Raw genomic sequence first — 113,364 nt, 5'->3', positions numbered from 1 at the left:
CGCTCCGGATCGATTGCCTGCCACGAAACCAGCAGCTCGCCGAGTTCCTGACGCGTGTCGCGCAGGCCCTCGTTGCTGGGGAAATCGTGCATCGTCTTGTCCCACGCGAGCCGCCGCCCCGTCACCATATGCACGATGAAAAGCCGCCACGCGCGCGCCACCGCCATGAAGTTGATGACGTTGCCGATGACCATGCGCGGCACCGACAGCACGCCGTGCTCCCAGCCATAGAGCCGCGTCGTGAAGATGATGCGCTGCGCGACGCGTAGCACGAGCGCGACCGAGTTCGCCGCGAGCAGAAACTGCAGCCAGCGCGAATCAATGAACGGCGACGGAAAGAAATCGGTCGCGAGCCCGAGATACGAAGCCGTCGCAAAGAGCATGAACTGCACGGCGAGCAGATACGCCAGCATGCCGACGAACGCCGTCACGACGCCCTTGCGATCGCGCATCAGAAGATAGCGGTTCGCGAGCGAACCGCTCCAGCCGGTCAGCGCCCAGCCCTGCAAACCGATGCCGAGCGTCCAGCGCGCGCGCTGCCGGTACGCGGTGCGAAACGTGTCGGGAAAAAACTCGCGCACGCACAGCGGCATCGTCATTTTGATTTCGCGCTCGCGGCCGAGGCCGAACCACCCCTTGCGGCGCGTCGTGAATTCGACTGGAAAGAGCGGAAAGATCGACTGCATGCCGAGCCGCGTGATGCGCGTGCCGATGTCGTAATCTTCGGTGAGGCTTTCGGTATTGAACGGCTGATGCTCCGTCTCGTCGACGAGCGCGAGAATCGCACGGCGCGAGAAACAGGTGCCCACGCCCGCCGACGGCACCGCTCCGGCGAGACTTTCGCGCACGACGAGATCCTTCGCGTGCCATTCCGCGAACTCGTCCATGTACGTGCCCGCGACGAGCTCGAACCAGTGCCGCTCCAGCGACGCCACCGGCAACTGGATCATGTCCTTGCGCGGCAGCAGATAGTTGAAGAACTTCAGCTCGACGGGATGCAGCACGTCTTCGCTGTCGTGCATGACGATGCCCGCGAACTCCATCCCCGCCTCGAACTCGTGATGCAGGATCGCCTGCACGAGCCAGTTGAGGCAATCGGCCTTGCACGTCGGGCCGTCGTGCGGCACTTCCACGCGATGCAAATGCTTATAGCGATGCCGCATACGCTCGACTTCGCGGATCGTCGCGGCATCGTTCTGATACGTGCCGACGAACACCGTGTAGGCGCGGTAATCGAGCACGCGCACGAGGTCCTCGATCATCGCGGCGATCACGTCGTCTTCGTGCCACGCGGGCACCATGATCGCGATTGGCTGTTCGTCGCGTGCATAGAGTTGCTCGACGCTGAGCGGCGCGTAACGGCGCTCGACCGTCACGCGCCGCCAGAGCTTGCGCGTCCAGTACCAGATGTCGATGAAAAGATCGTCCAGGCTCGAAAGCAGGATGATCGCCGCGACCGTCGCGGCCACGTATTCGAGTCCCTGGTAGTACTCGGCGAGCAGGATCGAGCCGTACCACCCGAGCATCTCCGGCATCACGCGCCGTCCTCGTCGGCGGGGCCGCGTCCGTTGCGATGCCTGCGCCGCGCGTGTCCCGCGAGCGCGATCAACGCGAGCAGCAGCACGACAAGCACCGCTGGAATGCCCCAGCGCGCCCAGTGCCGCGTTACCCAGTCGGTGCGCGACGCGGGCTCGTCGGTCATCTCTTCGGGATTGACCGTGTCGAACTGCTTCAGCACGCCGCTGCCATCGACGACGGCGATATTTCCGCGCGATAGCTGCAGCTTGTCGGTGAGCACCGGCTCAGCGCCCGCCGATCGATACACGACGCCGCTCTGCCCGTTCGCGCTCGCCACGCTCACGACCGCGACGCGCGACAGCCCCGACATGTCGAGCAAGGTATCGCCCGTGGGCGATGTCAGCGAAAGCCGCTCGGCCGAATACGCGGCGGGATTCTTCTCGTCGGCGAGTTCGACATCGGCGGCGAGAAACGGACCGTCGGGCTGCGAGGAGGCTTGCGCATCGTTCACCGCGAATTTCGCCGACACCGGCGCGATGCCCGCCGCGCCGGTTAGCACGGCGAGACGCGGCACGCTGTTGAGCGCATCGTCGAGATATGCGCGCGGCACGTACACGGTTGCGGAGGACGCATAGCGCGCCGCCATGCCCGCGAACGTGTTGTCGGGCGTTGCCTTCGCGAGCCGCAGATGGCTCGACGGCAACACCGCGACCGGATACGTCTGCCGCGCCTGACAACCCGCGTCGGGCTGACGGCGAAACGTCACGCGCAGATCGTTGGTGCGGGCGAGCGCGTAGCGCGGAATCGGCGCGACCAGACGCTGGCGTGCGCCATCGACATTGATGAGCTTCGCGCCGATCATCACGTCGTTGAAGTAAACGGTGGCCGTCGCGCCGCCGTTGGACAGCGTCGGCGATGCGGCGAGATCGAGCACGACCTGCTCCGGCAGACGGCCGTCGCCCGACGCCACCGCCAGATCGAAGCTCGCATCCCACGACGCGGCCGTCTGGACGTCGATGCTGCGCGGATCGCCGCCAAGATCGGACATCGCGATGGTGTCGCCGCGCGTCTGCTGCGCCGCGTCGATACGATGCACGACCACGCGGTTCGATACGTCGATGGGCAGCCAGCCGTGCGCCAGCGCGCCGATGCCGCGCGTGTCGCCCACGACGATCACCGCGCGCCCGCCGACATGCGCGACGCGCACTTCGCCCGGCGCGAGCGGCGCGGTCAGTTGCGACGCGGTGCGCTTCCTCCAAGCGTCGAAGGCGGCGAGCGCATCGGCGGATGTGTTCGCGACCTGCACGCGCAGCGCGTCCAAAGCGCCGTCGATCGACTTTCGCATGGCATCGTCGGCGACGATCACGTCCGGGCTGAACGCCGCGCGCACGCCGAGCGCGACCAACGCGCCGAGTTCGGCGTTATCGGCAATCGCATGCTTGCCGCCCGCCGACAACGCCGAGAACGCGGGAATGCCGCGCAGCGCGGCGGGCACATCGATGTTGCCGAGATCGACCCGATCGCCGACAGCGGGAAGCGCCTGCATCACGGGACGCTTGCCGTCGCGCTGCAAGAGCGCATCGGTGCGCCAGGCCGTGTCGAACGCGTTCGTCGACAACTTGCTGCCCGACACCGCGAGCACCGGCGCGAACGGCAGCGCGCTCCATGCGGTGCGCAGATCGTGCACGTCGGCGGGATTGAAGCGGAACGTGAGACGCGTGGTCGGATCGACGCGCAGCACATTGCCGACGGCCGTCTGATCCGCGCATTCGTTTTGATTGATGACCGACGCGAAACCGAGCCCGATACGCACGAAACCGGCCGAACGCGGCGCGCCATCGACGCCGAGACTCACCGACACGCCGCCCGCGTCCTGCGTGAACGCGCGCGCGAGCACGGGCGATCCGTCGAGCGAAAGGAGCATGGTCACGCGGCCGCCGTCGCCGCGCACGTAGCCGCCGTCGAATTGCAGCGTGGCATCGGAGATCGCGACGCCGGCGGGCACCGGAAGAAAGAACTCGCGCCGCGTGTCGGGCGCATTGAGCGTGACGCTTTCGAGCAGGCCGAGCTGCCGCAAGGTTACGGTCCGCGTTTCCTGCAGGTCGAGGCCGAGTCGCCCGATCGCCGCCGCGATGTTCGTGTCCGCCGTTGCCGCGGCAAACGATGCTTGCAGGCCCGCAAAGCACATGGCGATGGAAGCCATGACGGCGCGCAGCCCGCGCCGCTTGAAGATGTCGTTGACCAAGTTGAGTGACTCAGTTGGCGCAGCGTGGCGGGATGGCCGCGAAGGCATGTGCACCTCGCGCGCGATCGCCCCGATTGCGGGAAGCTCTACTCCTGGCCGGAGATTTAGGCGCTACTACGAATTAGCATGCCGCCTCACGATCGCGATCCGGCGATCGGCGCGACGGGTGATGCGCGTGCGATCGCAAGGACTATGCGAATGCCTCGCGCATGACACGCGTCGCATCTTTCGATCCGCGCGTCACGACCGGTTTGAATTCCTCGAAGGGACGTCCCGCGAGCGCCGCGACGATGCGCGCCGAGGCTCGCCCATCGCCGTACGGATTGATGCTGCGGGTGAACGCTGCACGCGCGTTCGTATCGTCGAGCAGCAGATGGACCGCCGCGGCGATCGCGTCGCGGTTCGTGCCGACGAGCACGGCGGTGCCGGCATCGATGGCTTCGGGACGCTCGGTGACATCGCGCATCACGAGCACCGGCTTGCCGAGCGCGGGCGCTTCTTCCTGCACGCCGCCGGAATCGGTCAGCACGAGCGTCGCCCGTTGCAGAAGGCGCACGAAGCCCAGGTAATCCTGCGGCTCGATCAGAAACACGTTCTGCGCGCCGCCAAGCGCACTGATGACCGTCGCACGCACGCTCGGGTTCAGATGGACCGGATAGACGATCTGCACGTCGTCGCGCCGCGCGAGCTCCACGAGCGCGGCGCAGATATCGCGCAGGCCGCGGCCGAAGCTCTCGCGCCGATGCCCGGTGACAAGAATCAGATGCTTCGACGTATCCAAAAAAGGAAAGCGCGCGTCGAGTTTTCTGCGCAAAGCGTCGTGTGTGTCGATGCGCTTCGTCACAGACTGCAACGCGTCGATCACCGTGTTGCCGGTGACGAACGCGCGCCCTTGCAGCGTTTCCTTCGCGAGGTTCGCATGGGAGCGCGGCGTCGGCGCGAACATCAGATCGCTGACGATATCGACCATGCGCCGGTTCATCTCTTCCGGCCAGGGCTTGCTCATGTCGCCGGTGCGCAAGCCGGCCTCGACGTGCGCAACCGGCACCTGGCGATGAAACGCCGCAAGCGCGGCCGCCGTCGCCGTGGTCGTGTCGCCATGCACCAGCACGCGATCGGGCTGTTCCATCGTGATGACTTCATCGATCGATGCGATCAGACGCGAAGCCAGCCCATTCAGGCTCTGGTTCTCCGCCATGACCGCGAGATCGTGATGCGGCGTGATGTCGAATAGCTCCAGCACCTGTTGCAGCATTGAGCGATGCTGGCCCGTCACGCACACGACCGAACGAACGTCCGGTTCCGCCTCCAATGCCTTCAAGAGCGGCGCCATTTTGATGGCTTCGGGCCGCGTCCCGAATATGGAAAGTATCGTTTTTCGCATCGTATTCATCGGTCCCAATGACTGCACAATCTTTAACAATTCGATTGTATTCAGACGTTTAGAACCACTCGCGAACTAAAATTGTAAAAAAGTCTAACGAGAACAGCGTACGCGGTTTCGGCGAGCTTTTGTCTAGGTTTTCTCGGTGCTTTTTACCTGATTCATTAGTTTTCCCAAGATACGGCCACGCCCGAGGACAATTGTTTCGTCTGAGGAAAACGGATGCGATTTCGATATCTAGCAGAGCAGAAGCTCATCGGGTTGCCGTGCGCGTCCAGCGCGTGCGAACGCGTAACGCCGCCACCGAGCGCATCGCGCCGAACGAAATTGAACGCGTGCAGGCGCGGCAGTTCGTAATGCACGACATCGCCTTTAACGACATCGGCGAGATGCGCTTTTACGCGCTCAGGCGGTCGTGTCAAACAGTGGACAACTCGTAGGGTGATGCGGTTTCGGTCTTCGCGCTCAGGTTTTCGAATTCGAGCGGCGAACGATCGCCGATGCCGCTATGCAGGCGGCGTACGTTGTACCAGCCATCCAAGAAGGAAAAGATGCGCCTCGGTGCTTGTTCATGGGTCGCGAAGTGTTCGCGCGACAGGAACTCTGCTTCAAGCGTCCCAAAGAAGGATTCGCACATCGCATTGTCGTACGCGTCGCCGGCTGTACCCATCGACGGCTGCACGTCGGATTCGCGGCAGCGTCGCCACGGGCAATGGATGTGTATTGGGCCGCCTGGTCGGAATACAAAATCACGCCCTCATGACGTCGCTGCTGGAGGGCCATGTCGAGCGCGCGCAACATGAGTTCGGTATCCAAGTGGTTCGACATCGCCCAGCCGACGATGCGCCGGCTGAAGACATCAAGCACCACAGCCAGATAGAGAAAGCCTTCTGTCGTCGGAAGTGGAGTAAGAGACAGGGCGTAGTCGAACTATTTCCCCGCCTCTCCTCCCCGAACCAGACTTGCACTTTTTAGCGCATCCGGTTCTCCGTTCAAGTGTTGCTCATAGCAAAGGCAACATCGGCATAGCGCGACGCAATGGTGCTTCGTGTCTCATCGCGCATGATGTACGGATTTTCCTTCGGGGTGCGTCAGGTGAAGCGACCCTTGCGGCTGGTAACAAGACGCCGAAGCGCCACCGCTTCGTACCACCCTCGACTGTTTTGGCCCTGCAGCACCCATGTCGTTGCCTGTCCCGCTCTGGTGCGCGGATGTATTCGCGCATCAGCGACCTGAACCCGCGCCGATGACTGCGCGCGAGCCAGTATCCGAATTCCCAGAAGACAGCCCGGTCCAGCTTGCTAAACATGGTGGCCGTAAAGTCGGTGTATTGGTAGAAGCCGGCCCAGCCAGCAAGCTGCCGGTTCAGGATTTCCATCAGGTCCATCCGGTTCATGCTGTAGTTGCCCGACAGCTGCTTGACCAGCCGCCCGGCAAAGCCCCGATACTTCTCCCACGGAATCGTTCTCACAGGTCGCATGCGACCGCGTGCTCCACGCTTGCGGATGATGCGGTGACCGAGGACGACAAAGCCGTCGTTCACGCAGGCGAAGCCGCTTGCGCGCTGACGCCGTCGATGCGCCCCTCTAGTCCCGAACCCCAGGGCTAAAGATTTCCCCTTTCTCCGTCGATAAAGATACGTCGACCGCAAAACGCCACATGGCTATTCGCGGCGGCGCTTTTGAGCGCGCGATCCGTCATTCGAATTCGGACGCGTGCGACAGACGGGCGAGGACAGCTCTCATAAGGTCTCCGACAATAGGAGACCGCGATGACGAACGCTCGCACCGTCAGGGGAAAGGGGTGCGGTATGAAACAGCGTTTTTCGGTTGTGCGGTTCCTGGTTTATCTCGTCGGCTTCACGAGTCTCCTGACGCTGAGACTCGTCGTCTCGCCCGACGGGCGGGGCGGCGTCACCGCCTTCGTCGCGTGCGTGGCGGCGATCGCGGCGGGGTACATGGTGTACTACGCGTCCTCCGAAGGCTATCTGCGCAATCTGATGAGCGGCGTCGTGGTGTATCTCGCGCTCGCGGCCGTCGTGGCCGCGTGTCCGCCGTTCGTGCTCGTGCTGGCGTTCTGGTCCATCGCGGGCCTTCTCAAGCAACGGCGCGCGCTGCTTGTCCACGCGATGTCGAGCATTGCGCTCCTCGTTCTGATTTTCCCGATGCCTTTCGCAGAGCGCATCGGCATGCCGGAACTGGCGGGCGCGCCGGCGGGCGTCGCCTATATCGGATTCGCGCTCGCGTGGTCCGCGTGGGCATCGCGCAGTCCGTTGAAGCTCGGCCTCTTCAAGTTCGCGACGATGCTCCTCGCGGTGCCGCTCATCGCGTCGTTCGTCGCGCTGGTCGGCGGCGGGATGTTCAGCCGCCCGGAGCGGCGCGTCCGCAATTCGATGATGCGCGCGCGCCGGGCGTTGACGCTGGCGTTGCCGGCGCCGGTGACAGCGCGCGAAGTCGCGGTGTCGGGGGCGCTCGTCGCGGGAACGGCGGCGGAAGTACTGGCGGCCGTGCACGACTAACGAAGCTTGCCGCGCGGCAGGAACGACATCGAATATGGTTTTAAGCACGTTGCATCCAATATTCAAAACCGTCCAATGCATTCAAGCTCGCAGGCCGCGCTCCTTTTGCTCGGCATCGTCATCAAGGGCTCGCGTCGCGGCGTCAGGCGCGCCACGCCGCTCATGGCCGCCGAGCTCGCCGGCTACCTCATCGCAACTTCCGTCTGGGGCTATCTCGTCACGCACGCGGCCGGCTTTCTCACCTGGCTGCCGACGTTCATGCGCGTCGCGTGCAGCATCTACATCGCCTATCTCGCCGTCCTGATGTGGCGCACCGCCGTCTCCCTGCCGACGTCCGCGCGAAAGACGGTCGGCATGCGCACGCTCTTCGTCACCACATTGCTCAATCCAAAGGCGATGCTCTTCACGAGCGCGATCTTTCCGGCCAGCGCCTTCGGCAATCCCGTCGTAGACGATGTCGATCTTCGCCGCCGCGCTGATTCCGATCGGCTTTCTGTGGATCGCCTTCTTTGAACAGCCGGGCCAGCGTGGATCGATGAACGTCGGCAACATGCACTGAGCCGGTCCGTCAAGTGATTTGAGCTAGACACCCGAGGGTTTCATTAGACGCCGCGTGCAGGAGCAGCGCGGCCCTCCTCTTTCCCCAACTTCCTGGACGGGCCGCGAATCGGCGAAAGCGGCAAGCAATGCGCCTTGTGATGCTTGCGGCGCCGCCTCCAAGGCCGCCCGTCATCGCGGATCTGGCTGTGGAGACAAACGCTGACAGCAGATTGTCGCCGCCTTTGCCGATCCGGCTGCTTGTCTCATCAATGCCAACTTCGTGCACGGAGTGCGCGAACGCTTTCCGCTAGGCCCTGTAAGGTGCAGGTTCGCGGCCGATCGCGGCGCCGGTGGGCTTCTACCGTGTCGTCCCACGTCTCCTGAGCGGTCTGTTTTTTAACAACCAGTGACACCGACTTCCTCCCGCACCGATGTCTGCCAGCCGTCCTTTGCAGCAGACGGTGCTGACTAGGCTTGATAATAGTTAATAAGAGTTATACTGCGGGATGACTTGCCTAGAGGGCAGAACCATGATCAGTGCAGACCTTGGACAACAGCTTGAGGGATACATCACGAAGCTGGTCGAAACGGGACGGTACGGCTCAAAGAGCGAAGTGTTGCGCGAAGGCGTGCGATTGATCCAGGATCGCGAGACGCAGCTTGCCGCGTTAGATGCCGTGATCGCGCGCGGCATCGTCGATTCAGATGCTGGCCGAGGAGAACCCGCCCAAGAAGTGTTCGACCGGCTCGAGGCTAGGTATCAGGCGATGATCGACAGCAAGGCATGATTGTTCGCATCCTGCCGGCGGCGGAGGCCGAACTCGAGGCCATCGGCGACTTTATCGCCCGCGACAATCCGCGCCGCGCCTTAAGCTTCGTTCTTGAGATGCGTGACAAGTGCATCAGCCTTGCAGATATGCCCCTCGCCTACCCGCTCGTGCCTCGGTACGAAGATCGCGGCGTGCGCCATCGCGTCCACGGCAGCTACCAGATTTTCTATCGCGTCACTGGGCAACCCGAGCGCATCGACATAATTCACGTCCTGCATAGCGCCAGGGACATCGCCGCGATCCTTTTCCCCTGAAAACATCCACGCAAAAAGGCCCAGGACGACTTAGGTGCTGGGCAAGCCATCGGCTAGGCCGGTGGCGGAGGTGTTGTTAGGTAAACTGGCCGTACCGCTACAGCGGCCAGTCCTCTTATTGTGCGAGAGCCTTTCGGCTCTGCCGGTCGATTAGTGACCGAAATAGACAGGCGCGATGCTATTGCCAGTGTGAGCCGGGCCGCCCGAAGCCGACGCAGTGTCAGCCACGCCGCCGTAGCTCGTTTGCCCGTTCTGCGCTGCGACCTTCGCTTCGGCTGCTTGAATCTCGGCCGGATACGTCACTCGATCCCTGCTCGGGTTGTATCCAGCGCGTTCGAGTTGGACCAGTTCTGCCTTTACTTGTGCGCGGGTCACCGGTTGGCTTTGAGCAAAAGCAGAAACTGCCGGGATAGCGAGTGCAGCGGCGACGACGATAGTTGCGAGTTTCATGATACTTACCTCCGAGTCTTGTTTTTCGCAAACAGCCCTGTTTGCGTTTCAGTGACTTCAGTATAAGTAAGCGCCCGCTTAAGATTAATGAGCGTTTGAACAACAAATTCTTGCTGTATTCGGGATAACCCTAGGTCGAGTTATTCCCCGGCGCGACGTTGTCGCGTCCATTGCGACAATGCAGCAACTCGACATATTTGCCGACAGCCGCGACGTAGCGCTGCGCAATGATTTGGTGGAGCAGTTGCAGCTTCGCGACGCCTCCGCGGCGCGAACGGCACTCCCAGCTCGCCGGCGAATACCCGAACGACAGTGCCCTGCCTTCCATGACGGCGCTTGTCCAGCAACTTGAGAATGCATCAACGCTCGCCGTGACCGACCACGCTGAGTTGGCAGTGATCTGCCGTCACTTTGAGTTCTTTCCCGATGTCATCTCGTCGCTCTTCCTCGCAAGCTGCTCGATCGTTGTTTCGCAAACCGCTCAGCAAAGAGATGCTGCTGCCCCTGCCTCCGTCGGCGGCGCAGACCGTCGCGTTATCGAATCACTTGACGTTCGCCGCCTGTCGGGCCGGCGCTGGATCGGCCTATCTTTTCAACGAGCTTATTCAACTGGTCTACGTCACGTTCTTTGTGCAAGATGCGGGCTATGGGGACACGGATGTAGTTATTTATGCACGCGCTGAAGCGGCTCTCGAACGCGGCTTGCAGCGCGCCGAAGTCGAGCGACGGTGGGCATTCGAGGCGGCGGATCTGCCGTTGTTCGAAGCGGTGTTGCAACAGGCAGACCGACAACTCGCGAGCGCGCCAAGATATGTTCACGTTGCTGCACGGGACAGGCTCAAACGATTCGCCACTAGCGAGCACGCCTCGCCGCTCCCGTACACGGCGGCACGCCACTAATCGCAATCGGCCACGCAGCGCGAGCACGACACTGTCGCGTGCGTGGCGAGAGTCGCTCAGTTCGAACGACGGCCGATATAATGGACCGCAGAAATTTCACGCATTGCACCGGAGTTCTCCTATGAGCCAAACCCGCGGACCGAATGCGGGATATCGGGGCAAGCCAAGCAGTCGGCGTCAACCTCAACACTTGACGAATCCGAAGCGCCCGCCGCGAGTTCAGCCACCTTTCAGAGAGACTAATGGCGGGGCGACGCCGGCGTCGATTATTAAGACTCGTTCGTTGAAATTCCTCGTCGATGCGGTCGGCGCGGAAAACATCGCGCTGGGGCTCGATTCCAGCATGGCCCGGATGGCCGAACTGATGCGCGGAGAGCGATTTACGCCCGAGACCGCCTTCCATATGGAAACGACGCTTGGTCTGCCTTCGGGCTTTTTCGACCAACTCCATCCGGTCCTTTCGCCGGAGACGATTGCGCGCCTAAAGGCGCCGCTCGAGTTCGTCCATGCCGACGAGACCGTCAATGAAGGTGGCATCAAGCAAGCACCCCTTCTTTCGAGTGCGCAGGAGCCAACATCGCTGCTTGTCAGCAGTTTGTCCAAGGATACGACCATGCCGTCTAAAAGTTCGAAAGAAGCGTCGGGTGCGACCAAGACCCGCGCCCAAAAGGCGTCTGCGCAGGCAAGCGGTCAAGCTGCAAGAGCAGCAGAATCGTCGAAACCGCACCAATCGCATCAAGCGGCCGGGCGGAAACAGGCGCGCCCAAACGGCGGTGCGACCGTAGAGCGCATCAGGCAGGCCAACCTTCACGTTCTCACCACACGTAACGGTTCGAAGGTCAAACTCGGCGCAGTCTTGGGTCTGAGCGGATCAAATATGGCGCACCGACTCCACGGTAAAAAGCGCATGGATGATGCTGAAGCCGAGCGCTTCACCGCGGGTCTGGGTCTGCCTGCGGGGTGGCTCGACACACCCCGCGGCGAAGCCGACATTCCCGAGTCAGTTGCGCAACTGCTCGCGCCCACATCACGCGTGCGCGCGCCTGGCCAAGCACCGGCGCCCACCGCTGTGGCGGCGTCTGAGGACACAGCAGTCGCGGCGGCGCCGACCAGCGAGATAGAACGAGCGCTGCCTAGCACTTCGAGCAACGCGCACATTGAGCCATTGCCAGCCGATGCGGCAGGCGACGGCGACCACGTCGCGAGCCCTCGCCACGAGAACGTCAGCAGTGCAGTCGCAACGCGCCCCGACGGTCCCGTGGAAGGCATCGAAAGCCACACGCCAGCAGCCGTTCCTGCACCGGTGGCGTCGCAGCCTGCGGTGGCAATGTCACCGCCTACAGACACGGCACCCTCCTCCACTTTAGGGACCACCTTGGACGGCCTGGATGGGATTGCCCCTATCGCAGAGGCGCTCCTGAAGACGCTCGCCGGCAAGGCCCGCACCGGTCGCCTGGATGAACTGAAGGCATTGGAGTTATTGCGCCAGGCCGTTTTGCTCTAGCGGCGACGTCACGGCCTGTGAGCACAGGGCTCCAGGGCGATCGAATTCGCGCTGCGCGCGGGTGTCTTCGTGCGCGAATGCCGACTTGTCTGGGACGACGCGTAAGAATCGCGCCTGTGATAGTCCGCTTGCCGCGCTGAGTGTCTACGCCACGCGGCGCTCGTCGCTCGTGCCGATGTCCACCTGTCCTTGTGCAATTTTCTCGACGTCAAGCTCAAGCGCGGACAGTCGGGCAAGTTGGACAGGAAGCAACATGTAGCCAATGCGAAGCTCATGCAGGCGCACTTTCCAATACCGAACGCTTATCGGCAACGGCACGGATGTTGCCCGTACTGCGGTCACCACTTTCTGTATATGAGCGAGTTCACGGTCCGCTTCCAGGGAGGTCCGCTTCGGCACGGCGGGTGAAGCGGCGGGCACCTGATGATTTCGGCTTGCTACGATTGACTTCATACGCTGTGCATCTCCTGATCGTTGAGACCAGCGTATCCAGGCTCACGGGAAGTCAAGGAAGCATGCGGGGGTGTATGAGACCGCGGCTCTGGAGGGTCGCTCCTTGCCGCGCTCCCGCAAAGGCGCAAGCGGCGCCGACGCGCTACTTGAGCTCAACCCTTTTTCCTTCCGGTCTAGCGCCTGTCGGCTTCCAATCGCGTGCGCAACGCACGCCCAACAAGCGAGTCCGCATTGCCAATCAGGCGTCGCACGCAATCGTCCACCGCTGCCTTCGAAATCTGACTCGCAGTCGCCGCTGCGACGAGGGCATCATAGGCATCAGTGACGTCAGCCATCGACACTTCATAGCCGTAGCCGGCCTCCATCCATTGCAGTGCGCACAGCGCGCAGTCCATCGCGAACCGGGACTGCTTGTTCTCGAAGTCTCGCGCGGCGCGTATGAGCGTCTTGGGATCGGTAGGGCTCTGTCTGGACAGCGCGATGGCCTGATCGAACAGCCCGGCGTCTTTGGCGGCGGCAAACCATTTGCCTTCCGACCCGGGCTCGCTTCGAACCAGGTCAGACAAGATCGTTTCCGCGGTTTTCTCGGGGTATTTTTTGGTGATGGCCCGGAACGTTGCGAGGTACGTGCCTGCACCATTAGCGGCGATCGCATAGCGCTCATAGGCCTCCTCAGTCATGCCGGACTCGAGGAGGATCGTCTCGCAGGCGCGCGCGATCGCGCCTTCGGGCGCATTCAGCCCTCGGCTCGTTTCAGCAAGGCGGAGCGCGTCGCCCGGGCGCCCAAGGCAAACCAGCGCGTCGACGGCCCAACGTCGATACCACCAGGAACTCAGCCGATCGCGCCGCACAAGCTCAACGATTTCCTCAAAGCGGCCGGCCGCGTAGAGCGCGCTCAAGCACGGCACGACGCCAACGAAGTAGTTGAATCCTTCAGCCTCCAGCACATGTGTGACGAGCGGCAATAACCGGTCGGCCCAGTCAGATGCCAACGCGGGCGTCACGCACAAGGTTCCCCAATGTTCGCCCAGGCTCTCGATGTAGGGCATCTGATCGTCCTGCAACGCGTCGAATAGTCGTTCCAGCCAACGCTGCCGTGCTGCAGAAGTCACGTCGGCGGAGGCGATCAGTGGGACAAGCGCCTCGATTGCACGATTGACCGCGCTGCCAAGGGCGCCCGAGGAACTATCGACGTGCTCGAGTGCGGGCGACAGTTTTTCAAGAAGAAGAACAGCCCCGTCGGCCGCGAGCGGCCGATCGGTGCGCGCGACCGAACGGATCTCGGAGACCGCCTCCTTCAGGCGTTGAATCGGCAGCGACGATCGCCATCCGAATGCGTTGCGTCTAAAGCGTGAAGCAAATGTCCATTTCGGTGAGGGCATGACAGTCAGGTTCCGTCAGCAGCGTGCAGGGTCCAAATCGTCGCGGCCGAGCCTGTGCGGAAGTTGACGTGCGATAGCCAGACGCAGGTGTGTCGTTTCGTGGGCGCTTTCAGGACGCGGCCAGCATCGTTCCTCGACAGCCGTCGGACCCGCACCGGCACGCACAGAGTTTTTTGAGCGCAGCCGTTTTTCGCCCTTCCACGATTAGTTCATAGTCGATGAACAACTCTTCGCCGGGCTTGATGTCGCGCAGCGCGAGGAAGAACACGCGGCTGCCGTCTTGTTCGGCCTCGCAGTTCGGCGCGCAGCTGTGATTGACCCATCGCGCCGAGTTGCCGCCCTGCGCACCATCGATCACGCGCCCGTCGTCCAGATCGAAGTAAAACGTGTGGCCGTCTTCGGCCGCCGAACGCGCATACTGGCGCTGCGCTTGTGCCCACGACACCCGCTTGCCCTTGTATTCCAGAATCTGCTCGTTGGCACGGATCTGGGTCAGCGCGAATACGCCGCGTCCGTGGACCGGCGAAGAACGTACTACGATGCGGCGCATAATTTTGCCCTTCCCTATTGCTGTGAGCCGGTGAGCGACACGATGTGCCGCCGCCGCATCTTGGCATGATACGATCCTGCACGCCCGTCGATACCCGTATGCCTTCTCCTTCCACCGGTCGCAGCCGCATCAAACGCAAACCGCCTCGCGGCACCCTCGTGCGCTACGAGGATCGCATCGTTGAGGTGCTGGGTGAGGCGCGTGGCCGACGGATCATGATCCGCTCGATTCACGCGGACGGCACGGAACGTCGCACGGCCGTCAAGCTCAATAGCCTACGGCCGCTCGGAGCACAACTCTTCTAAGTCGGCGGCATGCAAGGCGCCGCCCTCGCTCACGCTTGGTTGACGGCGTCCTTGAACGCCTTGCCCGCGGTGAATTTGACCGTCTTGCCTGCCGCGATATCGATCGGCTCACCGGTCTTCGGATTGCGGCCCGTGCGCGCGGCACGTTCGCCGGCCCCGAACGAGCCAAAGCCGATCAATTGCACAGCATCACCTGCCGCCACCGTCTTGGCGATCGTCTCAAACACGGCATTGATGGCCTCCTCTGCGGCGAGCTTGCTCGTACCGGCTCCGGACGCCACCGCGTCAATCAGTTCCTGCTTGTTCATTGAAACGCTTCCTCTCTATTAAAAACAAACCCGATCATACCGAACGCTGGACACCCATCGGATCGCGACCCTCTGCTATCGACGAGTCTGCGTCGGTCACATCCAAGTCGAACAGATCCGAGGTCGCGCTGCGCGCGTCAAGCAGCTCAGGCAAATCGCCATTTCGGACCTTGGCGAGCGTCTGCGGCGACAGCCAGATTTCCTCCATGGCCTCGAGGCCCTCTTCGATCATCCGCTGCAGAAAGAACGATTGTTTGCGGCCTGTCGCCTCTGCCAACACGCGCAAGCGCTGTTCGATGACGGGGTCAATGCGTACTGCCACGACCCGCAACTTGTTCTCTGCTGATCTTCTCATCTGCCCGCTCCTGTTGACCGACCACGCGGATGGCGCGGCTTCGGCCTTGGATGGCGCCTACCCGCGGGCGCGATCCGATTAGTATTTATCGACGACCTTTCACGCTCGCCGTTTTGCCAGCCGGTGCCTTCCGGGCGACTCGCCCCGAACGGGCTTCGGCGGCGGCCACGCGCGTCGACGGCCGCGCCGCGGTGCGCAGCGACTTCAACTGTTCCTGCAGCGCGTGATGTGCCGCTTCGAGTGCGGCGAGCTTGCCTTGAAGCATCCCGTTCTGATGCCGCGTGTCGCCCTGCTGCGCCTGCAGCGCGTCGACGGTGCGACGATGCTCGGCCTCTCGTCTTTCCGCCCGCTTGGCCGCCTCGGCCAGTTCTTTCTGCGCCTTGGCCCTCGCGCTGCGCTCCCGATCGATCTCCAGGAGCGCGCGCTTCTCCGATGCGCGTAGGCGCTCCTCGGCACGGCTGGCGGTTTCCCGCAGCTTCTCAAGGTCGCGCGAGAAGGTGTCGCGCACTTTTTCGAGTTCGCGCTCGCGCGTCACCGCCTCCTCGGCGAGACGCTGGATCTGCGCCTCGAGCGCTTTGCGCGTGGCGGCCTCTTGCGCCTGCTGCCGCTCCAATTCCCGTATCTCGACCTGCGCTGCTAGCAATGCCGCGGTGCGTTGCTCGAGCGCCGTTTCCGTGCGGCCCAGTTCTTCCCGGGCGGCGATAACCTTTCGCTCGGCCTCGGCACGCTGCGCGTCGACTTCGTCTCGCAGCGACGTGAGCTCGGCCTGCGCGGAGGTCGCCGCGCGCGTCCACAGCGTCCCGATCAACTCGCCCGCCGCTTCGCTCAGATCCTTCGGCAGGTCCGGGTGCTCAATGCGCACCCGGCTCTTTTCGCGCAACTCCGCCCAAAACTCGCTCAAGACCGACGCGGGCGTGCTCATGGTGCCGCGCCGGACCAGGTTGTAGAGACGGTTGGCCGTGGGCGGCACGCCGAAGCGGAAAAACAGTAGTGCGCACACCTCGCGATAGAGCTCGCGGGTCTTGGGAAAGTCGACCTTCAGGCGCTCAATGTCGGCCGCGAGGCGGGTTTCGTCGGAGAGAACGTCGGACATACGAGCAATGGAGCAGAGGAGTGCACCTATATTACAACGTAATGCGCCAACTCTCCAACCACAGACCGCCAAAGATTTGACATTAGTGCTATAATGTTGATAAATTGACGACGACCCGGTGCCAAAACAAACGTGACTTCGAAGTCCGCTACGCCGCCCCCACCGCCGTATGCATTGCAGCCGGCACCGCTTGAGATGCTCGTCATTCCCCCCGAGCTCGACGGGTCGGCGGGGCTGAATCGGGCAGTGACAGGGCGCGCCCAGATTGCCGCCGATCACGACCTCGATGCGATCCGCGCCTGGCTGTCACGCTTCGTCGATACGAAAACCACGTTCGAGAATTACCGCAAGGAGGCTGAACGGCTCCTGCTCTGGTCGGTCGTCGAGATGGGCAAACCCCTCTCCTCTCTGACCCATGAAGACTGCCTGCGCTATCAGCAGTTTCTCGCCGATCCACAGCCTGCCCGCACGTGGGTGGCCGGGGGCGGGCGCAAGCATCCACGCAGCGACGTGCGCTGGCGGCCGTTCTACGGTCCGCTCTCGCCGTCCAGTCAACGCCAGGCAACCATCATCCTCAACGCGATGTTCTCGTGGCTGGTGCAGGCCGGCTATCTGGCCGGCAATCCGCTGTCGCTCTCACGCCAACGCACGCGCCACGCCGCGCCACGCATCACCCGGTATCTGGAGCCGAGCGTGTGGCAGGAGGTCAAGGACTTCATTGCGACCATGCCCAAGCAAACGGACCGGGAAAAAGCCCATGCGTCCCGCGTCCGGTGGTTGTTCACCCTGCTCTATCTCGGCGGACTGCGCATCGCGGAGGTGGGCGCCACCACCATGGGCGAGTTCTTCGTCCGACATGATGCGGACGGCGCGTTGCGCTGGTGGCTGACCGTGCACGGCAAAGGCGACAAGCAACGGCTCGTGCCCGCGACGCGCGAGATGATGATGGAACTGTCCCGCTATCGGCAGCAACTTGGATTGAGCGCCCTGCCGTTGCCTAACGAAGATACGCCGCTTGTGTTGCCGATTGGCGCCACGGCGTCGAACGCACGCATCGAGACGTGCGCGCCGCTTACGCGCGCGGCGCTGCACGCCATCGTGAAGGACGTCTTTGCGGGCGCAGCGGCGCGCTTGCGTGAGCGCGATGAGACGGCGAGCGCGCGGGCCGACCTCCTCGAAAAAGCGTCCGCGCATTGGCTCAGGCACAGCGCCGGCTCGCACATGGCGGATCAAAAGATTGACCTGCGCACGGTGCGCGACAACCTCGGCCACGCTTCGCTGACGACCACCAGCATCTACCTGCACGTCGACGACGATCGGCGCCATCAGGAGACTGAAGAAAAGCACCGGGTAGACTGGTGAAACTTCGCAAGATCGCCTATCGCGTCCCGGTGAGCGCACCGCCGATTCTAGCCGTCAACCGTAACTCTGCTCATGAAAGTCCTCGTGCCCGAACCCCAGATCTCAACAGACAAACAGGCCCTCAGCTTCGTCATCGATTGGCGCGGAGAAAGCGTGTCGTGCCTCGTGACGCGCAGGTGCTTGGAAGTCTTTTTCTGGCTCCCGCCCAACGCGGACGATAGCCGGCTGGTGAGCGTGTTCAGGGACGGGTTCGCCCGGATCGAAGCGGTCGCGCGACGGAAACTGCGGGCCCGGCCAACGAGTCTCGTCCGTCTCACAGAGGCTGACTTTTCAGGTGGTTGACGGTCTCGCGTCTCATTTTGCAAACCCACACTGAAACGCTGGGTGCACCGCAACGCAAAGGCGCATGGAAACAAAGATTATTAGTTGCATCCGGCGGAGGGCGAAACGCCCCGGATTAACCACAGCCGCGCCACCGGCGACACCCTCAACTCACACTTTCGACCCACTTCGGCCCGTCGTCGTGCGTCGTCTCTTTGACCGTTCCCGGGACATACCCGTCATTTAGATTCGATCGACTCTGGTGTCGTTGACCTAGGTTTGAATCCCATGAATGCAAGCCTCACTTTTACGTCCCCGATCTGCAAGGCCCTTCCACAATCAACTAGAGACAAACAGATGCATCTTTCGTGGCGGCCGAAACATTGAGCTATTTCCGTTCGCGCAAAGACATTGCACGGATCTTGTCCGACACGCGCCGTCAGACGGCGCATTGAGCTTAAACCTTGGCGGCCACCGGCAGTCGGAATGGCGCACCGAGACGGTTGAAAGCGTTCATCGCGGCAATCGTTATCGTGAGATCGACGAGATTCTTCGGCGCGAATGCCGCTGAGGCCGCTGCATAAGCTTCATCCGAAGCGTGCGTTTCGCTTACGCGCGTCACCTCTTCGGCCCAGGCGAGAGCTGCGCGCTCCTGATCGGAGAACAGGTGCGAGACCTCGTACCACACCGGCACCAGAGTGATCTTGTCGATGGACATCGTCTTTCTGAGATCACGACTATGCTTGTCGATGCAATGAGCGCATCCATTGATCTGGGAAACGCGGAGGAACACAAGATGAATAAGCTCCTCGGGCAGGTTGGTGCTTTTCGTCACATATTGATGGACACCCAGAAGCGCCTTTGCGCCGTCCGGGGCGATCTCGTGCCAGTTCAAGCGGGTCATCTTCGTCCTTTACCTTTCGTCCGTTGAAAAATGTCTCCTGCGCTTTGCAGGCGCAGGTCGGTTACTTCACCTTTGCGCACGGCTCGTGATGTTACGCCGACGATGCTCAGCGGAGTTTTCCTGCCGACGAAGCCGTCCGACAGCACCGCATGGTCGCGCACGTTCCACATCAAGCCGTGAATGTCAGAGACGCATCAGGCCGTTGTCGTATCCGTCAAGCGCATACGGTCCAGCCAGTCGCCGAGAGTCATGCGGCCCTGCCGCATCCGGCCGGTCGGCACGAGCGAATTTTCGGCCATCGAGCCGCCGAAGTAGGTTGCCTTGTCGTCGGCGATCACCCTGCGTGCGTCACGCGTGGCACGCAGATAGGTGCCGATGAACGCATGCATCGCGCCGCGCTCGGGACCGGCGATATCCACGATGCCGTCGAGCGGCACGCCCAGGGCGATCTCAACGATGATGGCAGCGACATCGTCGGCGGCGATGGGCTGGAACTGATGCGGCGAAAGACGCACAGTGCCGTCGGCGGTGCTCAGATCGGCGATGGTGCCGAGAAACTCCATGAACTGCGTGGCACGCACGATCGAATACGGCACGGGCGATGTCGCAATCATCCGCTCCTGCAAGCACTTCGCCGCGAAGTATGCATTGCCCTCCATCCTATCCACACCGACTATCGACAGCGCCACGTGGTGCTGTACGCCCGCTTTGCGCTCGGCCTCAAGGACATTGCGCGTCGCATCGCGGAAGAAACAGGTAACGGCATCGCCTTCGTACGTCGGCGGATTGGTCACGTCGATCACGACATGCGCGCCCCGCAGTGCGTCGTCCAGGCCCGCGCCGGTGATCGCGTTGACGCCCGTGCTCGGCGATGCGGCGACCGCCTCGTGTTCCTTCGCTCGTAACAACGCCACAACCTTCGCACCGATCAGCCCGGTCCCTCCGATGACAACGATCTTCATGACACACCTCGTTCAATTGATCAAAGTGGAATCATTGTGTGTGAATTATGTCTTGGTTAGAAGGGACAAGAATCGTCGAGCTGACTAGTCCAAGGATCACGCATGCGGAACCCGCAACGTGCACTGAAGACCGATATCGACCGGCGCCACGCACTGCCGATCTATTTGCAGATCTGCGAGCGCTTCAGGGCCGCGATCGGCGCGAGACACCTCAAGCCGGGCGACCGCGTTCCCGCGCTGTGCGCGCTTGCCACTCAGCTCAACACGGCGCGCGGCACGGTGGAGCTGGCCTACGACATACTCGTCGACGAGGGGCTATCTCCAGATGCGCGGCGCGGCGGGCACTTTTGTGTCGTCGGCGCTGCCGGCATCGGTTTTGAACTTGGCAGCGCCTCGGGTCTTAGAATGCGCTGATGTGCCGCGCGCGAAACTGGCACCGGCAATAGGACTCGGCCATGAAGCCCGCCGTTGCGTCCCGAATTGCCCGCGCTGGATGCTTTTCCGCGCAAAGTGCGGAGCCGCATCATCGCGCATCGGGCGCGCAGCGTAGATCTAGCCTCGCTCACTTATCCCGACCCCGCCGGCTCCGGGCCGCTTCGCGAACGCGTTGCGACTTATCTGGGCCTGTCGCGAGGTGTCGAGTGCGCGCCAGAACAGGTGTTCGTGACGAGCGGCTATCGCGCGTCGCTTGAACTCATTCTGCGCAGTCTCGCGAAACCGAACGACAGCGCCTGGTTCGAAGAGCCGGGCTATATTCTTGCGCGCGACTTTCTCGAACAGGCGGGGCTGAAGCTCGCGCCGGTGCAGGTCGATCACGACGGCATCGGGTCACGCGGAAGAACCGCGAGCGCGCGGCCAAATACGGGCAGCACTGGCGCGAGCGCCCGGGCCTCGTCGCGATGATCCGCCGACTCCGCGCTGGTGATCTTCATCACCGCGGGCGCGATGCTGATCCTCGACCGCGTGTACGGGCTCAACCGCATTCTGATTGGCCAGCACTGAACTCACCCTCATGAGCCACGCAACGCCTCATCACGCGCCGCAGTTTGTTCGCCTCGTCGAGCAAGACCGTGAGCGCATCTCCTTCGTTCTCGACGGCGCGCCAGCCGACGCACTCGCCGGCGACACGATTCTGACCGCGATCCTCATGCAGCAACGTCACGTGCGGCACGGCGAATTCAGCGGCAAGCCGCGCGCCGGATTCTGCTTGATCGGCGCCTGTCAGGACTGCTGGGTACGCGATGAAAGCGACCGGCGCATGCGCGCGTGCTCGACGCGCATCGAAGCGGGCATGCGCGTGGTCACGCACTCCGGAGAGACGCGATGAGCGCGGCTCCGCGCGTGGTGATCGTCGGCGCGGGGCCTGCGGGCATCCGCGCGGCACAGACGCTCGTGGCGGCGGGCATTCGTCCCGTCGGCTAGGGCCATGCGTGAATCGGCCTGCTTCGCGGCGGTTCCTATCATCGGGAGACAGCCCGTCACGCCTGGCACGCCGGCGAGCGGTGCCAATCACAGCTCGTCCGCCCGCAAAAATCAAGCCCGCCTCCGAGTAGAACGCGCGCCCGCGACACAAGGCGACGTTTAAGTGCCGGAGGGCCCTTATTCAAGGTTTCTTTTGCCACGTTCGACACCGCCGGAGTCAACACGGGAATGATGCCGTGGTAAGCGGCTGCTTTCTCCGACGCCGCGGATACTCTTCAGCAGTCCGCATGTTTCGACGCATCCAAGCTTCCAGATGAATTAGGAGGCGTCGGCAAGGGCAGGTTCCTATCCTTGCTGCGCAATGGCGTACGTTACGAATGAAATCAACGCCGCCACGACAACATGCGGACTAGGAATTGCACGTGTTTTCTCGAAGAAGCCACGATCGCAGTATCATGGTTGCATGCATGTCCGGGCAGCGCGATGATGGCGCGCGGCCTGGTGCGCGACAGACGAGGGCCAATGCTGACCTGACCGCACGGATCCGAGCGAGCAGATCTCGAATTGGATAGCAATCGTTCGCGATCAAGGGGCCTTAAGCAGGGCTCAAACGACGCGCTCATGCGATTGCTCCTCATATCAAACGACTTTCGGTTGTACAAAACCCGCGAGGAACAAAATGAACGTGCCTTTCAGTGAAGAACAAGTTCGTGCGCTGGCATATCAACTATGGGAAGAAGCCGGCTCCCCCGAAGGCCAGTCCGAAAAGTTTTGGGACCTGGCGCGCAAGCAGTTGGAAGGTACGCCCAACGCTCTTGAGAGCGGCGCTGACGCCATGTCGACGGAGTCAAAAGGATCGACGCCGACGATGCCCAAGAAGTGACCGACGCTGTCGGCGCGGCGTCGATTGCTTCGTGGTTGCGGCGAACGGAGTATCTCGACGTCGTGCAACAGTGCGCCGCGGGTCGGTGCTTAAGTGTCAAGGGACCGCTCGGTGAGCCGCCGGACATGCAGCATCGCAAATTATGTTGCGAGGTACCCGTCGGTCTTGGTCGAGAGACGGACGGACCGGTGACAGTTCGGAAGACCGAGAGCGCAGTCAGAAGGAAATGCATGGAGTGGCCGCGCACCGCTCCGCGGGCAATTTGAAAGGTCCGCGATAATCTTTGCGCAGAACGAGTAACGCGCCGTTGAAAGTGCTCGAAGCGGCATACTGAGTTGAAGCTTGCAGTTCATTGAGCCATGGTCGTGCCATGCTGCTTGATATCGACGGCAAATGCTAGCAGGGCGGCTCTCGTGTCTCGTTGACATTAAGGAAGGAGTGGCGCCCTCTGCCCGCCATCCCGGCGTACGCAAGCTGCAGAACCCAGAGCGGGTAGTCGTGGGCGCGAGGCAATTGTTGCCGCGGCTCGTCAACAGGGAACCCGGCTTCGTTGGTCCTCCGGAAGCTCTTCATTCAGCACGTTCAGAATCCCCCCGGTGCCAGCATGCCTCTAGCCACGGATGGCCAGATGCCACGTTGCCTCCTCTCAAGACATCTCAGTCGCGCACCAACAAATGGACGATGGCGAGCCCCACGTGGTTGCAAAGGGTTACGATGAGCATTTAAGTGTCTTCTCCGCTATTTTGAGGCACTGCAGGCGTCCTTCACTGGTGGATCGCCGATCGAAGGCGCTCTACTTCCCGATCCGCCACCGGTGCTGCGTGATTACCCCAAGCGCCACGAATAAAGCTCACCACCTGAGCAATTTCTGCGGACGTCAGCTTGCCGTGGAATCCGGGCATTTTTTGAGGCGCGGGTCCAGTGTCGGTTTTGGGACTCTTACTGCCTTCTATGACGATGCGCATCACCGAGGTCGGATCTTCGGCTAGCACAAGCGGATTGCCGGCGAGCGCTGCAACCTTTCCGGGCTGACCCCGTCCGTCCGCCTGGTGGCATCGTGCGCAAAACGATAGATACACGCCGGCGCCAGGACGCTCGACTTCACCGGTCCGAATACTTTGTGCCGTTTGCACCCGCGCGTGCGCGTTGTTTGAGAAACTGCCGTAGGTCTGTCGAGCCGGAAGTGACTTCAGGTAGAGGGCGATTGCCTGTAGGTCCGCTTCGGACAGATGCTGCGTACTCTCCTCAACTACAGGGACCATGGCGCCAAATGCGATTGCACCCGCGCCGTGGCCGGTCCGCAAGAATCTAACGATGTCGTCCGCCGACCAGCGACCGAGACCACTGCCTGGATCGCCGGTCAGATTAGGGGCGAGCCAGTGATCATTGACGCCACCAGTCAGATACCATGGTGACGCTTCGCTATAGCCGAGTTCATTGTAAGCAGGGCCTCGCGGCGTGTGACACGCACCGCAATGCCCGAGTCCCTGAACAAGATACGCGCCTCGATTCCATTGCGCGGTTTGTTCTGAATTTCTTTGGTACCGGTCCCGATTGCCGAACGCGAGACTCCAGAACAGCATGCCCCAACGTTGATTGAATGGAAACGGCAAGTGCGTCTGCGGCGAACGCTTGGCGGCCGATGCGACGCCGTGCATCAAATACGCATACAGCGCGGTCACGTCATCGTCGGTCAAGTTCGCAAGCGAAGGATACGGCATCGCCGGATAAAGCCGCTTGCCGTCGCGGCGCTTGCCCTCGCGCAGAGCGTCGGCGAAGTCTCGCAAGCTATAGCGACCGATACCGAACTCGGGGTCCGGTGTGATATTAGTCGCGTAGATCGGACCGAAAGGCGAATTCACGGGCATGCCGCCGCCGAGCGGCGTGTGGTCCGCAGCGTCGTGACAGGCGCTGCAGTCGCCGGCTTTTGCAAGATATTCGCCTCGCGCAATCAGCTTCGGGTCGGTCGTCAACGGTGACTGGCCGGTGACGTTATCGGACAAGCGATCGGTCGACCGTTCGCCACATCCGCTTAGCGCCACAATCATTAGCGCATTGACAAGCCAATCTCGGGTTGTGATAGGGTTCATGTCAATGCCACTGACTACAAGATTGGAAGAACATTTCGGCAAGCACCGTGAACACCAGCCCGACGACAAATCCGCAGCCGATCAGCGCGCTGCACAGTGCAACGAAGCGCTTGCGACTCACCTGCTCCTGATCGCGCGACGGCTTCTCGGACGTCTCTGCATCCGAACTCCGTTCCTTGACCCGCTTTTGCTTGTGCCTTAGGAAAACGAAGCCGTACACGGCGAGTGCGGCGCATATGGCCGCGACGGCGAAGGCAGCGATCGACGTCCCATACAACCATCCAACGAGATTCGGAAAGGCAGGTTTGACACGCGGGATCGATCCAGCGGAGCAGGCTTGGGCGGAGATCGTCTCAGAGATCATCACTTGAAGCAGCCATGCGCCGGGCGCGAAGAAAAAGCCTGCACTCGCGCATAGGCCAAGACGGCGCTTCTCGGTTTCGGTGAGCGCCGACTTCTCCGCGGGGATGGGCGTTTGCATCAGTGGCCTCGCATCCAGAACGGCGTCACATACAACGACGTGAATATAAATAGCCAGACGACGTCGACGAAATGCCAGTAGAGTCCGCCAATTCGCATGGGCGCATTGCGCTCTGCGTCGAAGTACCCTAAGGCTATCCATACGGCGAGCAGAACCAGAATAACGAGCCCGACGGCGACGTGGGCCATATGAAAGCCCGTGATAGTGAAGTAAAGCGAACCGTAGAGATGAGCGGTAATACCGTACGGATGGTCGTGCCACTCCTTCCACTGCATGCCAGCGAAGGTGATGCCCAGCGCAATAGCGACCAAGATCCAACCGAATGCTTGCCAGCGCTTGCTTTTCTTGAGCGTTCGCTCTGAGAGCCACGCGAACACGCTGCTCAAGATGAGTGTGCCGGTGCTCAGCGCGCCGGTGCCGATCTTCGGCATGCCCTCCGGCGGCCACGGGAGGGTCGTCTGCGATTGCGAGTAGAAGTAGCAGAAGATCAGATAACCGAAAAGACTGGCTTCCGTCGCGACGAGTGCCAAGACGCCCCACCATCCGCCTGAGTGCTCGCCCGCACTTCCGACCGGCAGGGCATCCTTGCTTCGGCCAGTGATCGCGGGAACTGTCTGCGCGGTTCCGGGGGGCTCGCGCTGCGCAAGCGCGCGCCGCGGCCACATCCACGCGATGAGTGTTGCGCCTGCCGCCGCGAGTGCCACAACGGTGAAAGATGGCAAGCGCAGCACCACGCCTACAAAAACAAGCGCGCCGAAAAGTCCGAGAAAGAATGGCGACCACGCGTCCTCGGGCATCCTGAGAATGACATCGGGGCTGCCGCTGAAAGGGTGTACTCCAAGCGCCTCCCGTCCCCGATGAAGCAGGTAACCCGATGCCAGGCTCGACTGCCGCCCCTTCGGCTGAAGGCGATCCTCCCACATCGGATGCCGCGATTCGATCACCGGCAAGACTGCAAAGTTGTATGGCGCCGGCGGCGACTCGGTCGACCATTCGAGCCCAGGCGCGTCCCACGGGTTCTTCGGCGCTTCACGTCCGCGGCGTGCCGAGACGAGTGCGTTCACGACAAAGAGCAGCACGCCTAACGCAAAAATGAAGGAACCGATTGTCGTAATCAGGTTCGACGTATCCCACCCCATGCCTTCAGGATAGGTGTAGATGCGCCGGGGCATGCCGAGCAAACCCGAGATGTGCATCGGAAAAAAGCCAAGATTGAAGCCCACGAGGATGATCCAGAACGCGATCTTGCCCCATCGTTCATTCATCATCCGTCCGGTGAATTTTGGAAACCAGTAGGTGATTCCGCCGAAGACCGGGAAAACATTGATCCCCAGCAGCACATAATGCAGATGCGCCACGACAAAGTAGGTGTCGGTAAGCTGCCAGTCGAGCGGCACTGCGGCCGTCATCACGCCGGAGACGCCGCCAATGACGAACATCAGCACAAAACTCGCGAAATAGAGGAACGGTACAGCGAAAACGGGCCGTCCAGTCCATATCGTCGCGACCCATGCAAACACGGCGACCGCGCTTGGAATCGAAATGAGCAAGCTCGCCGCGCCAAAGAAGGCCAGTGCCAGGGGCGTGATCCCGGTTGCGAACATGTGATGGATCCACACTTCGAAACCGACGATCATCGTCCCGACGGTAGCCATCGCTACGGCCGCGTACGCGACGAGGGGACGACGGCAGAAGGTCGGCAGGGCATCCGAGACGATGCCCATAGCGGGCAGCACGACGACGTAGACCCACGGATGCGCGAACATCCAGAACAAGTGCTGCCAGAGCAGCGGCCGGCCGTCGCTCGCCACGTCGAAGAAATGCGTACCAATATTGCGGTCCATCCACAGCAGCAGGAACGCCAGACTCACCGACGGCACGGCGAAAAGATTCGCGAACGAAATAGTCAGCGTGCCCCACACGATAATCGGCAGCCGGTCCACGGACATGCCGACCGCGCGCATGCGAAAAAGCGTGACCACAAAATTCACTGCCCCAACGGTCGTAGAGATGCCCAGCAGCACCATACCGAGGGAATAGACATCGATATTTATTCCCCGGCTGTACTCCAGGGATGAAAGCGGCACATAGTTGAACCAGCCGGCGTTGGGCGCCTGCCCAAACGGAAAGCTGCCATAAAGGAAGATGCCGGCAAAGAGAAAGACCCAATACGAAAGCGCGTTCAGACGAGGAAACGCCATGTCGCGAGAACCCAACATGAGCGGCCACAGGTAATTCGAGAAGCCGCTGAGCACCGGAAGCGCATACAAGAAGATCATCGTAACGCCGTGCATCGTGAAAAGCTCGGCGAACTGGCCAGGTGTCACCAGTGATTGGTTGGGCTGTGCGAGCTGCAGCCGCATAACAAGCGCTTCAATTCCGCCCAGCAAAAGAAACAGGAAGGCTGTCACGATGTAGCGCAAGCCGATCTTTTTGTGATCGACGGTTGTAATGAAACCGCGCCAACCCGCATCGCCTTCCCAGATCTCACGCAGACGCTTTTCGGCCTCCGACCCCTGAGGGACGCTGCCAAACTCAGGCTCGCGTCGGAAGGCGACCCGATGGGCCTGCGCAGCGCTTCGATCACCGATAGCGGACATCGTCTGTTCCTTACTTGAGAGTAGCGAGGTAGGCCGACAAGTCGCTCGCTTCAGCGGGCACGAGCTTCATGTCGGGCATGAGCGTGCCGGGCTTGATTTCCTGGGCGTGCTGGATCCAGTCGATCAGGTTCTCCGGTGTATTGATGACGCTTCCTGCCGCAAGCAGCCGACGCGACAACACGTGGGTGAGATCGGGCGCCTGAACGCCGGCGGCTTTGCTGCCGCGAACCGTATGGCATCCCGCGCAGCGTTCTTCGAAGAGCTTCCTCCCTCGTATCGCTTGCGCTGTCGACGGTGCGGGTGCTGCCGTCATTTGCGCGGCGTACCAACGGTCATAGTCCGCCTGCGGCTGTGCGTACACCTCGAACGCCATATGGGCGTGCTGTACACCGCAATATTGCGTGCATTGGCCTCGAAAAATCCCCGGGTGGTCCGCCTGAATCCACTGCCGGTTTGTGATACCGGGAATCGTCTGCGTCTTGCCCGACAAGTCCGGCACCCAGAAAGCGTGAATGACGTCGGCACTTTTGAGCAGCACGAGCACCGGCACGCCGGATGGAATATGCAACTCATTGGCCGTTGAGAAGTGGCTCCCGCCCTCTCCATAGTCGACTTTCCACCACCAATCGTAGGCAGTAACCGCCACAGTCAACTTTGGCGCATTTGGCGGGTCTGCGACCTCCGCAAGCACAGAAAGCATATAGACGGCAATGCCGAAAAGCGCAATGGTGGAGAGCAAGGAGCCAACAAAGACCAAAGGCAGCCCACCCCCGGAGACGAGCGCTCGCGCGTCCTGTTGCTTCCTGCGCCGAAACATGCCGATGAGAAGCATTCCGGCAATGATCGCGCACACGAGCACGCATATGGTCGCAAGCGTCCATCCGAGATAAATGACTGGCTGTGCAGCGGGCCCCTTGCTGCGCAGAAAATATGCGAGCGGCGTCGACGCTGCCGCCAGAGCGTCTGCTTCGCGCGAAGGCGCTTCGGCGCCGAGGGCGCCGCAATGATAGAGCGCGGCACAGAGCAAGGCTCCGACCTGCACAACCGACACGAGAACATGGCGCACCACGCTGTCTCCTGGATCTTCGGACCGAAATCGCTTGAATGCACTTCCGCCTTCTTCCTGCGCCCGATCAATGCCAGATTTGGCTGCGTCGGCTTGCTGAGCGCAGAGCAACTGCTATTCCAATTCTTGGTCGCGCGACGCAACCGGTGCACACGTCATACGACTCTCCCCAAACGATATGTATCACGCTGTGATATTTCTTCAAACGCTTGCAAAGTTTGCTGGGGCGTGCGCGAACGGTTCGCTGACGTGAGCTTGGCGCGGCTTGCACACCTGACGTTAGCGCTAGCAGCGGTGTCGGCTGATCGACAAGAACATGTAAGGCGCGCGGTGCACGGCAGTAACGATGTGCAGCAGCTCTCGCATTTTCGACAGGTCCTGAGCACGCAGCTGCAGCAATCCGAGGCGCTAACGCAATCGCCCGGGATCACCGCGCTTCGAAAGTCTCTATTGGTTCACGGCGGCAGCACGCCGGGACGCTCATGGGCCACGATCGGGGAGCTCGCCGAGCGTCTCCAGGCCCCCGCTAAACGAACCGCTGTGTTGATCCCGCTGCGAGCGCACACAGCTGTTGAACGCACGCTGCGGGCAAAGATCTTCGCCGTGTATACGCGCATCTCACTCGCAAGGCGAACAATGCGTCCATCGTGTCGCTGACTTACATCTGGACCAATCGGGGCGTTGCGAAGCTTGCTTGCAGAAGACTAAGGAGTGCCTTCGATGCGCTTACGCGCCTTGTCCGTCCGTACGCGGCACATTCATTGCATCACGTTGTGACATATTGATGCTCGCCAAAGTCACAATCTTTTTTGGGCCGCAACCAAGGAGCAAACCATGTCTATCACCGTCGGCGATTTTTTGGTCGACCGCCTGCACGCATGGGGCGTGCGTCGCATCTTTGGCTATCCCGGCGATGGTATCAACGGCATCCTTGGGGCGTTGAATCGTGCGCAAGGCAAGATCGAATTCGTTCAGACGCGGCATGAGGAAATGGCCGCCTTTATGGCATCGGCGCACGCAAAGTTCACTGGCGAGCTTGGCGTTTGTCTGGCGACATCCGGACCCGGTGCAGCGCACCTCCTCACTGGTCTCTACGACGCACGACTAGACCACATGCCCGTGCTCGCCATCGCCGGACAGCAAGCGCGCGCATCGCTCGGTGGCCACTATCAACAGGAAGTCGACCTCCGATCGATGTTTAAGGACGTCGCGGGCGCCTTCGTGCAACAAGCAAGTGTTCCCGCCCAGGTTCGTCATCTTGTCGACCGAGCCGTCCGAACTGCGCTGGGCGAGCGGAAAGTCGCCGCGCTTGTGTTCCCGAACGATTTGCAGGAACTCAAATTCGAGCCGCCGCCGCGCAAACACGGGACGTTGCACTCAGGGGTGGGCTATCGCGCGCCCAAGACCGTGCCGTATGCCGACGATCTGCAACGAGCCGCAGAGATCCTCAACTCGGGCAAGAAGGTCGCGATCCTCGTCGGCGCGGGCGCGTTGCAGGCGACCGACGAAGTGATCGCGGTGGCGGAAAAACTCGGCGCAGGCGTCGCGAAAGCACTCTTAGGCAAAGCCGCGCTTCCAGATGATCTGCCCTACGTGACCGGCTCGATCGGTCTGCTCGGCACGGAGCCGAGCTACAAGCTGATGACCGGATGCGACACCTTGCTGATGATCGGCTCGGGCTTTCCTTACTCGGAGTTCCTCCCGAAAGAAGGCGCGGCGCGTGGAGTACAGATCGACATCAAGCCCGACATGCTGTCCCTCCGCTATCCGATGGAAGTCAATCTTGTTGGCGACAGCGCGGAGACGCTGCGCGCGCTTTTACCGCTGCTCGAACAGAACGCGGATAGCGCATGGCGCAAGGACATCGAAGGTTGGATGACCGACTGGTGGCAAAAGCTCGAAAAGCGTGCGCTAGTGTCGGGAACCGCGGGCGTGAACCCGCAGCGCACGGTATGGGAGTTGTCGCCGCGCGTACCGTCCAACGCCATCGTGACCAGTGATTCTGGATCGTGCGCAAATTGGTACGCGCGTGATCTGAAAGTCAAGCGCGGCATGATGTGCTCGCTTTCCGGGGGACTCGCGTCGATGGGCGCAGCCGTGCCCTATGCGATTTCGGCAAAATTCGCGCACCCTGAGCGGCCGGTGATCGCGCTGGTGGGTGACGGCGCAATGCAGATGAACAACATGGCCGAGCTTATCACGGTCGCGAAGTACTGGAAGCAATGGTCCGATCCGCGCTGGATCTGCATGGTGCTTCACAACGATGACCTGAATCAGGTTACCTGGGAACAGCGCGTCATGAACGGTGACCCGAAGTTCGAAGCGTCGCAAGACATTCCGTCGGTGCCATACCACCGCTTCGCTGAATTAATCGGACTTCGAGGAATTTACGTCGATGACGCCGAGCGCATGAGCGCAGTATGGGATGAAGCGCTGGGCTCAGACCGGCCCGTCGTGATCGAGGTGAAAGCCGATCCAAATGTTCCCCCACTGCCGCCGCATATCACCTTGCAACAGGCAAAAGCGTTCGCTACGACGCTTTTCGAAGGGGATCCGGACGAAGGCAACATCATCGTCGACACTGCGAAACAGGTGCTGGGTGCAGTGTTGCCGGGACGTAAGGACAATTAACGGAGGCCAGCACCATGCACCTCACAAAACGCGAGGCACCTGTCGAAGCGATTCGGGCGCGCGCCTACACCATCCCGACCGACCGGCCCGAAGCCGATGGTACTTTCGCCTGGAAATCGACGACGCTCGTAGTTGTCGAGCTTACCGCAGCAGGCAAGACGGGCATCGGCTATACCTACAACGACGGGACAACCGCGAGCTTCATCGAATCGACGCTCGCCCCCACACTCGTCGGCGAAGACGCCTGGAACATCGACGCCCTTTGGATATGCATGCAGCGGCGCGTGCGAAACACTGGCCGCTCGGGGATCGCCACCTGCGCGATATCGGCGCTCGACTGCGCGTTGTGGGATGTGAAGGCGCGCCTGCTTGACTTGCCGCTTGCGCGTCTGCTCGGCGCGGTGCGCAACCGTGTGCCACTTTACGGCAGCGGCGGCTTCACCACGTACAGCGACGACGAAATTCGCGACCAGCTCTCGAACTGGGTGCACGAAGACGGATGCCGATGGGTAAAGATCAAAGTCGGCACTGAGCCTTCGCGCGATCCGCATCGCGTGGCGGTCGCGCGAGAAGCGATCGGCGATGACGCGGGCCTCTTCGTCGATGCCAACGGGGCGCTTGATCGCAAGCAGGCCCTCTTCTATGCCCAACGGTTCGCGCAGCATGACGTCGAGTGGTTCGAAGAGCCGGTGTCGTCGGACGATCTCGCTGGCCTGGCTTCGTTGCGCGACGCACTGCCCGCGCATATGGAACTCGCTGCGGGCGAATACGGCTACACGATCGACGACTTCCGCGCGCTGCTCGCCAACGAAGCCATCGATGTGCTCCAGGCCGATGTCACTCGCTGCGGCGGCATCACGGGCTTCCTGCGCGTAGCAACGCTGTGCGACGCGTTTCATATTCCGCTGTCGGCCCACTGCGCACCCGCCCTCCATCTGCATGTAGCGTGCGCAGCTGCGCGTTTGCGGCATCAGGAATGGTTTCACGATCACGTGCGCATCGAGTCGATGCTCTTCGACGGGGCACCGCGTGCCCGCGACGGCGCGATCGCGCCGGACTGGTCGCGGCCGGGTTGCGGACTCGATTTCAGGCATGCGGATGCGCATCGGTATGCGGTCTGACGCGCGGCGAGCGAATGGAACAGAACGAAGCGAAGAACATGACGCAAACCAGAACAATCGACATCGCCATTGGCTGCGCAATCGCTGCGGCTGGACTGACGCTCGTGCGCCTGGGCGGGCGCAAGCGGCATCGCCCGGCGATGCAGACGCACATTGATACGGCGCGCACTTTCAATCACGGTTCCGCGCTGCTCGCACTGTCCGTGCTCGCCGACAGCGCAATGGAGCACTATCGCGGCTCATTCGACAATCCCGCGATGTACACCCCGCTCGTCGTGTCGACGCTGTCGCTCTTCGCCGGCTTGCATGGCGGCTCCGATCACGAACCGACGCGTCATCCGGTGCGCAATGCGGTCTATGTCAGCGCGGCGCTCGCGGGCGTCGCTGGCACCGGTTTCCACCTTTATAACATCACGAAGCGCCCCGGCGGTTGGAGCTGGCATAACCTGTTCTATGCGGCGCCGATTGGCGCACCGATGGCGTTGCTGCTCTCTGGCGCACTCGGCGCGGTATCCGAGCGGTTGCGCGACCAACCCTCGCACGAGCCGGGTCTTTTCGGCATGCCGGCGGGACAGGCGCTCGCGCTCGTCACGAGCGCTGGACTGGTCGGGACGCTCGGCGAAGTCGCGCTGCTGCATTTTCGTGGTGCGTTCCAGAACCCGGTCATGTATGCGCCGATCATCGTTTCGCCGGTCGCATCGGCGCTACTCGTCAATGCCGCCCTCGCTCGTCCGCGCGAGCGCTGGTTCACGCGGTTATGGCTGCGCGTGACGACGGCACTCGGGTTCATCGGTGTCGGCTTTCATGCCCGTGGCGTCGCACGCGCGCGTGGCGGCTGGCGCAACTGGAGCCAAAATCTCTTTAATGGACCGCCGCTGCCCGCACCGCCGAGTTTTTCGGCGCTCGCACTCGCGGGACTCGCGGCGCTGCGTCTTCGGGAGACCGAGAAGAAATGAAGGACCTACCCCGCTATCCCGGCTACGACGTGATGACCAAGCGCGACACGCCTTCATGGGACGACGTCACGCGCCATGTCATCGACGAGCGGCTCGCGACGCCCGATGGCCCGCACTTCTTCGATGCTGTCGAATGGCGCGGGCTTTGCGCGCTGTGCGCATGCATCGTGCCGCAGGACAGTCAGCGCCCCAACGTGCCGGTCGCCGCTCTCGTCGATGCGCGCCTCATGAAGAACACTGGCGACGGATATCGCGATGCGCGTCTGCCGCCTATGCGCGACGCGTGGCGCATCGGCCTTCGCGCGCTGAATGCCGAAAGCCGGGCGCGTCACGAACTGCCGTTTGCGAGCATCGAGCATGACCGCCAACATGCGCTTCTCGTCGACATGCAGCAAGGCAAGCTCGATAGCGCCGAATGGAACGGTATGCCGCCCGCCCTCTTCTTCGCCGAGCGTGTGCTGCACGACATCTGCGGGATGTACTACGCGCATCCGCATGTGTGGAGCGAAATCGGCTTCGGCGGCCCGGCCAATCCGCGCGGCTATGTGCGCATGGTCGCCGACCGGCGCGACCCATGGGAAGCCGCCGAAGCAAATGCCGGCCACGAAGAGGCCGCGCAGAAGGAGAATCGCCGTGTCCGCTGATTCGTCCCAAGACGCGCAGCACATGCCGCGCGGGAAGAACGGACGCGCGCCCGACGTGTTCCATCCCGGCGCATGGGTTCCAATGCGCGAGTATCCGCAGGACGAAGCGGTGGACTTTGCGATCGTCGGCACGGGCGCGGGCGGTGGCACGCTTGCCTGCCGTCTCGCGGAGAAAGGCTTCAAGGTCGTCGCGTTCGATGCCGGCGCGTGGTGGCGTCCGCTTGAAGAGTTCGCGTCCGATGAGACCCATCAGGGCAAGCTCTTCTGGACAGACGAGCGCATTTGCGACGGCGAGAATCCGCTCAAGCTCGGCAACAACAACAGCGGCAAATCCGTCGGCGGCAGCACAGTGCACTTCGCGATGGTCTCGCTGCGCTTTCGGCCGGAATGGTTCAAGTCGCGCACACTGCTCGGCTACGGCGCCGACTGGCCGATCGACTGGCGCGAAATGTGGCGTTATTACGCCGAAGTCGAAGAGGCGCTGAAGATCGCCGGACCAGTGAACTATCCGTGGGGTCCAAAGCGGCCGCGCTATCCGTATCGCGCCCATGAGCTGAACGCCGCGGCGCTCGTGTTGGCGCGCGGCTGTGAAGCGCTTGGCATCGACTGGGCGCCGACGCCGCTCGCCACGGTCTCCGCGCCGCGCGGCGAAGCGCATCCGTGCGTTTATCGCGGCTTTTGCGTCTCGGGTTGCGCGACGAACGCGAAACAAAGCGCGCTCGTCACGTGGATACCGCGCGCCGTGCGCGCGGGCGCTGAAGTCCGCGATCTCGCGATGGTCGGCCGCATCGTCATGGGTGACGACGGGCGCGCCACTGGGGTCGAATACTCTCGCGAAGGACGCTGGCAGTTTCAGCGCGCACGCAACGTCGTAGTCGCCGGATATGCAATCGAAACGCCGAGGCTCTTACTCAACTCCGCAACGGACCGTTTTCCCGATGGCCTCGCCAATCGTTCAGGCCTCGTCGGCAAGAATCTGATGGTTCAGACCAATCAGGCCGCGTGGGGCACGATGGACGAAGAAGTGCGCTGGTACAAAGGGCCGCCGTCGCTCGCGCTGACTGAGCACTGGAACTACGAGGACAAAGGCAAGGACTTCTTCGGCGGGTATTGCTATATGAGCCAAGGACCGCTGCCGGTGGCATGGGCATCGACGCAGAACGGTAGAGGTCTGTGGGGCCAGTCCTTGCTCGATGAGATGCAGAAGTACAACCATCAGGCGGGGCTGAAGATCGTCGGTGAAACCATGCCACAGGAGCGCAATCGGGTGACGCTCGCCAACGAAAAGGATCAGTACGGCCTGCCCATCGCGCGCGTGACCTATTCGCTGTGCGACAACGACAAGCGACTCGTCGCGCATTCGCTCGACTTCATGAGCCTCGCGCTCGAAGCGGCGGGTGCGCGCGACGTCTGGCGCGAAATCGACGACACGTGCCATCTCAACGGCACGGCGCGCATGGGCGACGACCCTTCGACGAGCGTCGTCAATGGCGATTGTCGCAGTTGGGACATCGACAACTTGTGGATCTGCGACGGCTCCGTCTTTCCGACCGTCGGCGGCGTGAATCCGTCGCTGACCATACAGGCGATCGCGCTGCGCACCGCCGACCGTATCGAGGCGCTCGCCGCGCGTGGAGATCTCTGATGAGCGAGACACGAAGAATTGCTGTCATCACCGGCGCCGGTGCGGGCGTCGGGCGTGCAGCTGCCGATGAGTTCGCCCGCCACGGCTATGACGTCGCACTGTTGTCGCGCGATGGTGAGCGGCTCGCGCGAGCCGCTGCGCAGATCAAGGGGGCCTTCGGCGTGAGCGCGCTCGCCATGTCGACCGATGTCGCCGATGCGCGCGCCGTCGAGGCAGCGGCATCGCACGTAGAAGACACCCTCGGCCCAATAGATGTCTGGGTCAACGTCGCGATGGCGACCGCCTTCGCGCCCGTCTCCGCGCTCACGGCCGAGGAAATCGAGCGCGGTACGCGCGTCACGTATCTCGGTCAGGTCCACGGCATGATGGCGGCGCTCTCGCGCATGCGAACGCGCAATCGAGGGACGATTGTGAATGTTGGCTCGGCGCTTGCGTACCGCTCAGTACCGCTGCAATCTGTGTATTGCGGCGCGAAGTTCGCCATTCGCGGCTTTACGGATTCGCTGCGCTCGGAAATCATCCACGACAAGCTCAAGGTTCACCTTACGGTGGTCGAGCTTCCGGCGATCAACACGCCGCAGTTCGACTGGGCGATGAACAAGACTGGCAAGCGCGCGCGGCCGGTCGCGCCGATCTTTCAGCCGGAAGTCGCGGCGCGCGCGATCTTTTTCGCGGCGACACACCGACGGCGCGAAGTATGGCTCGGGTTCTCGACGGTGAAGGCTATTGTTGCGAACCGCATCGCGCCGGCGCTAATCGACCGATACCTGGCACGCGCGGGATACGATGGTCAGCTCACCGACGAGCCGCTCGAATACAACGCGGCAGGCAATCTGTTCGAAGCTGTGCCGGGCGACTTTGGGGCACACGGGCGGTTTGACGACGAATCCCGGCAGCATAGCTGGGAGATGTTCACCGATCGCCATCGCTCGCTTTTCTGGGGGCTCGCGAGCCTTGGCGCGGTGGGGCTGCTGCGCTTCGTCGCTAAAAAACGGAGCTGAGCCGAATGAGCCGCCCCATCGACGACTACGCGCTCCTAGGCGACGGCGAAACAACTGCGCTGCTCAGCCGCAACGGCTCTATCGACTGGCTATGCTGGCCGCGCTTCGACGACGACGCGTGCTTCGCCGCACTTCTCGGCACCTCGGACAACGGCTGTTGGACGCTCAGCCCGGTCATGCGCATCGAGCGCAACGCGCGTCGCTACCAGCACGACACGCTGATCATGGAAACCGACTTCGAGGTCGGCGAAGGCGCGGTGCGCGTGACCGACTTTATGCCCGTCAGCGACGGTCCGAGTTCGGTCGTGCGCATCGTGACTGGCTTGCGCGGTGTCGTCGAGATGCGCTCGGATTTGCGGCTGCGCTTCAACTACGGCGAACTCGAGCCGCTCATCGAACGCGTCGACGGCGCGATGCAGGCCCGTATAGGAACCGACCGTGTCCTGCTTCGTGCGAATGTCGAGATGACGGTCTGCGACGGAGCGATGCTCGCGACCTTCACCGTCGCAGCGGGCGAATCCATGACGTTCGCGTTGAGCTATGGTCACGCGCACGAACCGCTTCCCGAAGCGTTCGACGTCGACATCGCCCTGCGTTCGACGCAACGCTTCTGGCGAGACTGGATTAGCACGTTCGACGACAACCGCACGGCTTGGCCGGTGCAGACCCGTCGTTCGCTTTTGACTCTGAAGGCGCTCATCCATCGTCGCACCGGCGCGATCGTCGCTGCTCCGACAACATCGTTACCGGAAGCGCCGGGAGGAAGGCTCAATTGGGACTACCGTTACGCGTGGCTGCGAGACACCAGTTTCGCGATGGTTGCGCTGCTCAACGCCGGTTACTACGAAGAAGCCGGCGCGTGGCGCGACTGGCTACTGCGCGCGATCGCGTGCGCGCCGGAGCGCAGCCGGATCATGTACCGCGTGGACGGCGGGCGTCATTTGCGCGAATGGAACGTCGATTGGCTGCCAGGTCATCGGTATGCGAAGCCCGTGCGCATCGGCAATGCAGCGGCGCATCAGCATCAGCTCGACGTGTTGGGAGAAGTCATCGATTGCCTCGACGTGGCGAGACGCGGCGGGCTCGAATCGGCGGACCAGGAACAGGTAATCGAGACGCGCATCGTCGAACATCTCGAGAAAATCTGGCACTTGCCCGGCGCGGGCATCTGGGAGTCGCGCGGTAAACCCCGTCACTACACCTATTCGCGCGTGATGGTCTGGGTCGCGCTCGATCGTTTCGGGAAGCATTGCGCAGGGAAAAGCGCCCTTTCGCCACTCGCGAAGAGGATGGCTTCACTGCGCGAACACATTCGCGAAGAAGTGCTTCGCGAAGGCTGGAACGAAGGGCTCGGCAGCTTCACGCAGTACTACGGCAGCGATACGTTGGATGCGAGCCTCTTGTTGTTGCCGCTCGTCGGCTTTCTGTGCGCTGACGATCCGCGCATGGCTTCGACGATTGAGCGCATCCGCCGCGACCTCTGCGAGGACGGTTTGATTCGACGCCTCGAGCGGCAAGCCGGGAACGCTAACGAAGGCACTTTTCTCGCGTGCTCATGCTGGATGGCCGATTGCCTGAACCTTCAGGGGCGTACAGAACAAGCGCGACGGCAGTTCGAACGCGTGCTAGCCACGGCAAACGATGTCGGGCTGCTGTCCGAACAGTACAACGCGCAGCGCCACGAACTGGCCGGCAATTTCCCGCAGGCGCTTAGCCATCTTGCAGTCGTCAATACGGCGCTCGGCTTATGCGGGCCGACGTTGCAACGAGGCGGCGGGTAAGGACATCGTTGAAGTCTCGGCCAGGGAGACAGCAGGCGATTTCGATTTCGACGATAGAGAAAGCAACAGGTCGACCGATGATGCATTCCGCGGCCTTACTTCGCCTTGAGCACTGCGCCCTTGCGCGCGCTTGGCTAATGCTCGACACTGCCGAGGATTTTTGCGCCGCTGCTCGACGACCGCAAGTCGCTGCGCGCTTCTTTTGCAAATCTCTCGTAATGCTTCCGAAGATCAGCGAGTTCCTTCTGATCCAGTTGTTCAAGATCGAGCAGCGCGTTGTGCGCAGTGTCAATCGCTCGAATGATCTCATCGAGCTTGACCTGCATGGCCGCCGTGTCTCGGTTCTAAATGTTCTGAATCTGAAATACCATGAGGAACGTAACGATCGTCGTCGACGTATTGATCACCAGTTGCCAAGTATCGCTGAAGTGAAACAGCGGGCCCGATGCTGCCCAAACAACAACGAGGCTTGCAGCAGTGACGAACGTTTAGGAGCGCCCCGCCAGTCGAGCGAGTGCATTCGAGAAGCTAATGAACCCGGAAGTCTTCATCTCTCGTCTCCACCGACCTATATAGCAGCCCCCGTGCGTTGGCGCTCGACGTTCCGCGCCGTGAAGTGTCAGTCGCTGCCAAATGCAACCGTGCTCAGCAAAGCCAGCTCTGATTGCCGCGAATCCAGGCGAGTGTGCTGAATGACCACAGGTACATCCGATTCGAAGTAGCTCGCGTACTCAGTTCCAGTTGGGATCTTCTCGGGTTCGCAGAGATCATTGAAGCGCATATGCAACGTCCGCTGGGCTGGCACGGTAACGCGGTATGGCCCAGCGGGTGCGCGATCCTCGAAGAAGACTGTAACTTCAATATGTGCGTCTTCGTCGCCCGCATTGAGGATGCACGCCGCCTCATGGCTCTGCAGGTCAGGTCCAGCACCATTGCTATAAGGCGGCAGATAGCCTTCAGCGATCGCCCATCTATTTTTTCCTATCGCGCTCATGCATCCTCCTCATCCATCGCCCGGTCACCAACGATGATTGAGCAATAACCGCTCCCTTCGCCACTTGCATACATCACATTGTGATATATATTCTAGAAGAGGACGAGGTTGGAGGAGCCATGTTGATTAACAACGACTTCGAGATTGGATATGTCATCACCGTCTTTTCGCTCCTAGGAATCATCTTCGTTGGAGCGCTGTTCGCGAGGCTGCATCTCGAGCGCTGGCATCCGCGGGTAGTGGGCGCGGTGCTGGGCGCGCTGATCGGCTTTGCGCTGATCGAAGCGGTGCCGATCATTTCCTAGCGGTGATCCTTGTGGTGACGCTTTGCACCGGCGGCGCCGAGAATCTGGTCTGCTCGGTCCGCACGAGACGCCACTCGCTTTCTACGCGCTCCAGATAATGTCCGCGTCTTTGCGCCTGGCTTCCCGCAACATATCGAGGAATGGCAGCGCCCGCGATTGGAGACCCATCCCGGTCCGCTCGGCAGTACGTGACAGGGGACGATAAATCGCACCGTGCTCGTAAGCGATACCTTCGTCTTCCTTCAAAACAGTCTCCAGGCGATCGATCGCGTTGTCAAACTCGCTACGCAGGATGACGCCTCGGGACCCGATGCGCTTACCGATAACGCCTAGAAGATAGCCGGCGAGGTCGCGCAACATGACGACATCGGGCGTTGCCTTCGAATGGAATTTAATCAGCATTGTCATACTCCTTGGCACGAACGCTTGATTCGGACAAACGGCGCAGGTTTCTTACAGCGTCTACGGCGCCTGTGGTCCCGTTGTCATGAGCACGCTGCAGGAGAGATGATCCAACAACCGGCCCTCGTCTTGCCCGGTCCACCAACGGTAGAAACGACCGCTCCGGTGATGCCCGACAACGATCAGATCGATATCTAGCGCTTTTGCGCAAGAGGAAATTTCCATGATTGGATTCCCGACCGCCAGATGGCCTTGCGCGATGACGCCGAGATCCGCCAAGTTGTCCACGCCTTCCTGCAGCAACGCCTTCGCGGTCTGTTGCTCATGCGCAAACGACACTGCAGGAATGACGGGCAGGCCCTGCATCCACTCCGTGTCGTCGATAACCGCCAGCAGATGTGTTTCAACGTGAAGGTCGTGGGCGAGTTGAGCGCCGAGACGAAGCGCGCGGCGCCCTTCGGCCGTGCCGTCATAACACAACAGGATTCGGTGGTAGCTGGTCACGGTTCCTCCGCGTCTTCAGCGCAGAAACATCACATTATGATACATTTTGCGGAAATAGCCAGCGGACGTGCGAACCCTTTCTAACTCCGGCGTATGACGTACGTCAGCGCATTTGAGAACCAGCAGATGGCCCGGCGGCCGTCGTGAACTGTCCGAAGCGGGAGAGGCGGCCATCGCAACTAGCTCATTGCCCCCGACGCATTGGGAAACAAAAAGCCGCACGTTTTGCTGACTTCAAAGAATGGGGCGCACATCACTTCTCATGCACCGCCCGCTCGTTGCAAGTCCTTTCCTCTCGCTGGACGGACAGGACATCCCGCGATCCGGCTTTCGCCGTCTCGGGTCGGCAGACTGCCGCATCCGCTGACAATCATGTAGCGCCGCCCTGGCCCAGGCGCTGATCCGGGGTAACGTCCAGCAATCGCATGGTCTGCTCGGCGATGTCGACGAACGGCGGGCCCGCGACGGCGCCGCCAAAATGCGAGCCGCGAAGCGGCCGGTCGATGGACACGGCGATCACAACGCGTGGAGCCTTCGCGGGCACGATCCCGACGAACGAGGCCCGATATTGGCTGTGGTCGTATCCTTTCGGGGTCCACTTATAGGCCGTCCCGGTCTTCCCTGCGACGCTGTATCTCGGGACAGCGGCCTGCGGCGCCGTCCCGTCCTTTCTGACCACGCTTTGCATCATCTCGAGCATTTCACGAGCCACCTGCTTTAAGAACACCCGTCGGCCGACAGACTTGCCGAGGCGCTTGTCGCGCATATAGATGGTAGCTGGCACGATGCGGCCGTCGTTGGCGAAGCTGGTGTAAGCCTGCGCGAGTTGCAGCAACGACGCGGAGAGCCCGTAGCCGTACGACATCGTCGCCTGCACGATGCGTCGCCAGCTCCGATGTGGCCGCACGTGGCCCGCGGCCGCGCCCGGGAGCCCGGAGCGTGGCCTTCTTCCGAGACCGAGCGCCTGAAAATCGGCGTACATGTCGTGCGCCGATAGCAGTAGCGCAATTTTCGTCGTCCCGACGTTGCTCGATTTCTGCACCACGCCTGTCGTAGTCAACGTGCCAAAGTTCTTGTCGTCGTGGATCGTTCGGCCATCGAGGCGCAGACGCCCCCCGTCGGTCGGCACGATAGTGTCCGGTGTAATGCGATGCTCCTGAAGTGCCAGTGCAATCGTGAGCGGCTTCATGACAGATCCGGGCTCGAATACATCGGATACGGCGCGATTGCGCATCGCCATCCCGCTGCGAGCCGCGCGTTCGTTGGGATTGTAGCTAGGCCAGTTGGCCATCGCCAGAATCTCGCCCGTATGCGCATCCATCACGATGGCTGACCCCGAACGCGCGTCGGTGTGCCCAACAGCGACCTTCAGGGCTTTGAACGCGGCATACTGGATCGGGCGGCTCATGGAAGGTCTAAGATCCGCTCTGTTGCGTGGCGGCCTGGATGCAAGCATATCGATGATCTCTCCGCGCGCGTTGCGCAAGACGCGGCGCTGTCCGTCCTCACCACGCAACGCCTTTTCTGCGACGCGCTCCATGCCCTCCTGTCCTTTTCCGCCCCTGCCCGTGAAGCCCGTGACCTGAGCTGCGCCTCTCCCTCTGTGTAGAAGCGCCTGAATTCGACTTGCGCGAAGAGGCCGGGTACGCCGAGACGCAGCACGCGTTCGGCTACTTCGACCGGCACTTCGCGCTTGAGATACGCGAATCCCCTCTTTGCCGCATATATGCGCGTAACAACGGTGGAGTCAAGATCGAGCAGGCGCGCAAGCACCTTGGCTTGCTGAGACGAGATGCGCGAGTCGTCGTCCGACGCATCGATGCAAAGCGAACGGACAGAGACACTCGCCGCGAGTGGAGTTGCGTTGCGATCTAATATGCGGCCCCGCGACGCGGGAAGTGGCAGATCGCGCACTTGCCGTATCTCGCCCTGCTTACGATAAAAGCCGTCGTACTCCTTGGCCCCAGAACGCTCGAACCGTCAGCGCGACGAATGCTACTGCGAAGGCAGCCCCGACCAGGCGCGAGCGCCACTGTTGACTTTGACGTGCGTTCACTTCGGAGCGCGAAAAGCTGGTGTATTTGCCGGTTCGTCTCATGACCACGATTATGCAGGAAGGGTTCGACTCGTTGCAGTTGCGCCGGACGCGGATGCGGGTGCGGGCCGTGTCCAGGCGTCCTCCGCGTGTATCACCCGGCGTGCGCATGCGCTGTTCCAGTCATCCGGTAGTGCCTTGTCCTCTCTTCTCGGTGTTGATTTCATGCTTGCGTGTTCGAATTGCGCGGGGCAGCAGTCCGCCGTTCTTTTCGCAGACATTGGCCATTTCAAGAACTACAACGACCGCTTCGGCACGCCGCGGGCGACAGAACATTGAGTCAGATTGCTCAACGCATACAGTCCGCCATTCGCTGTCCCGGGGGCCTCGCTGCGCCCTAAGCGCGGAAGAATTCGTCGTAGCCCTTCCAGACACAGAACCGCAGGCTTTCCAGAGTCGCCGTGTCGATTTACGCCGGCGTCGAACACATCGGGATTGCGAGCGCCGCACGCGGTCACCGCCGATGGGGCAAAAAGAAAGGCCGAAATCAGGTGGTGAAGAGCTCAAGGATCACCGTTACCGAACTTAAGAACCTATCCGGCTTTGGCGAGGACCGCACCAAGCCGCGGTTCGTCTCGGCTAATCAAAAGCGGCGCGGTGGCAAGCTCCGTATCATGCAGCGCTTACTTCATTGTCGGCGTGGCTTCTTCCGCTTTCTTGGGTTCCGACTTGCATACCTCTCAGTCCCCTGGTTAGGACTGCGTTATGCTGAGCACAGCTTCGTTATGGCAAAAAGACGCGCCCTCGTCTGTGAATGAATCCGCTCAGAAAGGCTATCATGATCGAAACAGTGCGCCGGCTGATTTTTGCAGCCGATGCACAAGGCACCTTATTGCATCACAACGAGGGGGCGCGGCGTTACTTTGGCCGGTGGGTGCATGACGAGCCCGTTCATTGGCAACGACTGATCGCTTCGGTCGATCTGCCAGCAGTCGAGTCCGCTCTTTCCGCGCTCAACGCGGCGCGACCGGAGCACCACGTCTACGCGAGGCTGCTCCGGCGGGACGGCGAATTAAGATGGCACCGGTTGCAGTTGCACTTCTCCGAGGACGGCGACTCTGGCTCGCCCGCGCTTGTTGTAATCGCAATTGATGTCGACGAATGCAAGCGTGCCTGCGAACTGCATGCAGAGAACGAGGTTCGGCTGTTGTGCGCCTTCCAAGCCGCCGATCTAGGCGCCTGGCAATGGGACTTCGAGGCCGGCGACGCTCGCATAACGCCCTTTCTAACCCAGCTTTATGGCATCGGCGGTAACGTAACAAGTGTGCCGCTTAGCCTGCTGCTGAAAAAGGTTCGCGCTCACGAACGGCAGCAGTTCATTGACGCCGTTAATGCTGCGCGCGACCGCGGCGGCCCATTCGAGATTGAATTTCCCATCTTGCCAGGACAGGGGACGGTTCGATGGTTGCGCATGCGCGGGCACGCGACGAGGCGAACGTCGACTGAAGGTTCGCGCGCGTTCGGCGTCACGTTTGACGTGTCCGAGTTACGCGGAGCGGCTGCGCGTCTTCGGCAAAGCGAACGTCGTTACCGCGAGCTGGCTCGCTCGTCGGGGGCTCTAGTGTGGTCTGCGAACCGCGACGGGGAAATGCAGCCCATGGACGGAGAATGGGAGGAATTCACGGGCCTGCCGTCTTGAGCGGCTCATCGGTCATGAGTGGATGGATTTGGTACACCCCGAAGACCGGCAAAGGCTGAACACTAAATGGTCAGAGGCGCTGCGTGAGCTGGGCGTACGCGAAGCGAACTTTCGCCTGCGCAGGGCGGACGGCGCCTACCGGATGATGCTGGCAAGGGCCGTACCGATGCGAGACGAGAGAGGCGAGTTCTATGAATGGTTCGGGACAACCATCGACGTGACGGACCAGCGACACGCCCAGGCGATAAGTGAAGCACGTAATCTCCGGCTTGCCGTCGCGATGAAAGCGGCGAGCATCGTCATTGTCACCCTAGACCTCGGCAGCTTCGTTTTCTCAATCGAGCGTGCCGGCGCGCCTTTGCATATGACCTCCACATTGGCGGTGGAGCTAGGCTACGACGACGCAATGTCGCGCGTTCATGCGCAGGACCGTCCAATACTTGAGCGCGGCATGCGCCGGCTACGCAGACATCATGAAGAAGCCGTCCATTTCGAAGTGCGCATTCGCCTCGACGACGAAGAACACTGGATGAGCGGAAGCGCAGCCTGCCAACGCGGGAACGACGGCAGCGCGGATGTCATCGTTGCGAGTCTTTCGGACGTAAGTGAACGAAAACGCATGGAAATCGCCCTGCTTGACGCCGCCAAGCGAAAAGACGAATTCCTGGCGATGCTGGCGCATGAACTCAGGAATCCGCTCGCACCGCTCAGGACCGTGGTGAGTCTGCTTCGTCGCGGTACATCTATAAGCGACGCGGACTCCCTCAATGCCACTATGGAACGCCAAATTACCCACCTGACCCGACTCGTCGACGATTTGCTCGATGTCTCGCGTATCACGCAAGGGCGCATCGTTTTGAAACGGGAGCCACTCTTGATCGGCGGCGTTGTCTACGGCGCGGCTGAGTCAGTTGCCCCACAAGTCGAAGAGAACAAGCAGCGGTTGACGATCGATGTTCCCAGAGACACCGTCTGGGTTTGCGGCGATACGACGCGTATGACGCAGATCTTGGTGAACGTCTTGCACAATTCGTGCAAGTACACGCCGGCTGAGGGTGAAATTCGCATGCGTATCGGCAGACTCCGCTCCCGTCACGATCGTCGTTGAGGACTCTGGCGCTGGCGTCGCGGCCGACCTGCTGCCGCGAATCTTTGATTTGTTCTCTCAAGGAGAGCGTACGCTCGACCGATCGAAGGGGGGTCTAGGCATCGGATTGTCTCTGGTGCGCAAGCTGGTTGAAATGCACGAGGATTCAATACATATCGAAAGCGCCGGACCTGGCTGTGGGACCACCGTCAGGATTACGTTCCCGCGGTTGAACCGGCAAGACGAGGTTCCTGGCATCGCTGAGAAACGCGCACCGGTAAGCGCACCGCGAAACGCCCTCAAGATCTTGATCGTCGATGACAACCGTGACGCCGCCGACTCCCTTTCCCTGGTTTGTCAGTCAGAAGGACATGTGACACGGACTTGTTACGATCCCGAAGAGGCCATACAACAGGCCTTAACGTTTCAGCCTGACGTCGCGTTGCTCGACATCGGCCTGCCGCGGATGGACGGATACCAATTGGCAGGACGCCTGCGCGCTAAAGGGCGCAAGATACCGATTCTTGTTGCGATTACCGGCTATGGGCAGGCGGAAGACCGGCTAAAGGCACAAGCCGCCGGATTCGATCGCCATTTCGTCAAGCCAGTAGACATCAACGCACTGCTCGATCTACTGGTGGCCTGCGGCTGAACCGTGTCCGGCATTGGCCGTCCCAATTGTCTCCAACTTGCATCGCACGCCCCAGCGGAGGGGCGAGTAGCGGTATGCAATTAAAGCAGCTAGATTGCCGCGGCCACGGGACGCGATTCGATCAGTTACCGTTGCGCAACATAGCCGGCGGGGCGGCTGCCCGCTGCGTCACAGGAAACTCTAAATCGCGAGCCATGACTGATAACCATGTGCCGGAGCTTGCTGATCAATGCGCGAATCTATTCGCTCGCGCACATGTGGCCGGTCGATGACTTCCTCGATGTAATCGGATTCAGCGACGGCGGCTACGTCGCGCGTTCCTAAGGCGTACGTTCCCCGAGAGAGACGGGAACGGAGCAGACGCCTTAGACCCTGCAATCGTCGTGCCACAGTTGAGAGCAGTCAAACGGTCGATGACGGCAGCAGGAGGCGTAAAGTCGCGCAACTCTGGGCGCGTGGTCTACACACAGACACTTAGTCGGCGCAGGAACGCGCCTAGTCATGCGCCGGCGCGAGCTTTTCAGACCACGACCCTCAGCGCCCGATGCGCGATACATCGTTGTTCGCAGTCCTTGCGTCTTCCTCAATGCAAGCTTCCAGGCTTCCGAACGGCATCCCGGTTTTCTAATGAAAACGCCGCTGGGCTGAAAGCGCTTGCCCTACGATACTTTAAAAAAAGAATGACCGCGAAGTCTCGCAACATAAAAGACATTGGAGGGCTTCCGTCGATTGAAATGCGGTAAGCGCTCCAAATCCTTGCCGGGGCGCGCCATTCTCTGTGCGGCGTGTTACCGGGAGCGACTGCGAATGCGCGCGCGGGATACGAGTGAATTATCGTGGCCTTCGCCTCTACGCGCCGATTGTCCAAAACTATGTGTTTCAACCGGACCGCGCTGTCTGGGTGTGACGCCCAATAGAGCGCCGCGAACCAACCCACAATTGTCCACCCCAGTAGCACGTTGAACAATGCGAGCGGAAGTACCGAACGTCGTTTGGTCCGATCCGCGAGAATCGCAGGCAGCAGGTAGATCCCAATGACCAAGACCGCCAGTAGCACGTCTCGAAGTAAAAGTATCATCATTTTTCAACCAACCCGGCGGTGGCCTTTGCGCCACCGAGCGCGGAAAGTCAACGAGGATGCGGACACCCGAGTTATTGCGGAGAGCGAGTGGACTTTGCATTCCGTCGGACACACTGCACAGAACTTAAAATCGGAGCGCCCGCTATCAAGCCAAGTTGTCCGCTCCGCGACCGTTCTCGACTGCCGCTAAGAGGGCGCAGTCAGGCCACCCCCAAGAACTAGGAGCCCACGTGGGCAGCGTAGGTGCTTCATCGCCCGCCGCAAACGGCCAAGAGCAGGTCAGACTGAGTGAGCATCCCGACCAACGCTGCGTCATTGCGTACGACAGGAATGTGATGATGTCCGTTTGTCATGAAGCGCGGAATCACCTCGGAGATCGGTGTATCGACATCGACTGTAATAACGTCTTTTTGCATGACCGCTCGAACCCTTTGCCCTTCGTCTTCTAACTCGCCGCCCTGCCCGTCTTCGTTGAGGGCAGAGGTAATGCGAAGGTCGCGCTTAGGGGGCGAAAAATCTTCCCGCGTAACAACACCCACAAGCCGCCCTTCGCGATCGATCACCGGAAGCAGTTTAAACCCAGTCTTATCGAGTAATGCGCGCGCGTGTTGAACGGTTGCATCTGCAGTGATGGTCGTTACGGGCACGTGCATGACCTGCGCGCACGTCATGTCCAAAAGCATCCGGAAGCGTGCTTGCTGTTTCACTTGATCAAAAAGCGAATCACTCCGGCGTCTCGGATCCGGCGACGCAAAGCCTTTTCTGCTGCGCGGATCCCGGAAACGAAGACGGGATCTGGCACCGGTGAGCATCGCTCGCCATCTGGCAAAAATGAAGGTCGACATATTTACCTCGTAAAGCGTTGGCGTGTAGGCCGTTAATCGCGGCAGCTGAATCTCACCTGTGAATCGCCGGAGATTTCCAGGGTGAGCATGTAGCACGTACCTCGTAGTGTCGACACCTGCAACGAACATCGCTGTTATTCCAACTCGGTTTCGATCGCCGGTGACGCCGTGGTGTGCACCGGCAGACGAATGTCGCGTCGACTATAACGATACGATTCGGAATCGCGTCGTCACTCCGACACGGTCGGGCTAATCACCGGCGACACGACACGGGGCCTTGATCCTCTCCCCTTTTATATCATGTCGTGATATATTTATGTTGCGTCACAAAGAACAGGAGGCGGCAATGTTGATTAATAGCGATTTCGAAATCGGCTATCTGATCGTCGTTTCTGCACTGCTCCGTATCGTCCTCTTCGGCGTCTCATCTTAGATGGATTTTTCGGGCTTGGACCAGCGCGATGCAAGCTTTCGACGTTGCGGACACCGGATTCGACATTGGTTGGGATTTTGCTCGATTTGGCCGTGCATTGGACCGCGCGTCCAGCGAACCGGGTTACTGGCCGGATACCGGGCAGGTCGTGAGCATTTTCGCGTTCCGCAGCATCGCCCCGATCAATTCGTGTCCAAATGGTTGCAAATTCGGCTTAACGCATTTCGACGCCGCCGGATTTTCGACCACTATGTGACTTCTGCCTACTTACGCAGGATCGACTGCTCGGTGTGTCCGATCACACTGATCTCCATGACGCATGCCGCCTTGACCGAAACCGACTGGTCGGTCGATAGGATCAACAATAGTGGCGTTTCGGCCAGAGCGTTGTCGTACGAGTCGCCGACGGTTCCGACCGATGGCTCAACGCCAGCGTCGACCAACCGTTCGGTGTACCGAACGCTGAGATATTGCGACCCGTGATCGCTATGATGAATGAGCACGGGCGGTGGCCGGCGATCGTGTAAGGCCTTGTGAAGCGGGTCCAGCAAGCACAAGAGAATTTGCTGGTAGGTCACGGCTCCTCCGCATCGCCAGCACATTTAGCTCACGTTGTGATATATTTTTCGGGCATGGCCAGTGGCCGCGCAAATACCTCCTGTCGCCGGTGCAAATTCGTCCGCCTCAGACGCGATCGCGGCTAACGCGAGAATGTCGAGGACCGCGCCATTTGCACGCTATGTCGATGGCGTTCGGATGAAACGACCTCACGACCGAATCCCGGTGCCACCTTTGCAGGCGAGCTCGAACCTGCGGCCTATGAAGGAGAAAGTGATGTTCTGGCAAAAGAAGCTAGCTCCGTTGGCCGACAACATGTGGAAGCAAACCAATGTTCTGGCTCGCATGACGCCGTGGAATGGTCAGGCGCTCGATCTGAATACATTCCCGCGGCCACTGGTCACGCTGGCTTGGAGGAAGCGTTGCAAAGGCGCAGCCGGACAATCGACAACGCGTCATACCTCGAAGTGCGCAACCTGCGCAGCTTCAGCGGCCGTCAGCATACCTGCAACGGCGCAACGACCGAGAACCGCACAGGCATGACCGCCATGAACGCGCGCTTCGATCTTATTACCGTTGATTGCTATGTCTGCGTGATCGACCGTGACGAAGCGGGCTGTCGATCAGTGAAGAATGACATTGAGCGGATCGTCGCCGAGGACGTCACGGCACTGCTCACACCTGAGCGACGCCTCGTGTATCGAGACAGCCAGGGTGACTGGGGCGAAGTTCTGCTGACCTATCGGGATGGTACGCCGCACTTCGGCGGCTTTTGCCCGCTGTCGCCTGAGTCGGATCTGCGCAAAGCGCTCGACATGCTAACGCCTGCGTTCGTCGGCGCTCCGTCCGACGATGACCTTCTCACGATGGGATACCGCCGACCGTTCAAGCTGCTAGACGATGGTCGAATCGCAGCGATCCTAACGCATCACGACAGCCAGCATGCGCTCGCCGCGGGTATCCACGCCTTTGGGCATGACGATGCGTACTATTTCGAGACCTATGAGTCCGCGGCGAGCGCCCTGAAACAATGGAACGGTATCGGCGATCCGGAGGGCTGGTTCCTTCATCCGCGGTCGGGACGGCGGCCCGAGGACGACGACCCGGCCAACGAAATACTCTGAACCCTAACCCCGTTCGCGAAGTCGAACCAGAACGAAGCGCAGTGCCACTTAGACCGCAACCGTTCATAAGCTCGCCGACAATCTCCGCGGCGACACCGACGAATCGTCGATCGGCTTGCCGGCCGCACCGGCGCTCGCGCACACCGTGGTCATAGATGCGGCGCTGGCGTTGCATCCGGACGTGAAGCGCTCCCGGTGCGCGCTGCTTACTCGGCGACCGCGGTCTCCGATATCGCGCTGATGAAGCCGCGCGCCGTTCAACTGAACATTCCCGACTCCCTAGCCATGACCATCCCGACCGTCGACCCGTCGCGCGGCGTCGCGGTCGTGCCGCACTCGTGGCCTCGCGGGCGTGCTCGCCGTGCTGCGGGAACGCCGCCCCGCCGTTGAAGCGATGATCGCCGCCGCCGCGACCATCGCGGTCGTCTATCGGCGACGGCTTCTTGCTGGTCTGGCCGCTGGGCGCCGAACCCGTCGGCATTGAGGCGTCCAGCGCGGCTGCGTCGAGGGCGACGATCGAGCGGTATCCCTCGCTCGGGCTAAATCGAATTCCGCATCGCGGGCTGCTTGCCGCGAATACGGTCGGGCGCACAGCGTCGGCCTGGCACGCGGCGTTCGAGTGGTCGCATACGATGTCACGCCTTCCATTGGTCACTCGAGGCCTTTGCCGTCACACTCGCCTCCACAGTTGAACCCCAGGGCTGCAAACATCAAAACCGGTGTTGCGCTTCAAGCTTGGAAACGACTCCGGATTTGTCAGAGCACCTTCCGGCAAACCCGCCGAGCCTCATTCGTTGGAGGCGTGCCACATCATTATGTTGCCAAGAATAGCCGAGTTGCGCCAACGCAAGGGGATTCGCCCTAGTAGCAGGGCGAAACGCGGCAGGTAAATATGGAGTGGTCCCTACATGGACTCGATTATGCGCGGCTTCTATCAAGAAACCCTCAGTCAATTGGCCGACCGCTGGACTGTTTTGATGACCGAGTTAAATCGATACAGCGCAGGCCCTTATCCACAATTACTTTGCATAGACGTGCTTCGACTCATCCGAGAGGTGGAACGGGTCCTAATTCCCGATTCGTTCGAACAGGACATTCTCATCACGGCCCGTAAGTTGGCTGAACACGCGGACGCCAAGATAGCGATGTTCAAAGTGCATGAGGTTTTGAGTGGCCGACTGCGGTGAACCGGCGAGTAGCGACAAAGAAACGCCCGCTGACAGGAGCGGGCGAATAGCAGATACGCGGGAATAGAACTACGCAACAACACACGTCACCCCGGACGTATTTCTAGCTTAGTCCTTGTCTTGCGGTTTGCAATCTAAAACCTCCCCGCCAGAAAATATATTGCGCTTGTTAGATGGATGGCTGAACACGTGCTGCGCCCAGCCAAGGCATCAGTAGCGTGGTGCCACCTCGCCCTTTCGTGGGTGCCAAGATCCTCCAGTGGCTCACACTGCGACCTCCACCTAACGTTATCGAGTGCCGAGACTGACGGGAGGATTGTCATGCCGACGTTGCCGGAAAAAGAGCGACTTGTGTGATTGACGCCGCCGATCCATCGTTCGCGCATGGCCGAGACCTCAATCATGCCGCACACCGGCCGTCGATTCTCTAGCACCGCGACGAGCGTCCCGAATAGAGGCAGGCCCGTCACGAAGCTCTTCGTGCCATCGATCGGATCAATGACCCAAGTCGCCGGCGCAGGGCTCTAATCGACAGTAACGATGAAGCAGTCATCCAGCCGTTCAACATTGGTCGGACCGAATTGTGCGGCATGATCCGTCCTCAGCTTGAACGCCATCGACGTCCCCGCCGCTTCGACAGTTGGTTTCATGCCACTGACGGGGTCATAGCCATTCATGCGCCACGCCTTCCGCGCGCCGATAGGCTTCCTCGAAGCATCCAGGTGCTTCCCGCGGGGTGACGGTCGTGCCACTCTTCAACGGTCCAGCCCGGCGCGGGCAGCGGCTCGTGATCGATCTGTGCCATACCGTACTGGAAGGCAAACCGCAGCGCCTCGATGGGGCAGGGAAAGTCGCCAAGGACACCGGTGGTCTGCCGTTGACCATCGGGCGAGAGGATGGCGAGCTCAAGGGAATACATTCCGTCGTCTTCGGCAAGCCCCGGCGCAAGGACGCATCCTTTATAACGCATTTCGGGCCATTGCATGATGCGAGTCCTGAGCGAACGGTACGGCAACTGCCACATGCTTGCTACTAGGCGTCGCGCGCCCCGTTTGCCGGACTTGTAGTCCCTCGTCAGCGGCTAATCAACGCGAAGAACAAGCCTGGAGACACACGGCAGGTACTGGTGCTCCGGCTCACATAACGAAGCGCGCTGCGTTGCCGAACCGGGATATCGGCAAGACAGTTGCGCAGAACATTCGGCCGCCCGGCAAATCGTCGAGAGTGCCATGGTTATCCGCGTCGCCGTCCCGCCACCTTACTGCTCGGTTACGCGTGGAATTCGCGCTCGGGCAGTCGTGGAATACCTGCTCGGTTTGCCGTGGAATCGGCGCTCGCTTTGCTGTGGAATCCGTGCTCGGTTTGCCGTGGAATCAGCGTTCGGTTTGGCGTGGAATACGCAGTCTAGGACGACTACGTGCGGTTCCCATGATTCTGGAATGGCAAGAGCTGCCGAACCACCGAGGGCAACGCGTGCGCGACAGCCATAGGCTATCAAGGCCGCAGCAAGCGCCTCTGCGACGGCTGCGTCGTCATCGTTGGCAGATTGGTCCTTTTCCGATCTTTCTCCCGCACAAATCGACGCGATCGAGGAGGTAGCGCAGTCAGAGCGGCCAGGCCCTTGGCTGCGCCTCCTCTTGAGCGACGCATACAGCCCGCCGCGAACGGTCCTCAATGGTTGGACCATTCCTTCTCACGCGGCGACCAGAGCCACCGGTACAGGCTCTATGTCCCGAGTGTCTATCAAGGCCAGCCGCTGCCGATGATAGTCATGCTGCACGGCGCGCAACAAGACCCGGAGGACATCGCGGCCGGTACGGAAATGAACGAAGCCGCAGAGGCGCACGGCTATATCGTCGCCTATCCAGAGCAGTCAGAGAACACGAATCTGCTTAAATGTTGGCACTGGTTCCGTGCCGGCGACCAGTCGCGTGAGACCGGCGAAACCTCGATGATCGCGGCCCTAACTCGAGAGGTCGTTTCGGACTACAACGCAGATCCTAGTCGCGTGTTCGTTGCGGGCATGTCGGCGGGCGGTGCCATGGCGGTCAATCTCGCCGTCCCCCGCGAAAACGGACTTTCGGTTGGCGAGCAATGGCTTGTGCACGGCTTGGGCCACGCCTGGCCTGGCGGGACCCACAAAGGACATACTCCCATCCGCGCGGACCGCGCGCAATGAGCGAAATCCGACCGGTTTGTTTCGCCGTGTCGCCATCGCTTGGAAAGCGCGCGCCACCGCATTCGTCCGGCACTCGACGACATCGGTTCAAACGAACCGCCCGGCGCCGCTTAGGTGCACTGGGATAGGCAAGCTAGTCGGGTACGTGCTTTGCGTTAGCGCTCAGATCTCGAGTGGTTGTCGATCGCCGGGCATCCAGCGACGGCGTTGACAAGCAGGCCAGACCGAGACTGAACCTTCTAGCGGGCGCCCAAACAACATGATTACCGTAATCATTCCGGCTCATAATGAGGCTGATGTTATCGCCCCGTGTGTACGTTCAGTACGCGCGGCCTCAGAGCATCCGCAGCTGAAGGGTGAAAAGGTATTGGTGATCGTCGTAGCGGATGCTTGCACGGACTGCACAGAGGCGCTTGCCGCGGCGGCAGGTGCGTTGGTAATCAGCATCTTCAAGCGCAACGTTGGCAGTGCGCGAGCGCTGGGGGCCGAATTGGCTATCGCTCATGGCGCTCGTTGGCTCGCTTTTACCGACGCTGACACGGCGGTGCCGCCGAATTGGCTGAGCGCACAATTGCAGTGCGACGCCGATGCAGTATGTGGCGTAATCGATGTCGTCGACTGGACCGAGCACTCTGAAGATGTGCGCGCCGATTTCTACAGCACTTATCGCGATTTCGACGGTCACCGCCACATCCACGGCGCAAATCTTGGTTGCTCGGTCGCAGCCTACACGAAGGCCGGCGGGTTCCAGTCCCTGGCCTATGACGAAGATGTGGCGCTCGTCGATGCACTTGTCGCAACGAATGCCACGATCGCCTGGAGCAATCTAGTCAGGGTGGTAACAAGCGCGCGCCTCGACTCGCGCACGCTTCGGGGCTTTGGCGCAACATTGCGGGCCGTATCGCTGCGGCTCAGTGAGCCCGCCCCTGTCGTCGGTCCAAATCGCACTGGAGATAACCGAGTACCGTGTCCTAGTCGTCGGAAGGGCGATGCGCACGAAAGCGCGACGCTGCGCAGCCCGGTACAGGCGGCGCCGTAGCCGACCATCGCGAGATTGTGGTCGCGCGTAGCCAACTATCGTCGGTTGTCACTCGACCGAGTTGCAGTGACACGATCGATTACTCCCAACGTTGGCATTGATTCGGTCGCTGTATTGGCTCTGGACGAGACGGTAATAGGCATCCCCCAGGTGTGGAATCGCACGGCGCCTACCCGCGCGCGTTTGCATCGGTCTCTGCCATTGCCGCGGTCGCCATCGATGAGTCACGACACAGCTTGCTTTCTAGAGCTGACCGCGCTCTTTGTCCCGCGAAGTCGTTCGGTCGTACCCTCTGGTATCAGGCCGTCTTCGCTGCTAGCGATCGAAGTCGCTGGACGTCCCGACAGCGCGGAGATCATTCGGCTCTTATACGTGTCCGGATGGACGTTGGCTATCACGGGAGGTGCGGTTACAACCAATGGGCCGGACTTGAGCAACCCCCGCACGTCGCTGGTAGCGACATGATCGAAGTTGAATCCAGGATATTCCGAGTAGTCGCGACATTCGAGGTATTCGACGATCGCGCTTCGAATGAACCATAGCGGAACTTCAAATTCGTCGCACATCGTCTTCAAGTCTTCATTGTCCATCGTATTGTCTTCCCTTATCTCGGAGAGGTTTCTTTGAAGCGGCTACTGGCAGCTCACCATGTCGAAGCCAGCGCGTTTATGGCATAAGCTTCATCGCGATTGGCAAAAGCGAGCGGACCGTGCTCTTTGGGTCGGCACTTAAACATACAAGTCGAAGTTTCTGTCGAACGTCTCGGCTGGGAGTTGCTCAAGGCCCCAATAGACCCAGGCAATTGGAAGAGATGAGCCGAAAGGTTGATAGTGTCGAAGGAGAATCCGTTAGCGCGTCCTTGTGTCAAAGATATGAGGATGGTTCGTCATCCCAACCGGCTACGATCATCTGGACGGCAATGCTTTCGGGTAACAGCTCGCGAAGTTGCGCAAGCTTATCCGGCATCACCGACCGTTCGTCAGAGAGCACGGCCAATACAGCCATGTCAACCTGGAGATCGACAGCCGCTTCTGCGAGGTCTTTGATATCGGAAGGCGCAATTAATTCTGCGCGCGCTTTGGCTTCGCCTATAATGAACCTCCCGTCGCTGATGCACAGAATGTCGAGTTCGCGACTAGGAGACCCGCCTTGCTCTTCGGGATACTTTTTGAAGATCGACGTCTGTGGGGCGAATGTGAAGAAGAGCTTCGACTGTCTTCGGATCGAAGCCAGAATGCAAGCTACCGTAAACGTGTCATGTTCACGCAGACAGGTAGCGAGGAACTCGTTAAGCCGAAAGTCCATCGCGACGTCGACTGGAAGGCGATGTACCGCTTCGCACACTTCGCAAGACATTTCGTCATCGAGCGAACGCAAATTCGTCCAGTTGCGGTGTGAGCAAGTTCTACAAACCCACTCGTGACCGCGATAGAAGATCCGTTGGCCGACGAGAAAAGCAAGCGACCTTTTCAATTCGTTGGAGGCGTCGCGTACGATCTCATCGGCCTGACGCCTGAGATGCTCATCCGCTTCGATTGCTTCGTTAAGCTCTTCTTCCCATTGCTTCAACAGCCAATCAAACCTCGTCCGGAGCCGAGGCACTTTTAACCGGCTTGCGTTCTGGATAACGCATTCCGCCAATCGCGCCCACCCTTCATCGTTCTCAATGACAAGCAAACCTGCTTTAGCTTTGAGCCTTTTCTGCAAAAGAGTCTTCACTTCAGCGCGTTGATCCGTTGCGGGGGCGGCCATGCCATACAACTGGCGTCGCCAAAAGCGCGTGTTCATCACGCTCTCTACGTTGTATAACGAGCCGAACATTCCGAGTAGGCCTGCAAGGTAGCGACCTTTGTCAGACGGCTCGGCGTATCTGTACGTAGCAACCTTGTCTCGCTCGAAGAGTATGTCGCTGGGTTCTCGGTATCCGGGATCTGTGATGAGGCAGTGAAAGAAGCTTTCGTCATCGGGCTGCGTGATCTCGATCAGCGCGGCGTCCGCGCTGACCGGAACCGAAAGGTCGTTGGACGAGAGAATCCGCGAGCGCTCTACTCGAACAAATTGCCGGATCAGTTGGCGTCGCAACGGGATCTTCCAAGCTTCGCGAATGTTCGAGAAACGACCGTGATCGTTCAGTTTGTCTATCACCAGATCAACATACCAGTTGCCCTGCGAGAAAGCGGGATGCTTTCCAGCGCAGTACCGCAAATGATGCGGGACTGGAGCGTTGATAACCGCGGGGGCTTCACGCGCGAGCACTTCTGTCGCGATCGACGCTGGCAGCATTGTGTTGTAGGTTTTATTAAAGCTCGATGATTGTTCCGGGCAACAGTCGTCAAGAGTGCCCACTCTCTCGAACGTCACGACGGACCGCGCTTGCTGTTGGGTTCGAGTAATAAAGTCGGTCAGTACGTTAGCGTCCAGCGAGTACGACCGAACCGCTATTTTTGATGGTCCAGAGTTGCTACCCAGCCAGTTAACAGCACGAAGAAACTCAGCTACTCGTTCCGCGCTTTCCGGATCGTCCAGGACGGTCGACGGAACTCGCAAAGTTTTGTAACGTTGGCTCGTGGCATCGTCGAATAGCAGGCCTGCATTCCAGCAAACAATCCTGTCCTCAAGGCTGTCGCCGATCACCAGGCAAAACTTGTCACGCCAAGGATGATCATGTGTGAATCGCTGACAGTTCAGGTTGGACATCTGGGCCAGCGTTGCGACACCGCGGTGGGCGATGCGCGTCAGTGCGCTATATGCATCGGAGATCTCTTCGGCGTCGACGACACCAAAGCGCCACCGATTTTCTGGCGGATTCTCTGGCGTCAAGATAAGCGGACGTACGCCAATGTGCTCGTGCATCGGATATCGCGGAATGCTGCCGTGGAGCGTGCCGAAATTGTCCTTTATGAGGCCGTCATCGGGCCACGCGGGGTATTGATCCAAAATCCGCTCGACTGCGTGTTGCTGCATTCCCGATACGGTTTGAAAGAACGGAATCCAGGAGAGCGATGTGAGTGCCATGCCCTCGCCACGGACACGCGGGAAGTCTTCGACCTTTCCACGGACACGCGTTCGTTGCTCAAAGACGCAGTCGCCCAGGACCGCGCTCAAGGTCTGTGCGACCTCACGATTTTGGTAGGTCAACAGGACTACACAATCTGGGTCGATTGCTTTGATCCATGCAAGATAGCGCTCTGAAATCACGCTGTTGCCGTAGGGAACGATCAGCGAATGGCGACCTCCGTGGCGGGAGAAGCATTCAGCGAAGATCGAATCGAGCCACCGGTGCGAGTCGTCACCGTGTTCAAGCACGTATGCGATGCGCATCGGACGCTCGACGGCGCGAATCTTGGGTTCAGGCTTGTTCATTCTATTTTCTACGGTCGTGTTGGATTTGACGCAAGCCGCGCATAATATCCGGCGAGTTCCTCAAGTACGCGCTGCTTCTCGGCCTGTACATAGATCGTCGTCGTCTGCAGCGACGCGTGGCCCAACACCTTCTGTACGACATCGACTGGGACCTCGTCCGCGACCGACTGCGTGCCGAACGTGTGTCGGAAGGCATGTGCGTTTGCCCGGCCGAGCCGCATCCGGTCACCCAGGTCCAACGCGTCCATCGTCTCAACAAGTTCATTCAACATTCGGCCGATCAGCCGGTTCAGCGCGTCTGCCGTATAACCCGCTTCGGATACGGGGAGCGCATCACAGCCCTCCGCTTTCCGATGTCTTCGACGCGCAGCGTCGGTCCACGGAATGATGACTGGCGCAACTAGTGGGCCGCTCGGTGCGCTATCGCCATCGACTACATCAAATGATTTTCGTCTATCTGCCCAGTGCGCGTGCAAGGCGTCGAGCGTCGCGGGGCTCACCGGCACGATCCGCTCACGCAATCTCTTGCCGACAACGGTCAGTTCCCACACCGGCCGCTCGAGCGTCCCGTAGAACGACGGGCTCAGATCCTCGCGTCGGGCCTTCGCGACCTCTTCGCGGCGCAGACCCGAATCTCCCATCAACAGAATCGCCGCGCGGACCGCCCGCCATTGCGTCGCGCCAGCTTCCTTTGATCGCACATCGAGTTCATTTCGCAGCTTGTGCCACAGATCGGCGGGCAATGCGCACTCGATTTTCATCGCGCTCGCGCGTTTGATCACGACCGGATCGTTGACCGCCCTCCACGGGTTGCCCGCCAGATAGCGCACGTCGACGAGCCACGCGAACGCGCCGCGCAGGACCCGGATCGCATAGCGCTGCGAATCAGCTGAGAGCACCGCGGAGCCGTCCGCAGTTACAGCGAACGGTCGCCACCGCGGCGAATGCCGCGCAAACCGCTCACCCACAAAACGTGGATCGGTTTTTTTCAGGAACTCCTTGTAGGCCTCGCAGTCATCCACGCGCAGGTCGCTCAGCGCCTTACCGCGCAGGACCACCGCCCACAACAAAAAACGCTCGAGTTCCTTGGTGTAGGCGCGCAGCGTTTTTGGCTGATCGCGAAAGCGGTTCAGATACGCCCGCACCGCATCGAGATCGTGATTGGCCTGGATGTAGCAGAACGCCGACAAGCGGTTCTCGCCATGTGCGCCGGACAGTGCGTGCGGCACCGACAACCGTTCGAGCGGCGCGAGTGTGAGCCGCTTCTTCTCCCAACTCGCCCCGCCATCTATATGCGACTCGGGCACCACCTCGACGACTTCATCGGTCGCCAGCGGCACGCCGTCGCGCTCCTCCGAGTCGATGTCGATCTCGACCGTCAGCTGCAGCGACGCCTGCTGTTTGCACAGCCAGCTCACGATCGCGCGGGCGCGGCCGCGACCAATGCGCGGAATCGACCGCCACCAGCTCGGGCCGCGCCGGTTGCAGAACGCGACCAGCTCACCGAGCGTGGCGATGCCCTCCCCAGTCAGCCGGCGCGCGAGGCGCGGCCGCAGCCAGGCGCCGATCGCGTGATCCGGGTGGGGTGCCGCCGCGGCCAGCTGCGCCGCCTCGGTGACCATGCGGAACGTGACGGCGGTGAGCTTCGGCTGCCCATGCTGCCGGATCGACGCGCGCAAGTGCTCCGGCAGCGCGGTCGAGCCGTGTGCGAGCGCGAGCTGCACCAGCGTGTCGAGCATGCCGGTCAGGTATCGCTCCATCGCGCCGGGCGTCGCCGCGTGCGGGTCCTCGTCCGGGTCGTAGTAGGTGCGCGCGATGATCGCGGGTTGAATACGCTGCATGTAGGCGCGCAGCGCCGTGAAATCCTTGGTCGTGAAGCCGCGCGGGATGTCGACCGTTTCGCCCGAGGCGACGGTTTTCTCGGATCGGGGTCGGCGCTCAGCCATGGCCGCCCTCCTCGCCTTCGTCGTCCTCTCGGCCGTGTTCGTCGTCTTCGTCTCGATCGTTCGACGCGGGCGGCGTCGGTTCTCGGTCCGAGGGTCGCACCTGCACGCCGATCCGGCCTAGTGCCGCGTGCGTCTCGGCGAGGAACACCTCGGGCCAAGTCGCGCACAGGAACTCGAAGGCCACGCGCGCGTCGCGCAGCACCTCGGCCTGTCGCGTGTTCTCCGCCGTGCGCGCAGTCACGTCGAAGTCAGTTTCGGCGCGTGCGCCATACATCACCCGCTGCACCAGCGCGACCGCCCCGTCATCGGCGATGCAGTCGAGCACCGGGAGAAAGCGCGTCTCTTTATATAAAGCGGCGCCGTAAGTCTCGGCGAGCGCGATCACGACCGCGAGTTCCATGCGCGTCGGCCTGAGCGGCAAGCCTCGCGGCAGCGATGGCACCGCGTGGTGGTGGGCCGTGAGCCCCGCGGCCGCGGCGGTGCGCTTGAGCGTGATCGCCTCGTCGACTTTGAGCACGACGCGCGCGACCGCGACGCTGGGCGCCTCGGTCGGCCAGGGGTGCGAATCGTCGTGATTCGGGTCGGGATCGTGATGACGATCGGCGTCGGGCGGCCCGCGCCGCGCGCGCTCGCCGTTTTCCTCGTCATTCCCCTGAAACCCTTGTGCCACGGGCCCTCCCCTCTCGCGCGTTTTCGAACAAGGCCGATTTTACCCCTGAAACGCAATCCCGATAATAGACATTATCAGGCATCCTAAGCAATCTAAAAAGACGGTCACGCGCACGGACGAGGTCTCTCGATAAGGTCATCGAGCAAGCTTTTATTGCGAGGTCGTCCGCGCGCGTATCTGACCTCGCCGGCGGGTCTATCTTCGTCGCCCAGCAGCTCAAGAAGACGCCGCATCAGCGTTGCCGGTGTTCCTCAAAACTCAATCGCTTCCGCATGGCGGTTTTGAGCAGCGGCCGCAGGTGCAGATAATCCTCGATCAGACATTTGATCGCCAGATGTCGATACCCGAATGTCGCGCAGACGGGCCCGTGACTTGGAATGGCGGCTGAGCAGCGAACGACCGGGATTACCGGAGGCTTCCAGCGCTGTGGAATGATGCCGACGAGTAGCGGAGCGGGGTCAGACGTTGTTTAGTCATCGAACGCGCCGCGATGGTCCGCAGCGGCGAAAAGGCTCCTTGATGGCTAAACAGGCGCAAAGCCGTCACTCCTTCGCGCCGTCCTTCGGCCGCCGACTCATTAGGGTCGATCTTTAGTCATCGGCGGCTCGATGGGTCCAGCGAACAGGCCCCCATCGAAGTACGCGTCATCGAGTTCCATGATCGTGTCATCTCCCATCAAAATAACAACGAAATCGACCGCTCCGTCGCCAGGCACCACGGAGATTTCTGCGATCGTTTGCTGCGGCGATCGCTCGTCGACAAAGCGCAACCAGTAATAACCGGGCGCGGTCGGCCGTGTGTCATTCCACTCCATATCAAACTCGCGTTGAAGGGACCGTTGTTACTACATTAGCGCTTCTATCGCGCCGCGGTAGCCCACAATAACTGCTGCCGCGGCGTGATCGGCTCGCCACTGACCGCCTGCCTAGCTCGGAAACCGCCAACGTTTTTCAGTTTGCTCATCGAGTATTACGGGTAACCGGCTTGACCCGATAAAGGAGCCAAGGCTACTTCTCGGCGCAGAACGTATCAAATTTCACAAAATCCGTCTTATTCGATACGCTGCACCGATGACCGCACTGATCTCGGCGGGACGCGCTGAAAAATGCCGCGCGCCAGGCGAGCCCAATTGCGCGGCGCCGTGAAACAATTCGCTGGAATCCGCACAAATCGTTTAAAAACAATTACTTACCTACCACTATATTTTCGTGACGATGTTCCACGCGGGGACAACAAAAGGCACGCAGGATCTCACCGGTCACCTTAGGATTCCACAATAATCATGTGCGCGCGGTGAAGCTCCCGCGGCGTGGGAAGTCGACCGTCCCAGTCACGCCAACTCTTTTTTTGCTGACAATGTGGCGTCTTGCGCCCGAATCGCAACGGCCTGCCCCGCTCAACCTGCTGGACTGAGTGGCACCGCCCTCGCCTCTCGCCCCCGCATCAGCATTGGGCGCCACCAGGGTGGCCTGCGTCAGAACACGTCGCGGTAAGCCAATGTCGGTCCTAACCGACGCCGGTGTTCGCGGGCGGAAAACAAACATGTCTCGTTGACCGACTGGACTTCCGCGGCTATCACGGCGACATTCAGCGACAAAGAACGTGGCCGCGGAGTCCTTCGCCACTCGGCCATCTGTCGGTGCACGATTGAGGCCTTGGCCGTCTTGCATCGGCGATCTTCGTGGCGGTCCCGGTTGCCTCCTCGCTTCGCTTGGCCCTCTCTCCATAACACGACTAATCAGGCTTGACGAGAATCGCTCGCCCTCCTCTGCTTCGTCCAAGCGCGCGTGTAGACGGCGTGAGGGCGCCGCCGTGGGCGGCCGTCGATCTGCTCTTCGGCGCCCGATTGGAACGATGATTGGACCGACCGCGGCGCGCCCCCGCCCCCCCCGATCGGCGCAGGTGAAACGGGCACGGAGCGCCCACGCATGCGCGGATGACGACGTCTAGTCGCCTGCCGCGCGTGGGTCTGTTTCATGACCTGGTAAATAGATTATGGCGACGCCGTGGCCGGCGTCCAAGTGCGAGCGTCGGTTCTGATGGCCTCCGCTTGGATGCGGCAACGCGTCGGGTCCTGTCCGACGCACGACGCGGCCACCTTGGCGCCTTGCAACGCGCTGCCCAGTGCGGTTGGAAAGTCTCGACCTATCCGGCGTAGCCGCTGCACGAAACGGACTGCCGGCAGGATCCGCTCGGTGCCGCCAAGCCTGGCCGCTTGTCCTTGCTCACGAGATCTGCACCGGCCGGCAGACGTCCGTGAACCGACCCACGCCGCATTTCACCGAGGCCGTTCGTCGATCGCCACCTCCTGCCGGCAAGACTACCGGCCCCTCATTGGCGCCCAACGCTTCGCCTGAAAGCGCAGATTCTCCGCACACGCGGCAGGCGATGTTGCACGCTGAAATAGCCGTACTGGACCCTCTGACAGCGTGACTGCTTTGCGGCGCTTTGGGCCCGCTGTTGCGCATCTGTGCTCGCTGACTGGGGACGCGCGCGTCTGTACTCCACGATTGAGCCTTCGCGGAAAGGTCGTGTCGGCGCTCAGGCGAGGATGGGGGAGCCACCCAGGCTTCGCCCCGTGTCGCGTTCGTCGGGCACCCAGAGGTTGAGCTTCCACCTACCGAATCTTCCGTGTAGGAGCGCGGCACGCAGGGGTCGGTGCGGCGGGCGCCGGACGACGCGTACGATGCGTCGCGCCTCGCCTGGTTCACGCACTCGCCTCGCTGAGTTCGCTCCGTGGTGGGATCTCGATCGCCGTCTTGCAAGCGGGTTTTTGAGTTCTCGCCGAACCTGCGCGGGCGGGCGATATGCGGACGTTGATGGGTAAGATCGGTAGTTGCATTTCCATCGGGGTGATCGAATCGGCGCATCGCCGCGGGTCGGTGCCCGCACTTCGTTCGTTCAGTTCGCGCAGTGGGATTCATCTGGTCCCTCAGACGGCTGTCGCTTGCGCCCCGTCACGCGCCCGCTCCCCGCACTTTCAGGAGCTGACGCAGCCCGGCGATGTGCTCTCGCACCGCACCCGTCACCGGAGGCTTCGTGTGCGCCAGCGGTGCTGCACAAGGCGGTGCTTCGCCCAACGCTTCCTGTTGCGCATGGGCGAAGCGTTCGAGATCCAGCGCGGTGGCGGGACGGAGTTTCCCGGAGGCGAGCGCCTTGGCAAAGGACGGCACCCACCCGGCGGCCTGGCGGCCAATGCGCTCCGTGAGGCTGAAGATCGTCAGCGAGTCACCACCGGCCCCGATCACGAACTGGCGCGCGCCGTTGGTGTCGATAAACGTGCGGCCCGCATGTTGGCGGGCAATGGCTTGGGCGTCCGCGCGCTGCTGCGCGCGCGCTTGCTCGGCATGGTGTTCGTCGTTTCGACGACGCACCAGGTGGGCGAAATCGACCGGATTGCGGAGCAGGGCGCGCAGGTAGTTTATCGGTGCCTTGGCGCGCTTCAGGTGGTCCCAGGTGGCTTCCACGACATCGGAGAGGCGCTTGCCGTGCTCTCCCGCTTCGCGCATAAGTTTGAAAATCAAGAAATCAAAAAAGCCCAGGGTGCGCAGGCGCTGAAGGTCCGCCGGAAGTTGCCCCGGTTGTCTCTTTTGAAAAACAGTAGGGCTTAGATCCTTATATACTCCACCGTCTGCCACATTGGCAGACGGTACAGAAAAAGAAGACTTGTCCGACGCGGGTGCGGTTGAAGAGGACGTCTGGTTGAGTTCGACCTCGTGCGTGCGCGAAGGCTCCATGAGTCCGAGGAGGGAAGCGGCGTGCTTGGTGAGATGAAGGTAGGCGCGCCCAAACAACCCGGCCTCGACATAGCGGCCCTGCGGGCGACGCTCAATGAGTCCGGCGATCTCGAGGTCGTCGAGGCTGCGATAGAACGTCCGCATGGATTGCAGCGCGCGGCCGGTGAGCAGCTCACGGCGCGCAAAGATGGCACTGAAGGGTTTGGCAGCGTCGACGGTCCGCGCGAGGGCGGCAAGGACGGCGCGAGCGCGAGGGGGAATCTCTTCGATGTGTGCGGCGCGAAACGCCGCCCGAAAGATGATCCAGGGCAGGTTGGTTGAGTCACAGCGAAAAGCGGTGAGGGCGGCCGAATCTTCGGGGTGTGCTTCACCCTCGCCAGCAACGAAGCGTTGCGCGATAGACATGTCGAGCGGTCCATTACGGTAAATGGATGGGTTTCGCTTGACTGTCGATCTTGTTGCGCTACACTCCGGGTTGAGCGTTGTACCCTTTCCGGTTTCCAGCCGGGGAGTGTGGTGCTAGGATTTCCAGCCAAGCCCACTTACGCAAAGGCCCTCAGTTTCCAGCTGGGGGCCTTTGTCTTTCAGGCTTTAGGTTTGCATCGGTGTTAGTTTCGTCACGAAATGTCAATAAAAACAGAGGCTTAGGAACCGTGTTGCATCTTTAATGGCGCTTGTTGAACCCCTAAGTAACTGATTGCACACGAGTTTCGTGCCGAAATTCATCGTTTCAATTTCGACTCGATTAGAGCTTGAATTTCTTTGGCCCATTCGTCTGCGCGCTCTGCCTCCACCTTAAATCGCACACCAATCACGCCGCCGCGCGTGGTGATCTCACAGTAGTTCTTCTTGCCTTGCTTAACGATTAGTGTCTCGGCGGAAGATTGCTTCCTTGCAGGCTTAGCCTGGACACTCGAAACTGCCTCCTTCTGCGTGTAACGGTCTTCCTTAACCAAGCGCTCAACGGCCCTGACGACTTCGCTCGTTCGCCCCTCTGAGTGTGCGCGGGAAAGCTGAGCGGCGGCGTCGGCGCCCAACCTTTCAGGACGCTCTTCAAGGGTGGCCTTCGCCTCGGCAGGCAATCCGTCGAACGCAAAAATCTTGCTGACGTGGGATTCCGACAATCCCACCGCCGCGGCCAGTTCCTGTTGGGTTAGGGCGTCTGCAGCTTCTTGAAGGCGCTGGAAGTGCCAATACTTCTCGTAGTCGGACAGGGAGGGAGCGAAGAGATTGGAAAAGAAGGCCAGTCTTTCGGCCTGATCCGGCTCCATTTCTGAAACGATCGAATCGATCTCCTCGATGCCTAAGTCTCGATAGATCGCAACGCGGTTGTTGCCTGCGTTGATATTCCATTCGCCGTCTTCGCGTGCCTCCAGGATGACCGGATGCACAAGCGGATGCTTGGCCAAGTTTGCTTTAAGTTCTGCGTATTGCTCAGCGGTAAGCTTACGACGGCGTCCAGGAACTTCATGGAGCTTCGAGATAGGCCGCTTAGCTCTTGCACCCTTGTCCAACTGCATCTTGAGATCGGCGATCTCTCTGCGTTGCCGTTCCGCGGTCGCTTGCAACTGCATCAATTGACCCGGCGCTGTGCGAGGGGCTACGGGTTGTACATCCGAGGCTTTTTCCTTGTCCTCAGCCGTCACCTGAATGTTCTTGGCCCGGGCGGCCTGTTCCTTCATCCATGAAGCCATTGTTACTCCTCCTGTGCCCAGATTGCGCACACCTTGTCATCTACGCGATCGACCAACTGATCTACCGGGGTGCGAATGCGGCGGAGCGTTTCGGCTCCGACATCATTGGGCCCGAGATCGTAGAAGGTCGAGAAGCGCATATTTGTATTGCGCGCCAAGTCCGATTCGGGAATCTCAATAGGCACGACGCGCGAACCATAGATCTGCGTAATCCAGCCTTGCAGGATCTGCGCGGCGGGCTTTGACGTCATGCGGGTAACGAGGACGTCGACAAAGTCAAATTCCTTAGCCCGACCATCGTCGAACGCTTGCATCCCGTTGATCAGATCACCGAATAGGTGCCAGAACTGCACCATCGACGCAAAGCTCAACATATCGGGCACGACTGGCACGATAACTCCGTCGGCCGCGAAAATCGCATTGATCGTGAGGTAACTTAGGGTCGGCGCGGTATCGACGATGATGTAGTCGTAGGTATCCTTCAGTTGCGCCAATCCGTCGTGCAAGACCTGTTCAAAACGAACCTCCCCGTCACTGGCCGCTCGTGCGGGCAACATGAATTCCGCATTGAACAGCTCGGTAGAGGACGGGATGATGTCTACGTTGGGCCAGTATGTCGGGACGGGGAGGGTGGTCATATCGAACGGTTTTCCCTCAAGATAGGCCTCGATCAAGGGCATGACGGTTTGAGATGAATCGACCTCAGCATGCGGATTGATGCCGTACAGCGTGCTTGCGCTTCCCTGTGGGTCAAGATCGATATGCAAGACGCGGCGACCTCGGCGCATCGAGAGACCTTGGGCGAGAAGGGTGGAGGTCGTGGTTTTTGTCACACCGCCCTTGAAGTTCGCCACAACGATGACCTTCGCCGGACCGTTGCGAGGGAGGGGATTGCGCTCAGAGCGAATCCATGCAATCGTCTCCTCGACCGTGAACTGGCGCGGGGAGCCGGGCTTGGCTTGCGTGCCTGCGGGAAGCTCGCCTTTCTTGAGCACGTAGCCCATGCGCTGTTTGTCGATTCCACACATCTCCTGCAGTCGAGCAGACGAGATGATGGGCGGCACTTTACGAGGAAAGGGCTCGAGCATCTCATCGCGGATTTTCTGCAGCATGCCGTCCGACAGTTTCGCCAGGTGCATAAGATCAGCGCCCGTCGTTTTCCCTGCCTTGAGCTTTTTGATGGTGTCCATCGTTCTACCCGTAGCGTCCAGTGGACCGATTCAGAATATTTCGACCCAACCGGTCGAATTGTTCGAAGATTAGTCGTTGTAAAAAGTAAACGCAAGTTAACTTTGCAGCTTTCGACCTTGTCGCGGCGTCCGACGGGCGGCGCTTTCGCCCGAACATCTCGAAAAAAGTTGAAGTTGCGGACCGGCTTCCACGTATGAAAGTGAGGCGGCTATAGGGCAGTGCTCAACGGAGTGAACGCCGGTAACAAGGCGTTCGATGCCGGCAGGTATCGATGCAAATCCAGCGCAAGCCCAATGATGCGTTGTTCCACTCCATGTGTTTCTCAACATAGGGGCGGCCAGCCGCCACACATCCGGGGATAACAGCCCGCCCAAGCTTCGAAGAACTGCCGGATCTGCTGCTGGCTTTAGCTTGAGCGCCACATGGAGTTCGTCGAAATTTTCCCGAGGTCCACCAAGAGAGCGTCTACTGAAATTCGCGCACTCATGCGGAGGTCTGCCAGCATGCCGTCCTTAGCTGCAAATACGAATCACTTGCGCAACTAACCGTCTCACCCCAACCAGACCTTAGATCGTCCGCCGCCTCACGATGGGCGATTCCGCAAACGCGGACCGGGCTCTACTCGCTTCGCTCCCCAGGCCTGCAGTCCCGGCCATTCGGTAATGAGCCCTTTCGCAACACGCAATTCAAAGACTCATCTAGAAGGACCCGCTAAGGGGCTCTGCCCCTAGCGCGCTGCAAGGGAGATGGCTTCGCCCTGGTCGCAGGGTATCCCCAAAATTTTTTCGGAAAAGCGCTGAAAAAATCCCGGGTGATCCCCCTCCCCGCGTCCAGCCCTTGCAGCTTGCCTCCCCGGTCGTCGCCCGACGGTCGTCGGGTGCATGTGCGCAACACCAGCACATCCACCCCAAGACCTAAAGGAAAGACCATGAAAGCGCAAACAAAACCCCCTCTGTCCGACATCTATACCCGAGTGACGGACAAAATCATTGCCGATCTGGAGCAAGGCGTCCGGCCATGGGTAAAGCCTTGGAACGGTGCAAACGTCGGTGATCGCATCACGCTCCCCGCGCGTCACAACAACGTCCCTTACCAAGGCATAAACATTCTGCTTCTTTGGGGCGAGCAACGCGACAAAGGCTTTCAGTCCAATCGTTGGATGACTTTCAAGCAAGCACAAGCCCTCGGCGCCAACGTCGGTAAGAGCGAGCACGGAAGCCTAGTTGTCTACGCCAGCAAGCTGACCAAAAGCGAAACTGCCGACAACGGCGACGAGATCGAGCGCGAGATCCCCTTCATGAAGGGCTACACAGTATTCAACGTCGATCAGATTGAGAACCTGCCCGCGGAATACCTCTCCGACCCGGCGCCTGTCGAAAGAGAGCCACTCAAACTCATCGAGCAAGCAGAAGTGTTCTTTGCCAAGACTCGCGCTGTGATTCGACATGGAGGAAATAAGGCTTACTACGCGCCTTCGCAAGACATCGTGCAATTGCCTATCCCCGACGTGTTTGATACGGCGGAAAGCTATGCCGCAACGAAGGCGCACGAAATCACACACTGGACCAGCCACAAGACCCGTCTCGACCGTCAACTAGGCAAGCGGTTTGGTGACGACGCGTACGCCGCCGAAGAACTGATTGCCGAGATGGGTGCCGCGTTCGTTTGCGCACAGCTGGGATTAACCCCCGAAGTTCGCGACGATCACGCCGCTTATCTTGACCACTGGCTCAAGGTTCTGAAGGCAGACAAGAAGGCCGTTTTCACGGCAGCCAGTCAGGCGCAAAAGGCCTGCGACTTTCTGTTCTCGCTGCAAGGTGCAGACGAGCAGCAAGCAGCTTAAGGACATTGCCGAAGGCCTGAGCGAACCGCTCAGGCCGCTTCTGGAGTTGAAGGAGAGGGAGTCGTGACCAACTTCACTGTTGCTTATGCCGTCAATGTGCAGCACTACGGCAAGACTCAAATCGAAGCGCCGACGGCAGCGGAAGCGATCGCCGTGGCCAAGCATTGCGATCCTGCAGAAATTTGCACCGAGCACGACCACAGCAGCGCCGCCTGCGCGCGTATCGTCTCCATTTTCGACAATGCTGGCCGAAGCATTGCGGACGGGGTCACCCTCGACGGGGCATTTATTCACTACGGAGGACGCACCGCCTCGCTTCTCTGCGAAGCTTCACCGGCACTACGAAAGTCTGCAGAGAATGGTCTCGCGCTCCGACGATCTCGTCCATGCGCTAGTTTGCTCAAACGGTAGAAACGAACATCTCGTGGAGCGGCTTTCAGCCGCGTGTCATGTTGCGTAAGCCGTGATTGCAGCGGCGAGCGGCAAGAACTGACAATAAGCCGGCACTCGACTTACCGGCGGAGAGGGCGAGTGCAGTCTCTGGGAAGATCGACGTGAAATCAAGAGATTACCGAAGCCGTCGCTGCGGCTCGATCTACAGCGCCACGTAAGTATGCCCGGCCGCGATCTCAGAGCATGGCAGTGCACATTAACCGGCGGCGACTGGAATGAGCACCCGCCGAAACGCTTGTTTTCTCATAGGGCGCCCGCCAGCTTACTTCCGATGAAGCCGCCGACGATGCCGGCGGTTAGTGCGAAGAAGGCCAGTAGCCCCACAAGCCGCCGCACCTTGCGCTCGAGTGCGGCATTTCCGGCTACGAGTTGGACAGCACCACTGTTAATCTGATTTCCGATCTGCGCGGCCGCTACGCGGCCCGCCGCCATGAGCTTGTCGCTATTCTGCTCGATCACCGACTCGAAATTGAGCTTTGCTGCGAGGAACGCCCTGCCTGCCGCGTCGGTGGTTGCCCGCTCGATTTTGCTGGATAGCACCTCATCAACCTGCTCGAAGCGACGCACGAGCGCGTCGGCGTCTTGCAATAGCTCGGCCATCAGCGCTTCGCGTGCGGTGGATACGTTGCCACCCATGACGTCTCCCGTTACTTGAACAGCACCTTGTACACGTCATCCAGGTTCTTGTGCGCGGACTTTGCGAGCCGCTGCGCCGAAATCATGCTGACTGCACGCGCCTTCGTGTCCTCGTCAGTCGCTTCGCGGAGCATGGCCCGGTAGTCGGTCTCATCCGCGATGATCTCCGAGACATTCTTTTTGAGCGCACGCAGCCGCTCGAAAATCTCGTTTCTGAAAACGGCCGCTTCCGGTTTCAACGTGAAGCACTTGCGCTCCGCGTGAAGGCCAAAGACCGTACTGAACAAGCGCGGCACATCGCTCGCATCTTCGAGTTCGACCTTGTTGAACACCACACGGATTTTCTTCGGGGGAACGCCAAGCCCGGCCAGTGTCTCGATCGTGTTGACCGTGTCGATCTGTTGTTTTTTTTCGCTTACCGCAGGCACGACAAAATAGTCGAATTCTTCGTGGGAGCCGTCGAACTGGCTCATCTGTTTGATGAATTCCTCGACATTCGATGCGCCCACATCCACGATGGCCGAGCCGAGCGTCATCAAATCCTCCTGAAGTCCGCCGTAGTCCTTGCCCTTGAGCCGTTCGGCGCTGGAGCCGGACGACCCTGCATTGATCGTTTCGACTTCGAACTTCGGCGCATTCATGCGGGGCGCGAGTAGATTATCGACCAGCGTGGTTTTTCCCGGATTGCCACTGAAGTTGATGACGGCGACTTTCATGTGCGACTCCTTCGTTGCTGTTTGGCCAGGCGTTCATAACGTGCCAGTTTTTCGGCTTGTTCTGCCGGGTCGGGTTTCATCAAGCGGTCCAGCTCCTGCATCGAGATCGGCCCGTGTGAAGCTACTTGTGTCGATGGGTCTGAATCGGTTATCGAAGATGAGTCAGAGTGGTGTCGTTGTGACACTGGATCGGTGGCGCTGGAATGCTGTGCATTAGATTGAATTTTCTGCCCTGTAGTCTCTCGCTCGACCTGCTGCTTCTGCCGGTATCGGTACAAGTAGCTCTTCAATGTGGCTTCGGTAAAATCGATCCCACACTCTCTCAAAGCCTTCAAAATATCCGCGATCCGCACGCCCGCTGAGATCCTCTGTTCGATCAACGGCATTACTTCGCGTACTTTTGCCGCTTTGGTCTTTGGCTCCAGTGCCGTCAAAGCCTGCATCACGTCACGTTGCGGCATTCATGCATCCTCCGAGCTATTGATACGCAGTCCTACTGCATCTGATACGCCTTCTTCATACTAGCAACTTGCTTCTGTTTTGCAACCTTTCTGCTGCTGCCTCGCATCTTTTTCGCCTACGCCCTTCGGGCTAGTCGACTATCACGCCCTCAACCCCTAGAGATCCCTGTCCTTAACAGGCCAGAAATCTCAATACACATCACGCACCCCCTTCGGGGATGCAAAGCCTTGGGTTTATCGACCTCAAATCAAAAGTGACACTACTTTGGCTCTATAGCGTTGCTATAGGAATTCGCAGGAGAGCTATGTGTTTGCTCACTTGATACCTATAGACAATACTATAGGTAAGAAGAGTGAGTTAATCTATTTTCAACAACAGGGATAACCACGCATGAGCACAGGCAAATCGATCCCAGTCTGGTTCGCAGAGGAGGATCGCCGCAGGGTCGAGGAGGCCGCGGCATTGGCGGGCTATAAGCACTTGTCGAAATATATTCGCGATAAGGCGATGAGTCGCGATAGCCAGCGCGAGGCTGCTCGCGACAGCATGGAAACATGGGCTGAGCGACAAGAGCTCAACGGTCGACTTACGGAGATTGAGCGTAGCCAGACGACTTCCCACATGTTGCTGGCCGCGCTTCTCTTCTTGTTGCGCAACAAGGCGACGACCGCCGAGTTCAATGATCTCGTGCTTGCGTGCAAAGACGCTGAGGCAAGCGGCCGAATGCCGGCGGAATTGCTCGCGGCCTCATCTCCGGAACTCGCTTCGCTAATCGCTCGCTTGACGGAGGATTCGTGATGTCAGACCTGACCGACCCGATCAAGCCCATCGAGCCCATCGAGCAGATCGACGCCGATATTCAGGCGGCGCTCAATACACCCAGCACGAGCTACTGGCTCCGCGACGCGCTGCCCAGCGCGTTGCGGCGCGATTGCGTTGACGCGGCTCGCGATGCACAGATCCTGGCCACGTGGCTCGACATGCGATGTGATGCAGTCCTCAGGCGCAGCGGGGGTTAGGCCGATGCAGAAACACGAAGCGGAAAACGCGACTTTGCTATTTGGCGTCAGCTTACCCATCGCCGGGTGGCTTGCCGGCACCTATGCAGCTGACGTGCCGTTGCGACCGCTCCCGGAAGCGCTCACCGTTGCGCTTCATATGACGCCGCACAACCCCCTCATTGCGAGTGGTGTCGTGCTCGGTCTCGGTCTCGCGGCAACAACCGCGTATCTGTTGCACGAGTACGGCGACGACGGATTCCGCGGCGCCCGATACCACCGGTGGCTGCGTGGTGCGCGCATGGCGAACTGGCACAGTGTCAAGCAGCAGGTGAAGGCCGCGAATCGCCGTGAGAATCACCGCCTTCGCTCTGAACTGAAGCGCGCGGCAGCGCTGGGGCCAGAGGCCATGACCCCAAGGCTGGGCCCAAAAGTCAGGGCAACGGACTTGCCGCCCATCATGATCGGTCGGATGCCCATGCCGTTGCACCTTGAGAACCGGAACACGCTGATTTGCGCGACCATCGGCGCAGGTAAGTCGGTCGCCATGGAAAGCATGATCGCATCGGCCGTGAAGCGCCGCGACAAAATGGCAGTGGTTGACCCGAGCGGCACGTTCTATTCGAAGTTCAGCTTTCCGGGCGACATCATTCTCAACCCGTTTGACCAACGTTCGGCCGGCTGGACCCTCTTCAACGAGATCCGAGGTGTCCATGACTTCGACCGGATGGCTCGAAGCATTATTCCCCCGCAGTTGGATCCGACCGATGAGCAGTGGTGTGCGTACACGCGCGACGTACTCGCCGACACGATGCGCAAGCTGGTCGAGACCAACAACCCGGACCAGGACACGCTGGTCAATCTTCTCGTGCGCGAGGATGGCGAGGTGATTCAGGCCTTCCTCGCCAATACCGATTCACAGGGTTATTTCCGCGAGAACGCGGAAAAAGCCGTCGCTTCGATTCAGTTCATGATGAACAAGTATGTGCGGCCACTGCGGTTCATGTCTAAGGGCGAGTTTTCGCTTCACCGATGGGTGCACGATCCGAACGCGGGCAACTTGTTCATCACCTGGCGTGAAGACATGCGAACGACACAACGCCCGCTCGTGGCCACGTGGATCGACACCATTTGCGCCACCATCATGAGCATCCCCGACAGCGCCGTGCCGCTCGCGCGCCGACTCTGGCTCTTCCTCGATGAGCTGGAGTCCCTCGGCAAGCTCGAATCCTTCGTGCCGGCCGCAACCAAGGGTCGAAAGCATGGTCTGCGCATGGCGGCGTCGATTCAGGATTGGGCCCAGCTGGATGAAACCTATGGCAAGGATGCCGCGCGAACCTTGCTCGGATGCTTTCGGAATTACCTTATCTTCGGCGGGTCGAACGCGCTCAATACCGACAAGGCGAGCGAGATCCTCGGCAAGCATCAGGTCGAGCGAGTCCAGATCACCACAAACGCAGGCGGCGGTGCTGGGGGCGGCGGAGGAGGGCGCAGCCGCAACATGGTGACGAGCCCACCAGAACCGGTCGTGATGGATTCGGAAATCTCCTTCCTGAAAGACTTGGAGGGCTACGTCATGTTCGGCGAAGACTTCCCGATCGCCAAGATCAAGCTGCCCTACGTCAAGTATCCCCATCGCGCCACGGCGATCGAAATCAAGTGACGGAGGCGCGGCCATGCTCAACGTGACGCCTATTCGCGGCAACAACCAGTACGCCGCAGCACATTATTTCTCGTCTGCCGACGACTACTACGCCAAGGAGAACCCGGGCGAGTGGCAGGGCGAAGGAGCCCGGCACCTGGGGCTTACCGGGCCAATCGAACAGGCGCAGCTCTCGCGCCTGCTGGACGGACAGCTTCCCAACGGCGAGCGCATCCAGACGACGTTCGACCCCGTCGACAACAAGAAGCGCATGGGGCTCGACCTCACCTTCTCGGCCCCCAAGTCGGTGTCGATGCAAGCGCTCGTCGCCGGCGACCGCGAAGTGACTGCCGCGCACGACCGCGCCGTGACGCGCGCGCTCGAGCAGGTCGAGCGTTTGGCGGAGGCGCGTAAGAAGGTCAAAGGCAAAAGCTACCGCGAGCGCACGGGCAACATGACGATCGCCAAGTTCCGGCACGAGATGAGCCGGGCGAAGGATCCTCAACTGCACACGCACTCGGTCGTGATGAACATGACGCGCCGCGCCGATGGCGCATGGCGCGCGCTCTCGAACGAGGACATCTTCCGTGTCCAGCATGAGGTCGATGCAATCTACAAGGCTGAGTTGGCGAAGGGTCTGCAGGCGATTGGCTACGCCATCCGCCTCGTCGACGACAAAGGCAACTTCGAGCTGGCTCACATCAGTCGCGAACAGATCGAAGCGTTTTCAGCGCGCAGCCGCGTCATTGAAGAGGCCCTGGCGAACGAGGGTAAGACGCGCGCGAGCGCGAGCACCCTCGAAAAGCAGGTCATTGCGCTTGCCACACGCCCGCGCAAGGACGAGTCCGACCGCGAGATCGTCAAGCAATATTGGGTTGAGAAAAGCCGAGAACTCGGTATCGACTACGGCTCGCGTTCCCAGCTCGACGGACGCAGTTATGACGCGAATGGCAGCCACGATCACCGAAGGGAAGCTGAGGTCGCCAACACGAGCGGCACGACAGCGGAACAGATGAGCAGGACCGTCGATGGTCGCGCCGGTAATCGCACTGACTCCGGCGAGCGCGACCGCGTTGCCGCTACGAGTCTGCCGGCGGGAATTACGCCCGCGCAGGCCGTCGTGCAGTACGCGATCCATCACCTGACCGAACGCGAAGCCGTCGTGCGTGAGAGCGTCCTGATGGCGACCGCGCTGCGCCGATCCGTCGGATTAGCTGGTCCCGGCGAGGTGCGCACCGAAATCAAGCGTCTGGTCGGGCAGGGCGCATTGATTGAAGCGGTGCCGGCTTTTCGCATGGCGGATCGGAAGGACGGACCCGCGCTCTCGTCGGCTGGTTGGCGAAATTACCTGCAAGAGCTCAAAGGCTGGTCGAACAAGCAGGCGCAGCAATACGTCAATGCGGCGGTCAAGCAGGGCTCGCTCGTTCCGGCCGAGAAGCGCTACACGACCCAACAGGGGCTTGCCCGTGAAAAGGCGATTCTCGCCATCGAACGCACGGGCCGCGGGGCTGTTCCACCGATACTGGCTGTCGCCACCGTCCGGTCGGCACTCCAAGACTCTACGCTCAACGCGGGGCAGCGTTCAGCGGTCGAGACCATCGTTGCCACGAGCAATCGATTTGTGGGCATCCAGGGCGACGCGGGTACCGGGAAAACTTACACCGTCAATCAAGCCGTCTCGCTCATCAAGCAGGCGTCGGCCTCGGCGATGCGAGAGGGCTACCGCACGGTCGCGCTCGCGCCGTACGGCAATCAGGTCAAGGCGCTCAAGAACGAAGGACTCGAAGCGCACACGCTCGCCAGTTTCCTTCGATCCAAGGAAAAGCCGGTGGACAGCAAGACGATCATCGTGTTGGATGAGTCGGGCGTCGTCGGCGCGCGCCAGATGGAGCAAGTCATGCGAACGGTTGAAAAGGCGGGGGCGAGAATGGTGTTGATCGGCGACACCAAACAGACCGAGGCCATCGAAGCAGGCAAACCATTCGCCCAGCTTCAACACAATGGCATGCAGGCCGCGCGCATCAGCGAAATACAGCGACAGCAAGATCACGAACTGAAAGCGGCCGTCGAACACGCGGCCGAGAGCCGTGTTCACCAATCGCTCGCGCATCTAAAGCATGTTGAGGAGCTTAAAGAGCCAGCGGACCGACACCGCGCCATTGTGAATGACTACATCAAGCTCACCGAAGCTGAGCGCCGTGAAACCCTGATTGTCGCCGGCACGAATGAGGCACGCCGGGAAATCAACAAAATGGTGCGCGAGTCACTGGCGCTCACCGGCAACGGACGAGAGTTCGAGACCCTGACCCGTGTGGATATGACGCAAGCGCAGCGCCGCTTCGCGCCGAGCTATCAGCCCGGCATGGTGATTCAGCCGGAGAAGGATTACGTGAAGGCCGGGTTGATCCGCGGCGAAACCTATCGCGTCGCCGAAGCACTCCCCGGCAATGCGCTAGTCTTATCGCGACAAGATGGCACCACGGCCACGATCAACCCGCGTAAAGTGACGCAGCTCAGCGTCTATCGGCTCGAGCGAGCGGAGTTGTCCGTTGGAGATACCGTACGGATCAACCGTAACGATGCGGGCCGTGACCTCACCAACGGTGACCGCATGCGCGTAACGGGCGTTATCGGCGGTGTCGTAAGCCTCGAATCGGTCGAGCAACGAAATGGTCGGCCTGTACGGTCGTTGGAGCTACCGACCAGCCGACCGCTTCATCTGGAGCACGCGTATGCTTCGACGGTCCATAGTTCGCAAGGCCTGACCAACGATCGGACCCTGATCGCGCTCGACACCAAGAGCCGCACGACGTCGATGAATCTGTATTACGTCGCGATCAGCCGAGCGCGGTATGAGGCACGCGTCTACACCGATTCGGTGAAATCGCTGCCCGCTGCAATCGCACGCCGCTTCGATAAGACGACAGCGCTGGCCATTCAGCGAGATCGCGAACTGCAGCGCCGCGGGCAAGGCATGCGGCCGCGAGGCGCGGCGGAGGGTAAGCAAGGGTTGGAACGTCAATCGCTTGGAGACCAGCGCAGCCAACCAGTCAACGGTCGCAAGCCCTCAGACTATGGTCGATTCGGATAGTCTTCGCTTTGACGGACGAACACTTGTTGATGGGTGCCCCGCCAAGCACTTGAGAGCGTCGGCTAATCCTTCGAACGGTGGAAGGGCAGATGGATCAAGTCAACGAGGCACCGCGAGATCGGTCTAATCTTGATCGCGCAGGTGATCGCCAGGGCGCCGACCACGAAAATCGCGATCCAACATCCCGGGTCCGGCCAGCTGGCAATCTGACCCAACATCTTTGTGGCAATAGAGCCGATCAGATAAGTGACGACAAGGAAGGCGATCACATCGGCGAGACGGATAAAAAGCGGTCGGGTCATCTTTCGTGCTCCGTTTCTAGATGGGCTGAGCGCCGCCGACTTTGTAGACATAGCGTCTTTCGTCGATCCCGTTACGCGCACGGCATTTGCGCGAGGTTAGCCGGATGCCAGACATCCGTAAAAGATCCGTCACCAACGCACGCGCTGTTGCCACCCGTTGTCGATATAGACGTCGATGGCACGCGGGTTTTGCGGTAGCTGCCAGAGCACCTTGTCGAACACGGCAACGGTATACGTATTGTCATAGTTGCCCACGACGTACGATCCGATTCGTTGACCGACACACGCCCGCGCGCCCGAAGCGAAGCCGTTACCGAGCGATGACTCTGAGACTTGCGGCTGGTCATTCAGCGTGTATGAGCCGTCGCCTCCAAACCAGCCCCCTTTGTTACCGCTCGGCCTTTTTTGGCCCTGTACGACGTAGGCACCGCGTTCGGCGGGGAGCAAGGGTGCAGGGCAAGGATCATACGGATCATAGACTTGACGGGCGTAGCTCGATCCATCATTGCCGTCAGCCTGATCGCAACTCGGAAATGGTCGCCCCTTGCTCAGATCGTGGTAGAGCTGGTTGATGGGAGGTACGCACTCGTCAACGCCTTTGGGGCCGCCGTTGGATGCGGGGTTCGCCAGGCACAGCAAAACTTTGCAGCCATATTCCGAAGCCTGCGTCGACATCGGCGCGCCGAGCACAAACAAGGCAACGAGGGTTTTTTTCATCGTTTCTTCTCCCGATGGCGCTTTTCTCGCGAGCGAGAGAAGCGTCAATCTACAAACTGAACAAACGGCGCAGCTTCTTGGGTGGTCGATGACGGTGATCGCTGGACGGGGACAGGTTGCGTTTCGTGTGGTGACGACCTGGAGATTGGACGAGTTGGGTTCGCTTCGACCGCTGAGCCTTTGGTCGGTGTCGCGAGCCGCACTTTGACAGTCGGATCCCTGCTGGTATCGTCGACCGGCAAGGCGGAGGCCGGGTCGAGCCGCGACCGGTCCTCCGCAAACATCACCCATTGTGCCGACGTGGCCGCTTGCTTCACAGGTTTTGCGTTTGCCGTCGGCCGCACTGGAACGCCTGCATCGGCGCTATCTCGCTTTACTGCTGGCACGACGGGAATCGCCGTGTCCGTCGCGTTTGCGACAACCTTTTGCACGTAGCTCGGCCGACCCGCGCGATCTGGCCGGAAACCACGCGTGAAGTTGCCTGAGTAGTAGCAACTGAACGCCGCGCGCAGCGCCTGCTGATCGTCTGGAATCTGAGCCCGCGCTCGCCGGTAGCAATCTCGAAGAATCGCACCGCCGGCCTTGAGGTTGCGGCACGGCTCAAATACCGTCTCGTAACGCTCGCCGTACTTCGCAAGGTTGTAACGATTAACCTGTCCGAGGCCCATCGAAAAATTGAATCCCTGGCGCTCGAGCGCTCTGGCCGTCGCGACCGCTTCCGGCAAGTTGCGCGGCTGACGCTCCAGCCGACCGCCTACAACGCCAATCGCGAAGGGATTGCCTGCCGATTCGGTGGTCACTACGCCCCTGAGCGTGCTCGGATGCACCCCCGGGGCGCACTCGGCGGCCAGCTTGTCGAAGGGCAGGGCCGACGCTGGCGTCTGCGCGGTAGCCATCCGGGAGAGGGCGATCAGCAGGCCGGTCGACAGCAATGTTGCGGACAGATCACGCGCCTGCATAAAGAATCTCCGATATGTAGCGGCCGTTGCGCTCTGTGTATTTCCACTGCACAACAACGTCAATACGCCTCTTGACGCGCTCGATGATCTGTTCGCGTGTCATCGAGGTATGGCCGTCCATCAGCTCGCCGAACCGGTCGTACATCTCGGCGGGCGAATCCGTGTGGATGGTCGTAAGCGATCCTTTGTGGCCGGTGTTGAGCATGTTCACGAACTCAACCGCCTCCGAACCGCGGATCTCACCCATGATGACCCGATCGGGTGTGAGCCGCATGCACGAGCGAAGCAACGTGGTTGGTGTCACGGCAGCCTGTTCTGACGCTTGATGGCGGGCGTAGGACAGTCGCACGCAGTTCGGCTGCGCCGGCTCGATTTCTCGAGAGTCTTCGATCGTGACGATGCGTTCATGTCCGGGTATTTCCTGTACCAGCGCATTGAGGCATGTGGTCTTGCCGCAATAGGTGCCAGCAGAAATGACGATGTTCTTGTGCGCGAGGACGGCGCCGCGTAGGAACGTGTCCCACTGCTTCTCGCGGTACATCTCCTCCAGCCGTGCATCCGAGTACGGCTCGTCGACCACGTCGCCGTTCACGAAGCGGAACGCGCCTTGTTCCAGGTATTTCGGCAGACTCATCCGAACGAGCGATTGCTTCCGAATCGTCATCGCGATGGTTCCCTCCGGCACGACGGGCGGGAGGATCATTTCAGCCCGATAGGTTCCGCGCTCGAAATCCGGAATACCATCATCAAGGTTCACAGGGATTTCAGCCGAGAGAATCGGGCTCTCCCGGTCCACCTCAAGACTTTTGAAGGAGGCGGTGACATCGGCCAATGACGACAGAAGCTGATACGACAGGCCGGGCACTTCGATCTTTTCCGCGTAATACGAGTCTTTCTTTCTGAGCCAGAGTTCGCCGGGCTTGTTGACCTGGATCTCGGTCACCTCTTTGTCATCGAGATAGTCCGCTAACAGCGAGAGCTTGGCTCGGAAGGAGGCAATCTGCGACATGTCTCTTCCTCATTGAATAAACGTTACGCCATCGACGTGCTTCGCCGCGTCGATTTGTTCCTTATAAATCGACGTGAAATCCAGATCCTTGTTCACGTAGATACGTACGCGGGAGCCCGCTGGCACTGTGACGGTGGGTTGGATGTTGATGTACGGAGAAAGTACTTGCTGCGACGACTGAGCCGCGGCTTGCTGGACCGACTGCCGGTATTGCGAGGCGGAGTTGTACTGGTCGCCCGAACTCACCCCCGCGTTCGACGCACCGGCACCGATGATTGACAGGAGGGCAGACATGCCGAAGATCTCAGCAAAATGGGTGTCAACGATTCCGCCCATACCCGCTGTTCCAAGTTGGTCGCTGCCAGCGCTGTCAATGGCAACTTGCACGCCGTCCGGACGACGCAGTGTGTTCCACACGACGAAGACGCGATCCTGGCCTTTGCGCAACTCCGCGTTGTACGTGCCGCACACTCGAGAGCCCCACGGAATGAGTTTGAGCCGACCTTGTGCGCCATAGACGTCGCGTTGCACAAGCGCGCACAACTGGCCCGGGAGATCGGAGATCGCTCGCGGTTCCAGAACCGCTTCAATAAACTCGCCTTGCAAAACCTTGTAGGGAAGATTGTCGATCTGACTTGCCATGCTCACCGGGACAGCGTTGCCACTTACCGCGCGCGCGAAGCGCGAATTGGCATCTTGCGGACCCTGATCGCCCGAGCCGCCTCCTAACATCCCGGTGTTCTGCCGAACTTGGCTGCCTGCATCAGGCCCAGACTGTGATTGAACGCCTGCTGGCTGATTCGCGCTGTTTGGCGGGATGATGGCCGACTTCATGCGAGCTTCCAGCAGACGGCGCGCTTGCTCTCGACGCTGCATTTCCATCTGCTCGCGCTGCGCTTTCATCGGGTCATCGGCCTGCACCGTGCTTGCCGGTGTTGGAGCAGGTGCTGCGGCAACAGAGGAACTACTCGCCGCTTCATGATCCTTGAGTTTCGGCACAGGCTTCCGATCTGGGATGGAAATATCGCTGCTTGCCGCCGACTTGGCCGTGTCACTGCCGCTGTGCTTGGCCAACCACACCGCAGCGATGGCGCCGGCCGCGATCGCGGCGATGGCGATGCCACCAAACCGCTTCTTTCGACTGTCGACGACCATCGACGCATTCGCCTGCTTCTCCCACTCGCGAACGGCCGCTTCGCGGTCATCTGGCGTATTCCTGTTCGGATCTGCCATATCAATGCTCCACTGTTCTGAGCGCCGAAGCTGCGCTCATATCAGCACGGCGATATGGATTCGCATTGTTCTGTACGCAGAGGTGGGCGTCGCCGTTGCGCAGCGTGAAGAGGCTCGCCGTGCGCTTGACGACCATATACGGGCCTTCCCGGCGCGGACTGACCGCGGACTCAGTACCGTCCGGGCCAACGGTGTAAAACGAGGGAATTTCGGCGTTCTGATCGAACAGAAAATAAGTGAACTGCCCATCGTCAAAGGCGCGTTTGAGCGGAATGGCGGTTTTGTCCCCCGACACACCGTAGTCAATATTCAGTCGCGCGGGATCGATTCCGGTGCTCGTGCTCGCGTCAGTCCGGCCACGGCCCGCGTAGCCGCTCAGGTTCGCATTTTGGTTCGAGCCTGAATTCAGGTAGACGAAGCGCACGAGAAACGTCTGAGTCGTGCGCGCCTTCGAGCTAGTGAGCTTGAAGTAATAGGTGCGCTTGTCGGTCACGACCGTTAGGTTGGTTGCCGCATTCGGCTCGACCGGCTTGATGAACAAGCGATTCTGGTAGGGCACTGTCTGCCATGCGATCGAGTCACCCAACGAGACGACCTTGACGATCTCGTCGTTGGCAAACTCGATGGAGGTCTGGTAACCGTATGTGCCAATTACCTCGTACACTTGATTTGGGTCGTACGGAACCTGCTTGACGCGATCATCAGTTACAAGCGCATGCGGGAGTTTGGCCGCAAGTGAGGAGGCAGGAATCAGCGAAATCGTCACGCTGCTGATCATGGCGAAAGCGATGGGAGCGGATTTGAAGTTCATGGTCTGATTCCTTGCACGAAGCACTTGCCGACGGCGCGTTACTGGCGGCTCAACTCTTGATCCTTCCGATACCCCGTCGTGGCATATCCGAGCGCGTTCTCCCAACGGTCGCCCAACGCGAGCGGTTTGAAGGTAAAGGTGTAGCGCACGAGCGCCGTGTAGTAGTCGGTCTTCGGCGGGCTGCCGGGCTTTTCGGTGATGGATTGAAAGGAGACTTGATAAGCATCCTTTCCGAGCGATGTAATACCCGTGATCTTCGGATAGCGACGGCCGCCTTGGCCGAGCTGGTAGTAGGGGTTGTTAGCGTTATCCGCACTCGTTTCCGCGTCATACTGTGCGGCGACCGATTGCGTCGAATGCAAGCGACACAGATCGGCGAAGCGTTGCCGCCAGTCCGGGTCAAACGTGTTGCAATACATGATGAAGTCGTACACCTGGCTCTGGACAAAGCTTTCCTGGCCCGAGATGGTTTCCTTGTTGACGACCTGTTGCTTCACCACATGCCCATTTGCATCGAGCACGGACACGACTGGAATGACCGTGTGAATGTTGGCTAGCACGGTGATCGCGCTAGCCATTCCGCCGACCACAAAGAGAAGCAGGCCGATGAAGAGGTATGCACGGTTGCGCTCTTGCTTGAGCTTGTTCGAGCCGCCAAGCTGCATCCGTTGGGTGTCAGTGTCGCCTTTGAACGTTCTTTTGCCGAAGCTCATTTGAGCGACCCCCTCGTTATCGTCCGAGCAGCCATCATCAACAAAGACAAGCCTTGTACAGATGCACCGCCGGAAAGGGATGCAGCCCAGCCTTTGACTTGCAGCATGAAGATGATCAATACACCTTCAACGATGTAAAGATATGCAACCTGCTGTACGTTGATAAACGCGGCATCCGTGACGCTCGAGGCTTTTCCGGCTTCGTCAATCGCATCGCCAAACGCGAGAAAACCAAAACGAACGATGGCAATGACCAAGATATAGATAAAACAGAAATTCAACATCTTGCTCAGCCAATTGATGGCCCACTGACGTGTTTGTTCAAAAAAGAAGAAGCCAGCGAAAACCGGTAACAGAAGCATCGTAATTGCGAGGCCGAACTTTGCGATCGTCATGTAGACGAGCGCAAGCACAAACAACACGCAGTTGATCAGGAAAAGACCGAATCCCTGCAGAATCATCCCGAATTGATACCAACTTACGTTTTGCATCAACGCGGAAACCTGGCCAACGTTGTTATACAGTGCGTCAAGCATTGATGCCGTCGATCTGCCTGACATGATGGTCGAAGCCACTCCTTCCATGAACGACGTAAAGAAGCCATAGATGCTTTGGCCCATGCCTCCCCAATTTAGAGCAGAGAATACGGCGGCGGTCATGAAGGCTTTTGCAAGTAGGGCGTTCCATCGCATCGGCTCGTAACCGCCATATATCTTGTAGCCGTAAGCCGCCCAGTAGAGCACAGCGAGCAGATAGACGGGCGTAGATATGGCTGCAGCAAGAGCGGGGTAGGTCTGCGTCAGAAACGATTGAGTTACGCCATCGGCGGCGCCAATCATTCCTTCGAGGGTCATTGTCGCCATGGATTGCTCGAGCCGTAGAGCTGCTTGAAATGTGCAACTACATCGGGTGCTTGAATATCTGCCTCGGTCAGCGTCACGCCGGTGTCTGCCTTGACCTGTTCAATCACCTTGACGACACAGCCAGGAATCATCTTCCCGCCGAACGAAGGATCCCTCGCGTACAACTCTGCGAAGCAATGACCCGGGTACCATTTGGCAACCGCTACTTTGTCCGCTCCAAGCAGCGGGTTCCCGCTGCCTTTTTCAACTGTCGGTGTCGACGATGGGGTCATCTCTTGTGGGGCCATTGCGGAAGGTACGGCAGGCTCTCGGCTGAGAGTCTTGAGGAGACCATAGCCACCGACAAGTACCACTGCTGTACTCATCAAAATCCATGTCCAAAGGTTCCTAGACATCTCCGTCCCTCCCATAGCTAATCGCGTTGATCGGTTCGAAAGAGCACGCGCACGGTGATCTGTCGAGCTTGCCCGACGTACTGGTGCAGCTGGAGAGGACTGCGCCAATCACCAAAACAACAAAAAAGCGGATGCCGCGTTTAGTAAGCCACAGCGGGAGCCACACCGACGCAGTGCAAATTTTCAGAGCCGTGATTAAAGGCTTCATTTTTTCCTCCTTCTGTTGCATGTTCCTCCCCACACGAAGGATTGGCTATTTCTTCCATTGGTAAAACTTCTGATTTCCGGCAGTAGCCTGATTCTGTTGATTCACTAGATTCGCTTGCAGATTCATGTTCATTGCATTGAGCTTCGCCATGGCGCTCGACAACATGCCGTTCTCGCTGGAGATGCGGTTCTGCAAGTCTTGGGCATCTTTAACGTTGGTCGTTGTATCCACCTGCTGACTCAGCACGGACAAGTTGTTGAGGTGCGTCTGGACCTCGGAATACAGCGAGTCCCCACCCGCTAAAGCAGCCCGAACCGAATCTGTGCTCATTTTGTACGTCGTCGCATTTTGCGCATTAGGATCCGCGAACACGTCCTGCGGCATTGTGTTGATCAGCTTCTCGTAAAAGTTTTGCCGCGCACCAAAGGTGCCGCTCTGCTGTTGCGAAACTACCTCCTGCCACGATCCCGGTACAACCGATGCCGCGTTGATCGACTGATTCAATCCGATCGAACCACGACCATAGCTTCCGGTGACCGCTGCGTACTGATCTTTTAGAGTTCTGTACTGTTCCTGCAGTTGCGAAAGTTGCTGCTGGAGTTGAAGAAAGGTCGCGGCGTCGAACGTGGGGATGCCGGTCGCGTAAATTGGCACCGAAACGCTGAGTGACGCGCCTAGGGCGATAGCTAACAGCGTAGTTCTCACGGTCACGCTCCTTCCCGCTTGAGGTTGTGGGTGTTCTCGGCGAGTGCGCGCTGCATAAAGACTGGTACCCATTGTTCCGGGTCGTCGGTCTCAAGCTCACTGATGATTCGCTCCATCAGCGCAACACCCTTGTCGTTCGACGACAGGACAGGAATAAATTCACGCATATCAGACAGATCGAACGTGACCCGAATCGACTCGTTGCCGCGCCGTATCAAAAACTTGAAGCTCTCGGGCGGAGTGTCGTGAACGAAGTCGAACTCGCCGATCGTGAGGCCAAGACGGTCCACCAGATCGGTCTTGCTTGCCTCGCCGTTCGGAAGGAAAATCTTGGTGGCAGTTTGCTTCTGGATCGAGTCGGTCTCGCAGTAGAGATATTTCGCGTCGGGCGTGACGAAGATCAGCAGACCGTTCTTACGGCGGATCTGCATGATGTAGCTGTCAATCTTCTCGCGCCAGTACGCGTGCTTGACAAGGTTCTGACCTTCTTCCAGCACGAGGATGAACGGCTCGCCGTTCATGGACTGCTCGATGCGGTGAAACGGATAGCTCAGGACGACGGGCAGCTCGGGCCGAGCAACCCCGTCCTTGATAAGTTGCCGCATTTCGAAGCAGTAGTGCCGGCACTGCGTGAGGTTGATGCTGTCGTTCTCGTTGTCGAACACGCCCCAGTTGGCACCTGCTGAACCATTTGCGCCATGCCAGATGCGCATGTCCTTCGCGAGTTCGCCCTGACCAAAGCACCATGCAACGTTGCGCAAACGTCGGTCTTGGAAAGGCAAGACGTCGTAGTTCTCGGTGACTGCCCGCTTGAATCGCTCGATGTCGTCGGGAACGAGCGTTCCGCCATAGCACGTGCGCATCAGCGTCATCAATTCCACGAGGTACAGGCGATTCTCGGGCGAGTCGGGCAACTGGAAGGGATTCCAGCCGGTGTTTCCCTGAACCGACAGCGTGGTATGTGGCGCACCCATCGCTCGCATGAACACCTTCGCACCCTCGCGGTTATCAAACCAAAACACGCGAGGCCGGGCCTTGTCTGCCATGGCTATTAGTGCCGACAGTAGGGTGGTTTTCCCCGCGCCAGTGTCTGCGGTCAAGGCCAAATGCCCTGCGACCATCCCCTCCATTTCTCGATGGAAGTTGAAGTAGTAGGCGGTGCCGCTCTCTGTTTCGAAAGGCATGATCGCAGGCCCCCACAGGTTGCCGTCTATCTTTCCAATCGCGTAGTTATGCAGCGATGCAAATCCAGCGAAGTTGCCTGACTTGATCTTCCCGCGCCGACCGATGAAGTGCTGCGCCTGGCCGGGAAGCTGCGACCAGAAAAAAGTCTCGACCGCAAACCATTCACGCACCGCCTTCACACCGAGGTTGACGAACGATTTCTTGAGCAACGCGACCGCGTTATCAAGATCCGCAATCGTTTGCTTTCTGTTCTCAACAGGGTCGGCGTGCGACGTTGCGGCAGGCACATGGGCGAGGATCGTCAAATGATGGAGGCCGTTGACTGCTCGACCGCTCGTGAGATCGCGCAGCCCATCAGTGATTTCCTTTTTGTCCTCTTCTGCACCGCCGTCCCGGTCGTTGACAACGAGACGTCGTCGCTCTTGTTTCATATCGTGCTCGGCTGTAATACGGTCGCTGAAGAAAAACGACTGCGTGACGATGTACTCGACGGGTTGCTTCAAGAACTCGTTAAGCATGTTTGAGGGCGTGCGTGCTGGCCATTCCGCCATGCTCAGCATGGCACCGGCCCGCGTTGCGCTGAGGTTTTGCACGGCCATCATGTTGCCTACTACCTTGAAATCGAGCCAAGACACAGCGAGCGTCCGGTCGAGCTGCAGGTCCGTGATGGGTACGCGTTCGTCTTCCAGATTGATCAGGTAGTGGAAAAACCCAACAATCTCCGAATAGTCTTGGCCGAGATAGTCCTCTACGTCTTCGCGGTCGTACACTTGACACACGTCGTACTGAGTCTGAAACTCTTTCCAGCTTAGGTTGAATCGCTGGATCGCGACCTGAGCATCCGCCGCACTAACCTGCTCATTGAGAAACGCCGGTCGGCGCCGGACACACAGCTTTCGCGCACCGTAGCCGGACAGGGTCTGCACGACAAGATTCGTAGCTTCGTTCAGATCCTTCGCTTGCTCTTCTAGGGACTCCACGTCGTCAGACGAAACCTTCGCACCTGAGGCGAGCGAGAAAACGCGGTCCAGCAGACCCGGTGCGCCTTGCCGAAAGCGATTCCGAACGATGCTGATGTAGATCTTGTTCACGTAGAACGATCGCTTCTCATACCGCTGCCGCCAAGCTGCGTTGAATCGCCGCGCAAACCATGTACCGCCATCACCTTCCGGGTACCGGTTCACCTTGCGACGAATCAGGTGAACGTAGACACCGCGGTCGCTGTTCGCGATCGAACGCAACACGGTATTCCGTCGCCGTTCGAACTGCTTGATTTGGGTCGAACTAAACGAGTCGAAATACAGTCCATCAAGCTCAATAACCTGCACCAGACCATCATCTTTCGTGATGATGGTTTCGTCGTCGTAATGCACGGTATAAGGGATCATGTCGCTCGCAGCCATTTCCTTGTCGTCGAGGGCGGCCCCGTCCGGCAGCGGCATCGACAACGACATGTCGAACTTCTCTTTCAGAACGTCAACGAGGCGCATAGCGTCGGCATCTCCAGAAGCGCTTGTTCGGGCAGGCCTTCAAATGCGTTGCGGCCGCCAAGATGTCGAACAAGTAAACGTCTTTGAGACAGATTAAATAACTAGCAAGCAGGAGGAAGGGGATGGCCATTGCGGGCAACACGGACCGCGAGATCATCGCGGCCATGCCCGGAATGTAGAAGCTCATCGCCAGACTTGCGAGCGTCAACCCACCGACCATCGTGGGGCGAGTCATTGCAGCGACAAGCGCTTCCCCTTCATCGTCATGAGATTCTTCGCCCACACTCATACGATCGTTCCGGCGGAGCGTGCCTTGAGATCAGATACGATGTTGGGAGCAAAGAAGACGAGGCCAATGCCGAGGCCCCAACCACCGAGCGTCATGAGATCGATGCGGCCGGTCTTCCAGCGGTATCCTTGGATTGCCAAGGTGATGATGCCGATGTAGTAGCCCCACTCGTAGATCAGCAATTGTGTGACTGATCTTAAGAAAGCTGTGATTCCGCCAAATGTTCCCGATGCGTCTTGAGCGTGTGCGAGCTGCGGAAGAAGGAGGAGGGCGATCGCACAGGCATTGGCGGTCAAGTCGAGTACCTGGCCCAGTCGATCGGCTTTCTGGGTTTCGGCGGCTTGGTTTGAATTCTGCGTTTGCATTTTTGGCCCTCTCGTGAGCTGAACCTTAAGGTTCGTTAGCTTTTGAATAGCTTCAATAAGTTATAAGTAATACTAATATATGAGTTGATCTTATCTCGTGATTGAAGAATTGATTAGTCGTGGTTTGTTTGATCGAACTCGCTCGTAGGGGCGGGCTGAGATTGAGTTGTTTCTCGCATACGGGTCCTCAGCTCAACAACCAATTGGGCGTTTCGAGATCGCTCTTCGGCTTTGGCGCGCGCGCTGAGCCACTCATTCAGCTCCTTGGGAATTCGATACTGTGATCGAACAGATTCGCCCATTCTCGCTCCCTCTCCGTTGTTGTCACTATCTAGTGACTTGTAGTCACTATACGACAGTGTCTGGGTAGTGTCAAATTTAAACTATGGAAGATACCCACCGCTCTCAATATCGCTTGCCTTGGCCGCTCTACGAGGAGCTGAAGGCGGCTGCGGAGAAAAACCGCCGCCCGCTGAATGCCGAGCTTATCGCACGTCTTGAATCAACGTTTCCTCAGCTCTCGGCAGGCGCCGGCACCGATGTATCGACGTTGCACCTCACTATTTCTCGAATGTCCCTGGCTGAGCTCATGACGCCAGCCGAGATCACGATGTTTGCGCAACGAATGCTTGACATCGTGCATAACAACGGCGGCACCAATGACGCACCTCGCTAGTGCCTATGATCAGACAAAACATCGAAATTGTTCGTAATGTAGTGCCACTTACTTTGTAAGAGTTTGTGTCGCTCCTACGCATTTATATTGCTGCAGTGCAGCGGGCCTTCGACGGCATTTAGTGAACTATTCGAAAATTGATCGGGCCGAGGAGTGTCACGACGGTCATTTGGAATGGACAACGTCAGAGTTCTACCCCTTGAGTGCCAGCACGAGCAACGGCTTGACTGTGTCACCGAAAATGCGAAAGGAAACGGGACGACCAACCGGAGAGCGATCTTCGGTTACTTGCTGAATTGATGATGGGCCGCGATTTCGACCGGCAAAGCGTTGGGTCCGATCCTAAGAAGCGCGTACAAGCGCTTGAGCTTCATTGGCATGACTGGCTGCATGAGTCTGCTGCGGACGGCAACCTTCGCAAGAAGAAGTGCCCCGTTTATCGTACAGAAGTCGCCACAGGGGCAGCGAGGCGACGCACTTCACAAAATGCGGCTCCGTCTTCAAGGCGAGCTTACGGCGCTCGAGTCGCGCGAAGATAGCTTCAGCTTCAAGTGAAGGCACCGCGCTCCGTCGCGCGGCCACCGCGGCGACGCGGGCATATCGTTGACCCCGGTACTGTTGCTGTGTCGGCCCGTGCTGGAGCCACTAGTAACGCGGCGAGACAGAAGTATCGTGCAGCGATAATGTCTGCATGCGCTACCTAACAGGTGCAGGATCCGGCGAGTCGACGGATCGGTATCGACAGTACGGGGGAAATGGAATAGAAGGTCGGCGGAGAACAAGTTGCGAGTCGTTGCGGTTCGCATCGACCCGGTAATCGAGCAGCGCCTCCGAGTGCTGGCCGAGGTAACGGGACGAAAGCAGTCGTTTTTCTTGCAGCGAATGATCGAGGAGGGGATTGACGCGATGGAAGACATTTGGCTGTCACCCGAGACGCTGGCCAAAGTTCGGAATGGCGAACTGTCGGACTTGGTTGGGGAGTACGGTACGACTTCAGATTTATTCGACCTGGAAGCGGCCGATACCGGATCAACGTAGATGCAGTTTCGTTGCCGCAGTCTGCAGCGATGAGTAGTGAGCAATCGAAATGGGAGAAGGGATGAACAAACAAGAATTGGTTGATGCAGTCGCATCCGAAGTTGGGATCAGCAAGAGCGCAGCGGAAGAGGCAATCGGAGCTGTGTTGGAGACGATCTCGACGGAGGTAGCGGCAGGAAATGCGGTTCAGCTCGTGGGGTTCGGCACGTTTGCCCGTGGAGAGCGCGCCGCACGAACGGGTCGTAATCCGGCAACAGGCGAAGCGATGGAAATTGCTGCAGCGAAGACTGTGAAATTCACGGCCGGCAAAGCATTCAAGGATGCGGTCAACCGGTTGTGACCTGGCGCGCGGTTGTTGTCGAGCCACTCAGAAAAGTTGGCCGCCCAGCGGTTGCAGACTGGTGAGCGTGACAGCGCTCAGCCGCTCCGAGCCATCCGGATGAATCGGTCTGATCATCACGCGTTGACCTCGTGCTCCACCCAAGACCTCGACGATGCGATCGCCATAGCGTGCGATGGTGTCGCGCGGCGGCTTTCGCCTCATGATGTTTCGTTTAGAAGAAGAGGGCATAGACAGATCTTGCAGCTGCGACGTCGGTTCTACTTTCCTGGCGTTACGTCAACGCCGATGCGGTCTGCAAGGTCCAGCAGTTCCGCGTAAGCCTGCTCGTCTCTCAATAGATATCGTGAGCTGCCGACCTGCTGCAGCGTCCCCTGCGGAACGCGATCACCAAACAGCACCACGGCGCGCGCCGTGTCGTCCTGGCGCGAGATCCAGGAGAGCCCTTGGATGTCTACGTGTTTTGCATGAATGGCTTCAGCCCACAGACGCGTGTTCGGGTATTCGTTCTTCTCTGTGTCGATCAACTGTTTGCGCTGCACGCCGAGTTTGCGTAGCGCGACGCTGCTGAGGTCGGCAAGCTTTAGGTCGCGCTGGGCCTGTACCTGGGAATGCACTTGTCCCTCGAGCTTGTCCTTGGCGTAGTTCTTATAGCCAGGCGCGTGGGAGACGTCGTGGAACACCGATTCCATGGCGGCTGCGTCGAACGTGATCGCCGCGTAGATGGTCGGAATCGCCTTGCCATTGTTATCGCGGATCGGACTGAAACGCGCATTGCCTTTCTTTCCCGGATTGAACTCGCCAGCTTGGTACTGATCGGAGTGCACGCGGTGCAGCACCTGCTTGCTGGTCAAAGTCCATGGCGTAATATGAAGCGTCGCCGGCGGCGCCGGGGTCGGCAACGACGTTGAATTCGACCGGATCTTGCTAGCGTCACCATCGCCCGAAGGCGCGGCCGTACCGGCCGCTGACGAAGGCGTGCGGGGTTTAGCCATGCAAGACACCTTCCACTTCGTCCTGGGCGGCGGCGACAACTTGCTCCGGTTCGACCGCAAGTACATCCTGAGGTCGTCGGCCGCCCAAGAAGCTGTTGGCCGAGAGGAACCAGTAGGCTAGCCCCCAACTATCCTTCTTGTCGCCGAAGACATCCAAAACGGGTTTGAGAGCCTTGCGCGGTCGCCATCCGGCCTCGGGATCAAGGCCGTAACCCGGAAAGTAGTCGATGCCGTTGTGGTGAATCGCAAAGATTCGGCGCTCGCGTTTCCACTTGTTGGGCTGGGTGCTGGGATTGGTTGCGCTCAAACCAGCGAGTTCGGCGACCTTGGCCGCGGTCAGCCAGTCCGCTCCTTCCAGCACGGCTTTGCGCGAACGCGCGAGCATTGCTGCTTCTTTGAGCAAGTTCGGTGTCGGAGGCGCCTTGGGTACGATGGCATTGACCAAGGCCCTGAGCGTCTGCTCGTTCTGCTCGCTTAGCGTCTCGCCAATGAACGAGACGACGGTGGATAGCGCTTGGGCTAGCAGCACAGCCTGCTGAATACCCGCATGAGCCAGAGGCACGACGATGACCTGTTCAGCCTTGTATTGCTCAAGCCGGGTTCGCACCTCCTGTGGGGTGCCTACCAGGGGGGCAAATTCGGTTGGTTCATGAAGAGCAGGCATGGCAGGTTCCCTGATGGATTATATCGAGTATCAGTCTCAATGATATCCGGAATAATCTCGTGTGTCACCGACGATGTAACCGGCTAAGCGCTTGTGCCGCGCGGGAGGCCGTCATATCGCTGAATAGCATCATGTATTAGGCGATCCACGAAATGTTGATCATGTTAGTTATGTCGAATCCGCTCGTTTCCGGCGACACCCTTAATTTCCGCATCGCGTGTGCCGGACTGCTCCGGTGTCGTGGCTAACGCTATTGGAGCTGTCTCCCAGCGTCAGGAGCGAGCCAAGAGCACGAGAGCTGGACCGTGTGATCGAGGCGCAGTAGTCCCAAATGGGAGGGCCAGGGTTGGAGGATCACGTCAACGACTGCTTACCACCCTGCGATCGCCCTTAGATTTGGCGGCATCGTGCACCAAATGGCGGTGAGTTAGTAGTGCGAATGGATTAAAAATTGCATGTCGTGGTGTCCAGCGAGCGGGAACACACCGCTTCCGACGCTGGCGAAGCGTGACCAAATGTGCTCAACGGGTCTCTTGCTCCGCCCAGCAGGTTTCCGAGCGCAAGGTCGTCGGACGAGATGGCTGCTCGATACACGTTGCATCCATCTGCCGACATTCGATCCGAAAGCGCCCATCGCCTATAGCCGGTAATTGAATATCCGCAGCGAACTGAAGGAGCGAAGTACTCGTACGTTCATGACCACATCCGGCCAGCACAAACGTCAGAGATCGGCTTCGTCGTTCACCTTCGGCGCCCACTCGCGCGCATGAGAATCACGGCGCTCGCTCCTCCGATAAAGAAAAATACGCAAACCGACAGCATCGGCAAAGTGTAGCTGCCACCACCTATGTGCAGCAGCCAACCGCATAGACTGGCAGACACCCCACCCGCAATGCTCGTCGCGATCGTAAGCAAGCCGGTGTTCAGTCCGATCGCAGGCTTGGGGATCAACGTCAGCTTCGAGAGCGCCAGATTGTTCGCCGTTGCAATACCGCAAGCGATTGCGATGCGACATTCCAGAACAGCGCCATTTGCTGCGACTCGACGTATGCGCCGAAAATCACGGTCATTCCGTCCAAGGCCCCAGTAACCACGAACGCCTTACGCACGATCAGCGGATCTTTTCCTCGTGCGATGATGCGGTCTGCGGCCCACCCTGCCATCGGCCGCCAGGCCATTGAGAAAGTCTGTCGATTTGATTTTCGATGCAGGCGATCCAATGAAATGCTAAGTTACCTTAGCATTTCCCCGGCGCGCTTGTTAGGACGCCAATGGGCGGCCGCAGACCTCGCAGACACGCCTTCCTTGGCGTAGCGGGATCCGGCGCAGATCAGACGGACGAGGTTACGCTGCGGCCGCGATGCACCCTATGCAGGAATCGATACACATTCCAGCACAGCAGCAGCGCAATGAGGCTCAGCAGCGCCGCGCTGATCGGCCGTTCAACGAACACCATGAAGCTGCCGTGACTGAGCGTCGTTGCGCGGCGAAAGTTCTCTTCGAGCATCGGTCCGAGGATGAAACCCAGCATCAACGGCGGGACATCCAGTTGCAGGCACTTACAAAGATAGCCGAGCAAGCCGAATCCCGCCATGATGTAGATGTCGTCCACGCTGTTATGCACGCTGAACGCGCCGATGCAGCAAAACAGCAGGATGGCCGGAAATAATACTGCATAAGGCACGCGCAACACCGACAACAGCTGCTTCACCAGCGGCACGTTTAGGAACAGCAGAAAGCAATTGCCGATCCACATGCTCGCCACTAGTCCCCAAAAGGTCTCCGGATGCTGGGTCAGCATTACCGGACCCGGTTGGATGCCCTTCATGATGAACGCGGACATCATTAGCGCCATAGTCGGATTCTCGGGAATGCCGATGCTCAAGAGCGGTATGAAGCTCGTGCGAGACGCTGCCTCGTTGGCTGCCGCTTGGCCGGAGACGCCCTCGATCGCGCCCTCCCCAATCTCATGCCGGTACTTGCTCACTTTCTTTTCGATGGCGTAAGCACCAAATTGAGAGATCGCCGGCCCGCCGCCGGGCAGCAGACCCAGCGCCGAGCCAATCACGCTGCCGCGCAGCGAGCTCGCCAGCATCCGGGCCATGTCGCTTTTGCGGGCGCGCATGTCGATCTTTCCTGAAAACGGCGTGAACGTGTTGCCACGGTCGAGGTTGCGCGTGATCTCCGCGATCCCGAAACAGCCCAGTGCAACGCTGACCAGAGTGATGCCGTCCGCCAGCGACAGCTGCCCAAATGTGAAGCGCGACACGCCTGTCGCGAAGTCCGTCCCGATGCCGCCCAGCAGCGCACCGATCAAGGCCATCGCAAAGCCCGCAACGACACCGCCGCTCGACGACACATAACTCACGCTGGCGAAGCCGAGTAGGATCAGCGCGCAGTAATCCGCCGGCGAAAACAGGAAAGCGATCTGCGCAAGCCAGGGTGCAAGTGTTGCGATGACGACAGTCGCAATGGTGCCGCCGATGAAGCTGGATACACCCGCTGTCAGCAGCGCAAGCCCCGCCTTACCCTTGAGCGTCATCGCATAGCCGTCGATACAAGCGACGATGCTCGACGCGTGCGGAATCTTCATCGTTATCGCGCTGACGTTTTCGCCATACTGCGCGCCGTAATAGATCCCCGCCAGCATGATGATGCCCGCGTTGGCCGGCAAGGAATACGTGAGCGGCAACAGGAGGCTGATCGTCGCCAGCGGACCCAGACCTGGCAACACCCCAATCAGCGTGCCGATCGTGCATCCGATCGCGCAATAAGCCAGGTTGGTCCATGTCAACGCATGGCCAAACCCAAACAGTACGTTATGCAGTATATCCATCAATAGAGCCTCAGACTCACGCCAAGCACGGCAGTGAAGAGATAAGTGATGACCATGAGCCCGAGCGTGATTTTAACGTTGCGTTTCCAGTCGTACCGCTCACCCGCCAGCGCGGAGAAGAACACGAGGAACGTGACGCCGACGAGCGCGCCCACATACTCGGTCAGCACCGCGAAGCCGATCAGGCTGATCAACACGATGCCAATACTTTTAAACCGGATGTCGGCCCGCTGCCGTTTCTGAATGAACGAACTCGCGATCATGCCGATGCCGATCACGCCGACGATCGCACTGACGACCATCGGGAACAGTCCCGGGCCGGCCTGAGCCAGATTCCCGATTCGATAACCGCAGGCCTGGACGCCGAAGAAAAGCGCCGCGGCTGCGAAGGCCAACCCACGCATTAGATTCCGATTCATGATCGCGAGAGGTAGAAGGTGATCGGGCCGATGCCCGAGCGCCGCCCTGCCGATGTGTACGCATCCGAGATACGAAACGCACCGCAGAAGAGCGCCTGTTATGAAAGCCTCAATCTACTGCGCGATCAATGCGCTCGAGAATGGCACTTCCGTTTCGGCGCTTCGCATACGCTCCGTAGGCAACGCGAGTCCCCATTGGTCGCGCCTGCCGCGGCGGAATTTCCAGTCTTCCGGTCCGCCTACCTCATAAGTTTCGTCGACCTGTTCCACTTCGGCGGTGTATTCGATTGTGAATCCGCCGGGGCCGATGAAATAGCAGAAGACGTTGTTGCATGGGCCGTGACGGCCCACGCCCCAACCGATCTTCTCGCCGTGCTCCACCATGTTCGCGGTGGCGGACATCACGGAGTCCAGATCGCGCATCTCAAACGCAAGATGATTGAACGAGCTTTGTTCGGCTGTATAGAGCGCAAGGCTGTGGTGATCGTCGTTGCAGTTGAGGAAGGTGATGGTGCGCGTCTTGTCGATCAGGCGGAAGCCCAATTGCTCGATGAAGAACGTCCCTTCGCGGTCGGGGCTGTTCAGCACGATGTGCGACAGCTTGCGCGGCAGATCCGCCTGGTCGGCGGTATCCGCATGACGCTCGGCGTCGGCGATGACGCGAAACACCCTGCCCTCGACCGGATCGCGGAAAGAGAAGCCGTAGCCGCCGCCGGGATCGGAGAAGGTTTTCGGTTCAGTGATATTCGCCAGCCCGGACTGAGTCAGTTGCGCGTGCAACGCATCGGCCTGTTGGCGCGACTCGATGGAAAAGTCGATCCGCAGCATGCGCGACTCGGGATGGCGATGCAAAACGAGGATGTAGAAGTCTGGTCCGGTGCCGCGCAAATGCACGCTGTCCGCCGTCCTGCTCACCACCTTGAGGCCCCAGATGTCCTCGTAGAATCGTGCTGCTGTTTCTAGGTCCGGCACGCCGAAGTCGACGCTGCGCAGACCATTGATACCTGTCGTTGTTTTCTTCACCTGTGTCTCCATGTAAGTCCGGTGCCGCCGTTTTATCATTGGGGTTGAAGACCAATCTGACCCACCAGCCTTTCCGTGCGCGCGGAACTCACCTGGATCATCCGGGCAATCTGCTCCGGAGAACCGCCGAGCGACGTCGCCACGTTCTTGTTCATCCAGTCGACCATCTGCGGGGATTGCAGTGCCTTGTTGAGTTCGCTATTAAGTCGCTCGACGATCGGCTGCGGCAGCCTGGCCGGCCCCATCATTGCGAACCATGAGTCCACCTTATGGTAGCCGGGCAAGGTCTCGGCTACAGTCGGAACATTCGGCAAGCCCTTGTAGCGCCGATCGTCGAGTGTGGCGATAATTCTTACGCGCCCCGTCGACACCATTGCCGCGAGCCCACCGAATGAGTTGAATGACATGTCGACATTGCCGGCGGCTACGTCCTGCAGAGCAGCCAGCGGGCCCTTGTAAGCGACGTGCAGTAGATTGATGCCCGCCGCCGATGCGAAGTCCTCACCGTTCAAATGGAAGATCGAACCGTAACCGGCAGCGCCGTAGCTGACGTCGCCGGGATGCGTCCTGGCATGATCGATCAGTTCCGGCAAAGTGTGAACCGGCAGGCCTGCGCGCACCACTAGCACCTCTACCGGCGCAAACGTCGCCGCGATCGGCGTGAGATCGCGTTGTGAATCGAACGGCACGTTTTTCATTACATAACGGAGATTCACGAGCGTCGTACTACTCGTGAACAACAGCGTGTAGCCGTCGGGCTTGGCCCGCACCACTTCTTCGGTTGCAATCACGCCACTTGCGCCCGGCCGGTTCTCGATCACGATAGGCACATGCATCGATGCGCTCATCAGGCGCGTCACGGCGCGCGCAAACAAATCCGGCGAGGTTCCCGCCGCGCCGTAGACGACGGCGGTAATGGGCCTTTCCGGAAACGTCTGAGCGCGAACCGCTGGCGATGCAACCAGGACGGAGACGGCAAACAATAAACCGCCGAGCCTCGTTACCAGGTCATGCTTCAGCATCTCGCCTTGTCTCCTGTTTTTAACAACCACGCGTCTCAGACGCTCTTTTGTGCAGTGATGGCCAAGCGGTCCCGTTCCGACTGAATCGGCCGAAGCGCCGGGAACTCGCCCAGATCTTCCCCGAGGCCGAGCGCGATCACACGCTCATACACGAGGGCCGCCAACGCAATATCCTGTTCAGCCGTGCCGACGGACTTGTAAAGCACCGTCTCATCCGGTGATCGTCGACCGAGCGAGGGGTCACGCAACACCTGCCACAATTCGATCATTCGCCCGTCATAAGCGAGCCCCGCCTCCTGCGCCATTTGACCATCGCCCGAATCCAGCACGTGTTCGATATCGTCAGCTACGACACGACTCGTCTGCCAGACCGACACATCCACTTCGCGGTGTTGTGAACGCACCGAGCTGATGCCGCATACCAGCGCACCCCGCTTCAGGTCGTCGGCGAAGATGACGGGCTTGTTCTTCGCCCGGAAGCCGCTCAGGACTACATTTGCCGCTTTGATGGCTGCACGGGAGTCTTCCACCGGTTGAACATCGACACCCTTTAAACGATTTGCCGCATCGGCGGCGAACCGCTCCCTGTTGACCGGCGTCGGACTGCAGATGTACACCCGTTTCGCATCGAGCACGCTGCTCGCGGCATCGAGCAGCGCACGCGCTTGCACGCCTGAACCAATCACCGCCACCGTCTCGGCGACCGGCGGCTTCAGATGACGCACCGCGATCGCTGCGGCGGCCGCCGTCCGATACGCCGTGATCCAGTTGGCGTCCATCAGCGCGACAGTCGCGCCGTCGGAGATGCGGATTAACTGGATCATGTAACGCACACCGTGCTGCGGATGTAGATTCATCACCTTCAGCCCGCTGTAGCCGCTGCCGTAGCAGATTGCGGGCATCATCCGAAGGAAGCCGCCCAGCTTGTCGTCAATAGTCAGGCGCGGGGGTAATTCCAGCGCATCCTCGCCCGGGCGAGCTAGCAGAAGCTCCAGGTCGTCAATGATATTGACGCCTTCCATTGCCGCATGAATCACGGCCTCTCTGATCAATAACATGGTATGTCTCACATAGGATAACGGCCGTTGTAAAAATCGACCATGTCACCGGGTACTTTTTCGATGATCTTCGAGCGAATCAGCGCGTCCGAGAGACGCTTGGCAGTCCCGTCGGTGAGCCGCATGGTTGGCAGGCGCAGCCGGCCGCCGTTGAAGCCGTTCAACCATTCCATGTACTTCCAGCTCTGGCGATGGATGAAATGAGCCCCAGCCATGTAGGTGGCAGTTTCAGCAGTGCGTGCCTGGCGCGCCGGATGAATGCGCCAGAAGATTTCCATCGCTTCGTCCCACTTGCCCTCATGCATGAGCTTGAAGTACTTCGGCACGTTGTCGCCATAGAACTGGAAGCACGACGTGCCCATCCACTGCATGCCGAACCATTGCACGTGGCCGGGCGCGTTGCCGTCGCGCGGGTCCGAGACTAGCAGCTTGTCGCCGCAGGTACGCAGCGTTTCAATATGCGGCGCGTTGGTATTGCCACCGCCTTCGCACTTAAGCGCCACGGCAAGCGGATGATCGGCCAGGCGTGCAACCAGTTTCGGCGACAGCTCGGCCGGATGAATACGCTGGAAGTTCCAGAGGTGCACCGCAAACAGAACGGTCGCAATCCCCACCTCGTCCATCACCTTGGTGGTGTACTCGTACAGGTCTTCGTCCGACTTTGGATACCAGGTCGGCGGATAGGACAGCAGCATCGTATCGGCGCCAGCGGAGGCGCACGCCTTGCCGACGCGAATCGTTTCCTCGGTGGTGTCGAAACTTGCGTGGAACATGATGTGGAAGTCCGGACCGGCCTCATCCACCGCTACCTCGACAAATCGGGTGTACTCCTCCGGCGTCGTGCCACATTCGGAGACGGCGAGCGCGCCCCAGAAACCCAGCTTTTTGCACATGCGCACGTCGTGCCGAATCGCCGGCTCGTTGAGACGCTTGAGATCGTTCGAAAACGACGGTTGCAAAATGTTAGCCACTCCGCGCATGTTCTCGCGGGCCCAGGCCTTGGCGTCTTCTTTGGTATATGTAGGCATTGATGATGTCTCGGTGATGGAAAGCAACCGGTGCGAAGCAACGGAGCAACGGAGGTGGTGTGGACGTGACCGGAAGTGCTGTGAGAACGCGCGTGTGCGCCCGCTCAAACCGCTTCCAGACCGTTCCAGCACAGGTACTTGATTTCCAGATATTCGTCGATACCGTAACGGGAGCCCTCGCGCCCCAGGCCGCTCTGCTTGATGCCGCCGAACGGTGCGGCCTCGTTCGAGATTAGGCCGGTATTGATGCCCACCATGCCAGTCTCGATCGATTCGGCCGCGCGCCAGAGCCGTGCCGCATCGCGGCTGAAGATATATGCGGCAAGGCCGAAGATCGTATCGTTGGCCATTGCGATGGCTTCTTCGTCGGTGGTGAATCGCACCAGCGGCATGATTGGTCCAAAGGTCTCTTCGCGTGCGATCGTCATCTCGCGTGAGACTCCGCTGACGACCGTCGGCTCGAAGAACGTGCCGCCCAGTTCGTGACGCCGGCCGCCCGCCAGAATCGTTGCGCCACCTGCCTGCGCATCATTCAAATGCGTTTCGAGTTTCTCGACGGCAGCCGCGTCGATCAGCGGACCGATGTTGACGCCTTCCTCCAGGCCGTTGCCTACCTTAAGTTCTCGCGTGCATTCGGCGAGGCGTTCTGCCAGCGCATCATGAATGCCGGCCTGAACGAAGATCCGGTTCGCGGCGATGCAAGACTGGCCCGTGTTGCGGAACTTCGCGTTCATGACACCTTCGACGGCAACGTCGAGATCGGCGTCGTCGAAAATGATCAACGGTGCGTTGCCGCCCAGTTCCATCGAACACTTCTTAATGGTCGCGGCGGACTGCTGCAGCAACACGCGCCCTACTTCCGTCGATCCCGTGAACGTGATCTTTCGCACCAGTTCATGTTCAGTCAGCGTATTGCCGATCGCCCGCGTGTCGTTGCCCGTGATCACATTCAGGACGCCCGCCGGAATGCCGGCGCGCAACGCGAGCTCTCCCAGTGCGAGCGCGGTCATCGGGGTCTGGCTCGCGGGCTTGACGATCATCGTGCAGCCTGCGGCAAGCGCCGGTGCAGCCTTGCGCGTGATCATCGCCGCCGGAAAATTCCACGGCGTGATGGCCGCGCACACGCCTACCGGCTGTCTGAGCGCGAGAATGCGCTGGCCCGGCTTGGTCGCCGGAATCACTTCGCCATAAACTCGCTTTGCTTCTTCCGAGAACCACTGCACAAACGATGCGGCATAGTCGATTTCGCCGCGCGATTCCGCAATCGGCTTGCCTTCTTCCAACGTGATCAGCGTCGCGAGATCCTCCTTGTGCTCGACGATGAGTTCATACCAACGGCGCACGATCTCGCTGCGTTCCTTGGCGGTCTTCCTGCGCCATTGCAAGGCTGCGCGGTCAGCTGCCTCGATGGCCACGATGGTCTCGGCCTCCCTGCAGCGGGGCAGCCGGACCAGTACTTCGCCGTTCGCGGGGTTGCGCAGTTCATAGGTGCCATGCGGCGTCTCGTCCAGCCAGCGCCCGTCGATCAGCGCCGCTTCGCGCCACAATCCGGCGTCTTTGAGGAGTTGCTTCATTTTTGTCTCGTCCAGTTCAGAACGGTTCGAAGTATCGCAAGAGCCCTCTGCGGGTGCCTATTGAGTAAATTCGCGCCGCCGGTTAGCAGTTTCGTTAATCGATAATGTTAATGTTGCGCTGCACAACACGTTCTAAGGCCCAATAGGTGGAATGCTAGGGCGCTGTTTCTGCAAATCAACCCGATGAGGCCGCAAATCCTGTAGCCGCACGCTGCTTAGGCAAGTGTCGAAAAGCATCAATCGCTAATAGCTCTATTGCAACGCACAATTTATTCGCTTGTAGGTGTTTAGGTGTTAATACTGACGGTCTCTACTCAGCATTCAGTCGAAGATCTTTAGAGCGTCAGAGAGGCAGTGGTGTCATCGAACAGCTCGTCAACGGACAGTCGCCTGGAGATGATCTTCTGCTCGAAAGCCCACTCGATCGCCAGTGCGAGACCCTTACGGTTCGCTTCGACGCCGACAGGTGGCAGCGTCGCGAGCGCGTCGGCCGGCGCCTGCGCGCGGCTCTCGCAGAGCATTCGGAAGATTTCTCGGACCACGTCCGGGCGTTCGCGCGAAAGCGATTCGTGAACGACGAACACGTGATTGATCGGAATCAGCCCTTCGCGCGCCGACCAGTTCGCCGCCGCGTCGAACGGATCGGCAATCAGTGTCGCAACGCGGGCATCAGAGGGCATCTCCATGCCCATGATCGCTGCGGCAAGCTCGCCCTCCAGCATCATCTGCGGGAGTGAACTGCCCGCGGGCAACCGGGCGCAGTTCGGCGGATCTTCGTATTCGGCAAGATGTCCTTCATCCACGGTCATCCACTGAACCTTGTCGATATCCACGCCGTATTCGTGACGGAGGATGCCGCGCACCCACAGACCGGTAGTCTGTGCGTAGGTCCGCACGCCGACCTTGCGCCCTTCGATGTCCTTCGGCTCGAGCAGGCCCAATTCGCGGTTGAAGCCAATACAGTGATGCTGAAGGCGCCCGAGCACCGGCACCGGCAACATCACATAAGGCTTGCTATAGATGCGAGCTTGCAGATACGTGACGATCGCAAGCTCGCCCGCGTCGAAAGCCCCTTCGCGAATCATCGGCTTGAATCCGTCATGCGCAGACCGGGGTGCGCTGCTCGTGTCGAGATGCACCAGCTTCGATTGCACGCTGCCGTCCTTCAGCGCACGGGTGCCTGGATAGGCGGCAAGATTCGTTCGTAGCGTCAGAGCGCCTGCGGCAAAGGTGGACATATTGATGCGTCTTATTGGTCGAGTGGATTGATGAACAGTTCTTCGGCGGTGAATGACCGGGGAAGCAGATGTTGTTCAAAGCAGTAACGGATCAGCGCGTCGATGGAGGGCCGGTTGGCCTCGATGCCGTACGGCAACGGGTCCGCGCCGACGATGCCCTGCATCGTGTGGTAGTGCGCATCGGTCTCGAAGTCGGAGGAGCCAGCGGCCAACTGGGCAAGGTATCGGTTCTTCGACTCCACGCAGGCGTCGAACAGCGCGTGTGCGACATGCGGATGCTGCTCGAGCACTGCGTCCTTGATGACGAGCAAACCGTGAATCGGGTAGATGCCAGTCCGCCGATACCATTCGAGTTCACGCTCGGCGGCATCAGGGAACAGCTCGTCATAGTGATGCGCGGCCTCCGAAGGATTCGCCTGCCAGCCTTCTTTTGGTGCGCCCGCCCGCCCGATACCCGCATTGCCGGTGAAAGCTGCAGAGAGATAACCCAGCGCGATCAGGTCGACCAGCGAGCTGCCTTCCGGCGACTTCTGAACGTTGTCCGGCAAGCGCAACGACGCGACGTGCTCTTCGTCGTCGACGACCCAGGTGATGGCGTCGTTACTGACGCCGTAATCGTCAGAGAGGATGCCGCGCGTCCAGATCCCGGTCGTCACCGAATAGCCGCGCACGCCCACACGCTTCTGTTCGAGGTCCGCAGGTGAACGAACGCCGGCATCTTTACGCACGACCAGTCCGGCATGATGAAAGCGCCGGAAGATGAAGACGGGCAACGCCTTGAACGGCGCACCGGCCGCGCGCGCGATCATGTAGGTTGCGGGCGCCATTTCGCAGACGTCGAATTCAACGTCACGCACCATCCGGCGAAACGCGGAGATGATCGGCTTGATCTCGACGAACTCGGGTGCTACGCCTTCAATCGGTACAATGCCTTGCTTGAGCGCAGCGGTGTGCCCGTAGGTCGCCATCGCGATCTTCAAGGGCACGGGTGCAATAGCATCAGAGCTCATCGCTGTTCTCCACGTAGGTGAGCCCAGCTGCGGCGAGCCCGGGGCGCATATTGCTCACGTCCAGTGAGATTTCGCCTGCGGCATAACGGGCGCGCGCTATTTCTTCCTTCTCTGACCGCTCACGAGCCAGCCGAAGAACGTGCGCAGCATCGTTGCTAGGGACGATGACGACGCCGTCGTCATCCGCGACGACAACATCGCCCGGGTTCACCAGCACGCCACCGCAGACGACCGGCATGTTGACCTGCCCCAATGTCGCCTTAACCGTTCCCCGCGCCGAGACCGCGCGCGACCACACCGGGAAGTTCATTTGCGTCAGCGTGCGCACATCGCGGCAGCCCGCATCGATCACTACGCCGCACACGCCTCGCGCATTGAGCGCGGTGGCGATCAGGTCGCCGATCATGCCGTCGGTGTTGGCGGTCATGACGCCGACCACGAGCACGTCGCCGGGCTCACATTGTTCGATTGCAACGTGCAGCATCCAGTTGTCGCCAGGCGCGGCCAGCACCGTGACGGCCGGACCGGCGATCATGGCGCCCGCGAAAATCGGGCGCAGATAAGGCTGCATCAGCCGATCCCGCCCCATGGCTTCGTGCACCGTGGCCACGCCTTGTTCGGCGAGCGCGGCGCATACATCGGCGGGAGGGCGGGTAATGTTCTTGACGACAATATTTTTCATGGACGTTATGGCGCATGTGATCCATCACGCAACTAATGCGTAACGCGGCTTGAATGCCCGATCGATGGAATGTTCAAGTGAGGGAGCGGCATGGCACTTCGCCGACTCATGCGTTCAACTGTTTGGCCAGACGCGGGTAAACACGCAGAGCGTTGCCGCTAAAAATCTCCGCAGTCGCTTTCGCGCCGAGACCTGCCGCATCGATATAGCGGCGGGTGTCGTCGAAGAAGTGGCCTGTCTCGCGGTCGATCCCGCGTACCGCACCCACGGTTTCCGACGCGAACAGAATGTTCTCCGTAGGAATGACCTTCAGCAGCAGATCGATGCCCGGCTGGTGGTACACGCAGGTATCGAAGAAGATATTGTTGAGGAGCAGTTCGTCCAGCGGCGGCAAGCCCATGTCCTGCGCAATACCGCGATAGCGACCCCAGTGATAAGGCACCGCGCCTCCGCCGTGCGGAATGATGAAGCGCAGTGTCGGGAAGTCCTTGAACAGCGGCGAGGTCAGGCACTGCATGAACGCAGTGGTATCGGCATTGATGTAGTGCGCGCCCGTCGCATGAAAATGAGGGTTGCACGAACCGCTGACATGGATCATCGCGGGCACGTCCAGTTCGACGAGCTTCTCGTACAGCGGATACCACCACGTGTCGTGCAGCGGCGGATCCGTCCAATAGCCGCCGGACGGATCCGGGTTGAGATTGCAACCGACAAAACCGAGTTCATTCACGCAGCGCTCGAGCTCCGGAACGCAGTTCTTCGGCGCCACGCCCGGGCTTTGCGGCAGCTGGCAGACGGCGGCGAAATTCGCCGGATACAACGTCTGGATGCGGTGAATCAGGTCGTTGCAGACGCTCGCCCAGTCTTCGCTGGTCTGCTCGCTGCCGAGGTGATGTCCCATGCCCACCGCACGCGGCGAGAAGATCGTCAGGTCGGTGCCGCGCTCGCGCTGAAGACGTAGCTGCGCCCCTTCCAGGCTCTCGCGCAATTCGTCGTCCGACACCGCCGGTCGAGCCAGCCGGGCAAGCCTGCCGCCGTCCCCGCAACAGGCGCAAGACAACTGTTCTTTACGATACGCATCCAGTTGCTTCGGCGCGGTCGTGTAGTGTCCGTGACAGTCGATGATCATGAGTGCATGGCGAAAGAATTGAGTTGGTCCGAAAGAATGGATTAACCTGAGGCGGCTGTCGATTGAGTAAATGCCGGCCTGTCCTTGAGCGCTTCGTTAATCCAGAAGCACGTCGGCTCGATTAAAAATAGTGTTTGAGGCCCAGCTGGATGATTGCTTGCGACGACGTCGAGGAAGGGCCGCCTGACTGAAACAGCTCAGCCGTTTGCCCCGCGCCGCTGGTGCGTTCGAGGTCCGCCGCCAGATACACGTCCGTTCGCTTTGAGAGAAAGTAATCGAGCGTGCCGATCAGTTGATACCAGCGCGAACTGCTCAGACGCGATGAACTGACGGCCCCTTCGAACTCGAACGCAGGCGTGAAGTGATAGACTCCACCGAGCGTGAGCGTTTGCAGCGAGCCCGAATCGCGGGCGCTCTCCATATGCACATTTGTGTACGTGACCACCGCCGTGGCCGGGCCAAAAATATAGCTGATACCGAGGGCCGCCACGCTCAAGCTTTTCAGCGGCACCGCCGTGGTGGAGCCGAAACCGAGCTGATAGCCGAGGAAGAAGCTCGTCCCCATCGCCGACGCTGGCGTCACGCTCAATCCGCTGATCTGGGTATAGACAGCGATTGCATCTACCACGGGCGTGATATACCGAAGCTCGAAGCTACGGCCATAACCATTGACCGCCGTTCCCGTGCCGGTCGTCGGAAACGCGTACATCACGCCGAACGTGAAGCCGGGGCCCGGCCCCGAGCGATACTTGATCGAGTTGCTCAACTGGCCGCCCGCCATGCGGTCCAGGCCGCCGGGCGCCATCGAGTAAGTGGTCAGATACTGGTCGGATTCAGGAACGAGATAGAGAAAGTCGTTCATGAACTCGCCCTGTCGGCCGATTGTCACCTGACCATAACGCTTGCTGGCTAGGCCGACCTGCGCAACCCGGCCGAACAGCACGCCGCTGGTCGCCATGGCCCCCGTATTGATGTTGTACGCGGATTGCAAGTTGAAAATGGCGTTCCATCCGCCGCCCAAGTCTTCCCTGCCCTTCAATCCCCAGTAAGTTGGCCAGCGAATGCCATTGGCCATCTTGACCGCACTGTCTCCTTTAATATTAGTCGTGTACGCGATACCTTCGTCAATCACACCGAACAAAGTCACTGAGCTTTGCGCGTGCGCAGCCGAGATCGAACTGATCGCAGCAATCGTGAAGGCGAGTAAGCGCTTTTTCATATCTTCTTCGTGTGACCTTTTATCTGCGAGCGGCGTCCTTGCGATACAACGCGCAATCAAGAATGAAGGACACGACAACGGAAGGCCACGGCGATATGGGCCGTACCTCGCTTGCAAGCTTGAACGGGAGTCTGCCGGGGCGGCAGCGCTTATGCCCGTGTGTTCAGCGGCATTGCCCTGTATGGCATGACGAAAACACGACTGGACTGCGATTCAGCTCTTCACTGTGCATCGCTTTTCTCACGTGCATAGTCGGGCAGCGGCAGCCCCAACTCTTCTCGCAACTGGATTTCCTCGAATGCATTGATCACTGTATTGCGCCAGACGTCGGCGACGAACGGCGGCGCCTTGTCCGGCGGCGGCATCTTCTGCAGCAACGCGGTCACGGTCTGTCCGCTGTTCACGGCTGTGCTGATCTGACCAATGATTTGCTTGCCATCGGCGATGGCGTCGTCGAGGCTCGCCTTGCCATGGATCACCGGCGAGTGCCCTGTCAGCGCAACATCGAAGTCGAGACGGCGAACACCTTCGAGGGTGGCAGGCGTCTCCAACGCAGAACCGTCGCGGCCGTCGAGGCCTGCGTCGAGAAACTTGTAGCCGGTGTCCTGACCCCACAGGTCACCCACCATGGCTACTTTCTCTTTCGGCAGGAACACGGCGAGATCGCCCGTGGAATGCGCTCGCCCAAAGTAATGAATTTCGATGCGCCGTTCGCCGTCGGTAATCACCTTTTCCTCACCCGGCTTCAGATTGAGGCACAGATTCGGCATGGCCCAGCGGAAGCTTTTGGCATCAGCAAGATAGAGCTGAGTGCCTTTGATGCGGCGGTCGAGCGCCGCGCTTTGCGGGTCGGTGTCCGCGAGCTTCGCGCGCTGGGCCTGCATGTCTTCCAGACCCTTGTTCTGCATGGGCAGACGATCACGCATGCGCACAATCGTCTTCTGGGGAATGCCGGCGCACGTATCCTGATGCGCGATGATCTGCACGTGCGGATTGTCCTCGACGAAGGCGATGTTCCCGCCGACATGATCCTGATGCAGGTGCGTATTTATCACGTACCTGACCGGGCCGTGACCCACTTCCTTCGCCTTGGCGAGAATCTCTCGCCCTAGGAAACCGGCGGTCTGCGTATCCACCACCAACTCGCCGCCGCTCGGCAGCGTCACGATGGCCACGTTGCCGCTCTGGAATGAACCGGGCTTCGAAACGCCGAACCATACTCCGGGTGCGACTTCATCCCAGTCGAAGTGGTGGTAGTCCGATTTCGCGGTCGCGGCCGCTGCTCCAGCGGATACGAGTAACCCCGTACATAAGGCAGTGACCAGATGTGCTTTAGAATTTTTCACGCTACTGTCTCCTTCTTTTTTTGTCCCGGCCGCCGCCGGGACCTTCGGCAACGGTCGCACCGTGATCGAGAGTGTCATCGACTTGCTCGTGTTTCCTGCAGCCACGCACCCAGTACCCGGTTGAAATTCTCCGGCTGCTCGACGTTGGGGACATGACGCGCGCCGACGAATTCCTCATAGCGCCCATCGCGAAAGAGCGCTGCGATACGGCGGCTCTCCTCGGGCGTGGCGCGCGGATCCTCACTGCCGCAGGTGACCAGCACCGGTACCATCACTTCGTGCAGGTGGCCGGTGTAATTGAAGTTGGCCAGCGCTTGCGCACAGCCGACATAGCCCGCCACGGTGCAGCCTGCCACCGTGGCGCGAATCTGCTGCCAGCGCTGCGGATGGCTTTCGCGGAAACCTTGGGTCAACCAGCGGCCCATCGTCTCGTCAGCGATGGATTCCACGGTGCCGGTCTGTTGCAGCGTCTCGATTCGCTTACCCCAGTGATTCGCGGCATCGGGAAAGGACTCGCTTTGCGTGTCGCACAGCATCAGTGACGCCACCCTGTGCGGATGACGCAAGGCCAGCGACTGACCGATCGCACCGCCAATGGAAAGCCCGACGAAATGCAGGCGCTCGATGCCGGTCGAGTCAGCCACGGCGATTAGATCGTCGGCGAGTTCGTCGATCGTATAGGGGCCGGGCGCGCCTCGGCTCCCGCCATGGCCGCGCAAATCGACGCGCAGCACCCGATAACCCGCCGCCAGCAGCGGCGGAACCTGCTCGGCCCACAGCCCGAGATCAGCCGCGAGCGAATGGGAGAACACCACGACTTCGCCTGACTCTGGACCGACGAGGTCATAGCACAACGTGCGATCACGCAAAGGAAGCAGCATGACATCAACTCCCGCTCACGAAGCCGATCCCTACGCGCGCGGACGCATCCGACCGGCTCCCAGCAAACTCTCGAACATTCTGTTTACACGTCATTGACACCTCATTGACTCATAGTGTGCGACGCCCCATGCGGGGTCGTGGTTATATTGAAGGGTCGGGCTTTTCCAAACGCGGCGCCATGCATGCGGTATGCCTTATGCATGAGCGAATCAGAACTTGTGCTGTACACCGAGCCCCACTACGTTGGTATTCTCACCGGGATATCCGCTTGTGTGCGCGGCAGTGATGATGTTCGTCAGCCCGTTTGCTCCTTTCTTGGAAGCCATCAAACCGATAAAGCCGTATAACTTGGTTCGCTTCGTTAGCCAGTAGTCGTCGTTGATGACATAGCTCGACGTCGCGTTGGTCGTGTTCATTCGATCTTCGGTGAAGTAATAAGCTGCCGTCAGCGATTGCGCCGACGTCATCTTCCACGTCACACCGCCGCCCAGCATGATCACATGAGAGCGCGGCGTCACACCGATCACGACGTCCGCATTGCCTTGCGGCAAATCGAAGTCTTCATACACGCCGCGAATCGTGAAGTCACCTATCCGGTAGCCCGCGCCCAGTGCCCAGATTCTGAGATCGCGCTGGCCGGTGGAATCGTTTTGCACCAGAAAACTTGCAGCGCCGAGTAACGTGCCGTTGTCATACGACACGCCGGTCGAAATTGCCCGGCCTTGCGAGAGGCTTCCAGGCGTGTTGCCGAAGCGATACAAGGCGCCAACCGAAACGCCGTGTCCGCGGTAGCTATAACTCGCTGAATTGCTTTCCCACACAGTCTGGGCAGGGACGGTGTTCTTGCCTTCGAGCAGATACCAGGGACCCGCCGCGCTAAACGACTGGCTGTATTCCAGCGGATCGACTTTCACGAGTGCGACATACGCGGGATCGATCTGCTTTCCGAGCGTCAAGCGTCCGAAGGGATTTTCGATGAACAGATTCGCTTTCTGGCTGAACAGCGAGCCGCTCGATTGCAGCGCGCCGTTGCCTATATCGAACTGCCCTTGCAGATTGAAGCCCGCGCGCCAGCCGCCGCCCAGGTCTTCCGTTCCGAGCATGCCGAAGTAGTTGGCCGACTGATTGCCCGCGCCGTTGAACATGAAAAGGCTATCGTGGCTCTTTCCTCCGCCTCCCGGCCCGCCATTCTTGCTCTGGTAGAGCAAGCCGGCATCCAGTGTTCCGTACAGCGTCACGGAACTCTGTGCGTGAACGCCGGTCGCTAGAACGAGTGGCATGGCCGCGAGCAAGGTGTTCCGCAGGCTCGGACGGCGAAACGAGCGGACAAGGCGCCGACGCGCCGCATGGGCAGATTGAAGCATTCAGTTGTCTCCTCATTTGGATCATCGCCGACGGTGCTCTGTCACCATCGAGGACATCCATACTGTTGTTGTGCCGGCGCTCTTCTGGCGCGAGGTCACTGCGCTGCATTCTTCCAGTTGTCATGGCTAGCGTCGATTGAGTAAACTGAGCGACCTAGTTAAAGAATTGGTTAACCGTGCCTACTCAGCTCGACTGGTATCTGCAACTGAACCTTAAAGCCCGCAATCTGCGCCTGCTCGTCGCCATCGACGACCTTGGCAGTCTGAAGAAGGTGGCCGAAGCCATGCATGTCACTTTGCCTGCGGTGTCACGGGCGCTGACCGAACTCGAGAAAGGCCTAGGGCTTGAGTTGTTCACTCGCACGCAGCAAGGCCTGCGTCCAACCGTCTACGGGGAATGCCTCATACGGCACGCGCGCGGCATGCTCACCGACCTGCAGCATGTGCGCGACGAACTTAATGCGCTGAGTTCGGGCACTGGCGGAAAAGTCAACGTGGGAGTGTATCCGGCATCGAGTTCGGTACTGCTACCACGAGCGCTCGCCTTGCTAAAGGAGCGTTCACCGGGCACGAATGCGCAGGTGATCGAAAACACTTCGCCGGTGCTGCTGCCGCAGCTCTGGGAAGGCAAGATCGATCTGGTTGTGGGCCGACTGGAATCCTTTCGGCCGTCCAGCGGTTTCGAAGAGAAGGCGCTGCTCGAAGAACAGTTGCTGGTGGTGACGAGTCCGACTCATCCGCTCGCGCTGCGCAAGCGTCTGCAGTGGGCGGATCTAAGCCGTTTCCCGTGGGTGCTGCCGCCGCCAGTCTCGCAGATGCGGGAGCCGCTGGAACGCTGGTTGGTTCAGAATGGTATCGAGGTCGACAAGAACTACATCGAAACCCAGTCGGTGCATCTGATCCGCGCATACCTTTATCTCACCGATGCCATCTCGGTGATGGCGCGCGCGGCCGCGAGCGACAAGGCACAGCCGCTCAAGGTGCTACCGCTGGAACTGCCGCGCATGCTGCGCTCGGCAGGCGTGCTATGGAACCGTAACCGTCCGCTCAGTCACGCGGCTCGACTGATGATCGAATGTCTGGAGGACACCGCCGTGAAAATGGGCGACGAGGCGGCGGCGACCTGACCCTCTCTCCGGGGCCGTTCGGTGTATTGGCTGGACTCACCCTTGCGCAGGCGCAGCCACCTGCGATGACCGAGATCCGAGCAAGATGCGCGCGCGCATGGCCAGCTTGGCGCGCATGAGCCGCGGGCCGAACATATCCGTTCCGCAGTCGGTGTTGGAATCCGTGCTGCTTCAGGCTGCCCGAGAGCGAGGAGTGACGGTGCATTTTCTGGACTGAGCTCATAGCGTTCGAGCAAAACAACAGCGGCGTCACCGCTCTGCTGCGTTCGTCATCGGTCGATGGTTTAGGACGCGATACGAGTCTGGAGCCTTTGTGGCCGATGGGCGTTCTCCAGCCCCGGTCGATCACTATGATCCCGCCGGTCGCCCAGGGACGCGCATGCCGCATCTGGCTCGACGCCACGATTTCCCCTCTTGATTTAATCGGGCCTGGCCTCACACTTTTGACGGGCCCCGACCATGTCCGATGGGCGAGAGAGGCGTCCGAACTCGGCCTTCGTGTGGTCGCGGCCACAAATGTCGACGCCTGCATGCAATGAGCCTGCCACCCGATGGGGCGGTGCTAGTTCGGCCAGATGGAGTCATCGCGTGGCATTCCGCGTCGCATGTCTCCCTGTCCGACGGAATTCGTATGGTGCTAGGACGGCGCGGATGAGTACTTCCCCTCGATTGGACCAGTGAAGCGTGCGGAGCTTGCACAGAGGTCAAATTGGCGCGTTAAGGAGACGGGATGGGAAACGACGGTGTGATCGCGGTTGAACGGGCGCTCGGCCTGCTCGACTGCTTCAAGCTCGGCAAGGAAAAATTCTCGCTTGCCGCACTCGCGACTGCTTCGGGCATGCATAAGACGACCGTGTACCGGCTGATGAACTCGCTTGAGCGCATGGGCTATGTCGTGCGTTCCGACGACGGCACGTATGGACTCGGCCATCGCCTGCTTTATCTGGGCAAGCTCTACGAGCAGTCGTTCCATCTGTCGTCGGTGGTCGAGCCGGTGCTGTTCTCGCTCGCCGCCGCGACGAAGGAAAGCGCTTCGTACTACGTGCTCGACAACGGCAAGCGATTATGCCTTTTCCGCGCGGAGCCATCCGAAGGGCTGCGCGAAACGCGGCTCGCGGGAACGTCGCTCCCGCTCGATAACACCGCCATCGGGCAAGTGATCCGCTATTGGGGACTTCGCGAGCCGATTTTCTCCGAGCCGCCGCTGATTCCGTTCTTTGCCTCAGGCCCGCGTGATGCGCACATTGCGGGGTTTGCCACGCCGGTATTCGGCCCCGGCGAAGAATTCATGGCCGCGCTGGCGCTGACCGGTCCGGCCTCGCGCCTGAGCGTGGCGCGCGAAACGCGCGAGCTCATTGCCCCGCAACTGCGGGCCGCCTCGGCCCTCTCTCGACGGCTCGGAGCGAGCGTGGCCTTCTGCGAGCGCATGTACAGCCCGAGCGAGGGGCGCTAGTCCCGGAAGGGCGAAGTCGTATATCTGCCTCTCCGTAGTCAAGTACACAGCTCTAAAAATCTGACATCAATTGACGGCCCCTTCGACCGGTGTCCCGAAAAAGAAAACCCGCTCGATTGAGCGGGCTGAATCCATATCGGTGGACATGGAGGAGACGGTGTAAGTATGAACCCTTATCGCCCGATTGCAAACCCGATCTTGAATTGGCAAGGGTTCGCTCGCTCGTTTTGCTGGGCGCCGGGCGCAAGGCTTGCCCGTCTGGCGACGGGAGGTGGCGCCATGAAAGCGACTGCATCCTTGGAACAAGCCAAGCGGGAAGCTCAGCTCGTCGATGCGCTGCTCGTTGCGCGCTATGCACTTGTCATCCATGACGGCATGACGCTGCTTGGCGACGACGAACCGCCATCGCGATGGTATGTCAGTTTTAAGGCCGAGCTTACGCGCATCGATGCGGCATTACGGATGGCCGGCATCGACACGCAGCAGCCGCTTCGTCCGCCGACGCTCGACCGGGGCGACGGCGATGTGAACATAAACGCGATGGCGACGGCATGCCGCCGGACGCGAGCGAATGACATGGGGCGCTGAAATGGTTCGCGTGCGACGCGCGTACGCGCGCCCGAAACGGCGCCGGGCGAAATGCCGATCCTCATCGAGCCACAACTGGCGACGTTGGTGGAACGACACCCCGCGAAGGGTGACTGGTCCTACGAGATCAAGTTCAAGTAGGCATCTCGCCGTGTGTTGCCGTCCAAAGGCTCGTCCAGCAAGGCTGTGGCAGGCGGCTGTTGCTTTTGAAATTCCCGATCTGTTGCCTTTCAACGATGTGCTTCAATGCCTCATGCCGTTTAGGTTTATTCGATGCCTGCCCTTAACCACGGGCGCGTCATCGAACGACCACGCGTGCGGGCAGGCGTTGGATAAACCTCGAGGAAGGAAACCGCGGAGTAGTCCGATGCAGCCAGCGTTTTC

112 protein-coding genes and 7 pseudogenes (1 of these 119 only partly in view) are annotated in these 113,364 nt (G+C 60.1%); 43 read left to right on the top strand and 76 right to left on the bottom strand.

Annotation, left to right across the window (positions count from 1 at the left end; all coding sequences use genetic code 11):
- The 7 genes and pseudogenes from QCE58_RS31550 to QCE58_RS31525 form a co-directional block, all read right to left on the bottom strand.
- Window positions 1–1,526 carry the 5' portion of a glycosyl transferase family protein gene (locus QCE58_RS31550; RefSeq protein ID WP_409014194.1) on the bottom strand. 643 nt of this gene lie to the left of the window's left edge, so 1,526 of the gene's 2,169 nt are visible here — the first part of the coding sequence; the start codon lies at window positions 1,524–1,526; its stop codon lies off the left edge, out of view.
- Window positions 1,527–1,534: 8 nt separating this feature from the next.
- The gene (locus QCE58_RS31545; RefSeq protein WP_309780862.1) at window positions 1,535–3,763 is read right to left on the bottom strand and encodes a cellulose biosynthesis cyclic di-GMP-binding regulatory protein BcsB; all 2,229 of its coding nucleotides are present in this window, start codon (window positions 3,761–3,763) and stop codon (window positions 1,535–1,537) included.
- Between the two features lie 190 nt (window positions 3,764–3,953).
- On the bottom strand, window positions 3,954–5,147 hold the full coding sequence (gene wecB, locus QCE58_RS31540; protein ID WP_309780861.1) for a non-hydrolyzing UDP-N-acetylglucosamine 2-epimerase: 1,194 nt from the start codon (window positions 5,145–5,147) through the stop codon (window positions 3,954–3,956).
- Window positions 5,148–5,373: 226 nt separating this feature from the next.
- A pseudogene (locus QCE58_RS31535) lies at window positions 5,374–5,557 on the bottom strand (hypothetical protein); the annotation flags it as partial.
- A gap of 8 nt (window positions 5,558–5,565) precedes the next feature.
- Entirely contained in the window at window positions 5,566–5,829 is a 264-nt protein-coding gene (locus tag QCE58_RS31530) for an integrase core domain-containing protein (protein WP_309780860.1), read from the bottom strand.
- A gap of 41 nt (window positions 5,830–5,870) precedes the next feature.
- A pseudogene (locus QCE58_RS34180) lies at window positions 5,871–6,065 on the bottom strand (DDE-type integrase/transposase/recombinase); the annotation flags it as partial.
- Window positions 6,066–6,150: 85 nt separating this feature from the next.
- Complete coding sequence (locus tag QCE58_RS31525; protein WP_309780858.1) at window positions 6,151–6,690, bottom strand: group II intron maturase-specific domain-containing protein; 540 nt, start codon at window positions 6,688–6,690, stop codon at window positions 6,151–6,153.
- Window positions 6,691–6,957: 267 nt separating this feature from the next.
- Here QCE58_RS31525 and QCE58_RS31520 point away from each other — a divergent pair, with 267 nt between their 5' ends.
- The 4 genes from QCE58_RS31520 (at window position 6,958) to QCE58_RS31505 (ending at window position 9,289) form a co-directional block, all read left to right on the top strand.
- On the top strand, window positions 6,958–7,665 hold the full coding sequence (locus tag QCE58_RS31520; protein ID WP_309780856.1) for a hypothetical protein: 708 nt from the start codon (window positions 6,958–6,960) through the stop codon (window positions 7,663–7,665).
- 75 nt (window positions 7,666–7,740) lie between these two features.
- Window positions 7,741–8,178: a LysE family transporter gene (locus QCE58_RS31515; RefSeq protein WP_309780855.1), complete on the top strand. Its 438-nt coding sequence runs from the start codon at window positions 7,741–7,743 to the stop codon at window positions 8,176–8,178.
- 557 nt (window positions 8,179–8,735) lie between these two features.
- The gene (locus QCE58_RS31510) at window positions 8,736–8,993 is read left to right on the top strand and encodes a type II toxin-antitoxin system ParD family antitoxin (protein WP_309780853.1); all 258 of its coding nucleotides are present in this window, start codon (window positions 8,736–8,738) and stop codon (window positions 8,991–8,993) included.
- Window positions 8,990–9,289: a type II toxin-antitoxin system RelE/ParE family toxin gene (locus tag QCE58_RS31505; protein WP_309780852.1), complete on the top strand. Its 300-nt coding sequence runs from the start codon at window positions 8,990–8,992 to the stop codon at window positions 9,287–9,289. Before QCE58_RS31510 ends, QCE58_RS31505 begins: the two co-directional genes overlap by 4 nt.
- Before the next feature lie 150 nt (window positions 9,290–9,439).
- On the opposite strand, the gene QCE58_RS31500 is transcribed toward QCE58_RS31505, so the two are convergent.
- Window positions 9,440–9,739, bottom strand: a complete 300-nt coding sequence (locus QCE58_RS31500; RefSeq protein ID WP_309780851.1) for a DUF4148 domain-containing protein — start codon at window positions 9,737–9,739, stop codon at window positions 9,440–9,442.
- Between the two features lie 130 nt (window positions 9,740–9,869).
- Window positions 9,870–10,067 (bottom strand): hypothetical protein, encoded by a 198-nt coding sequence (locus QCE58_RS31495; protein WP_309780850.1) that lies wholly within the window; start codon window positions 10,065–10,067, stop codon window positions 9,870–9,872.
- 164 nt (window positions 10,068–10,231) lie between these two features.
- Here QCE58_RS31495 and QCE58_RS31490 point away from each other — a divergent pair, with 164 nt between their 5' ends.
- Entirely contained in the window at window positions 10,232–10,639 is a 408-nt protein-coding gene (locus tag QCE58_RS31490; RefSeq protein ID WP_309780849.1) for a hypothetical protein, read from the top strand.
- Window positions 10,640–10,760: 121 nt separating this feature from the next.
- Window positions 10,761–12,143, top strand: coding sequence for a hypothetical protein (locus tag QCE58_RS31485; protein ID WP_409014193.1), 1,383 nt, complete (start codon window positions 10,761–10,763; stop codon window positions 12,141–12,143).
- Window positions 12,144–12,287: 144 nt separating this feature from the next.
- Here the strand turns inward: QCE58_RS31485 and QCE58_RS31480 are convergent, their stop codons facing one another.
- The 3 genes from QCE58_RS31480 to QCE58_RS31470 all read right to left on the bottom strand — a co-directional run bounded on the left by QCE58_RS31480 (window position 12,288) and on the right by QCE58_RS31470 (window position 14,528).
- The gene (locus QCE58_RS31480; protein ID WP_309780845.1) at window positions 12,288–12,596 is read right to left on the bottom strand and encodes a hypothetical protein; all 309 of its coding nucleotides are present in this window, start codon (window positions 12,594–12,596) and stop codon (window positions 12,288–12,290) included.
- A 173-nt stretch (window positions 12,597–12,769) separates the two neighbouring features.
- A complete protein-coding gene (locus QCE58_RS31475; protein ID WP_309780844.1) occupies window positions 12,770–13,978 on the bottom strand; it encodes a hypothetical protein in 1,209 nt (402 codons plus the stop codon).
- A 109-nt stretch (window positions 13,979–14,087) separates the two neighbouring features.
- Entirely contained in the window at window positions 14,088–14,528 is a 441-nt protein-coding gene (locus tag QCE58_RS31470) for an SET domain-containing protein (RefSeq protein WP_309780842.1), read from the bottom strand.
- A 98-nt stretch (window positions 14,529–14,626) separates the two neighbouring features.
- Here QCE58_RS31470 and QCE58_RS31465 point away from each other — a divergent pair, with 98 nt between their 5' ends.
- On the top strand, window positions 14,627–14,833 hold the full coding sequence (locus QCE58_RS31465) for a hypothetical protein (protein ID WP_309780840.1): 207 nt from the start codon (window positions 14,627–14,629) through the stop codon (window positions 14,831–14,833).
- Window positions 14,834–14,862: 29 nt separating this feature from the next.
- Here QCE58_RS31465 and QCE58_RS31460 read toward each other — a convergent pair whose 3' ends face one another.
- From QCE58_RS31460 to QCE58_RS31450, 3 genes are all read right to left on the bottom strand, one after another.
- Complete coding sequence (locus tag QCE58_RS31460) at window positions 14,863–15,141, bottom strand: HU family DNA-binding protein (protein ID WP_309780838.1); 279 nt, start codon at window positions 15,139–15,141, stop codon at window positions 14,863–14,865.
- A gap of 34 nt (window positions 15,142–15,175) precedes the next feature.
- Window positions 15,176–15,496: a hypothetical protein gene (locus tag QCE58_RS31455; RefSeq protein WP_309780836.1), complete on the bottom strand. Its 321-nt coding sequence runs from the start codon at window positions 15,494–15,496 to the stop codon at window positions 15,176–15,178.
- Between the two features lie 85 nt (window positions 15,497–15,581).
- Window positions 15,582–16,589, bottom strand: a complete 1,008-nt coding sequence (locus tag QCE58_RS31450) for a DNA-binding protein (RefSeq protein WP_309780834.1) — start codon at window positions 16,587–16,589, stop codon at window positions 15,582–15,584.
- 195 nt (window positions 16,590–16,784) lie between these two features.
- Here QCE58_RS31450 and QCE58_RS31445 point away from each other — a divergent pair, with 195 nt between their 5' ends.
- Entirely contained in the window at window positions 16,785–17,951 is a 1,167-nt protein-coding gene (locus QCE58_RS31445; protein WP_309780832.1) for a tyrosine-type recombinase/integrase, read from the top strand.
- A gap of 72 nt (window positions 17,952–18,023) precedes the next feature.
- A complete protein-coding gene (locus QCE58_RS31440) occupies window positions 18,024–18,293 on the top strand; it encodes a DUF1488 family protein (protein WP_309780831.1) in 270 nt (89 codons plus the stop codon).
- Window positions 18,294–18,729: 436 nt separating this feature from the next.
- Here QCE58_RS31440 and QCE58_RS31435 read toward each other — a convergent pair whose 3' ends face one another.
- Both QCE58_RS31435 and QCE58_RS31430 read right to left on the bottom strand, forming a co-directional pair.
- A complete protein-coding gene (locus QCE58_RS31435; protein ID WP_309780830.1) occupies window positions 18,730–19,176 on the bottom strand; it encodes a carboxymuconolactone decarboxylase family protein in 447 nt (148 codons plus the stop codon).
- Window positions 19,177–19,370: 194 nt separating this feature from the next.
- A complete protein-coding gene (locus QCE58_RS31430) occupies window positions 19,371–20,138 on the bottom strand; it encodes an NAD(P)H-binding protein (RefSeq protein WP_309780829.1) in 768 nt (255 codons plus the stop codon).
- A gap of 102 nt (window positions 20,139–20,240) precedes the next feature.
- Between QCE58_RS31430 and QCE58_RS31425 the strand changes: the two are divergent.
- From QCE58_RS31425 to QCE58_RS31405, 5 genes and pseudogenes are all read left to right on the top strand, one after another.
- Window positions 20,241–20,963, top strand: a pseudogene (locus QCE58_RS31425) (aminotransferase class I/II-fold pyridoxal phosphate-dependent enzyme); the annotation flags it as partial.
- A gap of 87 nt (window positions 20,964–21,050) precedes the next feature.
- A pseudogene (locus QCE58_RS31420) lies at window positions 21,051–21,140 on the top strand (ABC transporter permease); the annotation flags it as partial.
- Window positions 21,141–21,150: 10 nt separating this feature from the next.
- Window positions 21,151–21,465, top strand: coding sequence for a (2Fe-2S)-binding protein (locus tag QCE58_RS31415; protein ID WP_309780827.1), 315 nt, complete (start codon window positions 21,151–21,153; stop codon window positions 21,463–21,465).
- Entirely contained in the window at window positions 21,462–21,560 is a 99-nt protein-coding gene (locus tag QCE58_RS31410) for an FAD-dependent monooxygenase (protein WP_409014195.1), read from the top strand. The genes QCE58_RS31415 and QCE58_RS31410 overlap by 4 nt, the downstream gene beginning before the upstream one ends.
- A 679-nt stretch (window positions 21,561–22,239) precedes the next feature.
- On the top strand, window positions 22,240–22,443 hold the full coding sequence (locus tag QCE58_RS31405) for a DUF2934 domain-containing protein (RefSeq protein WP_309780825.1): 204 nt from the start codon (window positions 22,240–22,242) through the stop codon (window positions 22,441–22,443).
- 764 nt (window positions 22,444–23,207) lie between these two features.
- Here QCE58_RS31405 and QCE58_RS31400 read toward each other — a convergent pair.
- The 4 genes from QCE58_RS31400 to coxB are packed head-to-tail and all read right to left on the bottom strand — an operon-like array spanning window position 23,208 to window position 28,680.
- Window positions 23,208–24,491: a cytochrome c gene (locus tag QCE58_RS31400; protein ID WP_309780886.1), complete on the bottom strand. Its 1,284-nt coding sequence runs from the start codon at window positions 24,489–24,491 to the stop codon at window positions 23,208–23,210.
- A 43-nt stretch (window positions 24,492–24,534) separates the two neighbouring features.
- A complete protein-coding gene (locus tag QCE58_RS31395; RefSeq protein ID WP_309780824.1) occupies window positions 24,535–25,014 on the bottom strand; it encodes a hypothetical protein in 480 nt (159 codons plus the stop codon).
- A complete protein-coding gene (gene ctaD / locus QCE58_RS31390) occupies window positions 25,014–27,614 on the bottom strand; it encodes a cytochrome c oxidase subunit I (RefSeq protein WP_309780821.1) in 2,601 nt (866 codons plus the stop codon). Before ctaD ends, QCE58_RS31395 begins: the two co-directional genes overlap by 1 nt.
- 10 nt (window positions 27,615–27,624) lie before the next feature.
- Entirely contained in the window at window positions 27,625–28,680 is a 1,056-nt protein-coding gene (coxB, locus tag QCE58_RS31385) for a cytochrome c oxidase subunit II (protein ID WP_309780884.1), read from the bottom strand.
- Between the two features lie 834 nt (window positions 28,681–29,514).
- Between coxB and QCE58_RS31380 the strand changes: the two genes are divergently transcribed.
- From QCE58_RS31380 to QCE58_RS31350, 7 genes are read left to right on the top strand one after another with little or no spacing between them, the layout of a single operon-like run.
- Window positions 29,515–31,311 (top strand): thiamine pyrophosphate-requiring protein, encoded by a 1,797-nt coding sequence (locus tag QCE58_RS31380; protein ID WP_309780819.1) that lies wholly within the window; start codon window positions 29,515–29,517, stop codon window positions 31,309–31,311.
- Between the two features lie 14 nt (window positions 31,312–31,325).
- A complete protein-coding gene (locus QCE58_RS31375; protein WP_309780818.1) occupies window positions 31,326–32,432 on the top strand; it encodes an enolase C-terminal domain-like protein in 1,107 nt (368 codons plus the stop codon).
- Between the two features lie 38 nt (window positions 32,433–32,470).
- Complete coding sequence (locus QCE58_RS31370; RefSeq protein ID WP_309780881.1) at window positions 32,471–33,388, top strand: hypothetical protein; 918 nt, start codon at window positions 32,471–32,473, stop codon at window positions 33,386–33,388.
- A complete protein-coding gene (locus tag QCE58_RS31365; RefSeq protein WP_309780817.1) occupies window positions 33,385–34,032 on the top strand; it encodes a gluconate 2-dehydrogenase subunit 3 family protein in 648 nt (215 codons plus the stop codon). The genes QCE58_RS31370 and QCE58_RS31365 overlap by 4 nt, the downstream gene beginning before the upstream one ends.
- A gap of 22 nt (window positions 34,033–34,054) precedes the next feature.
- Complete coding sequence (locus QCE58_RS31360; RefSeq protein WP_309780880.1) at window positions 34,055–35,677, top strand: GMC family oxidoreductase; 1,623 nt, start codon at window positions 34,055–34,057, stop codon at window positions 35,675–35,677.
- Window positions 35,677–36,678 carry an SDR family oxidoreductase gene (locus QCE58_RS31355; RefSeq protein WP_309780879.1) on the top strand — a complete coding sequence of 334 codons (1,002 nt, stop codon included), beginning with the start codon at window positions 35,677–35,679 and terminating at the stop codon, window positions 36,676–36,678. The genes QCE58_RS31360 and QCE58_RS31355 overlap by 1 nt, the downstream gene beginning before the upstream one ends.
- A gap of 5 nt (window positions 36,679–36,683) precedes the next feature.
- Window positions 36,684–38,459 carry a glycoside hydrolase family 15 protein gene (locus QCE58_RS31350; protein ID WP_309780816.1) on the top strand — a complete coding sequence of 592 codons (1,776 nt, stop codon included), beginning with the start codon at window positions 36,684–36,686 and terminating at the stop codon, window positions 38,457–38,459.
- A 134-nt stretch (window positions 38,460–38,593) separates the two neighbouring features.
- Here QCE58_RS31350 and QCE58_RS31345 read toward each other — a convergent pair.
- A pseudogene (locus tag QCE58_RS31345) lies at window positions 38,594–39,010 on the bottom strand (low affinity iron permease family protein).
- 68 nt (window positions 39,011–39,078) lie between these two features.
- Complete coding sequence (locus tag QCE58_RS31340) at window positions 39,079–39,453, bottom strand: sensory rhodopsin transducer (protein WP_309780815.1); 375 nt, start codon at window positions 39,451–39,453, stop codon at window positions 39,079–39,081.
- Window positions 39,454–39,572: 119 nt separating this feature from the next.
- On the opposite strand from QCE58_RS31340, the gene QCE58_RS31335 reads away from it, so the two are divergent.
- Window positions 39,573–39,758 (top strand): hypothetical protein, encoded by a 186-nt coding sequence (locus QCE58_RS31335; RefSeq protein ID WP_244808661.1) that lies wholly within the window; start codon window positions 39,573–39,575, stop codon window positions 39,756–39,758.
- Window positions 39,759–39,839: 81 nt separating this feature from the next.
- Here the strand turns inward: QCE58_RS31335 and QCE58_RS31330 are convergent, their stop codons facing one another.
- From QCE58_RS31330 to QCE58_RS34175, 4 genes and pseudogenes are all read right to left on the bottom strand, one after another.
- On the bottom strand, window positions 39,840–40,160 hold the full coding sequence (locus QCE58_RS31330; protein WP_309780814.1) for a DUF1840 domain-containing protein: 321 nt from the start codon (window positions 40,158–40,160) through the stop codon (window positions 39,840–39,842).
- A gap of 60 nt (window positions 40,161–40,220) precedes the next feature.
- Window positions 40,221–40,664 carry a universal stress protein gene (locus QCE58_RS31325; RefSeq protein ID WP_008344860.1) on the bottom strand — a complete coding sequence of 148 codons (444 nt, stop codon included), beginning with the start codon at window positions 40,662–40,664 and terminating at the stop codon, window positions 40,221–40,223.
- Between the two features lie 370 nt (window positions 40,665–41,034).
- Window positions 41,035–42,204, bottom strand: coding sequence for a penicillin-binding protein 2 (locus QCE58_RS31320; protein WP_309780813.1), 1,170 nt, complete (start codon window positions 42,202–42,204; stop codon window positions 41,035–41,037).
- Between the two features lie 113 nt (window positions 42,205–42,317).
- Window positions 42,318–42,578: pseudogene (locus tag QCE58_RS34175) on the bottom strand (penicillin-binding protein 2); the annotation flags it as partial.
- Window positions 42,579–43,537: 959 nt separating this feature from the next.
- On the opposite strand from QCE58_RS34175, the gene QCE58_RS31315 reads away from it, so the two are divergent.
- From QCE58_RS31315 to QCE58_RS31305, 3 genes are read left to right on the top strand one after another with little or no spacing between them, the layout of a single operon-like run.
- Window positions 43,538–44,398: a PAS domain S-box protein gene (locus QCE58_RS31315; protein ID WP_309780811.1), complete on the top strand. Its 861-nt coding sequence runs from the start codon at window positions 43,538–43,540 to the stop codon at window positions 44,396–44,398.
- Complete coding sequence (locus tag QCE58_RS31310) at window positions 44,328–45,506, top strand: PAS domain-containing protein (protein WP_309780877.1); 1,179 nt, start codon at window positions 44,328–44,330, stop codon at window positions 45,504–45,506. The genes QCE58_RS31315 and QCE58_RS31310 overlap by 71 nt, the downstream gene beginning before the upstream one ends.
- Window positions 45,454–46,137, top strand: coding sequence for a response regulator (locus QCE58_RS31305; RefSeq protein WP_309780810.1), 684 nt, complete (start codon window positions 45,454–45,456; stop codon window positions 46,135–46,137). The genes QCE58_RS31310 and QCE58_RS31305 overlap by 53 nt, the downstream gene beginning before the upstream one ends.
- A 583-nt stretch (window positions 46,138–46,720) precedes the next feature.
- On the opposite strand, the gene QCE58_RS31300 is transcribed toward QCE58_RS31305, so the two are convergent.
- Both QCE58_RS31300 and QCE58_RS31295 read right to left on the bottom strand, forming a co-directional pair.
- A complete protein-coding gene (locus tag QCE58_RS31300) occupies window positions 46,721–47,215 on the bottom strand; it encodes a superinfection immunity protein (RefSeq protein ID WP_309780876.1) in 495 nt (164 codons plus the stop codon).
- Between the two features lie 251 nt (window positions 47,216–47,466).
- A complete protein-coding gene (locus tag QCE58_RS31295; protein WP_309780808.1) occupies window positions 47,467–48,063 on the bottom strand; it encodes a CBS domain-containing protein in 597 nt (198 codons plus the stop codon).
- Window positions 48,064–48,524: 461 nt separating this feature from the next.
- Between QCE58_RS31295 and QCE58_RS31290 the strand changes: the two genes are divergently transcribed.
- Entirely contained in the window at window positions 48,525–48,752 is a 228-nt protein-coding gene (locus QCE58_RS31290; protein WP_309780806.1) for a hypothetical protein, read from the top strand.
- A gap of 115 nt (window positions 48,753–48,867) precedes the next feature.
- Here the strand turns inward: QCE58_RS31290 and QCE58_RS31285 are convergent.
- Window positions 48,868–49,047 (bottom strand): annotated as a pseudogene (locus tag QCE58_RS31285) (IS3 family transposase); the annotation flags it as partial.
- Window positions 49,048–49,476: 429 nt separating this feature from the next.
- On the opposite strand from QCE58_RS31285, the gene QCE58_RS31280 reads away from it, so the two are divergent.
- Window positions 49,477–50,178, top strand: a complete 702-nt coding sequence (locus QCE58_RS31280; protein WP_309780804.1) for a hypothetical protein — start codon at window positions 49,477–49,479, stop codon at window positions 50,176–50,178.
- A 908-nt stretch (window positions 50,179–51,086) separates the two neighbouring features.
- A complete protein-coding gene (locus tag QCE58_RS31270) occupies window positions 51,087–51,365 on the top strand; it encodes a hypothetical protein (RefSeq protein WP_309780802.1) in 279 nt (92 codons plus the stop codon).
- 134 nt (window positions 51,366–51,499) lie between these two features.
- Here the strand turns inward: QCE58_RS31270 and QCE58_RS31265 are convergent, their stop codons facing one another.
- From QCE58_RS31265 to QCE58_RS31255, 3 genes are read right to left on the bottom strand one after another with little or no spacing between them, the layout of a single operon-like run.
- Window positions 51,500–51,865 (bottom strand): inositol monophosphatase family protein, encoded by a 366-nt coding sequence (locus QCE58_RS31265; RefSeq protein ID WP_309780874.1) that lies wholly within the window; start codon window positions 51,863–51,865, stop codon window positions 51,500–51,502.
- A gap of 24 nt (window positions 51,866–51,889) precedes the next feature.
- Entirely contained in the window at window positions 51,890–52,042 is a 153-nt protein-coding gene (locus QCE58_RS31260) for a hypothetical protein (RefSeq protein WP_309780800.1), read from the bottom strand.
- Window positions 52,039–52,350, bottom strand: coding sequence for a hypothetical protein (locus QCE58_RS31255; RefSeq protein WP_008344874.1), 312 nt, complete (start codon window positions 52,348–52,350; stop codon window positions 52,039–52,041). The genes QCE58_RS31260 and QCE58_RS31255 overlap by 4 nt, the downstream gene beginning before the upstream one ends.
- A 561-nt stretch (window positions 52,351–52,911) precedes the next feature.
- Here QCE58_RS31255 and QCE58_RS31250 point away from each other — a divergent pair.
- Window positions 52,912–53,544 carry an alpha/beta hydrolase family esterase gene (locus tag QCE58_RS31250; RefSeq protein WP_409014192.1) on the top strand — a complete coding sequence of 211 codons (633 nt, stop codon included), beginning with the start codon at window positions 52,912–52,914 and terminating at the stop codon, window positions 53,542–53,544.
- A 259-nt stretch (window positions 53,545–53,803) separates the two neighbouring features.
- Window positions 53,804–54,583 carry a glycosyltransferase gene (locus tag QCE58_RS31245; RefSeq protein ID WP_309780797.1) on the top strand — a complete coding sequence of 260 codons (780 nt, stop codon included), beginning with the start codon at window positions 53,804–53,806 and terminating at the stop codon, window positions 54,581–54,583.
- Window positions 54,584–54,807: 224 nt separating this feature from the next.
- Here QCE58_RS31245 and QCE58_RS31240 read toward each other — a convergent pair whose 3' ends face one another.
- From QCE58_RS31240 to QCE58_RS31205, 8 genes are all read right to left on the bottom strand, one after another.
- The gene (locus QCE58_RS31240; RefSeq protein WP_309780795.1) at window positions 54,808–55,173 is read right to left on the bottom strand and encodes a hypothetical protein; all 366 of its coding nucleotides are present in this window, start codon (window positions 55,171–55,173) and stop codon (window positions 54,808–54,810) included.
- Between the two features lie 274 nt (window positions 55,174–55,447).
- Entirely contained in the window at window positions 55,448–57,946 is a 2,499-nt protein-coding gene (locus QCE58_RS31235) for a hypothetical protein (RefSeq protein ID WP_309780793.1), read from the bottom strand.
- Window positions 57,947–57,954: 8 nt separating this feature from the next.
- Complete coding sequence (locus QCE58_RS31230) at window positions 57,955–59,892, bottom strand: phage integrase family protein (protein ID WP_309780791.1); 1,938 nt, start codon at window positions 59,890–59,892, stop codon at window positions 57,955–57,957.
- The gene (locus QCE58_RS31225; RefSeq protein WP_309780790.1) at window positions 59,885–60,562 is read right to left on the bottom strand and encodes a hypothetical protein; all 678 of its coding nucleotides are present in this window, start codon (window positions 60,560–60,562) and stop codon (window positions 59,885–59,887) included. The genes QCE58_RS31230 and QCE58_RS31225 overlap by 8 nt, the downstream gene beginning before the upstream one ends.
- A 577-nt stretch (window positions 60,563–61,139) precedes the next feature.
- Window positions 61,140–61,376 carry a hypothetical protein gene (locus QCE58_RS31220; protein ID WP_309780788.1) on the bottom strand — a complete coding sequence of 79 codons (237 nt, stop codon included), beginning with the start codon at window positions 61,374–61,376 and terminating at the stop codon, window positions 61,140–61,142.
- Between the two features lie 2,143 nt (window positions 61,377–63,519).
- Complete coding sequence (locus QCE58_RS31215) at window positions 63,520–64,704, bottom strand: Replication protein O (protein WP_309780786.1); 1,185 nt, start codon at window positions 64,702–64,704, stop codon at window positions 63,520–63,522.
- Window positions 64,705–65,021: 317 nt separating this feature from the next.
- Window positions 65,022–65,993 (bottom strand): ParB/RepB/Spo0J family partition protein, encoded by a 972-nt coding sequence (locus QCE58_RS31210; RefSeq protein ID WP_309780785.1) that lies wholly within the window; start codon window positions 65,991–65,993, stop codon window positions 65,022–65,024.
- 2 nt (window positions 65,994–65,995) lie between these two features.
- Window positions 65,996–67,183 carry an AAA family ATPase gene (locus QCE58_RS31205; RefSeq protein ID WP_309780784.1) on the bottom strand — a complete coding sequence of 396 codons (1,188 nt, stop codon included), beginning with the start codon at window positions 67,181–67,183 and terminating at the stop codon, window positions 65,996–65,998.
- Between the two features lie 929 nt (window positions 67,184–68,112).
- Between QCE58_RS31205 and QCE58_RS31200 the strand changes: the two genes are divergently transcribed.
- Window positions 68,113–69,027 (top strand): zincin-like metallopeptidase domain-containing protein, encoded by a 915-nt coding sequence (locus tag QCE58_RS31200; protein WP_309780782.1) that lies wholly within the window; start codon window positions 68,113–68,115, stop codon window positions 69,025–69,027.
- Between the two features lie 63 nt (window positions 69,028–69,090).
- A complete protein-coding gene (locus tag QCE58_RS31195) occupies window positions 69,091–69,438 on the top strand; it encodes a hypothetical protein (protein WP_309780781.1) in 348 nt (115 codons plus the stop codon).
- Between the two features lie 285 nt (window positions 69,439–69,723).
- On the opposite strand, the gene QCE58_RS31190 is transcribed toward QCE58_RS31195, so the two are convergent.
- From QCE58_RS31190 to QCE58_RS31180, 3 genes are read right to left on the bottom strand one after another with little or no spacing between them, the layout of a single operon-like run.
- Entirely contained in the window at window positions 69,724–70,116 is a 393-nt protein-coding gene (locus QCE58_RS31190; RefSeq protein WP_309780779.1) for a hypothetical protein, read from the bottom strand.
- Window positions 70,117–70,127: 11 nt separating this feature from the next.
- On the bottom strand, window positions 70,128–70,832 hold the full coding sequence (gene stbB / locus QCE58_RS31185) for a StbB family protein (RefSeq protein ID WP_309780777.1): 705 nt from the start codon (window positions 70,830–70,832) through the stop codon (window positions 70,128–70,130).
- Window positions 70,829–71,293: a conjugal transfer protein TraD gene (locus QCE58_RS31180; protein WP_309780776.1), complete on the bottom strand. Its 465-nt coding sequence runs from the start codon at window positions 71,291–71,293 to the stop codon at window positions 70,829–70,831. The genes stbB and QCE58_RS31180 overlap by 4 nt, the downstream gene beginning before the upstream one ends.
- A 391-nt stretch (window positions 71,294–71,684) precedes the next feature.
- Here QCE58_RS31180 and QCE58_RS31175 point away from each other — a divergent pair, with 391 nt between their 5' ends.
- From QCE58_RS31175 to mobF, 4 genes are read left to right on the top strand one after another with little or no spacing between them, the layout of a single operon-like run.
- A complete protein-coding gene (locus QCE58_RS31175) occupies window positions 71,685–72,092 on the top strand; it encodes a hypothetical protein (RefSeq protein WP_309780774.1) in 408 nt (135 codons plus the stop codon).
- On the top strand, window positions 72,092–72,313 hold the full coding sequence (locus QCE58_RS31170; protein WP_309780772.1) for a hypothetical protein: 222 nt from the start codon (window positions 72,092–72,094) through the stop codon (window positions 72,311–72,313). Before QCE58_RS31175 ends, QCE58_RS31170 begins: the two co-directional genes overlap by 1 nt.
- Before the next feature lie 4 nt (window positions 72,314–72,317).
- A complete protein-coding gene (locus QCE58_RS31165; RefSeq protein ID WP_309780770.1) occupies window positions 72,318–73,955 on the top strand; it encodes a type IV secretion system DNA-binding domain-containing protein in 1,638 nt (545 codons plus the stop codon).
- Between the two features lie 13 nt (window positions 73,956–73,968).
- A complete protein-coding gene (gene mobF / locus QCE58_RS31160) occupies window positions 73,969–77,025 on the top strand; it encodes a MobF family relaxase (RefSeq protein WP_309780768.1) in 3,057 nt (1,018 codons plus the stop codon).
- Between the two features lie 62 nt (window positions 77,026–77,087).
- On the opposite strand, the gene QCE58_RS31155 is transcribed toward mobF, so the two are convergent.
- From QCE58_RS31155 to QCE58_RS31095, 13 genes are all read right to left on the bottom strand, one after another.
- A complete protein-coding gene (locus QCE58_RS31155) occupies window positions 77,088–77,327 on the bottom strand; it encodes a hypothetical protein (RefSeq protein ID WP_309780766.1) in 240 nt (79 codons plus the stop codon).
- Between the two features lie 129 nt (window positions 77,328–77,456).
- On the bottom strand, window positions 77,457–78,044 hold the full coding sequence (locus QCE58_RS31150; RefSeq protein WP_309780764.1) for a hypothetical protein: 588 nt from the start codon (window positions 78,042–78,044) through the stop codon (window positions 77,457–77,459).
- A 44-nt stretch (window positions 78,045–78,088) separates the two neighbouring features.
- Window positions 78,089–79,003: a lytic transglycosylase domain-containing protein gene (locus QCE58_RS31145; RefSeq protein WP_309780762.1), complete on the bottom strand. Its 915-nt coding sequence runs from the start codon at window positions 79,001–79,003 to the stop codon at window positions 78,089–78,091.
- On the bottom strand, window positions 78,990–80,012 hold the full coding sequence (gene virB11, locus QCE58_RS31140; RefSeq protein WP_309780759.1) for a P-type DNA transfer ATPase VirB11: 1,023 nt from the start codon (window positions 80,010–80,012) through the stop codon (window positions 78,990–78,992). Before virB11 ends, QCE58_RS31145 begins: the two co-directional genes overlap by 14 nt.
- 9 nt (window positions 80,013–80,021) lie before the next feature.
- Window positions 80,022–81,245, bottom strand: coding sequence for a TrbI/VirB10 family protein (locus QCE58_RS31135; protein WP_309780758.1), 1,224 nt, complete (start codon window positions 81,243–81,245; stop codon window positions 80,022–80,024).
- Window position 81,246: 1 nt separating this feature from the next.
- Window positions 81,247–82,056 (bottom strand): TrbG/VirB9 family P-type conjugative transfer protein, encoded by an 810-nt coding sequence (locus QCE58_RS31130; protein ID WP_309780756.1) that lies wholly within the window; start codon window positions 82,054–82,056, stop codon window positions 81,247–81,249.
- 38 nt (window positions 82,057–82,094) lie between these two features.
- Complete coding sequence (locus QCE58_RS31125; protein ID WP_309780754.1) at window positions 82,095–82,769, bottom strand: type IV secretion system protein; 675 nt, start codon at window positions 82,767–82,769, stop codon at window positions 82,095–82,097.
- The gene (locus QCE58_RS31120) at window positions 82,766–83,632 is read right to left on the bottom strand and encodes a type IV secretion system protein (RefSeq protein ID WP_309780751.1); all 867 of its coding nucleotides are present in this window, start codon (window positions 83,630–83,632) and stop codon (window positions 82,766–82,768) included. Before QCE58_RS31120 ends, QCE58_RS31125 begins: the two co-directional genes overlap by 4 nt.
- Window positions 83,620–83,997, bottom strand: coding sequence for a hypothetical protein (locus QCE58_RS31115; protein ID WP_309780749.1), 378 nt, complete (start codon window positions 83,995–83,997; stop codon window positions 83,620–83,622). The genes QCE58_RS31120 and QCE58_RS31115 overlap by 13 nt, the downstream gene beginning before the upstream one ends.
- A gap of 283 nt (window positions 83,998–84,280) precedes the next feature.
- Window positions 84,281–84,940, bottom strand: a complete 660-nt coding sequence (locus QCE58_RS31110; protein WP_409014191.1) for a type IV secretion system protein — start codon at window positions 84,938–84,940, stop codon at window positions 84,281–84,283.
- Window positions 84,941–84,942: 2 nt separating this feature from the next.
- Window positions 84,943–87,615 carry a type VI secretion protein gene (locus QCE58_RS31105; RefSeq protein WP_309780745.1) on the bottom strand — a complete coding sequence of 891 codons (2,673 nt, stop codon included), beginning with the start codon at window positions 87,613–87,615 and terminating at the stop codon, window positions 84,943–84,945.
- A complete protein-coding gene (locus tag QCE58_RS31100; RefSeq protein WP_041733693.1) occupies window positions 87,602–87,904 on the bottom strand; it encodes a VirB3 family type IV secretion system protein in 303 nt (100 codons plus the stop codon). The genes QCE58_RS31105 and QCE58_RS31100 overlap by 14 nt, the downstream gene beginning before the upstream one ends.
- Entirely contained in the window at window positions 87,901–88,269 is a 369-nt protein-coding gene (locus QCE58_RS31095) for a TrbC/VirB2 family protein (protein ID WP_014253264.1), read from the bottom strand. The genes QCE58_RS31100 and QCE58_RS31095 overlap by 4 nt, the downstream gene beginning before the upstream one ends.
- A 385-nt stretch (window positions 88,270–88,654) precedes the next feature.
- Between QCE58_RS31095 and QCE58_RS31090 the strand changes: the two genes are divergently transcribed.
- The 3 genes from QCE58_RS31090 to QCE58_RS31080 all read left to right on the top strand — a co-directional run bounded on the left by QCE58_RS31090 (window position 88,655) and on the right by QCE58_RS31080 (window position 90,323).
- The gene (locus QCE58_RS31090; RefSeq protein WP_309780740.1) at window positions 88,655–88,945 is read left to right on the top strand and encodes an Arc family DNA-binding protein; all 291 of its coding nucleotides are present in this window, start codon (window positions 88,655–88,657) and stop codon (window positions 88,943–88,945) included.
- A 783-nt stretch (window positions 88,946–89,728) separates the two neighbouring features.
- Window positions 89,729–89,983, top strand: coding sequence for a hypothetical protein (locus QCE58_RS31085; RefSeq protein ID WP_309780737.1), 255 nt, complete (start codon window positions 89,729–89,731; stop codon window positions 89,981–89,983).
- Between the two features lie 61 nt (window positions 89,984–90,044).
- Window positions 90,045–90,323: an HU family DNA-binding protein gene (locus QCE58_RS31080; protein ID WP_309780735.1), complete on the top strand. Its 279-nt coding sequence runs from the start codon at window positions 90,045–90,047 to the stop codon at window positions 90,321–90,323.
- A gap of 27 nt (window positions 90,324–90,350) precedes the next feature.
- Here QCE58_RS31080 and QCE58_RS31075 read toward each other — a convergent pair whose 3' ends face one another.
- The 19 genes from QCE58_RS31075 to QCE58_RS30985 form a co-directional block, all read right to left on the bottom strand.
- The gene (locus QCE58_RS31075; protein WP_309780733.1) at window positions 90,351–90,527 is read right to left on the bottom strand and encodes a hypothetical protein; all 177 of its coding nucleotides are present in this window, start codon (window positions 90,525–90,527) and stop codon (window positions 90,351–90,353) included.
- A gap of 56 nt (window positions 90,528–90,583) precedes the next feature.
- Window positions 90,584–91,318, bottom strand: coding sequence for an RES family NAD+ phosphorylase (locus tag QCE58_RS31070; protein WP_309780731.1), 735 nt, complete (start codon window positions 91,316–91,318; stop codon window positions 90,584–90,586).
- Complete coding sequence (locus QCE58_RS31065) at window positions 91,311–91,982, bottom strand: hypothetical protein (protein WP_309780729.1); 672 nt, start codon at window positions 91,980–91,982, stop codon at window positions 91,311–91,313. Before QCE58_RS31065 ends, QCE58_RS31070 begins: the two co-directional genes overlap by 8 nt.
- A gap of 953 nt (window positions 91,983–92,935) precedes the next feature.
- The gene (locus tag QCE58_RS31060; protein WP_309780727.1) at window positions 92,936–93,160 is read right to left on the bottom strand and encodes a hypothetical protein; all 225 of its coding nucleotides are present in this window, start codon (window positions 93,158–93,160) and stop codon (window positions 92,936–92,938) included.
- 152 nt (window positions 93,161–93,312) lie between these two features.
- The gene (locus tag QCE58_RS31055) at window positions 93,313–94,818 is read right to left on the bottom strand and encodes a tripartite tricarboxylate transporter permease (protein WP_309780725.1); all 1,506 of its coding nucleotides are present in this window, start codon (window positions 94,816–94,818) and stop codon (window positions 93,313–93,315) included.
- On the bottom strand, window positions 94,818–95,213 hold the full coding sequence (locus tag QCE58_RS31050; RefSeq protein WP_309780723.1) for a tripartite tricarboxylate transporter TctB family protein: 396 nt from the start codon (window positions 95,211–95,213) through the stop codon (window positions 94,818–94,820). The genes QCE58_RS31055 and QCE58_RS31050 overlap by 1 nt, the downstream gene beginning before the upstream one ends.
- Before the next feature lie 138 nt (window positions 95,214–95,351).
- Window positions 95,352–96,260, bottom strand: a complete 909-nt coding sequence (locus QCE58_RS31045) for a VOC family protein (RefSeq protein ID WP_309780721.1) — start codon at window positions 96,258–96,260, stop codon at window positions 95,352–95,354.
- 35 nt (window positions 96,261–96,295) lie between these two features.
- The gene (locus tag QCE58_RS31040; protein WP_309780720.1) at window positions 96,296–97,282 is read right to left on the bottom strand and encodes a tripartite tricarboxylate transporter substrate binding protein; all 987 of its coding nucleotides are present in this window, start codon (window positions 97,280–97,282) and stop codon (window positions 96,296–96,298) included.
- Between the two features lie 35 nt (window positions 97,283–97,317).
- A complete protein-coding gene (locus QCE58_RS31035) occupies window positions 97,318–98,340 on the bottom strand; it encodes an NAD(P)-binding domain-containing protein (RefSeq protein ID WP_309780718.1) in 1,023 nt (340 codons plus the stop codon).
- An 8-nt stretch (window positions 98,341–98,348) separates the two neighbouring features.
- The gene (locus QCE58_RS31030) at window positions 98,349–99,368 is read right to left on the bottom strand and encodes a dihydrodipicolinate synthase family protein (RefSeq protein WP_309780716.1); all 1,020 of its coding nucleotides are present in this window, start codon (window positions 99,366–99,368) and stop codon (window positions 98,349–98,351) included.
- 104 nt (window positions 99,369–99,472) lie between these two features.
- Window positions 99,473–100,942 (bottom strand): NAD-dependent succinate-semialdehyde dehydrogenase, encoded by a 1,470-nt coding sequence (locus tag QCE58_RS31025; RefSeq protein ID WP_309780715.1) that lies wholly within the window; start codon window positions 100,940–100,942, stop codon window positions 99,473–99,475.
- A gap of 335 nt (window positions 100,943–101,277) precedes the next feature.
- The gene (locus tag QCE58_RS31020) at window positions 101,278–102,096 is read right to left on the bottom strand and encodes a phosphate ABC transporter substrate-binding protein (RefSeq protein ID WP_309780714.1); all 819 of its coding nucleotides are present in this window, start codon (window positions 102,094–102,096) and stop codon (window positions 101,278–101,280) included.
- A 95-nt stretch (window positions 102,097–102,191) separates the two neighbouring features.
- Window positions 102,192–103,190, bottom strand: a complete 999-nt coding sequence (locus QCE58_RS31015; protein WP_309780713.1) for an ABC transporter substrate-binding protein — start codon at window positions 103,188–103,190, stop codon at window positions 102,192–102,194.
- The gene (locus tag QCE58_RS31010; RefSeq protein ID WP_309780711.1) at window positions 103,180–103,872 is read right to left on the bottom strand and encodes a 4-carboxy-4-hydroxy-2-oxoadipate aldolase/oxaloacetate decarboxylase; all 693 of its coding nucleotides are present in this window, start codon (window positions 103,870–103,872) and stop codon (window positions 103,180–103,182) included. The genes QCE58_RS31015 and QCE58_RS31010 overlap by 11 nt, the downstream gene beginning before the upstream one ends.
- 106 nt (window positions 103,873–103,978) lie before the next feature.
- Window positions 103,979–105,001, bottom strand: coding sequence for an amidohydrolase family protein (locus tag QCE58_RS31005; protein WP_309780709.1), 1,023 nt, complete (start codon window positions 104,999–105,001; stop codon window positions 103,979–103,981).
- Between the two features lie 121 nt (window positions 105,002–105,122).
- Window positions 105,123–106,220 carry a porin gene (locus QCE58_RS31000; protein WP_309780708.1) on the bottom strand — a complete coding sequence of 366 codons (1,098 nt, stop codon included), beginning with the start codon at window positions 106,218–106,220 and terminating at the stop codon, window positions 105,123–105,125.
- Window positions 106,221–106,441: 221 nt separating this feature from the next.
- On the bottom strand, window positions 106,442–107,644 hold the full coding sequence (locus QCE58_RS30995) for an MBL fold metallo-hydrolase (RefSeq protein ID WP_309780707.1): 1,203 nt from the start codon (window positions 107,642–107,644) through the stop codon (window positions 106,442–106,444).
- Complete coding sequence (locus QCE58_RS30990) at window positions 107,641–108,447, bottom strand: alpha/beta fold hydrolase (protein WP_309780705.1); 807 nt, start codon at window positions 108,445–108,447, stop codon at window positions 107,641–107,643. Before QCE58_RS30990 ends, QCE58_RS30995 begins: the two co-directional genes overlap by 4 nt.
- A 210-nt stretch (window positions 108,448–108,657) precedes the next feature.
- Window positions 108,658–109,740: a porin gene (locus tag QCE58_RS30985; RefSeq protein ID WP_309780703.1), complete on the bottom strand. Its 1,083-nt coding sequence runs from the start codon at window positions 109,738–109,740 to the stop codon at window positions 108,658–108,660.
- Window positions 109,741–109,988: 248 nt separating this feature from the next.
- Here QCE58_RS30985 and QCE58_RS30980 point away from each other — a divergent pair, with 248 nt between their 5' ends.
- The 4 genes from QCE58_RS30980 to QCE58_RS30970 all read left to right on the top strand — a co-directional run bounded on the left by QCE58_RS30980 (window position 109,989) and on the right by QCE58_RS30970 (window position 112,980).
- Window positions 109,989–110,939, top strand: a complete 951-nt coding sequence (locus QCE58_RS30980) for a LysR substrate-binding domain-containing protein (protein ID WP_309780701.1) — start codon at window positions 109,989–109,991, stop codon at window positions 110,937–110,939.
- Between the two features lie 466 nt (window positions 110,940–111,405).
- A complete protein-coding gene (locus tag QCE58_RS34170; RefSeq protein ID WP_409014190.1) occupies window positions 111,406–111,594 on the top strand; it encodes a hypothetical protein in 189 nt (62 codons plus the stop codon).
- 75 nt (window positions 111,595–111,669) lie between these two features.
- Window positions 111,670–112,392 carry an IclR family transcriptional regulator gene (locus QCE58_RS30975; RefSeq protein ID WP_309780699.1) on the top strand — a complete coding sequence of 241 codons (723 nt, stop codon included), beginning with the start codon at window positions 111,670–111,672 and terminating at the stop codon, window positions 112,390–112,392.
- Window positions 112,393–112,671: 279 nt separating this feature from the next.
- Window positions 112,672–112,980, top strand: coding sequence for a hypothetical protein (locus tag QCE58_RS30970; protein ID WP_309780696.1), 309 nt, complete (start codon window positions 112,672–112,674; stop codon window positions 112,978–112,980).
- Window positions 112,981–113,364: the final 384 nt, after the last annotated feature.

It is taken from the genome of Caballeronia sp. LZ028, assembly GCF_031451415.1.
GTDB lineage: Bacteria > Pseudomonadota > Gammaproteobacteria > Burkholderiales > Burkholderiaceae > Caballeronia > Caballeronia zhejiangensis.
Note: the sequence above shows the minus strand (reverse complement) of the source record. Positions and strands in the feature narration are given on the sequence as shown.

Bases quoted from the DNA above. Each gene is read 5' to 3' on its own strand.
- QCE58_RS31255 (WP_008344874.1), bottom strand. From the start codon at position 52,350: ATGCAATGGCCCGAAATGCGTTATAAAGGATGCGTCCTTGCGCCGGGG.
- QCE58_RS31365 (WP_309780817.1), top strand. From the start codon at position 33,385: ATGAAGGACCTACCCCGCTATCCCGGCTACGACGTGATGACCAAGCGC.
- QCE58_RS31490 (WP_309780849.1), top strand. From the start codon at position 10,232: ATGCTGCTGCCCCTGCCTCCGTCGGCGGCGCAGACCGTCGCGTTATCG.
- QCE58_RS31245 (WP_309780797.1), top strand. From the start codon at position 53,804: ATGATTACCGTAATCATTCCGGCTCATAATGAGGCTGATGTTATCGCC.
- QCE58_RS31165 (WP_309780770.1), top strand. From the start codon at position 72,318: ATGCAGAAACACGAAGCGGAAAACGCGACTTTGCTATTTGGCGTCAGC.
- QCE58_RS31075 (WP_309780733.1), bottom strand. From the start codon at position 90,527: ATGAGGCGAAAGCCGCCGCGCGACACCATCGCACGCTATGGCGATCGC.
- QCE58_RS31405 (WP_309780825.1), top strand. From the start codon at position 22,240: ATGAACGTGCCTTTCAGTGAAGAACAAGTTCGTGCGCTGGCATATCAA.
- QCE58_RS31215 (WP_309780786.1), bottom strand. From the start codon at position 64,704: ATGTCTATCGCGCAACGCTTCGTTGCTGGCGAGGGTGAAGCACACCCC.
- QCE58_RS31035 (WP_309780718.1), bottom strand. From the start codon at position 98,340: ATGTTATTGATCAGAGAGGCCGTGATTCATGCGGCAATGGAAGGCGTC.
- QCE58_RS31000 (WP_309780708.1), bottom strand. From the start codon at position 106,220: ATGAAAAAGCGCTTACTCGCCTTCACGATTGCTGCGATCAGTTCGATC.
- QCE58_RS31510 (WP_309780853.1), top strand. From the start codon at position 8,736: ATGATCAGTGCAGACCTTGGACAACAGCTTGAGGGATACATCACGAAG.
- QCE58_RS30990 (WP_309780705.1), bottom strand. From the start codon at position 108,447: ATGCTGCTTCCTTTGCGTGATCGCACGTTGTGCTATGACCTCGTCGGT.
- QCE58_RS31070 (WP_309780731.1), bottom strand. From the start codon at position 91,318: ATGGCTAAACCCCGCACGCCTTCGTCAGCGGCCGGTACGGCCGCGCCT.
- QCE58_RS31445 (WP_309780832.1), top strand. From the start codon at position 16,785: ATGCTCGTCATTCCCCCCGAGCTCGACGGGTCGGCGGGGCTGAATCGG.
- QCE58_RS31230 (WP_309780791.1), bottom strand. From the start codon at position 59,892: ATGGCTGAGCGCCGACCCCGATCCGAGAAAACCGTCGCCTCGGGCGAA.
- QCE58_RS31100 (WP_041733693.1), bottom strand. From the start codon at position 87,904: ATGAGTGTGGGCGAAGAATCTCATGACGATGAAGGGGAAGCGCTTGTC.
- QCE58_RS30970 (WP_309780696.1), top strand. From the start codon at position 112,672: ATGAAAGCGACTGCATCCTTGGAACAAGCCAAGCGGGAAGCTCAGCTC.
- QCE58_RS31175 (WP_309780774.1), top strand. From the start codon at position 71,685: ATGAGCACAGGCAAATCGATCCCAGTCTGGTTCGCAGAGGAGGATCGC.
- QCE58_RS31090 (WP_309780740.1), top strand. From the start codon at position 88,655: ATGGAAGATACCCACCGCTCTCAATATCGCTTGCCTTGGCCGCTCTAC.
- wecB (WP_309780861.1), bottom strand. From the start codon at position 5,147: ATGCGAAAAACGATACTTTCCATATTCGGGACGCGGCCCGAAGCCATC.
- QCE58_RS31295 (WP_309780808.1), bottom strand. From the start codon at position 48,063: ATGTCGACCTTCATTTTTGCCAGATGGCGAGCGATGCTCACCGGTGCC.
- QCE58_RS31220 (WP_309780788.1), bottom strand. From the start codon at position 61,376: ATGGAGTGGAATGACACACGGCCGACCGCGCCCGGTTATTACTGGTTG.
- QCE58_RS31435 (WP_309780830.1), bottom strand. From the start codon at position 19,176: ATGACCCGCTTGAACTGGCACGAGATCGCCCCGGACGGCGCAAAGGCG.
- QCE58_RS31190 (WP_309780779.1), bottom strand. From the start codon at position 70,116: ATGGGTGGCAACGTATCCACCGCACGCGAAGCGCTGATGGCCGAGCTA.
- QCE58_RS31055 (WP_309780725.1), bottom strand. From the start codon at position 94,818: ATGGATATACTGCATAACGTACTGTTTGGGTTTGGCCATGCGTTGACA.
- QCE58_RS31150 (WP_309780764.1), bottom strand. From the start codon at position 78,044: ATGAAAAAAACCCTCGTTGCCTTGTTTGTGCTCGGCGCGCCGATGTCG.
- stbB (WP_309780777.1), bottom strand. From the start codon at position 70,832: ATGAAAGTCGCCGTCATCAACTTCAGTGGCAATCCGGGAAAAACCACG.
- QCE58_RS31335 (WP_244808661.1), top strand. From the start codon at position 39,573: ATGTTGATTAACAACGACTTCGAGATTGGATATGTCATCACCGTCTTT.
- QCE58_RS31155 (WP_309780766.1), bottom strand. From the start codon at position 77,327: ATGACCCGACCGCTTTTTATCCGTCTCGCCGATGTGATCGCCTTCCTT.
- ctaD (WP_309780821.1), bottom strand. From the start codon at position 27,614: ATGTCCGCTATCGGTGATCGAAGCGCTGCGCAGGCCCATCGGGTCGCC.
- QCE58_RS31290 (WP_309780806.1), top strand. From the start codon at position 48,525: ATGCAAGCTTTCGACGTTGCGGACACCGGATTCGACATTGGTTGGGAT.
- QCE58_RS31095 (WP_014253264.1), bottom strand. From the start codon at position 88,269: ATGCAAACGCAGAATTCAAACCAAGCCGCCGAAACCCAGAAAGCCGAT.
- QCE58_RS31015 (WP_309780713.1), bottom strand. From the start codon at position 103,190: ATGAGCTCTGATGCTATTGCACCCGTGCCCTTGAAGATCGCGATGGCG.
- QCE58_RS31495 (WP_309780850.1), bottom strand. From the start codon at position 10,067: ATGGAAGGCAGGGCACTGTCGTTCGGGTATTCGCCGGCGAGCTGGGAG.
- QCE58_RS31210 (WP_309780785.1), bottom strand. From the start codon at position 65,993: ATGGCTTCATGGATGAAGGAACAGGCCGCCCGGGCCAAGAACATTCAG.
- QCE58_RS31235 (WP_309780793.1), bottom strand. From the start codon at position 57,946: ATGAACAAGCCTGAACCCAAGATTCGCGCCGTCGAGCGTCCGATGCGC.
- QCE58_RS31505 (WP_309780852.1), top strand. From the start codon at position 8,990: ATGATTGTTCGCATCCTGCCGGCGGCGGAGGCCGAACTCGAGGCCATC.
- QCE58_RS31370 (WP_309780881.1), top strand. From the start codon at position 32,471: ATGACGCAAACCAGAACAATCGACATCGCCATTGGCTGCGCAATCGCT.
- QCE58_RS31330 (WP_309780814.1), bottom strand. From the start codon at position 40,160: ATGCTGATTAAATTCCATTCGAAGGCAACGCCCGATGTCGTCATGTTG.
- QCE58_RS31005 (WP_309780709.1), bottom strand. From the start codon at position 105,001: ATGATCATCGACTGTCACGGACACTACACGACCGCGCCGAAGCAACTG.
- QCE58_RS31380 (WP_309780819.1), top strand. From the start codon at position 29,515: ATGTCTATCACCGTCGGCGATTTTTTGGTCGACCGCCTGCACGCATGG.
- QCE58_RS31355 (WP_309780879.1), top strand. From the start codon at position 35,677: ATGAGCGAGACACGAAGAATTGCTGTCATCACCGGCGCCGGTGCGGGC.
- QCE58_RS31180 (WP_309780776.1), bottom strand. From the start codon at position 71,293: ATGCCGCAACGTGACGTGATGCAGGCTTTGACGGCACTGGAGCCAAAG.
- QCE58_RS31375 (WP_309780818.1), top strand. From the start codon at position 31,326: ATGCACCTCACAAAACGCGAGGCACCTGTCGAAGCGATTCGGGCGCGC.
- QCE58_RS31240 (WP_309780795.1), bottom strand. From the start codon at position 55,173: ATGGACAATGAAGACTTGAAGACGATGTGCGACGAATTTGAAGTTCCG.
- QCE58_RS31340 (WP_309780815.1), bottom strand. From the start codon at position 39,453: ATGAGCGCGATAGGAAAAAATAGATGGGCGATCGCTGAAGGCTATCTG.
- QCE58_RS31320 (WP_309780813.1), bottom strand. From the start codon at position 42,204: ATGGAGCGCGTCGCAGAAAAGGCGTTGCGTGGTGAGGACGGACAGCGC.
- QCE58_RS31475 (WP_309780844.1), bottom strand. From the start codon at position 13,978: ATGCCCTCACCGAAATGGACATTTGCTTCACGCTTTAGACGCAACGCA.
- QCE58_RS31455 (WP_309780836.1), bottom strand. From the start codon at position 15,496: ATGAGAAGATCAGCAGAGAACAAGTTGCGGGTCGTGGCAGTACGCATT.
- QCE58_RS30975 (WP_309780699.1), top strand. From the start codon at position 111,670: ATGGGAAACGACGGTGTGATCGCGGTTGAACGGGCGCTCGGCCTGCTC.
- QCE58_RS31360 (WP_309780880.1), top strand. From the start codon at position 34,055: ATGCCGCGCGGGAAGAACGGACGCGCGCCCGACGTGTTCCATCCCGGC.
- QCE58_RS31440 (WP_309780831.1), top strand. From the start codon at position 18,024: ATGAAAGTCCTCGTGCCCGAACCCCAGATCTCAACAGACAAACAGGCC.
- QCE58_RS31060 (WP_309780727.1), bottom strand. From the start codon at position 93,160: ATGGCCTGGCGGCCGATGGCAGGGTGGGCCGCAGACCGCATCATCGCA.
- QCE58_RS31460 (WP_309780838.1), bottom strand. From the start codon at position 15,141: ATGAACAAGCAGGAACTGATTGACGCGGTGGCGTCCGGAGCCGGTACG.
- QCE58_RS31025 (WP_309780715.1), bottom strand. From the start codon at position 100,942: ATGAAGCAACTCCTCAAAGACGCCGGATTGTGGCGCGAAGCGGCGCTG.
- QCE58_RS31515 (WP_309780855.1), top strand. From the start codon at position 7,741: ATGCATTCAAGCTCGCAGGCCGCGCTCCTTTTGCTCGGCATCGTCATC.
- QCE58_RS31400 (WP_309780886.1), bottom strand. From the start codon at position 24,491: ATGATTGTGGCGCTAAGCGGATGTGGCGAACGGTCGACCGATCGCTTG.
- QCE58_RS31115 (WP_309780749.1), bottom strand. From the start codon at position 83,997: ATGAGTACAGCAGTGGTACTTGTCGGTGGCTATGGTCTCCTCAAGACT.
- QCE58_RS31465 (WP_309780840.1), top strand. From the start codon at position 14,627: ATGCCTTCTCCTTCCACCGGTCGCAGCCGCATCAAACGCAAACCGCCT.
- QCE58_RS31470 (WP_309780842.1), bottom strand. From the start codon at position 14,528: ATGCGCCGCATCGTAGTACGTTCTTCGCCGGTCCACGGACGCGGCGTA.
- QCE58_RS31065 (WP_309780729.1), bottom strand. From the start codon at position 91,982: ATGCCTGCTCTTCATGAACCAACCGAATTTGCCCCCCTGGTAGGCACC.
- QCE58_RS31040 (WP_309780720.1), bottom strand. From the start codon at position 97,282: ATGCTGAAGCATGACCTGGTAACGAGGCTCGGCGGTTTATTGTTTGCC.
- QCE58_RS31080 (WP_309780735.1), top strand. From the start codon at position 90,045: ATGAACAAACAAGAATTGGTTGATGCAGTCGCATCCGAAGTTGGGATC.
- QCE58_RS31145 (WP_309780762.1), bottom strand. From the start codon at position 79,003: ATGCAGGCGCGTGATCTGTCCGCAACATTGCTGTCGACCGGCCTGCTG.
- QCE58_RS31270 (WP_309780802.1), top strand. From the start codon at position 51,087: ATGGACTCGATTATGCGCGGCTTCTATCAAGAAACCCTCAGTCAATTG.
- QCE58_RS31395 (WP_309780824.1), bottom strand. From the start codon at position 25,014: ATGCAAACGCCCATCCCCGCGGAGAAGTCGGCGCTCACCGAAACCGAG.
- QCE58_RS31410 (WP_409014195.1), top strand. From the start codon at position 21,462: ATGAGCGCGGCTCCGCGCGTGGTGATCGTCGGCGCGGGGCCTGCGGGC.
- QCE58_RS31415 (WP_309780827.1), top strand. From the start codon at position 21,151: ATGAGCCACGCAACGCCTCATCACGCGCCGCAGTTTGTTCGCCTCGTC.
- QCE58_RS31205 (WP_309780784.1), bottom strand. From the start codon at position 67,183: ATGGACACCATCAAAAAGCTCAAGGCAGGGAAAACGACGGGCGCTGAT.
- QCE58_RS31120 (WP_309780751.1), bottom strand. From the start codon at position 83,632: ATGGCGACAATGACCCTCGAAGGAATGATTGGCGCCGCCGATGGCGTA.
- QCE58_RS31125 (WP_309780754.1), bottom strand. From the start codon at position 82,769: ATGAGCTTCGGCAAAAGAACGTTCAAAGGCGACACTGACACCCAACGG.
- QCE58_RS31130 (WP_309780756.1), bottom strand. From the start codon at position 82,056: ATGAACTTCAAATCCGCTCCCATCGCTTTCGCCATGATCAGCAGCGTG.
- mobF (WP_309780768.1), top strand. From the start codon at position 73,969: ATGCTCAACGTGACGCCTATTCGCGGCAACAACCAGTACGCCGCAGCA.
- QCE58_RS31010 (WP_309780711.1), bottom strand. From the start codon at position 103,872: ATGAAAAATATTGTCGTCAAGAACATTACCCGCCCTCCCGCCGATGTA.
- QCE58_RS31030 (WP_309780716.1), bottom strand. From the start codon at position 99,368: ATGCCTACATATACCAAAGAAGACGCCAAGGCCTGGGCCCGCGAGAAC.
- QCE58_RS31450 (WP_309780834.1), bottom strand. From the start codon at position 16,589: ATGTCCGACGTTCTCTCCGACGAAACCCGCCTCGCGGCCGACATTGAG.
- QCE58_RS31480 (WP_309780845.1), bottom strand. From the start codon at position 12,596: ATGAAGTCAATCGTAGCAAGCCGAAATCATCAGGTGCCCGCCGCTTCA.
- QCE58_RS31430 (WP_309780829.1), bottom strand. From the start codon at position 20,138: ATGAAGATCGTTGTCATCGGAGGGACCGGGCTGATCGGTGCGAAGGTT.
- QCE58_RS31350 (WP_309780816.1), top strand. From the start codon at position 36,684: ATGAGCCGCCCCATCGACGACTACGCGCTCCTAGGCGACGGCGAAACA.
- QCE58_RS31170 (WP_309780772.1), top strand. From the start codon at position 72,092: ATGTCAGACCTGACCGACCCGATCAAGCCCATCGAGCCCATCGAGCAG.
- QCE58_RS31520 (WP_309780856.1), top strand. From the start codon at position 6,958: ATGAAACAGCGTTTTTCGGTTGTGCGGTTCCTGGTTTATCTCGTCGGC.
- QCE58_RS31260 (WP_309780800.1), bottom strand. From the start codon at position 52,042: ATGAATGGCTATGACCCCGTCAGTGGCATGAAACCAACTGTCGAAGCG.
- QCE58_RS31300 (WP_309780876.1), bottom strand. From the start codon at position 47,215: ATGATACTTTTACTTCGAGACGTGCTACTGGCGGTCTTGGTCATTGGG.
- QCE58_RS31135 (WP_309780758.1), bottom strand. From the start codon at position 81,245: ATGGCAGATCCGAACAGGAATACGCCAGATGACCGCGAAGCGGCCGTT.
- QCE58_RS31500 (WP_309780851.1), bottom strand. From the start codon at position 9,739: ATGAAACTCGCAACTATCGTCGTCGCCGCTGCACTCGCTATCCCGGCA.
- virB11 (WP_309780759.1), bottom strand. From the start codon at position 80,012: ATGTCGCAGATTGCCTCCTTCCGAGCCAAGCTCTCGCTGTTAGCGGAC.
- QCE58_RS31315 (WP_309780811.1), top strand. From the start codon at position 43,538: ATGATCGAAACAGTGCGCCGGCTGATTTTTGCAGCCGATGCACAAGGC.
- QCE58_RS31105 (WP_309780745.1), bottom strand. From the start codon at position 87,615: ATGCGCCTCGTTGACGTTCTGAAAGAGAAGTTCGACATGTCGTTGTCG.
- QCE58_RS31200 (WP_309780782.1), top strand. From the start codon at position 68,113: ATGAAAGCGCAAACAAAACCCCCTCTGTCCGACATCTATACCCGAGTG.
- QCE58_RS31485 (WP_409014193.1), top strand. From the start codon at position 10,761: ATGAGCCAAACCCGCGGACCGAATGCGGGATATCGGGGCAAGCCAAGC.
- QCE58_RS34170 (WP_409014190.1), top strand. From the start codon at position 111,406: ATGGGCGAGAGAGGCGTCCGAACTCGGCCTTCGTGTGGTCGCGGCCAC.
- QCE58_RS30995 (WP_309780707.1), bottom strand. From the start codon at position 107,644: ATGACACTCTCGATCACGGTGCGACCGTTGCCGAAGGTCCCGGCGGCG.